The sequence below is a fragment of the Halovibrio variabilis genome (assembly GCF_007991175.1).
In the GTDB taxonomy this organism is placed as follows: domain Bacteria; phylum Pseudomonadota; class Gammaproteobacteria; order Pseudomonadales; family Halomonadaceae; genus Vreelandella; species Vreelandella variabilis.
In genome coordinates this window covers 1-89,509 of sequence record NZ_BJXV01000017.1, presented here as the reverse complement: position 1 = coordinate 89,509, position 89,509 = coordinate 1, and the positions used below count along the sequence as shown (strand labels likewise).

Annotated in this window: 82 protein-coding genes and 1 pseudogene; 39 read left to right on the top strand and 44 right to left on the bottom strand. The window is 55.0% G+C overall.

Annotated features, from left to right (window positions below; translation table 11 throughout):
• The first annotated feature begins 134 nt into the window (after positions 1 to 134).
• Positions 135 to 1,085 (top strand): DUF808 domain-containing protein, encoded by a 951-nt coding sequence (locus tag HVA01_RS14415; protein ID WP_146876104.1) that lies wholly within the window; start codon positions 135 to 137, stop codon positions 1,083 to 1,085.
• A gap of 94 nt (positions 1,086 to 1,179) precedes the next feature.
• Here the strand turns inward: HVA01_RS14415 and HVA01_RS14410 are convergent, their stop codons facing one another.
• The 5 genes from HVA01_RS14410 to HVA01_RS14385 all read right to left on the bottom strand — a co-directional run bounded on the left by HVA01_RS14410 (position 1,180) and on the right by HVA01_RS14385 (position 5,326).
• Positions 1,180 to 2,508: a type II toxin-antitoxin system HipA family toxin gene (locus HVA01_RS14410; RefSeq protein WP_146876103.1), complete on the bottom strand. Its 1,329-nt coding sequence runs from the start codon at positions 2,506 to 2,508 to the stop codon at positions 1,180 to 1,182.
• Positions 2,498 to 2,830, bottom strand: coding sequence for a helix-turn-helix transcriptional regulator (locus HVA01_RS14405; protein ID WP_146876102.1), 333 nt, complete (start codon positions 2,828 to 2,830; stop codon positions 2,498 to 2,500). Before HVA01_RS14405 ends, HVA01_RS14410 begins: the two co-directional genes overlap by 11 nt.
• A gap of 440 nt (positions 2,831 to 3,270) precedes the next feature.
• On the bottom strand, positions 3,271 to 3,570 hold the full coding sequence (locus HVA01_RS14400) for a type II toxin-antitoxin system RelE/ParE family toxin (protein WP_146876101.1): 300 nt from the start codon (positions 3,568 to 3,570) through the stop codon (positions 3,271 to 3,273).
• Positions 3,570 to 3,818, bottom strand: a complete 249-nt coding sequence (locus HVA01_RS14395) for a type II toxin-antitoxin system ParD family antitoxin (protein ID WP_146876100.1) — start codon at positions 3,816 to 3,818, stop codon at positions 3,570 to 3,572. The genes HVA01_RS14400 and HVA01_RS14395 overlap by 1 nt, the downstream gene beginning before the upstream one ends.
• Before the next feature lie 342 nt (positions 3,819 to 4,160).
• Positions 4,161 to 5,326, bottom strand: a protein-coding gene (locus tag HVA01_RS14385; RefSeq protein WP_146876099.1) for an IS3 family transposase whose coding sequence is annotated in 2 segments (ribosomal slippage) — positions 4,161 to 5,065 and positions 5,065 to 5,326 — 1,167 coding nt in all. Because the reading frame shifts where the segments join, the coding sequence is not laid out codon by codon here.
• A 504-nt stretch (positions 5,327 to 5,830) separates the two neighbouring features.
• On the opposite strand from HVA01_RS14385, the gene HVA01_RS14380 reads away from it, so the two are divergent.
• On the top strand, positions 5,831 to 6,829 hold the full coding sequence (locus tag HVA01_RS14380; RefSeq protein ID WP_146876098.1) for a virulence RhuM family protein/type II toxin-antitoxin system death-on-curing family toxin: 999 nt from the start codon (positions 5,831 to 5,833) through the stop codon (positions 6,827 to 6,829).
• 87 nt (positions 6,830 to 6,916) lie between these two features.
• On the opposite strand, the gene HVA01_RS14375 is transcribed toward HVA01_RS14380, so the two are convergent.
• On the bottom strand, positions 6,917 to 7,435 hold the full coding sequence (locus HVA01_RS14375; protein ID WP_146876097.1) for a cupin domain-containing protein: 519 nt from the start codon (positions 7,433 to 7,435) through the stop codon (positions 6,917 to 6,919).
• 208 nt (positions 7,436 to 7,643) lie between these two features.
• Between HVA01_RS14375 and HVA01_RS14370 the strand changes: the two genes are divergently transcribed.
• On the top strand, positions 7,644 to 8,840 hold the full coding sequence (locus HVA01_RS14370; RefSeq protein WP_146876096.1) for a Bcr/CflA family efflux MFS transporter: 1,197 nt from the start codon (positions 7,644 to 7,646) through the stop codon (positions 8,838 to 8,840).
• 66 nt (positions 8,841 to 8,906) lie between these two features.
• Here the strand turns inward: HVA01_RS14370 and HVA01_RS14365 are convergent, their stop codons facing one another.
• Positions 8,907 to 9,221 (bottom strand): DUF6482 family protein, encoded by a 315-nt coding sequence (locus HVA01_RS14365; RefSeq protein WP_146876095.1) that lies wholly within the window; start codon positions 9,219 to 9,221, stop codon positions 8,907 to 8,909.
• A 123-nt stretch (positions 9,222 to 9,344) separates the two neighbouring features.
• Here HVA01_RS14365 and HVA01_RS17460 point away from each other — a divergent pair, with 123 nt between their 5' ends.
• Entirely contained in the window at positions 9,345 to 9,515 is a 171-nt protein-coding gene (locus tag HVA01_RS17460; protein WP_174787784.1) for a hypothetical protein, read from the top strand.
• A gap of 269 nt (positions 9,516 to 9,784) precedes the next feature.
• Here HVA01_RS17460 and HVA01_RS14355 read toward each other — a convergent pair whose 3' ends face one another.
• From HVA01_RS14355 to HVA01_RS14340, 4 genes are all read right to left on the bottom strand, one after another.
• Positions 9,785 to 10,081: a DUF1330 domain-containing protein gene (locus tag HVA01_RS14355; RefSeq protein ID WP_146876094.1), complete on the bottom strand. Its 297-nt coding sequence runs from the start codon at positions 10,079 to 10,081 to the stop codon at positions 9,785 to 9,787.
• Positions 10,082 to 10,168: 87 nt separating this feature from the next.
• Positions 10,169 to 10,714 carry a hypothetical protein gene (locus HVA01_RS14350; protein WP_146876093.1) on the bottom strand — a complete coding sequence of 182 codons (546 nt, stop codon included), beginning with the start codon at positions 10,712 to 10,714 and terminating at the stop codon, positions 10,169 to 10,171.
• A 67-nt stretch (positions 10,715 to 10,781) separates the two neighbouring features.
• On the bottom strand, positions 10,782 to 11,210 hold the full coding sequence (locus HVA01_RS14345; RefSeq protein WP_146876092.1) for a hypothetical protein: 429 nt from the start codon (positions 11,208 to 11,210) through the stop codon (positions 10,782 to 10,784).
• A 358-nt stretch (positions 11,211 to 11,568) separates the two neighbouring features.
• A complete protein-coding gene (locus HVA01_RS14340; RefSeq protein WP_170243523.1) occupies positions 11,569 to 12,720 on the bottom strand; it encodes an alpha/beta hydrolase in 1,152 nt (383 codons plus the stop codon).
• 442 nt (positions 12,721 to 13,162) lie between these two features.
• Here HVA01_RS14340 and HVA01_RS14335 point away from each other — a divergent pair, with 442 nt between their 5' ends.
• Positions 13,163 to 14,695, top strand: coding sequence for a C69 family dipeptidase (locus HVA01_RS14335; protein WP_246129660.1), 1,533 nt, complete (start codon positions 13,163 to 13,165; stop codon positions 14,693 to 14,695).
• A 350-nt stretch (positions 14,696 to 15,045) separates the two neighbouring features.
• Here the strand turns inward: HVA01_RS14335 and HVA01_RS14330 are convergent, their stop codons facing one another.
• Complete coding sequence (locus HVA01_RS14330; RefSeq protein ID WP_146876090.1) at positions 15,046 to 16,212, bottom strand: MFS transporter; 1,167 nt, start codon at positions 16,210 to 16,212, stop codon at positions 15,046 to 15,048.
• Between the two features lie 142 nt (positions 16,213 to 16,354).
• Here HVA01_RS14330 and HVA01_RS14325 point away from each other — a divergent pair, with 142 nt between their 5' ends.
• Complete coding sequence (locus tag HVA01_RS14325; RefSeq protein ID WP_146876089.1) at positions 16,355 to 17,194, top strand: helix-turn-helix transcriptional regulator; 840 nt, start codon at positions 16,355 to 16,357, stop codon at positions 17,192 to 17,194.
• Between the two features lie 32 nt (positions 17,195 to 17,226).
• Positions 17,227 to 17,694, top strand: a complete 468-nt coding sequence (locus tag HVA01_RS14320; RefSeq protein ID WP_146876088.1) for an Lrp/AsnC family transcriptional regulator — start codon at positions 17,227 to 17,229, stop codon at positions 17,692 to 17,694.
• Here the strand turns inward: HVA01_RS14320 and HVA01_RS14315 are convergent.
• Both HVA01_RS14315 and HVA01_RS14310 read right to left on the bottom strand, forming a co-directional pair.
• Positions 17,689 to 18,318 carry a LysE family translocator gene (locus tag HVA01_RS14315; RefSeq protein WP_146876087.1) on the bottom strand — a complete coding sequence of 210 codons (630 nt, stop codon included), beginning with the start codon at positions 18,316 to 18,318 and terminating at the stop codon, positions 17,689 to 17,691. The genes HVA01_RS14320 and HVA01_RS14315 overlap by 6 nt on opposite strands.
• A 126-nt stretch (positions 18,319 to 18,444) precedes the next feature.
• On the bottom strand, positions 18,445 to 19,338 hold the full coding sequence (locus tag HVA01_RS14310) for a LysR substrate-binding domain-containing protein (RefSeq protein ID WP_146876086.1): 894 nt from the start codon (positions 19,336 to 19,338) through the stop codon (positions 18,445 to 18,447).
• Positions 19,339 to 19,438: 100 nt separating this feature from the next.
• Here HVA01_RS14310 and HVA01_RS14305 point away from each other — a divergent pair, with 100 nt between their 5' ends.
• Positions 19,439 to 20,098, top strand: coding sequence for an NADPH-dependent F420 reductase (locus HVA01_RS14305; RefSeq protein ID WP_146876085.1), 660 nt, complete (start codon positions 19,439 to 19,441; stop codon positions 20,096 to 20,098).
• A 304-nt stretch (positions 20,099 to 20,402) separates the two neighbouring features.
• Positions 20,403 to 22,058: an FMN-binding glutamate synthase family protein gene (locus tag HVA01_RS14300; protein WP_146876084.1), complete on the top strand. Its 1,656-nt coding sequence runs from the start codon at positions 20,403 to 20,405 to the stop codon at positions 22,056 to 22,058.
• Between the two features lie 49 nt (positions 22,059 to 22,107).
• Here the strand turns inward: HVA01_RS14300 and msrQ are convergent, their stop codons facing one another.
• Together msrQ and msrP are read right to left on the bottom strand one after the other, a co-directional pair.
• Positions 22,108 to 22,728 carry a protein-methionine-sulfoxide reductase heme-binding subunit MsrQ gene (gene msrQ, locus HVA01_RS14295; protein WP_146876083.1) on the bottom strand — a complete coding sequence of 207 codons (621 nt, stop codon included), beginning with the start codon at positions 22,726 to 22,728 and terminating at the stop codon, positions 22,108 to 22,110.
• Positions 22,728 to 23,747, bottom strand: coding sequence for a protein-methionine-sulfoxide reductase catalytic subunit MsrP (msrP, locus tag HVA01_RS14290; RefSeq protein ID WP_146876082.1), 1,020 nt, complete (start codon positions 23,745 to 23,747; stop codon positions 22,728 to 22,730). Before msrP ends, msrQ begins: the two co-directional genes overlap by 1 nt.
• Before the next feature lie 331 nt (positions 23,748 to 24,078).
• On the opposite strand from msrP, the gene HVA01_RS14285 reads away from it, so the two are divergent.
• The 5 genes from HVA01_RS14285 (at position 24,079) to HVA01_RS14265 (ending at position 27,825) form a co-directional block, all read left to right on the top strand.
• Positions 24,079 to 25,809, top strand: a complete 1,731-nt coding sequence (locus tag HVA01_RS14285) for a mechanosensitive ion channel family protein (RefSeq protein WP_146876081.1) — start codon at positions 24,079 to 24,081, stop codon at positions 25,807 to 25,809.
• A gap of 100 nt (positions 25,810 to 25,909) precedes the next feature.
• Entirely contained in the window at positions 25,910 to 26,200 is a 291-nt protein-coding gene (locus tag HVA01_RS14280) for a type II toxin-antitoxin system HigB family toxin (protein ID WP_146876080.1), read from the top strand.
• A 2-nt stretch (positions 26,201 to 26,202) separates the two neighbouring features.
• Complete coding sequence (locus tag HVA01_RS14275; RefSeq protein WP_146876079.1) at positions 26,203 to 26,637, top strand: helix-turn-helix domain-containing protein; 435 nt, start codon at positions 26,203 to 26,205, stop codon at positions 26,635 to 26,637.
• 142 nt (positions 26,638 to 26,779) lie between these two features.
• Positions 26,780 to 27,535 carry an alpha/beta hydrolase family protein gene (locus HVA01_RS14270; protein ID WP_146876078.1) on the top strand — a complete coding sequence of 252 codons (756 nt, stop codon included), beginning with the start codon at positions 26,780 to 26,782 and terminating at the stop codon, positions 27,533 to 27,535.
• A 74-nt stretch (positions 27,536 to 27,609) separates the two neighbouring features.
• On the top strand, positions 27,610 to 27,825 hold the full coding sequence (locus HVA01_RS14265) for a hypothetical protein (protein WP_174787783.1): 216 nt from the start codon (positions 27,610 to 27,612) through the stop codon (positions 27,823 to 27,825).
• A 66-nt stretch (positions 27,826 to 27,891) separates the two neighbouring features.
• Here the strand turns inward: HVA01_RS14265 and HVA01_RS14260 are convergent, their stop codons facing one another.
• Positions 27,892 to 31,362 (bottom strand): acyl-[ACP]--phospholipid O-acyltransferase, encoded by a 3,471-nt coding sequence (locus HVA01_RS14260; protein WP_146876077.1) that lies wholly within the window; start codon positions 31,360 to 31,362, stop codon positions 27,892 to 27,894.
• Between the two features lie 217 nt (positions 31,363 to 31,579).
• Between HVA01_RS14260 and HVA01_RS14255 the strand changes: the two genes are divergently transcribed.
• Positions 31,580 to 32,440 (top strand): putative RNA methyltransferase, encoded by an 861-nt coding sequence (locus tag HVA01_RS14255; RefSeq protein WP_146876076.1) that lies wholly within the window; start codon positions 31,580 to 31,582, stop codon positions 32,438 to 32,440.
• Positions 32,441 to 32,587: 147 nt separating this feature from the next.
• Here HVA01_RS14255 and HVA01_RS14250 read toward each other — a convergent pair whose 3' ends face one another.
• The 3 genes from HVA01_RS14250 to HVA01_RS14240 all read right to left on the bottom strand — a co-directional run bounded on the left by HVA01_RS14250 (position 32,588) and on the right by HVA01_RS14240 (position 33,550).
• Positions 32,588 to 32,794 (bottom strand): cold-shock protein, encoded by a 207-nt coding sequence (locus tag HVA01_RS14250; RefSeq protein WP_146876075.1) that lies wholly within the window; start codon positions 32,792 to 32,794, stop codon positions 32,588 to 32,590.
• Between the two features lie 255 nt (positions 32,795 to 33,049).
• Entirely contained in the window at positions 33,050 to 33,265 is a 216-nt protein-coding gene (locus HVA01_RS14245; RefSeq protein ID WP_146876074.1) for a TIGR02450 family Trp-rich protein, read from the bottom strand.
• Between the two features lie 81 nt (positions 33,266 to 33,346).
• On the bottom strand, positions 33,347 to 33,550 hold the full coding sequence (locus tag HVA01_RS14240; protein ID WP_146876073.1) for an SDR family oxidoreductase: 204 nt from the start codon (positions 33,548 to 33,550) through the stop codon (positions 33,347 to 33,349).
• A 43-nt stretch (positions 33,551 to 33,593) separates the two neighbouring features.
• Here HVA01_RS14240 and HVA01_RS14235 point away from each other — a divergent pair, with 43 nt between their 5' ends.
• Together HVA01_RS14235 and HVA01_RS14230 are read left to right on the top strand one after the other, a co-directional pair.
• Complete coding sequence (locus tag HVA01_RS14235) at positions 33,594 to 34,856, top strand: dicarboxylate/amino acid:cation symporter (protein WP_146876072.1); 1,263 nt, start codon at positions 33,594 to 33,596, stop codon at positions 34,854 to 34,856.
• 35 nt (positions 34,857 to 34,891) lie between these two features.
• Complete coding sequence (locus HVA01_RS14230; protein ID WP_146876071.1) at positions 34,892 to 35,377, top strand: nucleoside deaminase; 486 nt, start codon at positions 34,892 to 34,894, stop codon at positions 35,375 to 35,377.
• Positions 35,378 to 35,442: 65 nt separating this feature from the next.
• Here the strand turns inward: HVA01_RS14230 and HVA01_RS14225 are convergent, their stop codons facing one another.
• Complete coding sequence (locus HVA01_RS14225) at positions 35,443 to 35,616, bottom strand: YqaE/Pmp3 family membrane protein (protein ID WP_146876070.1); 174 nt, start codon at positions 35,614 to 35,616, stop codon at positions 35,443 to 35,445.
• 268 nt (positions 35,617 to 35,884) lie between these two features.
• On the opposite strand from HVA01_RS14225, the gene HVA01_RS14220 reads away from it, so the two are divergent.
• Complete coding sequence (locus HVA01_RS14220; RefSeq protein WP_246129658.1) at positions 35,885 to 37,846, top strand: TonB-dependent receptor family protein; 1,962 nt, start codon at positions 35,885 to 35,887, stop codon at positions 37,844 to 37,846.
• 81 nt (positions 37,847 to 37,927) lie between these two features.
• Here the strand turns inward: HVA01_RS14220 and HVA01_RS14215 are convergent, their stop codons facing one another.
• From HVA01_RS14215 to HVA01_RS14200, 4 genes are all read right to left on the bottom strand, one after another.
• Positions 37,928 to 40,471: a glucose/quinate/shikimate family membrane-bound PQQ-dependent dehydrogenase gene (locus HVA01_RS14215; RefSeq protein ID WP_146876068.1), complete on the bottom strand. Its 2,544-nt coding sequence runs from the start codon at positions 40,469 to 40,471 to the stop codon at positions 37,928 to 37,930.
• 296 nt (positions 40,472 to 40,767) lie between these two features.
• Complete coding sequence (locus HVA01_RS14210) at positions 40,768 to 41,772, bottom strand: NADP-dependent oxidoreductase (RefSeq protein ID WP_146876067.1); 1,005 nt, start codon at positions 41,770 to 41,772, stop codon at positions 40,768 to 40,770.
• A gap of 212 nt (positions 41,773 to 41,984) precedes the next feature.
• The gene (locus tag HVA01_RS14205; protein WP_146876066.1) at positions 41,985 to 42,368 is read right to left on the bottom strand and encodes a septal ring lytic transglycosylase RlpA family protein; all 384 of its coding nucleotides are present in this window, start codon (positions 42,366 to 42,368) and stop codon (positions 41,985 to 41,987) included.
• A 361-nt stretch (positions 42,369 to 42,729) separates the two neighbouring features.
• Positions 42,730 to 43,608, bottom strand: a complete 879-nt coding sequence (locus tag HVA01_RS14200) for a DMT family transporter (protein WP_146876065.1) — start codon at positions 43,606 to 43,608, stop codon at positions 42,730 to 42,732.
• Between the two features lie 115 nt (positions 43,609 to 43,723).
• On the opposite strand from HVA01_RS14200, the gene HVA01_RS14195 reads away from it, so the two are divergent.
• Complete coding sequence (locus tag HVA01_RS14195; protein WP_146876064.1) at positions 43,724 to 44,596, top strand: LysR substrate-binding domain-containing protein; 873 nt, start codon at positions 43,724 to 43,726, stop codon at positions 44,594 to 44,596.
• Positions 44,597 to 44,710: 114 nt separating this feature from the next.
• A complete protein-coding gene (locus HVA01_RS14190; protein ID WP_146876063.1) occupies positions 44,711 to 45,268 on the top strand; it encodes a cytochrome b in 558 nt (185 codons plus the stop codon).
• 54 nt (positions 45,269 to 45,322) lie between these two features.
• Here the strand turns inward: HVA01_RS14190 and HVA01_RS17780 are convergent, their stop codons facing one another.
• The 3 genes and pseudogenes from HVA01_RS17780 to HVA01_RS14180 form a co-directional block, all read right to left on the bottom strand.
• Positions 45,323 to 45,460 carry a 7TM diverse intracellular signaling domain-containing protein gene (locus HVA01_RS17780; RefSeq protein WP_281288477.1) on the bottom strand — a complete coding sequence of 46 codons (138 nt, stop codon included), beginning with the start codon at positions 45,458 to 45,460 and terminating at the stop codon, positions 45,323 to 45,325.
• 118 nt (positions 45,461 to 45,578) lie between these two features.
• A pseudogene (locus tag HVA01_RS17775) lies at positions 45,579 to 45,815 on the bottom strand (hypothetical protein); the annotation flags it as partial.
• A 12-nt stretch (positions 45,816 to 45,827) separates the two neighbouring features.
• Positions 45,828 to 46,694 (bottom strand): LysR family transcriptional regulator ArgP, encoded by an 867-nt coding sequence (locus HVA01_RS14180; protein ID WP_146876062.1) that lies wholly within the window; start codon positions 46,692 to 46,694, stop codon positions 45,828 to 45,830.
• 192 nt (positions 46,695 to 46,886) lie between these two features.
• On the opposite strand from HVA01_RS14180, the gene HVA01_RS14175 reads away from it, so the two are divergent.
• The 4 genes from HVA01_RS14175 to HVA01_RS14160 all read left to right on the top strand — a co-directional run bounded on the left by HVA01_RS14175 (position 46,887) and on the right by HVA01_RS14160 (position 51,898).
• Entirely contained in the window at positions 46,887 to 48,176 is a 1,290-nt protein-coding gene (locus tag HVA01_RS14175) for an imelysin family protein (protein WP_146876061.1), read from the top strand.
• A gap of 67 nt (positions 48,177 to 48,243) precedes the next feature.
• Positions 48,244 to 49,734 carry a di-heme oxidoreductase family protein gene (locus HVA01_RS14170; RefSeq protein ID WP_246129656.1) on the top strand — a complete coding sequence of 497 codons (1,491 nt, stop codon included), beginning with the start codon at positions 48,244 to 48,246 and terminating at the stop codon, positions 49,732 to 49,734.
• A gap of 46 nt (positions 49,735 to 49,780) precedes the next feature.
• Entirely contained in the window at positions 49,781 to 50,806 is a 1,026-nt protein-coding gene (locus HVA01_RS14165) for an imelysin family protein (RefSeq protein WP_246129654.1), read from the top strand.
• A 3-nt stretch (positions 50,807 to 50,809) separates the two neighbouring features.
• The gene (locus HVA01_RS14160; protein ID WP_146876059.1) at positions 50,810 to 51,898 is read left to right on the top strand and encodes a DUF1513 domain-containing protein; all 1,089 of its coding nucleotides are present in this window, start codon (positions 50,810 to 50,812) and stop codon (positions 51,896 to 51,898) included.
• A 45-nt stretch (positions 51,899 to 51,943) separates the two neighbouring features.
• Here the strand turns inward: HVA01_RS14160 and pncB are convergent, their stop codons facing one another.
• From pncB to HVA01_RS14085, 14 genes are all read right to left on the bottom strand, one after another.
• Entirely contained in the window at positions 51,944 to 53,143 is a 1,200-nt protein-coding gene (gene pncB, locus HVA01_RS14155) for a nicotinate phosphoribosyltransferase (protein WP_146876058.1), read from the bottom strand.
• A gap of 189 nt (positions 53,144 to 53,332) precedes the next feature.
• Entirely contained in the window at positions 53,333 to 54,100 is a 768-nt protein-coding gene (locus tag HVA01_RS14150; protein ID WP_146876057.1) for an ABC transporter ATP-binding protein, read from the bottom strand.
• A gap of 346 nt (positions 54,101 to 54,446) precedes the next feature.
• Positions 54,447 to 55,250, bottom strand: a complete 804-nt coding sequence (locus HVA01_RS14145) for an inositol monophosphatase family protein (protein WP_146876056.1) — start codon at positions 55,248 to 55,250, stop codon at positions 54,447 to 54,449.
• A 123-nt stretch (positions 55,251 to 55,373) separates the two neighbouring features.
• Positions 55,374 to 56,936, bottom strand: a complete 1,563-nt coding sequence (locus HVA01_RS14140) for a PD-(D/E)XK nuclease domain-containing ATP-binding protein (RefSeq protein ID WP_218031559.1) — start codon at positions 56,934 to 56,936, stop codon at positions 55,374 to 55,376.
• Positions 56,937 to 57,085: 149 nt separating this feature from the next.
• Entirely contained in the window at positions 57,086 to 58,048 is a 963-nt protein-coding gene (locus HVA01_RS14135) for an ABC transporter substrate-binding protein (protein ID WP_170243522.1), read from the bottom strand.
• Between the two features lie 162 nt (positions 58,049 to 58,210).
• Complete coding sequence (locus HVA01_RS17700; protein ID WP_246129652.1) at positions 58,211 to 58,393, bottom strand: TonB-dependent receptor; 183 nt, start codon at positions 58,391 to 58,393, stop codon at positions 58,211 to 58,213.
• Positions 58,380 to 59,228 (bottom strand): ABC transporter substrate-binding protein, encoded by an 849-nt coding sequence (locus HVA01_RS14125; RefSeq protein ID WP_246129650.1) that lies wholly within the window; start codon positions 59,226 to 59,228, stop codon positions 58,380 to 58,382. Before HVA01_RS14125 ends, HVA01_RS17700 begins: the two co-directional genes overlap by 14 nt.
• 206 nt (positions 59,229 to 59,434) lie before the next feature.
• The gene (locus HVA01_RS14120; RefSeq protein ID WP_146876053.1) at positions 59,435 to 61,639 is read right to left on the bottom strand and encodes a TonB-dependent siderophore receptor; all 2,205 of its coding nucleotides are present in this window, start codon (positions 61,637 to 61,639) and stop codon (positions 59,435 to 59,437) included.
• A gap of 159 nt (positions 61,640 to 61,798) precedes the next feature.
• On the bottom strand, positions 61,799 to 62,008 hold the full coding sequence (locus HVA01_RS14115; protein ID WP_246129648.1) for a lysine N(6)-hydroxylase/L-ornithine N(5)-oxygenase family protein: 210 nt from the start codon (positions 62,006 to 62,008) through the stop codon (positions 61,799 to 61,801).
• 199 nt (positions 62,009 to 62,207) lie between these two features.
• On the bottom strand, positions 62,208 to 63,776 hold the full coding sequence (locus HVA01_RS14105) for a PD-(D/E)XK nuclease domain-containing ATP-binding protein (RefSeq protein ID WP_146876106.1): 1,569 nt from the start codon (positions 63,774 to 63,776) through the stop codon (positions 62,208 to 62,210).
• 349 nt (positions 63,777 to 64,125) lie between these two features.
• Positions 64,126 to 66,243 carry a TonB-dependent receptor gene (locus HVA01_RS14100; protein WP_146876051.1) on the bottom strand — a complete coding sequence of 706 codons (2,118 nt, stop codon included), beginning with the start codon at positions 66,241 to 66,243 and terminating at the stop codon, positions 64,126 to 64,128.
• A 397-nt stretch (positions 66,244 to 66,640) separates the two neighbouring features.
• Positions 66,641 to 67,540: an ABC transporter substrate-binding protein gene (locus tag HVA01_RS14095; protein WP_146876050.1), complete on the bottom strand. Its 900-nt coding sequence runs from the start codon at positions 67,538 to 67,540 to the stop codon at positions 66,641 to 66,643.
• An 80-nt stretch (positions 67,541 to 67,620) separates the two neighbouring features.
• Positions 67,621 to 69,750, bottom strand: a complete 2,130-nt coding sequence (locus HVA01_RS14090; protein WP_146876049.1) for a TonB-dependent siderophore receptor — start codon at positions 69,748 to 69,750, stop codon at positions 67,621 to 67,623.
• Positions 69,751 to 69,866: 116 nt separating this feature from the next.
• Positions 69,867 to 70,148 (bottom strand): hypothetical protein, encoded by a 282-nt coding sequence (locus tag HVA01_RS14085; protein ID WP_246129645.1) that lies wholly within the window; start codon positions 70,146 to 70,148, stop codon positions 69,867 to 69,869.
• Between the two features lie 47 nt (positions 70,149 to 70,195).
• Here HVA01_RS14085 and HVA01_RS14080 point away from each other — a divergent pair, with 47 nt between their 5' ends.
• Genes HVA01_RS14080 through HVA01_RS14070 form a run of 3 tightly spaced genes read left to right on the top strand, consistent with a single transcriptional unit; the run spans position 70,196 to position 72,158 of the window.
• On the top strand, positions 70,196 to 71,554 hold the full coding sequence (locus HVA01_RS14080) for a cyclic peptide export ABC transporter (protein WP_218031557.1): 1,359 nt from the start codon (positions 70,196 to 70,198) through the stop codon (positions 71,552 to 71,554).
• A gap of 35 nt (positions 71,555 to 71,589) precedes the next feature.
• Positions 71,590 to 71,868 (top strand): type II toxin-antitoxin system RelE/ParE family toxin, encoded by a 279-nt coding sequence (locus HVA01_RS14075; protein WP_146876048.1) that lies wholly within the window; start codon positions 71,590 to 71,592, stop codon positions 71,866 to 71,868.
• Between the two features lie 8 nt (positions 71,869 to 71,876).
• The gene (locus HVA01_RS14070) at positions 71,877 to 72,158 is read left to right on the top strand and encodes a HigA family addiction module antitoxin (RefSeq protein ID WP_146876047.1); all 282 of its coding nucleotides are present in this window, start codon (positions 71,877 to 71,879) and stop codon (positions 72,156 to 72,158) included.
• Between the two features lie 21 nt (positions 72,159 to 72,179).
• On the opposite strand, the gene HVA01_RS14065 is transcribed toward HVA01_RS14070, so the two are convergent.
• Both HVA01_RS14065 and HVA01_RS14060 read right to left on the bottom strand, forming a co-directional pair.
• Positions 72,180 to 72,809, bottom strand: a complete 630-nt coding sequence (locus tag HVA01_RS14065) for a cytochrome b (protein ID WP_146876046.1) — start codon at positions 72,807 to 72,809, stop codon at positions 72,180 to 72,182.
• Complete coding sequence (locus HVA01_RS14060) at positions 72,802 to 73,758, bottom strand: siderophore-interacting protein (protein ID WP_146876045.1); 957 nt, start codon at positions 73,756 to 73,758, stop codon at positions 72,802 to 72,804. The genes HVA01_RS14065 and HVA01_RS14060 overlap by 8 nt, the downstream gene beginning before the upstream one ends.
• A gap of 186 nt (positions 73,759 to 73,944) precedes the next feature.
• Between HVA01_RS14060 and fhuB the strand changes: the two genes are divergently transcribed.
• The 12 genes from fhuB to HVA01_RS14000 all read left to right on the top strand — a co-directional run.
• Positions 73,945 to 75,945 carry a Fe(3+)-hydroxamate ABC transporter permease FhuB gene (fhuB, locus tag HVA01_RS14055; RefSeq protein ID WP_146876044.1) on the top strand — a complete coding sequence of 667 codons (2,001 nt, stop codon included), beginning with the start codon at positions 73,945 to 73,947 and terminating at the stop codon, positions 75,943 to 75,945.
• Complete coding sequence (gene fhuF / locus HVA01_RS14050; RefSeq protein ID WP_146876043.1) at positions 75,942 to 76,730, top strand: siderophore-iron reductase FhuF; 789 nt, start codon at positions 75,942 to 75,944, stop codon at positions 76,728 to 76,730. Before fhuB ends, fhuF begins: the two co-directional genes overlap by 4 nt.
• Before the next feature lie 26 nt (positions 76,731 to 76,756).
• The gene (locus tag HVA01_RS14045) at positions 76,757 to 78,415 is read left to right on the top strand and encodes a multidrug ABC transporter permease/ATP-binding protein (RefSeq protein WP_146876042.1); all 1,659 of its coding nucleotides are present in this window, start codon (positions 76,757 to 76,759) and stop codon (positions 78,413 to 78,415) included.
• A 7-nt stretch (positions 78,416 to 78,422) separates the two neighbouring features.
• Positions 78,423 to 78,974, top strand: coding sequence for a sigma-70 family RNA polymerase sigma factor (locus HVA01_RS14040; protein ID WP_371860154.1), 552 nt, complete (start codon positions 78,423 to 78,425; stop codon positions 78,972 to 78,974).
• Positions 78,975 to 79,994 carry a FecR domain-containing protein gene (locus tag HVA01_RS14035; RefSeq protein ID WP_146876041.1) on the top strand — a complete coding sequence of 340 codons (1,020 nt, stop codon included), beginning with the start codon at positions 78,975 to 78,977 and terminating at the stop codon, positions 79,992 to 79,994.
• 106 nt (positions 79,995 to 80,100) lie between these two features.
• The gene (locus tag HVA01_RS14030; RefSeq protein WP_146876040.1) at positions 80,101 to 82,530 is read left to right on the top strand and encodes a TonB-dependent siderophore receptor; all 2,430 of its coding nucleotides are present in this window, start codon (positions 80,101 to 80,103) and stop codon (positions 82,528 to 82,530) included.
• Between the two features lie 148 nt (positions 82,531 to 82,678).
• On the top strand, positions 82,679 to 83,593 hold the full coding sequence (locus HVA01_RS14025; protein ID WP_146876039.1) for an ABC transporter substrate-binding protein: 915 nt from the start codon (positions 82,679 to 82,681) through the stop codon (positions 83,591 to 83,593).
• Between the two features lie 130 nt (positions 83,594 to 83,723).
• Positions 83,724 to 84,248, top strand: a complete 525-nt coding sequence (locus tag HVA01_RS14020) for a sigma-70 family RNA polymerase sigma factor (RefSeq protein WP_146876038.1) — start codon at positions 83,724 to 83,726, stop codon at positions 84,246 to 84,248.
• A 13-nt stretch (positions 84,249 to 84,261) separates the two neighbouring features.
• Complete coding sequence (locus HVA01_RS14015) at positions 84,262 to 85,266, top strand: FecR domain-containing protein (RefSeq protein ID WP_246129643.1); 1,005 nt, start codon at positions 84,262 to 84,264, stop codon at positions 85,264 to 85,266.
• A gap of 95 nt (positions 85,267 to 85,361) precedes the next feature.
• Positions 85,362 to 87,794, top strand: coding sequence for a TonB-dependent siderophore receptor (locus HVA01_RS14010; protein ID WP_146876036.1), 2,433 nt, complete (start codon positions 85,362 to 85,364; stop codon positions 87,792 to 87,794).
• A 156-nt stretch (positions 87,795 to 87,950) separates the two neighbouring features.
• Complete coding sequence (locus HVA01_RS14005; protein WP_146876035.1) at positions 87,951 to 88,967, top strand: ABC transporter substrate-binding protein; 1,017 nt, start codon at positions 87,951 to 87,953, stop codon at positions 88,965 to 88,967.
• Between the two features lie 152 nt (positions 88,968 to 89,119).
• A partial coding sequence (locus HVA01_RS14000; RefSeq protein ID WP_170243521.1) for a LysE/ArgO family amino acid transporter occupies positions 89,120 to 89,509 on the top strand: 390 nt, incomplete at its 3' end.

The window sequence follows — 89,509 nt, the reverse complement described above, 5'->3', positions numbered from 1 at the left end:
CCCCCCCCCCCCCCGGTTCTCACTTGTTCAGCCCCTTGAGCAAGGTGTTTAAGTAGTGTTTTAAATCCATTTGCAGGTAACTCAGCAGCTGTGTGCTTTACTATCTGCACCTGTTATTCACGGAGGAAGCATTCATGGCCATAGGCGGCTTGATAGGATTACTGGATGACATTGCCGCATTGGCGAAGTTGTCCGCAGCATCACTGGACGATGTGAGCGCTGCCGCCGGGCGTGCGACGGCGAAGGCGGCCGGGGTGGTGGTGGATGATACGGCGGTTACGCCGCAATATTTACAAGGGGTGGCTGCGGAGCGTGAACTGTCGATTGTGAAGCAGATCGCATTGGGCTCCATCCGCAACAAGCTGATTTTTATCCTGCCGGTGGCGCTGCTGCTGAATCACTTTTTGTCCGCGCTATTGCCAATCATCCTGATGGTGGGCGGCACCTACTTGGCCTTTGAAGGCGCTGAGAAGGTGTGGCACAAGCTCTCTGGCCAGCATGACGACGACAAACCCGCGGTAGAAAAGGGGCCGGAAGCCGAGAAAAAGATCGTGAGTGGTGCCATTCGCACCGACCTGATTCTGTCCGCTGAAATCATGGTGATCGCGCTTGCCACTGTCTCCCATCAAGGGTTCTGGTCGCAGCTGACGAGCCTGGTGGTGGTGGCGTTTGTCATCACACTTCTGGTGTATGGCGTGGTCGCGCTGTTGATTAGGATGGATGATATCGGCCTGAAGCTTGCCCAGCGGGATAATTTGGGCGTGCAGACACTGGGCCGGGGTCTGGTGACGGCCATGCCCAAGGTGCTAGCAACCATCTCGGTGGTGGGCACCGTCGCCATGCTCTGGGTGGGTGGGCATATTTTGATGGCCAATCTGGGTGCCGATGGCATGGGTTGGTTCAACGCGCCCTATGCGTGGGTACATCATATTGAGCTAGGCATTAGCGAGGCAACCGGTGCCTTGGGCGGCATGCTGGGCTGGAGCTTCAATACGCTGTGCTCTGCGGTGATTGGCTTTGTGGTGGGCTCAGGGGTGGTGGGGGTGCTGCACCTTGTTCCCGTTAAGAAAGCGCACGCCGAATAGGTGCGGGCGGCGAAGTGCATTTCAGGCTTCTAAGCGCCCGCCATCTATATGGCGGCCTTTCGTGTGAGATAGGGGAGAGAGTACTTCCCGTCTATCACCCGTTTCTGGATCGGAGCAACTGCGCACGCGCATCTTCAAAGCCTTCAAGTAGCGCGCTATGTTCGAGCCCCAGGCCTTCAGTGCAATAGCTGTTCAAAAACTGCCGGCCGGCAAAGAGCTTCCGGTCGGTCTCGGTCAGCTTGGCTTCTTCGCAGAGCCCATTCCATTCACTGGCAATCGTTGCGAGTTGGTTCTCAATAATGCTCTTGACTTCTGTGTCATTGAGCAAGAAATCAGGCGCGGCCGCGAGGCAACTGTGCAGCGTGCTCATACGGTTTTCACCCTTGATCAGCATCGCCTGTGTTGCTTCGTTGCCGGTTCTTCCCTGCGGGCAGATGTCATAGGCAGGGGTCAAGGTAAGCATCTCGCCGTCCCAAAACGCGGCATGGTTGCGGGCATGGTCGTCCGTATTGCCGCATAGGATATTAAAAACGATCCGTCCGTAGAGCTCTCGCAGCGTTTTCTTTGGCTTGGTGAAGCGGTGACGGATGATCTCGGCAACATCTTCATAAGACGCATAGCGTGCCATCATTTCGTCAAGGCCGAGCATCGTCAGCGCCGACACCATTGCTCTGCGCTGCCAGCCAGCCGCTGATTGGATGCGATCAAAGCGTTCGATGAGCAGCACGTCTTTGCCCGCTGCCGCGATCATTGAGACCGGGGCGACATCGAGAGTACATAAAGCTGCGAGCTTCATGGCGATAAATTCCGCTTTCACGACGCTGTAAATGTCCGTGCTCGACGAGAACTTGGCGATTGTTTTGTGATCGCCGTTATCGATCAGGGCTTTGGGACGGGCGCCGCCGATCGATGTGCCGTGGTTCAACGCCTGATCGAGCGCGGGTGTCAGCGGGACACCTTGCTCGATCCTTTCGGCTGCTTCCAGCAATTCCTCATAGGACGCTTCTGCCTTAAGGCGGGGAACGTATTCCATGGCGGAGTGCTGAAAATCGAGGGCACCGATCCGATCCGATCCCGACTCAAGCAAATAGGTGAGTTCGTCGATGTCGCCGGTTTCGGTCTCGGCGGCATTGACACCCATAAGGCGGTTGATGATAACCCGGCGGCCCCAAGCGTCGGGCGAGCCGTCACGAAGGCAACCGGCCATTGCCAAGCCTGCGGCAGGTTCGATCAGGCCGCGGCGGAGCGGAAGCTCGGCGTCATAGATGGGTATCGCGTCATCACGCTCTAAGTAGCTAGCGCCATAGTTGAAAACGTAGGCGCCCCTTTGCTGTGTGATGCGGCCAGCCACGACGGGTTGCGTTTCCCCCGGCAGCCAAATCCAAACATAGGCCTCTTTGTGGTCAGTAAGCTTAGAAATCATCATCGACCTCCTGCTTACGATGGCGGACGCTCTTAGGAAGCAGCGTTAGTTTTTCTTCGAGATGGGCGTTGTGCGTCGCCAGTGTCCGTTCGTCAACATCGAACAAGCGGACGCCGACGAGTGCGGCAACCTCGAAGACGGTGCCGATCTCAGAACCAGCTTCGCCATTTTCGATATTGCGGAGGGTTCTGCGAGTAATGCCTGCGCGTTCCGACAGTTCGGTAGCCGTCAGTTTGTGCTCCAAGCGGCCAGCCTTGATCAACTTGCCGAAGATCGAGAGCGCCTGCTTTGTGACGCGAGAGTAGCTGCGTGCCCGTTTCATCGTCGTCCCGCTGATTTGAGTAATTTAAGGCCCATTAAAATCTTTATGGGCTTTTAAGTGCTCATTATGGGTTAGCTTTGGCAATGTGCCAAGTTGGTGAGTAATTTATGATCCGCAAAGCCTTTATATGGCACTTTAAATGCTCATAGTTAAGGCTGAGCTGAGAGAGCGTATTCTCAAACTTACCTGCAAAGTAGGAAAGTAAACTCAGTCAATATCAATTGGCAGGGGTGACCCAAGAGGTGTACCTGTTCATCTTGTTGGAGTTTCAGTCCTCGGTAGATCGCACCATGCCGGTTCGGCTGAGGTCGACCTCAATCAGCTCAACAGTTTGGTGGAGGATAAGACATGTTGGCAGAAAATTTAGAGAACTGGGCTCAGCAAGAACGCCAATATAGAAGTAACATCCCTGGGTTGTCGTTTCCGATACCTAAAAGTAGTTAATCGGGCAAGAAATAGGAGACGATATCCATCTCTTTGTGAGGAATGCCGATTATCTCAATGCCCCCTTGGCCAATCAGGTAAAAGATGACGTGCTGGCCCTGGGGGTAGCTGTAATAACCCTCGCTGATATCAGAGCGATGTTTGCCTAACAGTGGATTTTCTGCGAGCCAGTGAAATCGTTTTTCAAAATCCTTTAGGTAGGTATTTCGTTGGTTCTTGCCCCATTGCCACTCCGTATAGCGGCCGATATCTTTTAAATCGTCGCTCGCCCTCGGTGTGATATTGAACCTGGGCATTACGTTTCACTATCCAAATCGTTGATTAACGTATCCATCGAGAAATCGTCCACGAATTCACCGGCTCTAGCTTGCTTGGCACCTTGGGCTAGATGCGTACGTAGCGCTTCAAGCTTGCTTTTGCGTTCTTCCATGGCGCGTAACGCATCACGAACAACTTCACTTGCGGAGCCGTAGCGACCACTGGAGACTTCGTTTCTGATAAAGACTTCCCAGTGCTCCCCTAGGCTAAGGCTGGTCGTAGCCATGATGTGCTTCCTATATTCAAAAGTAACAAATATGAATATAGATGGGGCTGATAAGAAAGGCAAGGGTGCTAGCCTACGAGGCCCGCTGCGCATTGAGGGTGAGTGTTCCTAGAACGAACAAAAGGGAATAACCCTTTTGCGCCTTGTCTGGCTCATTTGTGGCTGCAACGCGATCCACGCTGAAACGCCAACAGGCCTTAGGCATTCGCCGCCGCCCGTTCAAGCTGCCCACCGAGTTTTTCCACGAAGCCCTGCATGGTTTCCTCGCCTAAATCGACCGCCTTTGCCCCAGCCACCAACGTCACGTCACTATGATCTTACCCAGCAAGAGTGGACACTGGTTTAAGCGATCATTCGGGCTTCAAATACCTCTGGGCTGATCATTCCAATGGCACTGTGCCGCCGTTGCTTGTTGTAGTCTAGTTCAACGTACTCAAACACCTGGCGCCTCATGTCGTTTCGCGTTTTAAATTGCTCCCCATGGATCGCTTCAACTTTGAGACTGTGGAAGAAGCTTTCGGCACAGGCATTATCATAGCAGTTGCCTTTGGCGCTCATGCTGCACTTAAGCTCATGCCGGGTAAGCTGCGATTGGTAAAGCATGGAACAGTACTGACTGCCTCGGTCCGAGTGAACTATCACGCCTTTGGGCATTTTGCGTTTCCATAGCGCCATCTGAAGCGCGTCACAGACAAGATCGGCCGTCATACGCTCACTCATTGCCCAACCAACCACCTTACGAGAATAAAGGTCAATCAGCACTGCCAGGTAAAGCCAGCCTTCGCCTGTTGCTAAGTAGGTGATGTCACCCACCCACTTTTGATTGGGGGCTAAGGCAGTAAAGTTTTGCGCTAGCAGATTCGGCGCTACTGGCAGCGAATGTCGAGAGTTTGTGGTGGCCTTAAACTTACGGGCTGCTTTGGCGCGCAAACCCTGACGCTGCATGCTGGCAGCCACCGTCTTACGGTTGATCGGCAGCCCATCATCTCGAAGGTCTAGTGCTAATCTCGGGGCGCCTGAGCGCCCCTTACGTTGGTGATAAGCCGTCGCCACCCGCTGATCGATAATGGCTTGCTGGCTGCGTTTTGGGGACGAAGCTCCTTCGCGCTGTCGCCAAGCGTAGTAGCCACTCCGAGCGACCCCGACAACATGGCACATACGCTGAACACCGAAAGCCTGGCGATGACGATGGATAAAGGCGTACTTCACTTCAGGCTCTTCGCAAAGTACACCGCGGCCTTTTTTGTGATGGCCAGCTCTTCATTTACTTCGGCTAATTGGCGCTTCAAGCGGGCGTTTTCTTCTGCCAACGACTGCTCTCGTTCAGAGGTGTCTTGCTGAAACTGCGCTTTGGAGCGCCACTGATAAAGCTGACTCGCATGTATGCCCAGCTCACGAGCCGCTGCTGCAACGCCAATGCGATCAGCGAGTGCTAACGCTTCTTGACGGTAGGCATCTGAGTAACGGGTATAGGATTTTTTCTTCATTGATGTCGTCGATCTTGCCATGGTTCACCTCATCGTAGCGTATTACATTTTTGAGGTGTCTACTGCTACTGGGCAAGATCACTAATGCCGATCACGTTGAGTATCAGGCGCAGATATTGGGAAGCGATGTCGCGCATGCCTGAGCATCTTGTATCCGAGTTGATATCTGAGGGAAGCCTGGTTCCGCTTCGTATTGAGAACGCCCCAACGCCTGATGAAGGGCTAACGATTGATGCCGCGTATGCGCGCAATCAACCCCTAGGACAGGCTGGCCAATGGTTGCTGGATGACCTCAGGCGGCGTTTGCACTCTTAAAACAATTCTTTCAGGGGCCGTGGTTAATGGGATGGAATATTGAGGCTATTTAGCTGTATAAATGCACAGCTATTATGCTAAGGTTTACTTAATCTCTAATGATAAGCGCACTTGAGTATCTGCTCTGGTAGGCAAGGTGAAGGTTGCTGCATTAAGTGATGCTTGCTTTAGGGATGCATAAGGCTTGATGTAAACCTGGAGGCAATACTTATGAATGACCAGCAGATACAGATATTCACCAGCGAAGATGGGCAAGCACACCTAGAGGTGACGCTGGAGCAGGAGACCGTTTGGTTGAGCCAAGCGCAGATGGGGAGCTTGTTCGCTACCACGTCCGAAAACGTTCTTATGCACTTGCAAAATATTTTTAAAGACGAGGAGCTGGGTGAGCAGGCAACTACTAAGGATTTCTTAGTAGTTCGCCAAGAGGGTAAGCGACAGGTTCGACGCCGTATCAAGCACTATAATCTGGATGCGATTATTTCGGTGGGGTATCGGGTCAGTTCAAAGCGGGCTACCCAGTTCCGCAAGTGGGCTACTCAGGTGCTAAAAGACCACTTAGTTCAAGGCTATACTCTGAATCAGCGACGCTTATCCGAGCGGGGCATAGAGTTCGAACAGGCGTTAACACTGCTCAGCCGAACCTTGACCAATCAAGGCTTGGTATCCTCAGAAGGCGAGGCCGTAGCGAGTGTGATTAGCGATTACGCTCGCTCATGGAGTTTGCTGCAGGGCTATGATGAGCAGCAATTAACCGAGCTAAGCATTAAGCAGCCTGGTATGCACTCGCTGGAGTTGGAAGAAGCCTTGAGAGCCATTGGTGAGTTAAAGCAAACCTTAATCGCCAAAGGCGAGGCAACCGAACTGTTTGGGCAGGTGCGGGGCGATGGTTTGACATCAGCCTTGGCCACCATTGAACAGGGCTTTGGCGACGAACTGTTTTACCCCAATGTGGCAACCCGAGCGGCACACTTACTTTACTTTGTGATTAAAAATCACCCACTGGCCGATGGAAATAAGCGTTGTGGCTCGTTTCTGTTCCTATGGTACCTGCGCCGCAACGCGGCACTGCTGGCCCGGCCCGTCGAGCAACTGATCAATGACAATACTTTGGTGGCGTTAGCGCTGTTAGTGGCGGAAAGCCTGCCTGATCAGAAAACGCTAATGATACGGTTGATTGAGCATTTTATACTGCTTAAGGAAGATTGAAGGCCAATTGGCTTATGAGCCTAATACAGAGCTTAATCGGCTCAAGATATGAGCCGATTAGGTCATGTGCAGAGTTTTCTCCTCATCTTAAGAGTCTTCTCCCCACAGCGGTGTCAGTGAACCGCCTACCGGTGCATTCTCAGGTAAGTCCACGGCCGCTACCCGCGCATGTGCTGCCGCAAGCTGTGCCGGGTCGCCGCGCTCTATTTCCGGCTTTTGGCCTGGTGGGTAGGCGCCTACCATGCAGAAGTCATCGTCTGCCTCCAGGCTGGCATGCCCAACTCCGGCGGGCAGCACCAGCACATCGCCTGGGTAAAGCATCAGCTCCTGGCCGTTAGGGCCACCCAGTCGCGCCCGGGCCTGCCCGCGAAAAATACCCAAGACCTCGTGGGCAGTGGAGTGAAAGTGGTCAAAATCATACAGATGGTAGCGCCACGCTGGCGGCCAGCCGTGCTGTTTGAACATGCTTTCAAAGGTATTGGCCCGTTCCTCTGCATTGCGAATGTCGAGAACCTGGCGGTAAATCAGCACAGGCAGCGGGGAGTTAGGGTAACCGGTGGCTTCATCGCTGTCGAGATGGAGTCGTTCTGGCTGGGGGATAGACATCCTGGCCTCCTCGTTAAGGTATTCTTTCAGCGTCTTCTTGAGCATAGTCGTTAGAATAGTTGAGCTAAACGATAAGAGACGGCTGAGTGTTGGGTAGATTACCGCCAAGCAGCGTATCCCTCATTTTCTATTCGATTGCCTTGATAGCATCAACCGTTATCATATCGCTGATGCTGTCCATCATTACGCCCTTTAACCGCGAGCTTCTATGACCCAATCTAAAACGCCCTTCATTGTGGTGCTGAGCCTGGCATTGACCATGATGCTGGGCCCGTTTTCCATGGATACGTATCTGCCTGCCTTTCCGGTCATCGGCGAATCGCTGGGGATTTCTCAGCAGGCGGTATCGCTGAGTGTTTCAGTGTATGTACTCGCATTGGCAGTTGGCCAGTTAATCGGCGGTGCGCTTTCAGACCGCTTCGGGCGACAGCGTGTGCTGATGAGCGGGCTGGCGATTTTCGCACTCTCAAGCATCGTCATTGGTATGGCGGACTCCTTGAACACGCTGCTCGGTGGGCGGGCAGTTCAGGCCCTTGGCGCCGGTTTTACCCTGGTGTCTGTGCCAGCGCTGGTGCGCGACCGGGTGGCGGGCCGCGATGCTGCGAAACTGTTCTCGATGATGGGCTTTATCATGGTGTTGGCGCCTGGCGTTGCTCCGAGTGTCGGCAGCGCGATTCTGTCGGTAGGTTCCTGGCACTATATTTTCTTCGCCTTGGCGGCATACGCGCTGTTGCTGGTACCGTTGCTGGTGCGGGTTATCTTTACCGGCATTGGCAAGGTGTCTCGCGCAAAAAGCCCCCAGATGAGCTTGTTGGCGCGTTACAAACTGGTGCTGTCCACCAAGCCAGCGCTGCCGTTCATCGTTTGGCAGGCCGCTTCTTTTTCTACCCTGATGATGTTTATCACATATGCTTCCTTTATCTATCAGGGGCACTTCGAACAGTCGCCCTCGGCCTTTTCGATGCTGTTTGCGGCGAACATTGTCGCGATGCTTATCTTCAATATTCTCAATCGGCTACTGCTTTCCAGGGTGCCGTCGTTTCGCATTCTGCAGTTGGCGACGGGCTGTCAGGCGGTCGGCATCCTCTTGCTGGTGATGGCTGCCTTCATGGCGTGGCCGCTGTACGCCTTCCTGCCCGCCATGATGCTGACCATCGGTGCGGTGGGGGCGATCTCACCGAATATTCAGGCCTGCTTTTTAGAGTACTTTCCCACCAGCGGTGGCACGGCCGCAGCACTTTTGGGTGCAGCCCAATTCGGCATTGCCGGGATTCTGAGTGGCCTGTCTGCCGTGCTGCCGCATACGCTTGAAGCGGTTATCCTGGCCATGGCGGCCTGCGGTTCGGTGGCGTATCTGCTGCTTGCCCGCTCCATCATTAAAGGGCGGGCCGCGGTCGGAGTGTAAGGCGCCAGGCTGGTTCCATTTGTTTCAGGCCTGGGCACGCCTTCAGGTGATGCGCCTTAACGTACGCTAGACGCCCGAATGCAGCGTCATCGGCGTCTTGTGCGCCTCCTGGTCGGCCTCCAGCCCGATCATTTCGTCGTAGGGGACCTGCTGGACAAGATAGAGCGGCAGCTCCTCAAGCCCGCCGGCCTTGATGAGCCGTTCGCGGGCATCGCTCAGGGAATGCGGACGAAGAGGCTGGCCGTGGCTGTCTTCGAGTACGTTCTCTTCGCCGTCTTGAGTGAGCGCCCGAAAGACGAAGACGTTGCCTTCGTGGGATTCAATGTGTAGCTCCGCGATACTGGATTGGCGGGCGAGTCGTACAAACTGATCGAATTTCATGGTGCTCTCCGTACGGTTTTTCCGTGCTGTGTTTCTATGCAAGTGCTGTACAAGCATTGTGCATTTTTTGGATTTGTGCAATTTTGCGTTTGACGGGGCGGTGGGTGCAACGACTCGATAGATGTGACAAGCACTAGCATGGCAGGCGTTACCGATTTCGATGACTTCTCTGAGCCCTCACTTCGGGGTGCACTGACTTATCGCGTCACCGACCAAATTTCTACCTATGTGAGCATGGTGGAATCGGTTACGCCTCCCACCATCGGCGTTGAACCTGAGCGGGGCGAACAGTAACGAAATTGGTGCGAAATACGCCCCCTTTGGTATGAATGCGCTTTTCTCGGCGGCCATCTATGACCTGACCAAGAATGACGTCACTATCGGGGTTGTACAGGGCAATGGCGTCATCGAGCAGTATGTGGTCGGTCAGCCACGGCGGACTATTAAAATCCGGGCCGAGAAATTACCGCAAAAGTGAACTATCGCTGGTGATATAGATAAGGTAATTGGCAAGCAAGGCAACAGCCGAAAATCCCCGCCATTGTAGGCGGGGATTTTGCTTTTTAGGCTTCTGCTAAGCCATCAACGATAAAGACGCGGTAGTCGGCGGCCTGGAAGCGGTGCTTGCGGGCTTCCTGGTAGGCGGGGCTTTCGTACCAGGCACGGGCGGCGGCCATATCGGGGAAGCGCAGAATCACTGCTCCCTCCATGGCGCTGCCTTCGAGCACTTCAAAATCACCATAGAAAGCCAGCGGTTGCGGGTCGTGGCCTTCGCGAGCCGCCTGTGCCTTCTCGCTGTAGCGCTCCATTTCCTGGGCGTCTTGGGTGTGTTCTCGTGTCATTACGATATAAGCAGGCATTAAATTTCCTTGGGTAGCTGTTTAGAAAGCAGCCAGAGCATACCATTGCCTCGAAACGGGTTTATATAAGAAAAACACTATTGACCGCTACTCGGTTTCTTTAGAACCATCGGAGGTAATGGATGACGCCTGTTCAGTCGCGGGCTTAACCATAACAGCGGATTCCCGCTGCTTATTCTCCAGTGTCGCCAGGGCAATTTGGTAACAATCCTCAATATGGCGGCTGCCCATGTACTTCATGGCGCTGAAGCTGATACTCCCTGCTAGGGCGCTGCCTATGAAGGGCACAAACTTAGCCGCCCCTTTAGACGCTCCCTTGAACCCCATCTTTTTTAGCAGCATCAGGATTAGTTTTCTGGTGATGTATTTACCGGCCATTTTGCTGCCGGTATTGGAAATAGTGGTCATCACAAAGAGCTTGGGCTCTGTATCCAGGCTGTCGATTTGTTCGGGCGATAAACCAAATTTTTCATTAATACGGGGAATTAACCGCATCAATATGGCCACATCCGAGACAATATCCACTCCCGGTAGCGGGACTATCGCCGCGCCCGCAGAAAGGCTCGAACTCTTGGTGACCATCGAATGGCACGACTTTCTAATCGCTTCGAGCTCTTCAGGTGACTCGATCATATAAGGCCCTCGTTAGATAAGCGTTTTACTCGTCCCCTGCATAAGTGGCGCGCCAAACGGGGAAGTTTCACGGCTTATCTCTGATACCAAAGCGGGAAAAACCGACCCAAGTCGCCATGCCTGCGAGCAAAACCACGACGATCGACAGAGTAAAACCGGCAGGCATCATGGCCCAGGTGTCTCGTGCATGTGCAAACGCATTGACAAGCCCAATTATCCAGGTAAGCAATAGCAGCGCGGGGTACATCAGAAAAGCCAAACGGTGGTCTTGGGAACGAACAAAGCCAACAATCGCGCACAAAAGCGCAAGCCCCGCGAAAATAAGCCCGCCTAAATTTAGCCAAGAAGCAAAGGTAGCCCACTGAGTATGGTAGTTCATGGAGTAGGCGTAATCGCATAACATGGCGCCAAGAAAGAGTGGCGTAGTCCCAGCAAGCATTACGGCATGAAACAGGTTTGGCCCGCTTCGGTTGGTGCGATGGTCAGTGGCTGTCACGGCAAACTCCTTCTGCTGTTCAAGCTAATCAATTGGCCTAGGCTGGCTGGTGCTACACGCCAAACCCCAACCCAGGCAATAACATCATGTTCATTAGGGCGCAGTATAGTTGACGATAAACAACTTGCCCAAAGCCAAGCAGCGCTGGCTGGAAGCCTGTAATTCACGGCGCGGCTTACTATATTAGTGGTTTGCCGCAGGACAGCTTTATTTTTGGCTCTTCGTCACTCAGTGTGTAATTAACTCTGCCAGCATGAGGGTAGCTCCCGTGGGAGGGAGCTTCAGCTCGCGAATGTTTGGGCTACTTAGAGCGGCACTGCATGAGTAACGCGAAACACTCAGTTGGGTATTGCGTTAATCAGTCTCCTGTTACTTCGCGGATGTTCTCAAGGAGGTGGTCAAAATAGGGATTCCAGGTGAGGCGGGCATGGTATGTCTGTGCTCCGCTATGCCCCCAGGCGCCGAACCACAGAGTGTCAGGATCATCGGGAGGAGAAAGGTTCTCTTGGCCGTTTTCCAGCATGAGGTAGCTACCTGCTTCACCGTAATAGGTGTTCTCGGGCGCAAACAGCACATTCATGTGGGAAAAGTTGCTGATACGCCGGTCAGGTAGATAGCTGGTCAGGGCGGTTACGCGTGGGTCGTCAAGGTGTTGAGGCGTGTCGCCGTACCATACGAAGCGTGATGACGGGTGGGGGAAGCGGGTTTGAAAGGCTTTTAGCGTCGCTGCAGGGTCAAGAACGCTGTCATGCTGGCTCATGGTCATCAGCACGGGTTTATCAAAGCGCTCGGCATTTAGGTTTTTTTGCACGGTGCTGACCGAGTGATAATACAGCGAGGCCCCGCGCGACGGCAGCGACTGATATGTGACGATATTGTCCTCTTCATCGATATCGAGCCAGTCCCAAAAATAGGAAATGGCTGGGGCGAGAAAGAGATACTGGCTGTCCGGGTAAAAGCCGGGGGAAAACAGCAGCAATCCGTCGACGCTTTCGTCCTTGAATGCCTGGGAGGTCACCAGATTGCCCCCGGTCGAGAACCCGCCCAGCCAGAGCTCATCGACTTCATCTGAAAGCAGCTTGGTGTGATGGGCGATGGCGTCTTCCCAATCATCATTGCCGGGCAGCATCAGGTCGGCGGGGCGGGTGCCATGGCCGGGCAACAGAATCGAACGAACCAGCCAGCCATCTTCCGCCATGGCGTTGGCCATATCCGTGAAATACCAAGGGCTTGAGCCCAGCCCGTGCACGAACAGAATGCCGCGCTTTGCCGGTGTAGCCGGGCGACGTTCAAACGGGGCGTTGAGCTGTATCTCGCGGTGGCGGTCGTCGCTGATGAAGCTGCGGTTATCGGCAATCCACGCGCGGGTGTCGCGTATGTATTCATCGAAGCTTGGCTGATCATAACGCGGCAGGTCGCCCGAGGGCTGGAAGCGCGGGGAATCCGGCGGCACGGCGCAAGAGGTCAGTAGCACCAGGGCGGCAAGCAGAACGCTAAGGCGGCGAAACATGAAACTCTCCATCAATCATTATGGACCATTATCAGGGCGTGCATTAGAACGCCCCTACTTGCCTGCGCGGAAATGGCCCTTCATGTGGTGTGTTCATCCACCGCCTAGACTTTGCTCACCGCCACTGTGGGTTGCTTTGGTCGTCTGGAGTGTCGTGGGTAAGCACGTATGTTGCTGGTTCGGCGGCGAGCTCGATCACGACGACATAGGAAAAACTTTAAAAAGATGTTACCTCAACGCCTGTCGCTTGCCATCTAAAGGCGTTGGTAGGCACTGCCTATTACGCTTCTCGGGTTGCATCACAAAGATCAGCCTCCTATCTGGCTGCTATCATGGATAGACATTGCCCCATTCCCAAGCTTAGTGGGTGCAATTTTGCTTTATGGTCAAAGTACGGCAGTTTTCTATGAATTCAGGAAAGCCCTATCAATATGGAGCCAAAATGATGAGAAAACGCTATTCCTTAAAACCAGTGATGCTGGCCGTTCTACTACTCGCACTCAGCCCACCGGTCTGGGCTAGCTATGCCTACTATGTGGGCAAGAACCTGACCGACGAAGGCGCCGTTATGATCGGTGGTACCGGGGAGGAAGTCTCCAGCCATTGGTTAGAGATCATGCCTGCCGAAGATCACTCCGCTGAAGATACAGTGGGTGTGGGTGTCACCGCTGATGCCGGCATCCCCGGTGAGCTTATCGACATTCCACAAGCCGAACATACCTTCCGCTACTTATCGATGTCGTATTCTGACTTTGAGGGCTTCCCTGAGCCGCTTACCAACGGCGGTATCAATGAGCACGGGGTAGCCGTTCGTGACGTCTGGGCAACCAACCGTCAGGAATTGATCGACATGACCGAGACGCCGCAGCAGGGGCCTCAGTACAGCGACTTGGCCAGGCTAGTGCTTGAGCGTGTCACGACCGCCCGTGAAGGTGTCGAATTGATCGGTGAACTTATTGATCAGTATGGCTATTCAACCTATGGCGGCAATACTCACCTAATCGCTGATGAAAATGAAGGCTGGGTTGTTTGGGAGTTTGCTGGCAGTCAGGGACTTTGGGCCGCCGAACGCCTTGGCCCTGATGATATTCGTGTGCTTTATCCCGGCTATATTGAAGATTTTCCCACTAATTTTGAGGACGACCCCGATTATATGGGCGCCGAGAACTTGATTTCCTTCGCCGAGGAACAGGGTTGGTACGAAGGCGAAGGGGATTTCAATGTGTTTGATGTCTATGGTCGTCAGGATACTCAAGCGCGTACCGGCGGCTACAAGTACATGTCCCAGGCGGACGTGGAAGAAGCGCTGCGCGACCTGGTGCCGATCAGTGAACGCGAAATGATGAATCAGGTTCGTGATTACCGTATCGCTGACGATGAAGCAGGTTATGGACAGGTCGCTACCCTGAAGGCCGATACTGACGCTGATATGCAGCGAATTTGGGTAGCTCCTACCAGCTCGGTAGCGGCTCCGTTCATTCCCTGGTGGCTCGGTGTCCAGGAAGTGCCCATGGAATATGGGCAGCACCGCTATCTTTCCAAGGGTGCCGCGTCGACTTTCCTCAATCCCGATTTTCAGGTGCAGGAAGCCAGTGACTTTGCGGGCCGTCGTTTCAAACAGGTCATGTACCTGATGTGCGAACAGCCGGAGCGTTTTCATGGCTCAGTTACCGAACTACTGGAAGGCTTTGAACAAGATAGCTTCGACGACCTTAACTGGGTCGAGACATCCGCCCAGACGCTGATTGATCAGGGCAAGCGCGATGAAGCCCGCCAGCTGCTCACTTTCTATAGCCAAGAGCGTGCCGAAGATGCACTCGCGCTGGGGGATACGCTAGTCGACTGGCTCAACGCCTCGCTTGAGCTTCGCGATCAGCGTCGGCGCCCACAGGGCGTTCTACCTAATGATCAGGGCGGTGAGACCGTCAACTGTTTAGTCGATGCCGACCCGGATAAACCCAGAAACGCTCAGTAACTAAAGCCTGTGCTCGGTTGTGAAAAAACGCCTTCCCGACTCAATATCGGGGGAGGCGTTTTGTTTAATTCAACCACTGTCAGGGCGGTGCGTCCAGCCACCCCTGGCCCTGGATGGTCGTCTCGCCAAACGCTTTGTCCAGCGCAATAGAATGACAGATCTCATCTTTCTCCAAACTTCGAGCAGCATGAAAGTATCAGTTTGGCTTTGAGTACATCACTCAGAGTAGCCGCCGACGGGCTAAAACTCTCGTCGTATATGTCTGCGCTGATGTTTGGGTGTGAAGCAAGAAGCTGATTTTTCAGAACCGCCAAGCGGCAGGCAAGTGCCCCTTGGCGTGCCCGAACGCGCTAGCGCTTTATGCGCATGACGATGATTAACTGTGTCGCCGCTCCAATGGCGGCGACCGCCCCAGCGCCAATTGCCAATGACGCAACGGGCAGGTGGAAGGCCAGCAAAACGCCACCGCTCGCTGCACCTAACGCACTGCCTAAATAGAGCGCCGATTCATTGAGCGCGACTGCCAAATTGCCATCACCATGAGCTTGGCGCGTGCGAACCAGCTCGTTGTTTTGCGGCACTTGCAGCGCCCAGCCCACGGCGCCCCAAAGCGCAATCGGCAGTAACGTCAGCATTGGATGAATCGACACAGCAAAGGGCAGCGAGATGAGGGCTATAGAAAGCAGCAGCATGATCGCCAAGGTAATAACGGGCGCGATAAATTTGTCCACCAAGGGGCCAACCAAAAAGCTACCCAGCACGCCGCCAATCCCCCATACCCATAAATAGCCGGTAATCGACTGAACAGTGCCTGACTCGCTGGCTGCCATAAAGGGGGCAATAAAGGTATACATGCCCAGGCTGGCAATAGCCGCCAATAAGGAAACCGCCAGAATGGCCATGGCATGAGGGTTTTTCAAAATAGCCAGTTTGCGAACAAGTGAAAGTACCGGTGTGGATGGCAGTGCAGGCAGTTTGGTGTGAAGTCCGGCGTAGGCGATGCAGCCAAGACCTGCGATAAGCCACATGGCTGACGCCCAACCTAAACGCTCTGCCAGCAACAGGCTGATAGGCACCCCCAGTACCGTGCCGCTCGCCATGCTGCCCATGATGATGGCAATCGCTTTACCACGCTGGGCCTCTGGCGTGATGGCGGCTGCGGCGGCAATGCCCATGGCAAGATAAACCCCCGCGCCCACGCCTGCGACCGCTCGCCATACAGCAAGCGATACAAAGTTGGTGGCCAGCGCGCTGGCAATATTCGCCACAATAAAAACGGCCAATGCCAGGAGTAACCCCAAGCGCTGCCGGTGGCCGGGCAGCAGGGCCACGACGACCGGCGAGCCTAAGCCGTAGGCTAAGGTAAACGCCGTGACCAACTGAGCGGCCGTGGCGTCAGAGACGCTAAAAGCGTCGCCGATAAGTGGAATAAGCCCCGCAGTGACATAAGAGGCCATTCCCAGCGCAAATGCCCCCAGGGCAATTAAGTAAACCGATATACGAGGTTGGTCAGCCATCACGCTCTCCATGTTAGGTAAGGATCGAAAAATCACCGCTAGTTCTGCCAGCGAGAGGCTATTCTGGAGAGGCTTTTAAGGGGGTACAATTTAACTGTTTATGCTATTACTAGTGGTAACAAGCTATTAAAAGGGTAATAAGATGACCGCTCAGCGGACGCTGACACGAACGCGGGAAGACTTGGCTGAGTTTCTACGCAAGCATCGCGAAAAAATTGCGCCGGAAGAGGTGGGGTTGCCTCGTGGCCGTCGAAGGCGAACGCCAGGGTTAAGGCGCGAAGAGGTCGCCGCTTTAGCAGGTGTGGGGCTGACTTGGTATACTTGGTTAGAACAGGGGCGTGATATTAGCGTATCGGCGACGTTTCTGGACAATCTATCCCAAGTGCTCAAGCTGGATGCGGCCGAGCGCCGCCATCTGTTCTTGCTTGCCCATCAGCGGCTACCCTCTGAGCTAGGCAAAACCTGGTGCAGCGTGCCGCCGCTGGTGCAAACCTTGATGGACGACCTGCCCAAACGGCCTGCCTATATCCTTAATTTACGCTGGGACGTGCTGGCCTGGAACGCCGCGGCCGATAAGCTGTTCAACTTCTCTGCCCAGGCACCCGAGCGCCGCAATATGCTCTGGTTGTTATTTACCGACCCTGCCATGCGTCAACTGTTATCACCCTGGGAAGAGCAGGTTGGCCAAATGCTATCCAGCTTCCGACGCGACTTTGCCCGTGCGGCTCAAGATCCCGCCATTGATGAGCTGGTCGAAGAGTTAACCAAAGTGGCGCCTGAGTTTAAGGCATGGTGGAAAAATCAGGAGGTCAATGCCCCTTGCCAGGGCGTGCGTCATCTTGATCTGGATGGGATTGGCGCTATCGCGTTTGAACACACCACGCTCACCGTTGATGAAGAGCGTCACCTGCGGCTGGTTTATTATGCTCACAAGGGGAGCGACACCGAGAAGCAGGCTTTTAATGAGTGGGTGGTGGGCTAGTTCTTTAAGATAAATTTTGTTGAGAGGGTTGAATGGATAGAATGAATCTGAAAATTATTCGTGCATTGCGCCAGGATGGCCGTATCTCGGTTACAAAGCTGTCCCAGCAAGTAGGCCTTTCGATACCGGCGGTGACAGAGCGAATGAGAAAGTTGGAGGAAAGTGGCGTGATAAAAGGCTACACAGCGGTAGTGGATCTGGAAAAAATTGGGCTGGCTGTTTCCGCTGTAATTGGTATTACGGCGTTTAAACCACAAAAAGAGAAACTTCTAGCCAAGCTCGAATCTCTGCCGGAAGTAGTGGAATGCCTGCATGTAACCGGCGAAGACTCCTATTTGATTCGAATATATGTTCCCACTAACCGGGATATCGAAGAGTTTGTTGCAAAGATAAATAATTTTGGTGAAACTAAAACAAGGATTATTCTTTCGGAGCCTATTTCAATGGATAGCCGTCATGATGTGTTGAATAGTTTTTTGAGTAACGAGCATCCTTCATAGCACTTTTATGATAGCAGTGACAACCGTATAGCAGCCAAATAATGCTATTGAGACGCCTGCCAGATAACTAACAGTTTTGATTTTAGACTCATTTATTTTGGCTGCCAAGAAATACACAGCAGAAGTCAAAAAAAACCACCAAGCCATTGAGCCAAGAAAAACCCCTAAACAAATGATACTCAACTTCACTAGTCCAATGTCTGTGGGGCTGTCGCCACTTGGGACAATAGTTGCAAATATGGCAATAAATGCAAAAATTGTCATTGGGTTCGACAATGTAAGAAAGAATGTAGTTAAGTAGGCTTTTAATGGTGAATGCGGCTTTTTATTTTTTGTGGACTGATTTGTTTTATTTTTGGCTGCAGAAACTCCCAGATAAATCAGTATTATCCCACCCGCAATAGATAGCCATAGTAGCGATGTTGATAAAAGCGAAATGATGGCAGCAAAACCGAGAGCACCCAGGATGCCATATAGCAAGTCGGCTGAAGCCGCGCCTAGCCCTGTTATAAACCCAAGTTTCCAGCCGCCTGCTAACGTTCTCTGCATGCAGAGTAATCCTATTGGGCCAACAGGGGCTGCTATCATAAAACCAATGGTCATACTTTGCGCTAAATAAAGCATGTTTGTTTTCTCGGTTTGGGTTTTTTATATTTTGTTGTTTTAGTTGCTTTTTCTCCATGCTGTTTTTAACTTTTTGGCCGTGGTTGATTGGTTTTTTTAATTTTTTTACGGGATATTTATTTTTATTTAAGCAAACGCGACCACAACGTCGTCTATGAAATGACGTAGCTTCGGTGTCATGCGCTGATCGGCGGCGTAGAGCAGGTGCATGGGTCTCGAAGGCCCCTCATAGTCTGGCAAGATGCGCACCAGCCGCCCGGCGGATAACTCCTCAGTCAGTGCGGCTTCATAGCCCAATGTAATACCGAACCCTTCCAGTGCTGCGCGAAGCAGCCCTTTCCAGTCATTGATTTGAAGCCGCCCGCTCACGGGGGCGTCATATAGGCAGCTGTCGCGACTGAAGCGCCACGTTCTGCCCAAAGTGCCGAGCCAATAGGCAAAGCCAAGGCACTCATGCGCCAACAGATCCGCCGGTGTCTTAGGCTCACCGTGTTCAGCTAGATAGGCAGGTGAAGCGCAGGCGATGAGCTGATAAGGAGCAAGCGGACGTGCCACCAATGTAGTGCTGTCGTTGATTGGCCCAAGGCGAATGACGGCTTCGTAACCTTCCTCGATAGGGTCGACCAGACGATCCGACAAGGTGAGATCGACTTCTACTTCTGGGTACTCACGAAGATAGCGGGTAACAAGAGGCACCAGGCTTTGACTGCCAAAGGTGACGGGCGCGTTGATTCTGAGGCGTCCTCGTGGCACGGCCCGGGCCTGCTCCGTCAGCGCTTCGGCCGCCTCGACTTCCGCGAGAATCGTTTGGCAACGCTCATGATAGAGATAGCCGATCTCGGTTAGGCTCTGTTTGCGCGTGGTGCGGTGCAATAGCCGCGACCCAAGCTGCTGCTCCAGAGCCATGATGTGTTTGGAAACCATCTGCGTCGATAGCCCAAATTCTGCGGCGGCGGCCGTGAAGGAGCCAAGATCGGCAACCCGCACAAAAACAGCCATACTCGTTAGCCGATCCAGCATTATCAACTCACAGTAGATAGTTAAGTGAATAGAGCGATATTTATCACGCCTGGATAGCAGTATAAAGTGCTGTTGATCTTAACACTGCCAGGAGAAAGATATGCGGATCGGTATTATGGGTGCAGGTTTTATTGGGCAAGCGTTTGCACGCCTGGCGATTGCGGCGGGCCACAACGTCATGATCAGTAACTCCCGGGGGCCGCAGACACTCAGCAGCATCCCGTCGACAATTGGCGCCCAGATCGGTACCGTGCATGAAGCCATCGGCTTCGGCGACATTATCCTGATCGCCATTCCCTTTCATCAATACGCCACGCTTCCGGTTGAACCGCTACGCGATAAGATCGTGTTGGACGCCAATAACTACTATCCAGACCGTGATGGAGCGATCCCGGAGCTTGATGAGCGTCGGGCGACGACGAGTGAACTGCTGGCGCAGCATTTGACAGGTTCCCGTCTCGTGAAGGCATTCAACGCGATCCTGGCCTCCGATTTGGAGAAGGGCGGGCAGACGCTGCCTTCGGGAGCCCGTCGCGCCCTACCGATAGCGGGGGACGACGATGCGGCCAAGGAGATCGTCGCAAGCCTGATGCGCCAGTTTGGCTTCGATGTTGTCGATGCTGGGCCACTGGCGGAAAGCTGGCGTTTTGAACGCGCCAAGCCAGCTTATTGCCTACCGTTTGATCAAGAAGGGTTGCGTCAGGCGCTCTATGAAGCGCAACGCGACATTGATCTGCCGGAAGGATCATGGCGTTGGTAAACGGCAAACAAAGCTAAAGTGTCTTGGTATTTAAACCACAAGGGAGCAGTACCTTGGCGCTGAAGGTACACTGGAAATGAGACGCCGCTAAAGTAAAGAGAGCGATAGTATAGCTAAAGAAAATAATAATTATTTATTTTAGCTGGTTGCTGTTATTAAAGCTCCCTTCTGTATGCTGGTTGATTCGTATATGGAGGGCCGGGTGCAGCTAACAATGCACCGTTGGTGGGTCGTACACACTCTGCGTTATGCTAGCCAGTTTCGCCATCTGATGTGAAACGACTCAAACGGAGTTTGTACGCTTATGATCGACGCTCGAGGGCTATCCCGTATTCCTCTCCGACATGCCACCTTTATTGCCTGTTTGTTGCTGTTGGCGATCTCGCTTATTGGGCTGGCTTTTTCGCTGATGTGGCTGTGGGGCGTGGTGATCTTCGGCCTGCTGTCGGCGCTGGGGATTCATGATGTGCGTCAGCGTCGGCGTACCGTCAGCCGTAACTACCCGATACTGGCGCACTTGCGCTATATGCTTGAGTCGATTGGCCCGGAGATTCGGCAGTATTTTATTCAGTCCGACCTGGACGCACGCCCTTTCTCCCGGGAACAGCGGGCGGTGGTCTATCAGCGCGCCAAGAATGAAAGCGACAAGAAGCCGTTTGGCTCGTTGCTGGATATGTATCAGCCGGGCCATGAATGGATCAATCACTCCCTTCAGCCCAGCACCATCGACAGTCACGATTTTCGTGTTCAGGTTGGCGGCAGCCGCTGCCGTAAGCCCTATTCCACCAGCGTGTTCAATATTTCGGCGATGAGCTTTGGTTCGCTGTCGGCCAATGCGATTGAGGCGCTTAACGCCGGGGCGCACAAAGGTGGCTTTTATCACGATACCGGTGAGGGCTCGATCTCCCGCTATCACCGCAAGCACGGTGGTGATTTGGTGTGGGAGATAGGTTCGGGCTACTTCGGCTGCCGTAACGACGATGGCACCTTCAGCGAGGAGCGCTTTGCGGCCAATGCCTGCGACGAGCAGGTGAAGATGATCGAGATCAAGCTTTCCCAGGGGGCAAAGCCCGGTCATGGAGGGATTTTGCCAGGCGCCAAGGTGACCGCTGAAATCGCCGAGGCGCGGGGCGTACCGATGGGCGAGGATGTCGTCTCGCCCGCCGCTCATACGGCGTTTTCCACGCCGCTGGAGTTGATGCACTTTATCGCTCGCCTGCGCGAGCTTTCCGAAGGAAAACCGGTGGGCTTCAAGCTGGCGGTCGGCCACCCCTGGGAGTGGTTTGCCATTGTCAAAGCCATGCTTGAAACCGGCGAACGGCCGGATTTTATTGTGGTTGACGGAGGCGAGGGCGGCACAGGGGCAGCGCCGCTGGAGTTTATCAATCGGCTTGGAGTGCCGCTAACCGAGGCGTTGACCCTGGTTCACAATACGTTGGTGGGTGCTGGGCTGCGTGACGAAATTGGCATTGGGGCGGCGGGTAAGATCATGTCCGGTTTTCACATTGCCCGCACCATCGCCCTGGGAGCCGATTGGTGCAACGCCGGTCGAGGCTTCATGTTTTCACTGGGGTGTATTCAGGCGCTCAGCTGCCACACCGATAAATGCCCCAGCGGGGTGGCGACACAGGATCCGAAGCGGGGGCAGCATTTGGATGTCGCCGATAAGTCTGAACGGGTCTATCACTACCACCGTAATACGCTAAGGGCGTTGGCAGAGATGCTGGCCGCCGCCGGGCTTGGGCATACCAATGAGTTGGGCCCAGAGCACATTATCCGGCGGGTGTCGGAAAATGAGATTCAATCCTACGATCAGCTTTTTACGTTCTTGAAGCCTAACGAGCTGCTTACCGGTAACTGTCATCACACGGTCTTTGAGCAATACTGGGAGGACGCCCGGTCAGATTCGTTCTTACCGCCTTCGCGGATTGCCCAGCGGCGTTTCACCAAACTGGAATGAACGACACCACGGCGATACGCCAATAACAGATGCATGTTTGTCGCGTGGCTTACGCTCGACTCAATCGGTGACGCAATTTGGGTAGCGTGCGCGACACGGGCGGAAGGCGGGTTGCCATAATCAGCGCCGCAATGGCGGCATACATGGCCCATTCCTGCATGTCGGCGCGCACTACCCAGAAGAAGTGCAGTAGCACCAACCCCAGAATGACATAGGAAAATTTGTGCAGCGATTTCCAGCGCTTGCCCAGGCGGCGCATCGACCACTTGTTCGATGTCGCACCCAGCACGGCCAAGCCGATCAGCGCGATCATACCGACGATAATGTAGGGCCGTTTTATGATCTCGCTGCCCAGCAGTGCCCAGTTAAGCCCGAGAATAAACAGCGCGTAGCTAAGCATATGCAGGGTGGCGTAGGCCAGCGTCCAGAGGCCCAGCTGACGTCGGATCAGCGCAAAGCCTTTCCAGCGGGTGAGTTTAGTGAGTGGGGTCAAGCTGAGTGTGAGCAGCAGCAACCAAAGCGCGCCGATGCCGATATGCAGTAGCAGGTAGCGCCCCGGCTCGGGGCCAGCAGCGTTATTCGCGACCTGCCAGCTCCAGAAAACCAGCGGCGCTAGCGCCGCCAGAAACACCGCCACGCGCCAAGCTAACCATTTGCGCTGCGTTGCCATCAGTATTGCTTCCTTAAATCCATGCCTGCATACAGCTCGGCCACTTCATCTTCGTAGCCGTTGAACATCCGGGTGTCGATGGTATTGGAGTTGAAGAGGGTATTGGGCAGGCGGCGTTCGGTCGCCTGGCTCCAGCGGGGGTGGTCCACATTGGGATTAACGTTGGCGTAAAAGCCGTACTCATCCGAGGCAATTTTCTGCCAGGAGTTGACCGGCTGCTCTTCGACCAGCGAGATGCGCACAATCGACTTGATGCTCTTGAAGCCGTATTTCCAGGGCACGACCAGCCGCAGGGGCGCGCCGTTCTGGTTGGGTAGCTCGCGGCCGTACATGCCCATGGCCATGATGGTTAGCGGGTGCATGGCCTCGTCCAGACGTAGGCCTTCCACGTAGGGCCAGTCGATAATCGAGAAGGATGAGCGCTGACCGCGCATTTGCTCAGGGTCGACCAGGGTTTCAAAGCGCACGTACTTGGCTTTGCTGGTGGGGTCGGCGCGCTTGATAATCTCGGCGAGCGGAATGCCCAGCCAGGGGATCACCATCGACCACGCCTCAACGCAGCGCAGCCGGTAGATGCGTTCTTCAAACTGTGAAGGTTTGACCAAGTCTTCAAGCGCAAAACGTCCGCCGTTATTGACCTCACCGTCGACCACCACGCTCCACGGCTGGGTCTCCAGGCTGCCCGCATGTCGGGCGGGGTCGCCTTTGTCGGTGCCAAATTCAAAAAAGTTGTTGTAATTGCTGGCGTCATCAAACGGTGCCAGCGCATCTTTTTCAGGGTCGCTTGGGGTGATGGCGTCCCATTTGGCGTCGCTGATTTTTTCTTTCAGCCAATTGGGCGCATCGCCTTCGGGAACGTCCGAATAGTCGTCTGCGGCTGCCTGGGCGTGGCCGGAAAGGGCGAGCCCTGCACCTAGGCCTGCTATGCCGCCCATAAAGCGCCTTCGGGAGAGGTAGATAGATTCGGGCGTGACATCGGATTCGTGCAGGTCACTTGGTTTGGCAATCTTTATCAGCATTGGATGCCTCCTGTGGGGTTAAGCCATCGACAGAGGGAGATAGGATTCGCTATAACATCAGCATCGTTTTAAAGCATACGCATTTGACGCTGAATTGGATGAAGGGTTCTACACAACTTGTATGTAAACGCTTATAAAAACAAGTAACGCGTGCCCTTTTTTCTTTCTGAGCGACCGTATATGGGGGTGGTTAGGAGGATGATGCCCCAGCGCTGACGACGCCTTGCTTCATGCAGCAAGGTAGGCTGTACTTTTACCCGCCACTGACATGGATGGCCTTCCTGGCGGTTGGTGGCAGATACCTTGGCCCACTTAACTCAATAAGGCGTGTATGAAAACAAATAACGCGTGGCCCGCGTGGCTGATGTTGGTAGTGGCACTAGCATTTTCCAGCCTATGCGCGGCACAAACTCAAGGAGGAGAGAGCGAAAGTGATCGGTGGTTTACCGTCGATGCGTTAAATACGGGCCTTGGTGAAGTGCCTGAGGAAGCTAACCGCGTTACACCACGCGAGTCGGTCAGAAGCTTTCTTGATCTCACTGAAGAGGGGGAGTACGAGAAAGCGGCACACATGCTCAATCTGTCAAAACTGAGCGACAGTGAACAGCGCGAACAAGGCCAGGAACTGGCGCGGCAACTGGCGGAAGTGTTCAGGCGAGGCGAGCGGATTAGCGTCGGTAATCTATCGGGGCGTGAAGACGCCGTGATAGAAGATCCGGCCGGGCAACATCCGCGCGTTGGCGAGACGCGTCGTAATCTTGAGCTGGCATCGCTGAGAGCTGACGGAGAAACCTATGATATCCGTTTAGCCCGCTACCGCGTCGGTGACGACGACCCGGTTTGGCTGATTATGCCCATTAGCGTTTCGTATATTCCGGTGTTGTATGAGCAGTTCGGCCCATCGATGCTGGAGCAATATATTCCTGAACGCCTACAGACGTCGTTTGGCATGCTGAGACTTTGGGAGTGGGTGGCTATTCCGGTCTTTTTGCTGTTCGTGGGGATGGTGGGCTTTGGGGTTCACCACTTAATTGGCTGGATGTCGAAATGGCTGCCTTCCGGTCCCTTTCGAATGTTTGCCGGACAAATTGGGATGCCAGCGGCGCTGATCGTGATGTCGCTTTTCACCCAAATGCTGTTGGACTACGTGGTGTCGTTTTCGGCGGTAGCGACTACCACCTTCCGCGTGTTGCTGATCGGTATTCTCGCCTGGGGAGCTGGCACTATTGCGCTGCGCTTCGTGGATACCTTGATGCTGCGTATGACACGACGGCTGGTGGGGGAAATCGATGACACCAAACCCAAGGACGAGCGCAAGCTGCTGACATCGCTCTACGCACTGCGGCGCATCATTATTCTAGTGACTGTCACCGGTGTGTCGGTTTATATCCTGGGGCAGATACAGCTTTTTGAGTCTATGGGGTTGTCCATTCTGGCGTCTGCCAGCGTGCTGGCGGTATTGGTGGGTGTTGCCGGCCAGGCGGTGCTGGGCAATATTCTAGCGTCGTTTCAATTGTCGTTTGCCAAGCCTATTCGGATTGGTGACCTGGTGATATTTGAAGACCAATGGTGCTATGTCGAAGGGATTTTTTATACCTTCATCCGCTTAAGAACCTGGGACGAGCGGCGTTTGATCGTGCCCGTCACGTACTTTACGTCGAAGCCTTTCCAGAATCTTTCGGTCAAGAGTATCAAGATGTATCGGTATGTGGAGCTGACGCTTCACCTGAGCGCAGATATCGGGCTGATAAGGGATAAGTTTTTGGAGTTCGCCAAAGAGGAAGACAATGTTATTGAGCACCATAAACTGTTTTGTTATGTGACGGACCAAACGGCAACGGCGCAAATAGTGACCTGCTATTTAATGACCTCTGATCCCATGGCGGGGTGGACAGCGGAAATGAACGTACGCGAAAAGCTGATGGCGTTCATCCGTGACCAGCACCCTGAATGGTGGCCAAGAGAGGTAATGGTCATCAGTCATCAGGATATCGCCCGCGGCAAAAGGCAGGGCCAGCGCTCGGAGGGTATGGAGAGCGCTGAGGGGGAACCGTCGGAATAGAGGGCCGTTAGGCAGCTGCAGGTGCTGTTTTCTTTTAAATAGCAATTTGCTATTTATCGCAATTTGCTATAATATTTCCATGAAAACGAGGACTCTGCTAGTGCACGTCATCACACAGAAGCGTATCTGGGAAGCTATAGGAGAAAATCCAAATACTGCCACTGCCCTAGAAGTATGGTACCGGCTGATGAAGTCTAATGATCCAAAAGATTTCAATGCCATGAGAGCGCTATTCCCAGCCACTGATAAAGTGGGAAACTTCCACGTTTTTGATATAGGTGGCAACAAGCTGAGGTTAATCGCTGTTGTTCATTATCAGAGCAAAAAAGTATTTATCCGCCATATCCTTGATCACAAAGAGTATGACAAGGGGAAGTGGAAAAAGGAGTGACTATGCACGCACTCGTTGAACAAGCGACTGAACATTGGGTTTATCTTGCCCCTCTTCTTAGCGACCCACATTCCGAAGCTGAATACGATGCCCGGGTCGAGGCGCTTGATGAAATTCTTGATCTTGTCGGTGACGATGAGACACACCCACTTGCCGGTCTGGCGAATCGCTTGGGTGATATCATTGAGTCCTATGACGAAGCGCATCGCCCGATGCCTGAGGTGTCTGGAAGTGAGGTACTTCGCTACCTTATGCAAGAGCATGGGATAGCGCAAAGCGAGCTACCTGAAGTTGGCGCTCAATCGGTGGTGTCTGAGATTCTCAATGGGCGCCGCAAGTTGAACTGGCGCCAAATCTGTGAGCTTTCTGAGCGGTTTGGCATCGCTACTGATTCGTTCAAAGACCCCAGGGAAAAGCTAAACGTTTTGCCTAGATAGACGCCTAATGGTATTGAGACTACCAGGTACAAGAAATGACTTCTTGCTACATCGGCTTCACTCTTCTTATTGTGATGGTTGAATATCATTATGTTAGCAGAGAGGATTGCGGCAAAAAAATCGCGTAGGAGTGGTTATCTAAATGCCATTAAATATCGTGCAGCGTGTACTTCCCGGCTGGGGCGTTACTTATGGGCCACCGGGCGATGGCCCTTTTCCAGCCATCATGTTGCTGCATGGCTCTGAAGGCGCATGGGCAGGGTGGAGCCATCGGGACGCGATGCTATTTGCCGCCCATGGTTTCTTGGCATTTCCCTATGGCTACTCAAGCGGCGGTAATGCATGGAATGCCGGTCATATAGTTGATTACCCGCTTGATCGCAGCGTGGAGGCGCTGAGAGTACTTCGGGGTTTTCAATACGTGAGTGAGCGGGTTGGGCTTTATGGTCTTTCACGCGGCGCCGAGCACGCGTTATTGCTCGCTTCTCTAATGGCAAGAGATAAGGTCGAAGGAGCGCCAGATGCTATCGCGGCCCATAGCCCGCCCGATGTGGTGTGCGGGGCCTTCGATGCACGTGGTTTTCGTGATGTCGGCGACCCTGGTTGGCAAGCCTGGGATGTTAGTCAACGCGCTTGGACATGGCAGAATAGCCATGAAGGCTTATTGCCCACCACACCGATTGAAATCGAGCGCTACCCTGGGCCGCTGTTTCTTTCTCATGGCACGCAAGACCGCATGTGGTCTATTGAAATGACCAAGCGCCTGGAAAAACACCTGCGTGAGAATGGCGGCCATCCGGAAGTGCACTACTACGAAGGTGAGGATCATATACCCAGTAGCGCTGGGCAGAATAAGCACTACGAGCTGTTGTTAGGCTTCTTTTTAAAACACCTTTAAATCCTGAGTTCATGGAATAAAGGTTCAGTATTTCATTTCTATTTCTCGAATTTCGCGTTACAGGAAGAGGCTCCATGATCCCACTTCATGACTACCTGACCTTTCTCTCCATCGTGACACTCATCGTGGTCTCGCCTGGCGCGAACCTGTTTTTACTGCTTCAAGCAACGCCGGTGCAAGGCCGTGTTACTGGAGTGGTGATGACCCTAGGCTTCTGTGCAGCGATCATCTCTCATGCCACGCTGGCTCTCGTCGGCGGTCGCCTCTTGCTTTCGCGCTCCCCGGGCTAGATGCTGTACAGCGAAAATTGAGGTTGGGCTTTGCTGTACAGTATCTCATTGAGACATCAGCTTTTATTACGTCAGTTTTTTCTCTATCAGTTCTTGAGCCAAACGTTTCGCACCGGCAAAATCCGCTTTTCCAGAGCCAAGATGGGGAAGGGTCTCCACCGTCAACCAGTGGCTGGGGATCATCATGGCTGGCGTACCGTTGGCGAGGAGGGCGGTTTTAACCGTGTTGGCGTCTAGCGCTGTTTCTGATAGCAGCACAATGCGCTCGCCTTTGCGGCTATCGGGAATACTCACTGCCATCAGCGCGTTGTCTGGCTCCTCCAGTGAGGCTTTAACGGCCGCTTCAACGGCGCTGAGGCTGATCATTTCACCGCCGATTTTGGCAAAGCGGGCGTAGCGGTCAATCAGGGTTAAAAAACCATCTTCATCGATAAAGCCTTTATCGCCCGTCACGTACCAGTACTGGCCATCCATCTCCCTTAGCGCTTGGGCGGTGCGTTGAGGGTCGTTGAGGTAACCCTGCATGATCTGCGGGCCGCTGATCAATATCATGCCAGCCTCGCCGGTGGGCAGCTCTTCAAAGTTATCCGGGTCGACGATTTTGAAGCTGGTGCCGGGCAGCGGCATACCGACGCTGCCTACTTTACTACCCCGCTGCACCGGCTGATAGTGAACGCCCATGGCATCGGGAAGATTGACGGAAGCAACAGGGGCGATTTCGGTGGCGCCGTAGCCTTCGTAAATGGGCTTGTAGAATTTCAGCGCAAAGTCGGTGCGCACGTTTTCGTCGAGCTTCTCGGCCCCGGCGACCACGATCCTCAAGCTCTCCAGCATCAGCGGGTGCACCTTTGTGCTGCGTACAAACAGCCTTAAAAAGCTGGAGGTGCCGAACATAATAGTGGCTTTGTGCTTGGCAATCGCGCCCGCGATGCCAGGGGCATCGGTGGGGTCGGGGTGGCACACCAGCGGCAGCCCTTCAATCAGCGGCAGCAACTGGGTGACCGTAAGGCCAAAGGCGTGAAACAGCGGCAGTGAGCCCATCACCACGTCGTTGCTCTGGGTGTTGAGCACATCCGAGGTCTGTTTGATATTGGCCATCAGGTTGCGGTGGCTAAGCATCACGCCCTTGGGTTTGCCTTCACTGCCACTGGAGAACAGAATGGCGGCCGTCTCATCGGCATCGTGGCCGTGGCAGAAGCAGCGCTGGAGTAACCAAGTCGGCAGTATTCTCACCGCAAGCGAGGTGCTCCAACGCTCGGCACGGCCAATCGAGGTTTGCAGGTCTTCTAAACAGACCACCTGCTTCTCGCTAAGCAATTGGCTAACGTTGAGCCCGCGCTGCTCCAGCTTCTTCACAAACCGCTGTGAAGTGAATACGGTGGTGATTTCCGCCTGGGAAATGGCAGACGTCAACGCTTCTTGGTCGGCGGTGTAATTGAGATTTACCAACGTTTTACCCGCCAGCAACGTGGCCATATTGGCGATAACCCCGGCACTGCTGGTGGGTAGCAGCAGGCCAACGTTCTGTCCTGGGTTGAGTTTGCGAATCTGTTTGGTCATCAGCAGGCTGGCAGTAAGCGCTTGGCTTGCGTTGAGTGTGCGGCCCAGAGTGTCGGCCAGGGCAAGCTCGCTAGGGCGGCGTTTAACGCTTTGAATCCAGGCGTTGGGCAGGCTGGGGAGCTCGCCCATGGCCCGCTGCCAGGAGCGGGTTGCCTGCTCAAAGATGCGCCGCTTGAGTAGGTCAGCGGGGGTATCTTTGGGCAGCGGCTTGCCAAAGGCGACTACTACCGAGCGGTGCAGAGGCGCGTTGCGCAGCTCCTTTAATTTGCTGGAGGAGCGGGAGAACTGGCTGCCCCACAGGCCGCGCAGGTAGAAAGGCACAATCTTGACATCAGGGTTGGCCATCTCGCAGGCGCGCTCGTAGCCGCGGCGAAATTCCCCCAGTTGTCCTGTGCGGCTAATCGCCCCTTCAGGAAATAGGCACACCACCTCGCCTGCGTTGAGTTGTTCAGCAACATCGGCCAGGGCCTTGTCGGCACCGCTGCCGCGCTCAATGGGAATACAGCCCAGGGCTTTTAAGAACCAGTTGAGGTACCAGCGCTGGTAAACTGATTTCAGCATGACAAAGCGTACCGGGCGGGGGCTGGCAATCTGTACCATGGCCCAATCCACCCAACTGATATGGTTGCCCAGTAGCAGCACGCCGCCCTGGGCGGGCAGGTTCTGCAAGCCATGCACGTCTACGCGATAGCGGCGTGTCAGCAGGAAGCTCAACAGAAAGCGCACCAGACTCTGCGGCAGCTTAACAATGGTGTAGCCGCCGCCGACCATCGCCACGGTGGCGATCAGTAGCAGCAGGTAGTGGCTGTCTACCCCTGCCAGGGCGAATAGCGCCGTGAGCACTAAAAAGCCCAGCATGGCGATGTTTTGAATCCAGTTATTGGCGGCCAGCACGGTGCCTAGCTCTTTGTCGGCGGCGTGAAACTGGATCAGGGCGTTAAGCGGCACGATAAACAGCCCACCCATGATGCCGATAAAGACAAAGTTCAGCGCCTGACCGCCGGGCGTGGTTAATAGCGGCAGGCACCATAACCCCACGGCCACCCCAACAGCGCCTACCGGGATCAAGCCGGTCTCGATACGGTTGTGAGAGAGCTTGCTGGCGAGCAGGGAACCCAGCGCAATCCCGATACCGCTAGCCGCCAGAATGCCTTGCAGCACCAGGGTATTATCGATACTGAGGGCATCTTTAGCATAGGCGGGGAAGGCTGCCAGCAGCACTTGGCCGACTGACCAGAAGGTGGCCAGGCCGATAATGGAGAGCCTGATGACGGGCTGGCGGGCGATAAGGCGCAGGTTATCTTTCAGGGCAACGCCCTTAATGTAGCGCTGCCAGGTCAGCGGGGTATCAGGTTGCGTGGTGTTATCCAGCGGCAGGCGATAAAGCGTTGCCACCTGAATAGCGCTATTGAGAACAAGCAGCCAGCCCAGCGGCGCTATTTGGCGCAACAGCTGTGCTGGGGTGTGATCGTCTGGCGACACCCAGGTCTCAAACAACGCGGTAAACGCTACAGTGCCCGCCAGGATAGCGCCGATAGTCACTGCCTGGATCAGCCCGTTGGCTTCCGCCAGGCGTGGCTTGCCAAACAGGCCTTTTATCAAGCCGTATTTGGCCGGGGAGTAGAAGGCTGATTGAATCGCCAGCATTAGCGTCATCGCAAAGGCCAGCCAGAACCAGCCTTGGTAGTAGGCGGCGGTGATGCCCAGTGACACCGCCACGGCGGCCCAGGCCGATATGCGCAGAATACGTACCTTGGGGTAGCTGTCCGCCACGTGGCCCGCCGGGCTAAATAGCAAGATAAACGGCAGTAAAATTAACCCATTGACCAGCGCTGTGAGGACCACCTGGGTGGTGCCGTCATAACTTTTGAAGATCGTGTTCTGGATGACGATCTTGTGACCTAGATCCACAAAGGCATTGAGAAAGATGGCGATCAGGTAGGGCCAGGCGCCTTTCAAGTGCAGCAGTCGTTGCATGGTTGTGTAGCCTTATAGATCGCTGTCTAGGGATGTGCCACGAAAGTAAGCGGGCCCTCTTCGGGATTCTTTTTGGTACCCTGCTGCTTCACGAGCCGCTTAGCATCAATTTTCTTATCGGTGGCGGCGTCATCTTATTGTATTGTTTTGGTGACGCGCTAACCGCCTGGGTCACAAAGCTGTTTAATCCTCTACTATCCGTGAAGAATTGCTACCTATGAGCATAACCCCTTTTCAATCCCTGGCCTGCCCGCTGGATGGCGAGCCGTTAGAGCTAGAAGGCAGCGTTTGGCGCTGTGCAATGGGGCACAGCTTTGATATTGCCAGGCAGGGCTATGTGAATTTGCTGCCGGTGCAGCAGAAACGCTCCCACGACCCAGGCGATAGTAAGGCCATGGTGGCCGCTCGCCAGCGTTTTTTAAATGCGGGTCACTACCAGCCCATTGCGGATGCCGTCAGTGATACCGTATTGAGCCATGCTCAAGCGGCAGGCGAACCGCCGTTTAGCTGCCTGGATGCCGGCTGCGGCGAAGGTTATTACCTGCGCCAGTTAGCTAGCGCTATGCCAGGCCCTCAATCACTGTCGTTGATGGGGTTGGATATTTCTAAATGGGCGGTGTTAGCGGCGGCCAGGCAGGATGATAAACAGGCACCGCTAAGTAGCTGGGTCGTGGGCAGTAACGCGCACTTGCCGGTGCAGGCGGAAACGCTGGACAGCATGCTGTGTATGTTTGGTTTTCCGGTGATTAGCGAGTTTGCTCGTGTGCTGAAAACCGGGGGCGTGCTGCTGCAAGTTGAGGCGGGGCCGAACCATCTGCGGGAGTTGCGGGAAATTATCTACCCGACGTTAAAACCTGAGCGTTCGAGTGATCGCCAAGTGCCCGAGAACTTCGCACACCAGCACACTGAGGCTATCAACTACTGGTTAGAGTTGAACGGAACTGAGCAAATCGCCGATCTGTTGGCGATGACACCGCATCTTTACCGGGCCAGCGCCGAAGGGCGTGCTCGCGCAGCAGCGCTTGAAGTGCTGGTAGTGACAGTGGATGTGCGAGTGGTGCAGTGGCGACGTCTCTAGTCGCTCCCAAACGCATTACTGATACACCTCAAACCAACTTTTTTATAGCCAAACGCAACTTTTTACAGCCAAACGCAACAAGGCCCGCATAAGCGGGCCTTGTTATCCGAACCTCGAAAGGTTCGAGCAAACTGTTAACAATAAATGTTAAGAAGTTTGCTTGATGTTTGAAGCTTGAAGGCCTTTCTTGCCCTGGGTAACGTCAAAAGAAACGCTAGCACCTTCTTGCAGGGTTTTGAAGCCGTCTGCTTGAATTTCAGAGAAATGGGCAAATAGGTCATCGCCGCCGTCAGAAGGAGCAATAAAACCGAAGCCTTTAGTATCGTTGAACCACTTAACTGTGCCAGTAGACATAATAAAATCCTTTCGCGCAAATACGCTTAGTAAAGTTCCTGGTATCACCCAGATTAATAGCGGATAAAACAAGGAATACAATTACAGGCTTGCCGAAAGATCTCGTACACGTCTATCTCGTACATTTCTAAATCTTTTTCGTACACTTCTGAAACCATGCTTGCTTGCTAACCAACTGACGCTACAGTGTCACGAATTGTTCGACGTGTCAAAGCCTTTCTTGGTTATCTTTTCTCTGGGGCGCTGTGAACGCCTCTATTGCCAGCCCATTCTCCACACGCTGTCGTCTTTTAACGCCTGCCAGGGAAGGCTGATTTCGCGGTGAGAGTGGATCGCTTCAATCACCACGTCCACTACGTTTTCTTCTTCATCGCGCAGTAGTTGGGTCACTATAAAGTGCTTTTCTTTGTTGAGCGGCTGCGCCGCCGTCCATTTGCTGTGGTGTAGCTTGTTGGGATTGATCGCGTTCATTGGCACTCCTGGAAAACATTACCCTACGTGAGTCATCATGCAGGGCGTTTCCCGCGGGGGGAAGCGCCCTACAGCTTAGCTCTAGTAACTCGCGGTAGTGGGTACGACAATATCACTGGTGTCCACGTCATCGGGCTGGTTGATGGCATGCGCGATAGCCGAAGCAATAGCGTCAGGCTTGAGGGCAATCTGCCGGTAAAAGCCGATCGCCTTAGCGGTCTCAGGGTCGGTAATGGTATTCGCCAGTTCGGATTTCACCACCCCTACTGAAGAGGTGCGTACCATGCGGGCAAATTAACCCCACTTTTTCAAACCTGTAGGAACTCAAATGACACGTATATGGAAGGCCTATTTTCAAGCATCGCTGGTTCTGCGCGTTACCATCGCGTTGGTGATGGGCGTTGTAGTGGGGTTAGTCGGCGGCGAGACGGTGGCGGTTTGGTTAGCCCCGCTGGGCGATTTGCTCCTGCGGCTGCTGACGTTTCTTATCGTCCCAATCGTGTTGTTTACCCTAATGGTGGGTGTGAACCAGTCGCGGGAGGGCAGTGCAGGTCGCGTTGGCGGCAAGGTGCTCGTTTATTATCTGGTGTCTTCGGCGCTGGCGATCACGGTGGGGTTGACCGTTGCCACACTATTTAACCCAGGCAGCGGTATGACCCTGAACGAGGACGCCAGCTTCTCGGTGCCGGACAATCCAGGGGTTGTCGATACGCTGCTCAATATTGTGCCTAATAATATTATCGGCGCGTTTTCCGAGCTGAATATGCTAGGGATTATTTTTACCGCGCTGGTGTTTGGCATCGCGCTGCTGAAAATGCGCCAGTCTCAGCGCCAGCATGCGATGGGTGAGCGCCTTTATGAGGTGCTTGAGGCGCTAAACGAAGTCACGCTCAAAGTGATGTCAGGGGTGCTGCACTATGTGCCTATTGGGGTGTTTGCGATTGTCGCTGAGACGGTGAGCCAGCAGGGATTGGAAACACTGCTGTCACTGGGGGATATGGTGGTGGTGCTGTATATCGCACTGGGAATCCACCTGCTGATTTATTGCGGCATTATGCGGCTGTTTGGCGTCAAGCTACGCACCTTCTTTCGTGAAGCCCGCACGCCGATGGCGACGGCATTTGCTACTCAAAGTAGCTCGGGGACATTACCGCTCACCATTAATGCTGCCCACCGCTTAGGGATTCCCAAAAGCATCTATGGCTTCAGCCTGCCGCTAGGGGCTACCTTAAACATGGATGGGGCGGCAATTCGTATTGCTATTTCGGCGGTATTTGCGGCCAATGTGATTGGCGCGCCGCTGGATTTCATCAGCATGGTGCAAATAGTGCTAATCGGCACGCTGGTATCGGTCGGTACGGCGGGGGTGCCGGGGGCGGGCATTATTATGATCGCGACCGTATTTGCCCAAGTGGGCCTGCCAATTGAAACCGTGGCGCTGCTCACGGCGATCGATGCGCTAGTGGGCATGGGGTGTACAGCGCTAAACGTCACAGGCGACTTGGTGGGTACGTCCGTCATCGCCCGTAGCGAAGGCGAACAGTTGAGTGAAACGCCTGTTGAAGAAGCGCCAACGGCGGTAAAGGGGTAAATGCAACAGGCCAACTTTTACTATAAGGAAAGCACATGTTGGATGATCGTGAGTTCGCCTACTTAACCCGTGCCGTTGAATTGGCTGAAGAGGCCCTTAATGCGGGTGACGAACCCTTTGGTAGCGTACTGGTAAGTGCAGAGGGGGTGGTGCTGGCAGAAGATCGTAACCGAATAGCCGGTGGGGATTCTACTCAGCACCCCGAGTTTTTCCTGGCGCGCTGGGCTGCTCAGAATATGACGCCGGAGGCGCGAGCAAAAGCGACCGTTTATACGTCAGGCGAACATTGCCCGATGTGCGCCGCTGCCCACGGCTGGGTAGGGTTGGGACGTATCGCCTACGCCAGCTCGTCTGAACAGTTGGGCCGCTGGCTTGCGGACTTAGGCGTAGCGCCACCGCCTGTTGCGACCCTGCCTATTCAACAGGTTGTGCCTGGACTCACGGTAGAAGGCCCAATAGCTGAGCTGGATGAACGAGTTCATGAGTTGCACAAGCGTCGCCATGCCAGCCCTTACTTTTAAAACATAAAAAAACCGCCTGAGCATCAGCTTAGGCGGCGTCATTTTTAACGCGTTTCTATTAAACGCTAATACTTCAATATGACATAAAACGCATGGATGATGCCCGGTACGAAGCCAAATAGCGTTAAAATAATGTTCAACCAGAAATGCCCTTTAAAGCCGACCTCAAAAAATACGCCGAGTGGGGGGAGTATAACGGCACAAATCATCTTGATCGGATCAGTCGCGGTAAACGCCATGAAGCCTCCTTTGCTTTCATTAGGGTAGCTTGTCCAAGTGTAGCCACTGTTTTAGGTGCTATCATAAGACACACTCAAAAAATTATTCACCTTGGCTGCCCTTATGCGACTAGCCGAGTAAACGATCGTTCAATCTCGCCATCCGTTTCACCTAAAGCCATCAATGAGGGCACCTGTGCTGAAAGTAATCACCACGTCTTTTTGTTTATTAAGCTGCTTTGTTTCAGGTCAAGGTTGGGCCCAGGAAAGCCCGACGAGTGACAGTGCGATGGCCACGTTGGAAGTCACGGCGCCACGCTTGTCCAGAGAGCTTTATGCCACGCCCGCCGCGGTTTCAACGCTCGACCGCGAGGCGATTGCTCAGGGCCAGCAGCGCGCGCGGCTGGATGAGTCGCTGGTGCGCGTGCCGGGGGTGTTCCTGCAGAACCGCGACAACTTTGCCCAAGGCCAGCGAATTTCCATTCGTGGCTTTGGCGCCCGGGCGCCTTTTGGGGTGCGCGGTATTACCATTATGGTCGACGGTATTCCCTATACGCTGCCGGATGGCCAGGCGCAGCTCGATGCCATTGACCTAGACAGCGCTGAGCGCATTGAGGTGATCCGTGGGCCTTCGTCGGTGCTTTACGGCAATGCAGCGGGTGGGGTCATCGATGTCACCACCGCTGATGGGCGCGATAACCCTGGGACGAGCGTTCGCGTCGAAGCGGGCAGCGATGGCTACCGCAAAGCGTCGCTGCAAACCGGCGGCGCCCAGGGGGATTGGTCGCACCATGTGAGCCTTTCGGCGCTCAATGTGGATGGCTATCGCGAACAGAGCTCCACGGAAAAATATTTGCTGAATGCCAAGCTTCGCCGCGAGCTAGGCAGCGACCGGGCGTTAACCGCGATTATCAATCTGCTCGATAACCCGCGTTCCGAAGACCCCGGTGCTTTAAACGCCAGAGAAGTGGCCGCTGGGCGTGATCAAGCCGCGCCTAACTCGCTCGCCCTAGACGCTGGGCAGAATGTCGATCAACAGCTGCTTGGCTTACAGTACGAGGATTTGTCCGCTGGCCCCGGCGAGCTTTACCTAAAAGGCTTTATTTCCCAGCGTGATTTTGAACAGCAGCTGCCCTATGTCGGTGACAGCCGTATCGGCTATCAGCGTGATTACCTGGGAGCAAGCGCCGAGTACCACCATGAAATCACCTTGGGCAGCCTCCCGCTAAGCTATATCACTGGTGTTGATGTGGCTCGCCAAGACGACGAGCGCTTTCGTAACGACGTAAACGATCAGGGCGTTGTTGGCCAGCAGCTCGCGGAAGAGACCCAAACGGCGACTTCAGCAGGGGTATTTGCCCAGGGTGATTTGGCGCTGACCGAGCAGGTGACGCTCTCGCTGGGCGCGCGCTTTGATAGTGTGGAATTAGAGGTAGACGACAGCTACCTGAGCGATGGCGACCAAAGCGGCGATCGCACTTTTAATGAGTGGAGCGGCTCAGCGGGGCTAAGCTATCGTTACCGCCCCCAGCATCAGGCCTATGTAAATACCGGTACGGCGTTTGAAACGCCGACGTTCTCGGAGTTTGCCAACCCGGCGGGCGGCGGTTTTAACCCCTTGGTAGAGCCGCAAAAAGCCTGGAACCGTGAGGTAGGGCTGCGGGGCTACATTGAGCCGTTGGCGATGGATTACGATTTGGCGCTGTTTTCGGTGCGCGTGCGTGATGAGCTGGTGCCTTACGAAGAAGAGAACGGCGGGCGTACCTTCTACCAAAACGCGGGCGACACCGACCGCGACGGTATCGAGCTGGCGCTGGGCTGGCAGTTAGCTACTCAGTGGCGGCTGGATAGCGCCTTGACACTGGCGCGCTACGAGTTTGACCAGTTTGCCACGCCTTCAGAGCGCTTTGATGGCAATCGCATCCCCGGCCTGCCTGAGCAAACCTGGGTGAATCAGCTCACTTGGGAGGGCCTTGACGAGCGCTTTGCCACCCTGGAAACCCAGTACGTAGGCGATATGGTGGCGGACAACGCCAACGAGACAGAGGTCGATAGCTACTGGCTAGTGAACTTGCGGGTGGGCGATGGCTGGCAGTTGGGGGGTGACACCCGGCTGAATACTTATGTCGGCGTGCGCAATCTGCTTGATGAGGAGCACTATGCCAACGTGCGCTTGAACGGCTCTTACGGTCGTTTCTACGAACCCGCCCCGGGGCGCAGCGTTTATGGTGGATTAGAAGTAAGTTTTTAACAGCATTACAAACATAAAAACGGGCGGCGCTCTTGCTTGAGGCCGCCCGTTTTTCGTTACGCTAGTGGTGTGCTGGCGCTATTAATCCTCCGGTAGCGCGTAGCCAATCACGTAATCGCCCATCTTGGTGCCGAAGGTGCCGTGACCACCGGCCGTGACGACCACATACTGACGACCATCTTCACCGGTATACGTCATCGGCGTCGCTTGGCCGCCTGCCGGTAGGCGAGTTTTATACAGCTCTTCGCCGGTGGTGATGTTGTAACCGCGCAGATACTGGTCCAGCGTGCCGCTCAAGAACGAAACGCCGCCGGCAGTCGTCAGCGGGCCGCCGAGCGCCGGAACGCCGACGTTCAAACCTATCGGCAGATCAAACGGCATGCTGTCCCGTGTGGTGCCATTAGGGTGTCTCCAGACCACCTCGTTACTTTGCAGGTCAATGCCCGCCACATCGCCCCAGGAGGGCGCCTGGCAGGGCAGGCCGAGTACCGAGAGCAGCGGGCCCAGTTCAACGGCATAGGGCGCGCCCGCATTGGCTTGTAGGCCCTGTTCGCTCGCCGAGCCCTGGCCTTCTGTGACTTGATCGCGGGGCACTAACGTCGACACGAACGCCAGATACTTGGCACCGGTAAATAGTGCTTGACGCTCAGGGTCAACGGCGACGCCGCCCCAGTTCATCACACCAACGTTGCCAGGATAGACAATACTGCCTTCCAGCGACGGCGGCGTGTACTGGCCTTCGTAGCGCAAGGAGTTGAACTGAATGCGGCACATCATCTGGTCAAACGGTGAGGCGCCCCACATGTCGCGCTCGGTGAGCGGCGGTGGCAGCAGGTTAAGTGCTGAACGCGGCTGCGTCTCGGCGGTCCAGTCGCCTTCTACCGCACCCTGTGGCACGGGCACTTCTTCGATAGGCACAATCGGTTCGCCGGTTTCACGGTTCAGCACGTACAGGCTGCCCTGTTTGGTTGGCTGAATAACCGCAGGCTGGGGGCCGTTATCGGTGGCTAGGTCAATGAGCACCGGTTGTGCCGGTGTGTCCATATCCCACAGGTCGTGGTGTACAAACTGATAAACCCATGCCACCTGGCCGTCATTGACGTTAAGTGCCACTAAGCCCGCGCTGTAAGTTTCGTCGTTTGCGGTGCGGTCGGCGCCATACTGGTCAGGCGTGGCGTTACCCATCGGCAGATAAACGAGACCTAGCTCTTCATCAACGCTGATTGGCGCCCACACGTTGGGAGAGTTACGCGTGTAGGTTTCGCCTTCTGGCAGCGGCTCGGTGCTATCGGGGTTGCCGCTGTCCCAGTTCCATACCAGCTCGCCGGTATGCACATCAAAGGCACGGATAACGCCGGAAGGTTCGTCGATGGAGCTGTTGTCGGTGACATGGCCACCCAGAATAATCAGGTTTTCAGTCACAGTGGCGGGCGACGTGGAGTAGTAACCGCCCGGTGAGAACTCGCCAATATTGTTAGTGAGATCGATTTCGCCATTGTTGCCAAAGTTTGCGCACCGCTCGCCCGTGTCGGCATTCAGCGCAATCAGGCGCGCATCCGCGGTGGGCAGATAAAGCCTGCGCGGGCACATGACATCGGTTTCGCTGAGCATGGGCTGTGTATTGCTATTTTCTTCAACATTTTCTTCAACATTTTCTTCAACACCAAACAGCAGTGACAAGAAGGAGAGGTCCAGACTGAAAATATCGCTGTTATCGAAAACGTCAAAAGAGGTGCTATCGCTGGCATCATCGTTAGTTGCGACATCGTTAGTTGCGACATAGCTGGCAGCGTCGTAGTAAGCGAGGCCGCGGCAGGTCATGTGCGCCCAACCGGAGAAGTCATCAGCGCCCATGGTGCTGATCTCGGGGTCAAACGACCACAGGGTTTCACCGGTTTCCGGGGAAAGCGCCATCGCCCGGCTATGGGACGTACAGATATACAGACTGTCGTTCACTTTTAACGGCGTATTCTGATTGGTGATCTCCGGGGGCGCATTAGGGCCCGCTTCGTCACCGGTTTGAATGCGCCAGACTTCTTCAAGCTCGCCGATGTTGTCGGGCGTGATCTGCGCAAGCGAGGAGTAATGGGTGCCCGCGTTAGTCCCGCCATAGGAAGGCCAGTCATCGCCCGCCGCTTGAGCAGGATTAACGCTATCGGCTGTAGCTTGGCGGTCATTTGCCAGCGACCCTTCGATGCTGCCGGGGTCGTTAAATTGGCTGGCAATGGCGACGATAACAGTGGCCGCAATGCTACCCACTAGCGCCAGGCTGCCACCCTTTGAGCGCAGCGGTTTACGCCACCAGGGCAATAGCAGCAGAATGCCGATTAAACTGAGGATGGCAACGCGGGGGACTAACTGCCACCAGTCCAGGCCGACTTCCCAAAGCGCCCATGCAAGCGTTGCGAAAAGTGTCAGCGCGTAGAGCCATAGCGCGGCGCCACGGCGCATAGCGAGTAAAAGGCCGCAGGCAATAATGCTAAGTCCGGCGATTACGTAGTAGGCGCTGCCGCCCAGGCTGATTAGCTTACCGCCACCCACGGCCAGTGCCAGGCCCGCAACAAATAGCAGCATGCCCGCAATGACGGGCGGCCATTTGCGGTGATTGCGCGTACTTCCTTCCATGAGATGTTCCTTGATTGATGTGTTGCTGCGCTTAAGCCCAGTGGCTAGGCGCCGAACCCACGACGCGCGCTAACCCATCGACAGCGCCGATGGGTTAGAGCACACCCTGATTGTCAATGATTTTAATTATCAATTCGCCATTGGTCTAACGATTTAATGCTTTTTTATTAGGCGGGTATCCTGCCGCGACGCTTTTATCGCCGCGGCAGGAAGTAGCAGGGGGGAGATTCAGTCGCCTTATTGGAAGGCGACATTTTTAAGGCAATGTTTTAAGGCAATGTTTTTAAGAAAGTGTTTTAAGGAGATAGCTTGACCAGCATTTTGCCGATATTGCCGCCTTCAAACAGCGCCAGGAAGGCGTCAGGGGTGCTTTCCAGGCCTTCTTTAACCGTCTCTTTATAGGTGAGCTTGCCCTCGGCTACTTGGGGGGCCACCTCCTTCAGAAACTCAGGGTAGTGGTCCCAGTGGTCGGTGACGATAAAGCCCTGCATTTTGGCTTTGCGCATTACCAACTGAACCAGGTTGCGAGGCCCAGGCGTTGGTTGCTCAGCATTGTAGCTGTCGATCATGCCGCATACCGCTATGCGCGCGCCTTCATTCAACTGACTGAGCGCCGCCTCCAGGCAGTCGCCGCCAACGTTTTCAAAATACACATCAATGCCATTAGGGCTGGCCAGGTGAATAGCGTCGCCAAGCTCATCAGCATCTCTATTGCGGTAGCTCACGGGTTCTACACCAAGCGATTCTAGCCAGGCGAGTTTATGCGCAGCGCCTGCAATGCCTACGACGTGGCAGCCTTTTGCGCGGGCCAGTTGAACGGCGAGAGAGCCTACCGCGCCGCTGGCGGCACTGACTAAAACGTTATCGCCTGGCTTGCATTCGGCAATGACGTTGAGGCCGGTCCAAGCGGTCATGCCGGGCATTCCCAATACGCCTAGGTAGGCCTGCTCGGGAACGTCAATGTCGGGCAGTGGCGTGACGCCTTCTGCAGGCAGTTGGGCGATATCGCGCCAGCCACCCATATGATTAACGATGTCACCCTCTTTTAAGCGCGCATCGCGTGACGCAATGACTTCACCAATGGCCCCGCCTTCCATGGGCTTGCCGATTTCAAACGGCTCCACATAGGTGCGAATGCCGCTCATACGGCCACGCATGTAAGGATCAACAGAAAGCCATCGGTTACGAATACGCACTTCGCCTTCGGCCAGTTCGGGCAGGGTTTGCGTTGTTAGCTTAAACAGGTCGCGCTTAGGCAAGCCCTTGGGGTAATCGGTGAGCGTATAAAAGCGTGTTTGCATTAGTGCCTCCTGAATGCGTAGCGTATTGAGCTTAGTGCAGCATAAAGACTATTAGCCTGCTTGCAAGTTCGCCAATGCACGCGTAAAAAGCAGACAAAAAAATAGGGCGCGCCATGGCTGGCCGCCCTATTTTGCATTGTTACAGCGTTGACTTAATTACCGTACTGCTGAGGCTAAGGGGTATCACACACCAACCAAGAGTGTGTTATCCATTAATCCAGTAGCGTTACCATAACCGGTGCCGTACCGCGGCGGAGCATGCCAAGCTTGACTGCCGCGCGTTTGGATAAATCAATAATGCGCCCTTGTACGAAGGGGCCGCGGTCATTGATAAGAACCTCTACCTCTTGGCCGGTATCTTCCCGCGTGACCAGTACTTTGGTGCCAAAAGGCAGGCTCGGATGAGCAGCAGTCAGCGCCTGCTGGTCAAAAGGTTCGCCGCTTGCAGTGGTTTGGCCTTGGAAGCGATCACTGTAAAAGGAGGCAACGCCTTCCTGTGTTGTTGACGTATCGTGTGCCAACGCACTATTGGCAGCGCTGCTGATTACCACTGCTGCCAAGCAAATCGTTCGGAGTAGTCGATTGTGGGCTCCCATGGGAGTTACCTCAGTGTTGAGTATTGCGAATTCCGCCTTCTTCGATGAGGTGCCTAATAGGCCCAACGATAGTAACGCTGTTGTTTGCAGTCAGCAAGCTTTGAGAAGATCGGCGCAAATAGGGTCAGAATTAAGAATTTTGCTCTCCGACTAAGTGCCCTTACGTTTCAGCCACTTATCCAGGCACGTATGAGTGGCGTCAATAAACAGCAGTGTGAAAAGCATTCTTTTTCATCAAACGCTAACTTGAAAGGCATCAGCGTCTTAAAATCGGTTCGGCTTGATTAATTGAATTTATTATCACGACTGGTTAAGGGCATGTTCAAGGCAGCTAGTTTGAGGCAGTCAGTTTTCAGGCTGATTAGCGGCCCGCTTTGAGGCAACCCACTACCACCAGCACAGCGGCAACGGGTAAATGCCAATCGAGTACGCTCATGCCCGCAAGCACCAGCAGCAGGGCCGCTAGGATGGGGACGCCGTAGGCGAGGCTGCCCACTAGGCTGGCGTGCCCCCAGCGCAGCGCTTTATCCCAAGCGACCATGGCTACCCCATAAGGGCCTAGTCCCAGCGCGATTCCCGCTAATAACGCTTCACCACTAGGCAAGGCAAGGCGGCCTTCCAGGAACAGACTGGCGGCCACGGCGATAGCGCAAGCGATAAGCAGTAGCCGAGGCAGTAACGGTGTCAGCGCCACCGGTGCTGCCTGGCCCAGCCAGGAGTAAGTAGCCCAGCAGCAGGCAGCTAAAAGTGCCAGTGCATAGCCCGTCGTGGCACCACCCAGGCCGCCGCTGATGGCTTGCGGCACTAGTAGGAGTGCCGCGCCTGAAAACGCGATCAAGGCGCCTAAAATACCCGCAAGACGCAAACGGCCAAAACGACTCCACTGGCTAAGTAGCACAAACAGCACCGGCCACGTATAGGTAATCAGCGCTGCTTCAGCGGCGGGGGCTAAGCGCATGCCAATAAAGTAAGTGCTGACGGCGCCAAAAATCAGCAGTGGAATACCCACCCAGACACTGAGCTGCCAGCCCGCACCGCAGGCGGCTACATTGGCGCGGCGGCTTAACGGCAGCGTCGCTAATGCGCCGGCTAATAGCGTAACGGCGGTTAACTGCAGGGGCGGAGTCGCTTTAGCAAATTCCGCCAGCAGCGGTGCCGCACTCCACAGCATCACGGCCACTAACGCCGCGCCAACACTGTACCAACGTGGAAATATGACGGGGGAGTGAACGGGATGCATGTGCGATCTCCTTGATTAGTGCATGTGCCGAGCAGCATACTCATTATCGATACATCACAATATCGATCTTTCTTGATCGTTATTATCAAGGATGTTGATAAATAAGGACCGATATATGCGCGCACCCACATTGGACCTCACCCTATTGCGGACGCTGGTAGCGATTGCCGACACCGGCAGTGTGACGGCAGCGGCTAAACGCTTGGCGTATACCCAGTCCACGGTGAGTATGCAATTGCAGCGGTTGGAGACGCAGCTAGCGCTTACGCTGCACGAACGGGAAGGGCGGCGAATACGCTTTACCTCGGAAGGCGGTCGTTTACTGGTCCATGCACGGCGCTTATTAGCGCTTAACGACGACGCCTGGAGCGATATGCAGGCGCGCCAGGTTACCGGGGATCTCACCTTAGGTATCCCCGAAGATTACGCCTCGCTATTGCCCTCGGTGTTTGCTTATTTTCACCAACTTTATCCGGCGGTTGGGTTAAAAGTGATCTGCGGTACCAGCGTGCACTTGGTTGAACAAGTCAAAGCCAAAGAGCTGGACCTGGCCCTGGTAACCCGGCAACGCAACTCGCCAGGGGGCGATGTGATTCGTCGAGAACCCTTGGTATGGGCAGTGGGTGTCGACCGGCAACCGTTGCTCAGCGACCCGCTGCCGCTGGCGCTTTACTCACCGGGGGCAGACGTTTTCCGTGAGGTGGCCGAGCAGGCGCTGCAAGCCGCTGGGCGCAACTGGCGCGTTGCTTACACCAGCCAGTCGATGACGGGTTTGGCGCCGCTTGTGACCGCTGGGCTGGCTATCGTGGTGGTCACCCGCAGTATGTTGACGCCCGCGCTGAGACCGCTGGATGAGAGTAGCGGCCTGCCGGCGCTGCCGATGATTGAGCTGGCGCTGCACCGGGCGCCGCACCGCCCTTCCGAGCCAGCGCGGCGTTTGGGCGAGTTAATCCGCGAGCAGCTAGCGGCGCCAACCGAAGCGCTATAGAGTAGATTTATGCCTTGCAAGGAGAGCCGTAACGCCGAGGGCGATGCTTTAAGCAGCACAAGGTAGCGTTACTGACTAGAATGAAGGCAAATGAATGGTTGCTAGGAGCACTGCATGCACGAACTGGATCGCTATATCTACCCGCATCGGGTACTTCACTGGCTAGTGGCGGGGGCCGTGCTGCTCTCATTGGCGAGCGGTTTAACGCTAGGCTTTCTGGGCTATGAACGAAGCGTTGCGTTGGTGGGCAATACGCTTACTAATCTGCTGTATACCAGTCATAAAACGCTAGGCGTAACGATCCTGGTGTTAATGACGCTGCGTATTGTGACGCGCTGGGCTTTTGTGGTGCCCGATCACGAGCCACCCTTGAATGCGTTCGAGCGAATTGTCAGTACCAGCGTGCATCACTTGCTCTATTTAGCGCTGATTGCGATGCCTTTACTGGGCTGGGCTGCCACAGCGAGCGGCGGGTTTCCGGTGGAGTTTTTTCATTGGCATTTGCCCGGCTTGATCGGCAAGCGTGAGCAGCTCTCCGAGCAACTTTTTATGTGGCATGGACGCCTGGGATGGGTCATTTTAGGCTTGGTGGTGCTGCACGTCGCTGGCGCTATGTTCCACTGGAAAATAAAGCACGACAACGTGATGAAGCGTATGAGTTTGTTTGATTAAGGGCTTATGGGCTCGCCGAGTCGTAGCGGTAGCAAGCGGCAACTTGGCATGACTTTATGGCGTACATGTGGCTATCGGCCTCTTACGCAACGCAAACACGCCAGCCCCGACCAGGAAAAGCGACCACGCCACGACAAAGAGCCGGGCGCTGGGTATCCGCTTCGACCAACCGTAAAGGCCGCAAACCAGCATTAACAGCGCCGCCATAAAACCAGTGACGTCCATAAGCCGCAGGGCGGGTTGGATTGGGCAGTACCAGGGTCGCTATCAACGCAAGAAGACAATAAATACGGAAATAGCTGAGTACGCGGTGCCAGCGGGGGGCATAGGTTTGGGTGTCAAGAAAGCTTTGGTCAAAGAAAGTGGCCATGGTAGACGCAAAGGTAAACCCGATAGCGACAAGGCGAGAGGTATTGTCGCCCAGGGCACTCCAAAACATCAGCGTGCCGGCGCCGTTAAAGGTCAGGATGGCGACGGTAAAACCCAGCGTAAAGAGAGCGTAATAGAGGAAGACAGTTTGAGTGTAGTCGGTTTTTCTCCGCCCCAAGGCATTATGGTGCTAAAGGGTTAGACGTCTAAGCCTTTCGGTTAGCCGCTGTATGAGTTGGCCGCTATGCCGCCAAAAATGCCAATACAACGGCACGGTCAAGAAATGGCCGGGGGCGATACTCGCTAGTTGGCCGTTCGCCATTAATTCGCCGACCTGGCGTTGCGGCATCATGCCGTAGCCGATCCCCGCCGCGGCTAAGCGCACAAACCCTTCTGATGAGGGGCAGAGGTGGTAAGGAAAGTGCCCGTGGTAGCCGCACTGGGCAAGAAAGCGATGCTGGAGTTGATCGTGGGGGCCGAAGACGATGGCCGGGGCGCGTTGAAAGCTTTCCGGCGTCGGGCCTTGTGGGAAATAGCGCTCTACATAGCGGGGTGTTGCCAAGGGGTGATAACGCATTTCCCCCAGCGCAACGCAGCGTGCCCCAGCAATTGGCTGCGGCGCGGCGCACAGGCAAGCGGCTACATCGCCATCGCGCAAGCGCTTAAGGCCGACATCCTGGTCTTCGATCACCAAGTCCAGCAGCAACCCCTCTTCCTGGCAAATAGCGGCCACGGCATCGGCCCACCAGGTGACCAGGCTATCCGCATTGATGGCAATGCGCAGGCGCGGTGCCTGGTCGTCCAGGGTGGGTAGCGAACCACGTAGATCGCGCTCTAACAGCTGGACTTGCTGGTAATGCGTTAACAGCCGCTGGCCCGCCGGCGTAGGGGCTAAGTGAGGATGACGAATGAGCACCGGCTGACCCAGACGCACTTCCAGCGCCTTAATACGCTGGGAAACCGCCGATTGTGAAAGCCCCAGCACGTTGCCTGCGCGTTCGAAACCGCCACATTCGATCACGGTTGCTAAGGCATGAAGCAGTTTGTAATCGAGCATGGCGGTGTTCCCAGGGCAGCAAAAAATGGCGATAAAGTCCGGCAGGGCGATTGGCGTTGAATTTAATAGGATTGAATCTCATGAGTTAATGAATTACATTCCATAGATAGGTGCAGCACTCGGTCCCAGCATCGGTGTTGTAGCACTTTATTTGAGTGCTTTGTTTAACGCTATAGCCCAAAGGACATTGTCATGCCCGCCATTATGCTCCGTCGCCCTCTTGCCGCCATTGTTGCGCTTAGCGCGCTGATGCCTTTTGCCTCAGTTGCTACCGCTGCTGACGACACCGTTAGCGCAGATGCCGTGGTTCATCATTACGCCGACCTGGCGCATGCTAATTACGCCGATGCGCTCAACGCCGCCGAGGTGTTGAACGAGCGCATCGACGAATTGCTGGCCAACCCCACCGCCGAGACCCTGGATGCCGCCAAGCAAGCTTGGTTGCAGGCGCGTATTCCTTACCAGCAGAGCGAAGTGTTCCGCTTCGGCAATGCCGTGGTGGATGACTGGGAAGGGCAGTTGAACGCCTGGCCGCTTGATGAAGGCATGATCGATTATGTCGAAGGCGATGACTATCAGCACGAGCTGGGGAACGAAGGCGCCACGGCCAATATTGTCGCCAACGAGCAAATCGAAGTGGGCGGTGAAAGCCTGGACGTTAGCGAGATCACCCCAGAACTCCTCGCCGACCTCAATGAAGTCGGCGGCTCGGAAGCTAACGTGGCCAGCGGCTATCATGCCATCGAATTTTTGCTCTGGGGGCAGGATTTGAATGGCTTCGAGGCGGGCAGCGGCGAACGACCGGTGAGCGATTACCAAACCGGCGACGACTGCACCCACGGCAACTGCGATCGTCGCCGCAGCTACCTGGACGCGGTGTCCGATTTGTTAGTCGACGACCTTGAATGGATGGTCGCCCAGTGGGCGCCGGAAGCTGAGGATAACTATCGCCAGTCGCTGCTGGCGGAAAGCGACCAGGAAGGTCTGCGGCGCATGCTGTTTGGCATGGGTTCGCTGTCGCTTGGCGAGCTGGCGGGTGAGCGCTTAAAAGTCGCTCTGGAAGCCAACTCTTTTGAGGATGAGCATGATTGCTTCAGCGACAATACCCACAACTCCCACTACTACAACGGCCAGGGTATTCAGAATATCTACACCGGTACCTATCAGCGCCTTGACGGCAGCGTGGTCGAAGGGCCTTCACTGCAAGACCTGCTGGCTCAGCAGGATGAGGCGCTTGCCGACAACCTGAGTGAGCAGCTTGATGCCACCATGGCGCGCCTCGATGCCATCAAGCAGGCGGCCGAGGCGGAAAGCTCGCCAATGGCGTTTGACATGATGATCGCGCCGGGCAATGAGCAGGGCAGTGAGCTGATCAATGAGGCCATTCTCACCCTGGTAGCGCAAACGGGATCCATCGAACAGGCCGCCGGTGAGCTGGGCGTGACGTCGCTGCAGCCGGATGACGCCGGTCACCGCTTCTAGCCCGGGCTAGCGTCTACCATGAGCCGCTGATAGTTTTACTATCGAGCGGCTCTGTTGGTTTTTTTGAATGGCTCGCATTCAGTACCATCCTTCTCAAGGTATCACCATGTACCGCTTACCCTCGTTTATTATCTTCGCCAAGTGGCTGCCCAACACATTAGCCCGCAGCAGTTTCTTACTGGCCCTGTTGGCAGCGCCCTTGCTGGCAGCCGAATCACCTACCCACGATTATCCCATTCAAACGACGCCCATGAGCGGCGGCGATGGGTCGGTGGAGCAGTTCGACCACAACGCCTATTCGCTGCCACTGGGCAATATGTCAATGACCAAACGCTTGGACTTCAGCGTTGGCAACAGTTTCTTCCGTAATCCCTGGGTGGCGGCTCCCGCCAGTACCGAGGCCCGCGACGGCCTGGGCCCGCTATTCAACACCAATAGCTGTCAGGGCTGCCACATAAAAGATGGCCGCGGACACCCGCCGACCGGCGACGAAAACCCCATCGCGCTCTTTCTGCGCCTCTCGCTGCCCGCTAACCAAGCCGACGCCGCGACGCTGGAACAGCGCGGTGCACTTCCGGTACCCAACTACGGCCTGCAGCTGCAAACCGCGGCGATTCCCGGCGCCCAGCCTGAGGGCAAGCTGGTCATCGAGTATCGCCCACGGGAGGTTAGTCTCGCCGATGGCGCTAGCGTTACCCTGCAGGAACCACTCTACTCAATTGCTGAACCCGCTTACGGCGAGCTGCCCGAGGCGCTACACACCTCGCCCCGCCTGGCCCCCCCCATGACGGGTCTGGGATTACTGGAAGCGATTCCCGAAGCGGATCTGATCGCCGCCGCCGATCCTGACGACGCCGATGGCGACGGTATCTCCGGGCGCGCCAACCAGGTTTGGGATGTGCGCAGTTTTAGCACCGTCATGGGGCGATTCGGCTGGAAGGCCGGCGAACCCAGTATTGAGCAGCAGGGCTTGCACGCCTTCGCCGGCGATATGGGACTGACCTCCAGCTTAGTGCCGCAAACCGACTGCATGGAAAGCCAGGGCTGCGACGGCTTTCCCAACGGCGGAACGCCTGAAGTCAGCGATGACGTGGCCGGCTTTGTGACCTTCTATGCCTCTAGCCTGGCAGTGCCAATGCGCCGCAACATGGATGACCCGGCAGTGAAACAAGGCGCCGAGCGGTTCAACGCGCTGGGCTGCGCCAGCTGCCACACGCCGCGCCATCGCACCGCTGCGGATGCTGACCGCCCGGCGCTGGCGGATCAGATCATCTGGCCCTACAGCGATCTGCTGCTCCACGACATGGGCGACGCCCTGGCCGATCATCGTAGTGAGTTCAAAGCTGATGGCCGCGAGTGGCGTACCCCACCACTATGGGGCATCGGCCTGGCGCAAACGGTTAACCCCCGCGCGGGCTTTCTCCACGACGGCCGCGCCCGCACCCTGGAAGAGGCAGTTCTCTGGCACGGTGGCGAAGCCGAAGAGGCCACCCAAGGGTACCGTGAGCTGCCTGAAGACCAGCGCGCTGAACTCATCCGTTTCCTTGAATCGCTATAAGTGTTGTTGAATTGTTGAAAGGCTTGATTGCCAAGGAGTTTATGTGATGGCTGCATTTCGACGGCTGGGTTTACTGGCTTGTACGCTATTGGCGGCACCGCTTTCTTTTGCGGCGGACACGCCCGCGCCGCGGGATATTTGGCACGGCGCGATGGCGATGCAGTATGCCGAGCTGAGCGATGCGTCCGAGCGTTTGGAGGCCAGCGCCGCGCGCTTTTGCCAAGCCCCCGACGAATCGCTCAGGCAGCGGCTGGAAAATGACTGGCTGAGCGCCTATCAAGCCTGGCAGGCAGTGCGCTTTATTCAGTTTGGCCCGGTCGAACAGAACAGCCGAGGCTGGCAACTGCAGTTCTGGCCGGATCGCAAAAACCTGGTCGGCCGTAAGGTGAACGGCTGGCTGAAAGCCCCCGCCGCGCCCGATGCCCAGGCGATCGCCAGGGACAGCGTGGCGATCCAGGGCTTTCCAGCGCTGGAATATCTGCTCTATGACGACGCCATGGAGGACGGGCGAGCCCTCAGCGACCCCAACGCCTGCGCGCTGATGCAGGCCATTACGACCCATCTGGCGGATACCACAAGCGCGTTGCATCGCGACTGGCAGGCCTTTGGCGAGCACTATCTTGATATGTCTGACTACACCGAAACCACGCTGGCCAGTGCCATTCAGGCCCTTGAGCAACTTGAGGATAAACGCCTCGGTGAGCCCATGGGCCTCAAAGGCGCGCCTGCTAATGGCTATCTGGCCGAAGCCTGGCGTAGTGAACAATCGGTTCGTTTGGTAGCGAGTAGCCTGGAGGGCCTGCGTACCGGCTTCTTGCCGGGCTTAACCGCCTTGCTGCGCGAGGCCGATGCACTTCCCCTAGCCGAGGCGTTTCGTGACCAGCTCGATAAGACGCTCGCCCAGGCCAGCGAACAGCCGTCGGGCTTAGTGCCAGCCCTTGAATACGAAGAGGCGTTTCGCGGCTTGCAATCGCTCTACCTCGACATCAGCCAGCTGCGCCACCTGCTGGGTAATGAGATAGCCGCTGAACTGGGTCTGATGCGCGGCTTTAATTCCAGCGATGGAGATTAAGCTATGCACCGACGCCAAGTACTCAAAGTAGTGCTGGGCAGTATGGTCATGGCGCTGACGCCACTGAGCTGGGCGCTGCCCGCCCGTGAAGAGGTGGATTGGCTATTTAGCGCGGTGGATGATCCCCGCGGCGGGCATTTCATTGCCGGGGTGGCGCTGGATGGCAAGACCCGCTTTATGATAGAAGTGCCCGAGCGCTGTCACGGCGGTTGTTTACGGCCTGATTCCCGCCAGGCGGTGCTGTTTGCCCGCCGCCCCGGCACGCGGATGCATGTGATCGATGGCGACAGCCGCCAACTCGCCCATACTATTGCGGCGGGAGAGGGCTACCACTTCTACGGGCATGGCGTATTCGATCAAAGCGGGCGCTACCTGTATGTCACCGCCAATCGCCTGGCGGACAGCGCCGGGCTGGTGCGGGTTTACGATGCGGCCAATGACTACGCCCATGTGCGCGATATGCCACTGGACGGTATTGGCCCTCACGAGCTTCGGCTGATGCCGGACGGTGACACCCTGGTGATTGGCTTGGGCGGCATCCAGACGCATCCTGACTACGGCCGGGTAAAGCTCAACTTGGCGACCATGGCACCGGCGTTGATGCTGATGGATCGCCACAGCGGCGAGATACTGGCCCGCCATGAACCCTCGCACCACCAGCTCAGCTGTCGTCATCTCGATGTCGCGGCAGACGGCACGGTAATCGCCGGCTACCAGTTCGAAGGCCCCGAGTGGGAGGCCCACCCGTTGATCTGCTGTCTGGATGCCGATGGCCAGTTTTCTGAGCTGGCGCTGCCTGAGGATGTCACCGCCAGCCTGCAACAATACACCGCCAGCGTGGCGTTTAGCCGGGTTTCGGCAAATGCCCTGGTCACTGCACCCCGAGGCAACCGGGTGCTGCTGCTGGATGCTGCGCAAGGCAAGCTTCTTGCTAACCTGGAACTGCCCGATGCCGCCGGCGCCCGCTGCGATGGCAACGGTGGCTTTCTGGTCTCTTCCGGCCAGGGCGGGCTCTACCGCGTGTCGCTCAATCAGGCATCGCCCAAGCTGCTCGCCCGCCTGGATATGCTGTGGGATAACCATCTGACCTGATACGCGTGATTAAACACCAGCGGGGCATAGTAAGTTCGAGCGGCCTTAATGCGCCACTTGGAATACCTGCTTTAGGTAGTTGACGAAGTTCTGGTCTCTTGAGGTGGTTTTGCCGGGTTCATCGGATATCTTGGCGACGGGCTGGCCGTTGCAGGACACCATTTTGATCACCATGTTCATGGGCTTGAGGCCGGGCACGTCGCAGGTAAGGCTTGTGCCAATCCCGAAACTGGTCTTGATCCTGCCCTCCAGGGCCGTTTTGATCTCCATGGCCTTGTCGAAGGTCAAGGCGTCACTGAAGATCAAGGTTTTGCTGCGCGGGTCAATGCCCAATGCCTCGTAATGGCGAATGCATTTTTCGGCAAAGAGCATCGGGTCGCCGCTGTCGTGGCGCAACCCATCGAAGAGCTTGGCAAAATACAGGTCAAAATCATGCAGAAAGGCGTCGAGCGTGATGGTGTCAGTCAGTGCAATACCCAGGTGGCCGCGATACTCCTGCACCCAGGCTTCAAGTGCGGCACGCTGGCTGTCAACTAAGCGGCTGCCGAGTTGCTGGTGGGCCATGACCCATTCGTGGGCCATGGTGCCCATGGGGGCGAGCCCGTGGCGCCGTGCGATATCCACATTGCTGGTGCCCACGAAGTTGCCTGGAAACTCCTGGCTTAATATCGTGATGATGGCTTCCTGCACCGGCTGGGAAAGGCGGCGGCGAGTGCCAAAGTCGGCAAGGTTGAAGCCTGCTAGTTGTTCGGGAGTATAGTGCTGACGCAGGGTAGCGAGCTTCTGGCGTAGCTGGCTCACTGCCTCTTCAATGGTCACCTTAGGGTAGAGTACTCGATTACGTACTTCGCTTATGATCGCCAAAATGACGATCTCAAACAAAATGCTGTGCGTCCAGGGGCCGTCGATGACGATGCATAGCTCTTGCCCCTCCATGAAGACGTCGACGTACTCAGGGCGGAAGCGGAATAGCTCGAGAAAACGTATGAAGTCCGGCGTGAGATAGGGAACCGAGCTGAGGTACGCCGATTCATCCGCGCTGAGTTTGAGCGTCGCCAGCCGATCGATCTGTTCGCGAATCTCGCTGATGTAAGGCGCGAGATCCTCCGAGTTACGGCAACGAAACTCCCAGGCCACACTGGCGTTGGGGTATTTGTGGTGCACCCCCTGCATCATGGTGATCTTGTACCAGTCGGTGTCCAGCAGCGAGGTAATGATCGGACCTTCGCGGTAAGTAGCCGTCATAAAACCTTCCTGGCATGGCGCTGGGTAAACAGGGCCCTCACATGGTGCATGCTGTCTCCTTGATCATAGTGAGTACTGATTAAGGATGCCGCCGTCGCCAATGCGCTCTCGCGCATGAGTAGCAAGCGAGCAACATCGTTATTTTTTTGAATGCACAGACGCAACCTGAACCATTGATAGTATTTTAATTTACTGCGCCACGGCGATATTGTGCTCTCCGTTAGGGTGTTTCATGACCTGCATGGGGAGCCCGTAAATCGCTTCCAGCGTGCTATCGCACATCAGGTCGTTTGGGGAGCCGCAGGCCAGTAGACGGCCGCTGTGCAACGCCATCAGTTCATCGCAGTAGCGCGAGGCCATGTTGATATCGTGCAGCACGATAATCACCCCAAGGTTTAGCTCATCGCATAGCTTGCGAATCAACTCCAGCACTTCCATCTGGTGGGCGATATCCAGCGCTGCCAGTGGTTCATCCAAGAGTAGAAAACGGCTGCCTTGGGCCAGTAGCATGGCCAGCCAGACCCGTTGGCGCTCGCCGCCGGAAAGCGTATCGACCAGGCGGTCGGCGAAGTCTTCGGTATGGGTGAGGGCAATGGCGCGGTCAATGGCATCTTTGTCTTTCTGGGTGTGGCGCCCGAGCAAACCGTGCCATGGGTAGCGCCCAAAGGACACCAGTTCCCGCCCGGTAAGGCTCTCAGCGCTGGGCAGATGTTGGGGGAGGTAAGCGACTTGGCGGGCGAACTCGCGGTTGCCCCAATCACTCAGTGGGCGCTGGTCAAAGTGGATTTCTCCCTGACTGGTAGGCTGCTGCTGCGCCATGAGTTTTATCAAGGTCGACTTGCCTGAGCCATTGTGGCCAATCAGGCCGTAAATCTTTCCTTCCTGAAAGCTATGTTCAATGGGCGTTAGGATCGGCTTGCCATTGATTTCGAAGGTGGCGCCTTTGACCTCGAACATGAATCACTCCTAGCGATGCGTTAATGATAATGGCTCCATTCTAGTGCTAATAGTTCTCATTTTTAACAAAAAAATGAAAAGATTTACTAAGAGATGGCAAACGCAGCTTGGGGAAATGATAAGTCTCAGTCAGCTAGCCTCTGCTTGCGCTGCTTCCGCGCCGGGCCGCCGTCGCGGGTGCGCTGACGCTTACGCCGCGCTACGAAACCCCACCGATGCAACTTTGTGGCACTTGTAGCGCGTGGTAACGAGAAAGCGAGTTCAGCGAGCGTTTGAGGCACCCGCGGGTGGCGGCGGTACGACGCCCAGTGGCACCACACCAACCCCGGCACCTATCTTTAGATTTTCATGAGAACGCTTTTAAACACGCTAGCAGTTGGCTATGCCGCTCGGGGTGTGCCGCAATTAGGCTATTCCACTGACGAGGATTTGGCTCGCCAGTGAGGTCGGTAACGGTAAAGCCTGCTTCTCGGGCGATCACAATACCCGCGGCAATGTCCCAAAAGTCGAGCTTGGCACCCTGAGACCAAAAGGCATCAAAGCGGCCCAGACTGAGGTAGGCGATTTCTAACGCCGCAGAGCCGGGGCTGCGAATGCCGGCTACCTGGGGCATTAGCGCGGTGAGTTGCTGCAAGGCAATCGCGCAGTCGCCTTTGGCGTGGTAGGGCAGGCAGGTGCTCACCAGCATTTCGGTCATCGGGCGAGCGTCAGGCGTAGTGAGCTGCCGGTCATTGAGGAAGGCGCCAGAGCCTTTGGCCGCCCAAAGCATTTCATCAAGCAGCGGTTGGTAGACGACCCCAATGATCAACTCATCGCCCTGAGTAACCGCAATCGAAACCGAGAAGTGAGGCACCCTGTGGAGGAAATTGTTGGTGCCATCCAGGGGGTCAATCACCACGGTATAGTCGCTATCGGTGCTGGGTGTCAGGCCGCTCTCCTCGCCAAGAAAAGCGATGTCAGGAAACGTGCTGCTGATGCAGTCGATAATGATATTCTCAGCCGTTGTATCGTAGTAGGTAACAAAGTCCGATGCGCCCTTTTGCTCAAAAGCCACTCGCCCCTCTTTTGCATACCCTTCGCGCAACAAAGCGCCGGCCTCATAGGCCGCTTGCTTTACCGTTTCGAGCAGGTCATTGCTGCTATCAAGCATCGTGTTTCCCCTGAATAGAACGGCTGGGCGTTCGTCGTGTTTAGTACATGAGAGATATGAATCTTCTATCAATGTAACTAGTAGCGAATGACACGACGATGACAGCGGCAAATAGCCCACTCGCTAAGCCAAGGTCTCCACTTCAAAGGCCACAATCTGGCGCTGGGCGCTGGAAAACTCCACGCCGATCAGGTGTATGGGTTTGCCGGAGGCACGGTGTTTGTCGGCATAGCCCTTGTGTTTGATCTGCGCCAGAGCGGTGCCTTCCGGCAGTTGCTCCACCACCTTGAACTCAAACAGGTAGAGTTGCCCACCAAAGTCCACGCACATATCCACCTTGCCGTGGTGACTGGCGTCTTCCACCGTCACATCCAGCCCCAAGGCCGCAAAGTGGCTGTAAAAGACACTGGCATAGTGGCCTTCATATTTGGCAATGGGATTGTTGCGGTACCAATCGTGAGGGAGCCCGGCGTAAAGGGCTTTGAGGTGTGTTTCTAAGCCGGCAAGATCGTGCTGGCTTAAATGGCGAAACAGCGTACGGCGCTCACGCGGAGCGTTTTCGACGCCCAGCGAAGGCAGTAGCGCATGGTTGAGGCTGGTTTCGACTTCGCGGTTAGGAAAGCCCAGGGTGTACTGGCGGTAGCCCCGCAGGGGCTCTTCTATCTGCTGAATAGTCAGGTAGCCGGTTTGAAACAGCAGGCCTTCGGTGCTGATCTGATCCACATCAAACTGGCTGAGCAGTTCATACTCGGTTTCCCAATGATCCAATGAGGGGGTAAATACCCCGCGCTGCTTAAGAATGTCGACCAAAAATGTCGGCGTTGCAGACTCAAACCAGTAAGGGCCGAACGCGCGTTTCTGAAACAGTAGTAGCACGTCAAAGGGGTTATAGACAGATGTGATCTCGCTGCCACCCCAACGGTAGCCGTTGTACCACTGGCGAATTGCTTCGCGATCAAGGCCGGGAAGTTCCGGGGCGAACACCGTATCGATATCCGCGTCGGTATAACCGCAAAGCGTACTGAAGGGGGCATCCAGGGTGATATCGTTGAGATTATTCAATCCCGAGAAAAGACTGACCTTGCTGAATTTGGACACACCGGTCAGCAGCACAAAGTGCAAGTGCGGGTCGGCGTCTTTAAGCACGCTGTAAAGGTTTTTCAGGCCTTCGCGCAGTTCACGGGCACGCTCCGGCACCAGGATATTGTCCAGAATCGGCTTATCATACTCGTCGATCAGGACGACCACCCGCTGGCCGCTTTGCTGGTGGGCGGCGCGGATGAGGGCGGAAAATTCGCCGGGTATGTCAGTTTTGTGGTGCTGGGTAATGCCGAGCTGCTCGCGTTGAACCCTTAGCTGCTCACGAATACGCTCGTCCAGCCCTTCACGGCTCTGCATCACGCCATCGGCAAAGCTAATACGAATCACCGGATAGCGTTGCTGCCAGTCCCACTTGTCGTGGATATAAAGTCCTTCAAACAGCGCTTGGCGGCCTTCAAACAGGCAGCGCAAGGTATCCAGCAACAGGCTTTTGCCGAAGCGGCGCGGCCGCGAGAGGAAGTAGTATTTGTTCTGGTTAACCAAGCGCTCAACATGCGGGGTTTTATCGACGTAGTAATAGTTGCCCTCGCGGATATCCGAGAACGTCTGAATCCCGATGGGGAGTTTACGGCGTTGGGCATCCATCACGGTGGGTCTCCAGAGCAAAAAACAACGTTATGGTCAATAGTCTAGCATGCTCACCGATTGCATTGCGCAGTGACGAGCCTGCCAGTGGAGGGTGCATGTGACCACGCCGGGCGATGTTTACTGCTTTAGACGAGAAAAGTGAGCCACTAGTTTGTATCGACAGAGGCACTGCCTGAGTGATCGCTCTCAGTCAGATGGCTGGCAAGGCTGTCAGCAAAGCGTTGGGCGGCAGGTAAACCTCCCCAGGACCAATAGTTGACGGGAATAATCGTATAGTTTCCCTGTTTCACGCTTGGCAAGTGTCGCCACTGACCATCGGAGAGGAGTTGTCTTACACCCCCGTCCGGGCCGTAGGGGCTATCAAGAAACACCAATTTGGCATCGACATCAAACAGAGGCGTTGCGCTGATGGTTGTCATTCCCCATCGGCCAAAATCCCCCTGCCAAGCGTTCTGAAGGCCAAGGCGGTTTAACATCATGCCTTCAACGCTTCCTTCGCCATATATGCGGGCATGGCGCTCATCCATCAGGCGCACGAGTAAAATAGGTGAGTCGATACCATTAAGCTGTCGTTTCAACGCCGCGAAGTGATGGCTGGATTGCTCGATATAATGTTCCGCCGCGTCAGGATCTTCCACCAAATCGCCAAGCTGACGCGTCAGCCCTTCGATCGTATCCCAGTCGTTATGGCCGTCTTCAACATCGGCATACTTATAAAGCGGGTACGCCATTACATCAGCAATTTTTCTGAGCCTAGGGAGTAAGCTGGCATGAGCAGGCGGTGAAATCAGAATATGTTGTGGCGGATCGCTTGAAAGCAGTTCAAGGTTTGGGAAGTGGCGGTAGCCGAGGTTAATCGCATGAGGCAGAATTTCCTCTTGCCGTGAATATGTTTCGTACCCCTCAAGGCCTGACAGAAACCTCGGCGGATGACCAATCGCATTGAGGGTCTCCGCGATGGCGAAATCAAACGTTGCTAATGGCGCCTGGGTGTTTTCCTCGCTGGCCATTGATGCGTTGCCCATGAAGAAACTGATGAGCAACGCGATCGGTAAGGCCATGCTTTTATGACGTACGGGGCGATTAAATGTCTCGTTTTGATAGGTCACAATCATGCCTGTGTTTTGCGGATAAATAAGTGCTACCGTCATCACTGATAGAGTGTACACCGGTACCCAGTTTCAGCCCCGGTAGACCGACAACACTGGAGCGATAGTCACCCCATAGCGAGAACTGGTTGTAGGGAGCTTACGCTTCGTTCGCCGACTTTTTCAGGCGTCGCCGGGCTGCTTTTGTTGGTTTCGGGCATCGGTGTAGGCATAAGCAGTGACCAAGTTGGCATTGAGGCCGATCTCCGTCTTGACCTCCAGCTCGAAGCCCCGAGAGCGCACTTCGCCTATTTGTGTCTGGAAAGTGGCGTCGATCAGGTCTTCGACCAATTTACGTATCTTCAAGCGTTTCTACCAAGGTTTCGGCGAAACGCATGGCAGAGGGAAGGCCTCCCAGAGTCCAGTAATTGACAGGGAGATAGACAGTTTTGCCACCGCGTACACGTAGCAACGCTTGCCATAGCCCGCCACGGTTGAGGCGATCGCCAATGCTGGCAGTATAATGAGGGCTCTTCAAAACAACCAATCTACCTTCAATGGCGGGTAGTTCATCGATGCTGACAGTGGAAACCCCTACATGGTTGGTTGGTTTATTCCAGGCATTGGTAAGGCCAAGTTGATCCAAAATGCCTTGAAATAGACTGTTTTCGCCATATATCCAGACATGACGATCATCCCTAAATTGGATAATAAGAAGGGGGGCTTGGTCTGCAGAAAGCTTATGGTTGAGCCTAGCGAGTTGTTGTTCAGATTCAAGGATAAGACGCTTTGCATCCTTTTGATGCCCCAGTCGCGCCGCTAAAGCCAGAGTGAAATCGTGCACTGCCTGCCAAGGGTCGCCTGTAATCGGAAATAAGGAGATATTTTCCGTGGGTGCGATATGCGATAGTTTTTCATTCAGAGGTGTAAGACCGCCTATTATGAGTGCAGGGTTTAGATGCGACATCAGCTCAAGGTTTGGCATCGGGCCAAAGCCCAGCTCTATAGCATCATATGCGATAAGCCCGTTATCTGCCCACTCGTTATAAGTTTCCAGTTGCGTTACGCCTAGCGGGCCAATGTCCAGCATACTCAGGGTTTCTGTAACAGCCCAGTCGAAAGTGGCAATAGGTTGTCTTTCGCCCGCATATGCAGTGCTGCAGAATGTAAGAAACGCTAGTGCTGCCGTTAAAAACTTCATGTGTCGCGCCTTAGAGACATGTAACATGACGGTCATGGGTTCAGGTATTAAGTTAAAAGAATAACCCGCCGATGCCGGTGCCTAGACATACATTAGAAAATATTATCTTTTGGCAGCAATTTTCTTTATTAAAATACCCAGCCCTAAATAGATAGGACTGGGTCAATATTTGATAAGAAAGTTTTTAATATTGCTATGCTGATGCTTTAGAAGTCATATTTTAATGTCAAGTTTGCGCTGCGTGGAGCGCCGTATGCCAACTGACTGAACCAAGCACCACTATTGGTGTAATACTTCTCATCAAATAGGTTGTTGATATTAAGCTGAGCGCTTAATTCCGGAGTCATCTGATATCTGGCCATCAAGCGAGCAAGCGAATAACTACCCTGTTTTATTTCTTCGCTGTTTCCCAAAGGGTTGGTTGCTATTGTGTAGTTTGAGCTTTGCCAATTGAAACCGCCACCGAGGGTTAAATCATTTAGTTTATAGGTAGTGAACAGAGTTGCGGTGCGGCGAGGTTGATCGGTATTTACTGCTGAGCCATCGGCATCTTCGGCATGGAACTGTGACCAACCGAACATAAGGTTCCAATCATCGGTAATAGCACCTGACACTTCAAACTCATAGCCGATACTGGTGGTGCCTTCCGCCGCATATGAGGCCTGGTCAGTGGTTCCAGGAATCAAATATCCCGTATCGGTCTGTGCCAGGTTATCCTGATCAATCCGATATACTGATAGCATGGCGTTCAGACGCCCTTCAAAATACTCTGCTTTGATACCGGTTTCATAGTTTTTACCTTCCACTGGATCAAGATAACTGCCATTTCTATCCTGCGCGTCTTGCGGGTTGAAAATATCTGTATAGCTGACATAAGCTGAATAGACATCATTAATATCGTAGATTAAGCCAGCATAAGGTGTAATTACCTGATGATGACTAAAATCATAGAAGTCACCATTTGATTTCATACCTTCAATGTCCCAGTTAGTAACGCGACTACCCAGGATTAGTGTCAGTGGGTCAGCCAGCGATAAGCGTAAAGCGGCATAACCACCAAGTTGTTCAGTTTCTCTTCTTGTATAGGGTGTTTTGGGTCCCCACTCAGGCTCTGGATATGAGCCATCCCATTCATAGAAATTGCCGACTGGTGGTGCACTCAGTGGATTCCGACGTTCGGAAGTAAAGTCCTGCTTGTTGTGCATCAGCCCTGCAGTCACCTCATGGTCACGACCGGAAAATTCAAATGGCAGGTTACCATAGATATCGATATTGTCCTGCTCTCGTTCAAACTCATACCAAGCTGGAAGCGCACTCATTCCAAGGCCGGTTTGCCTATCTGGAGAACCGTACAAATAGACTAAGGGTAAGTCAGCATGATTAATGCTTTTGCTATAAGCTGCGTAAACTGATGCACCTGAATCAAAGTTATGCTCAAGGTTCACGAAGTAGTTGGTGACTTCTGAATCCCATCTTGTCCAGTCTGCGCCGACCGTTTTAGAACGAGACCAATCTGTTCTTTCTCCATTACTAAACCAAGTAGGCAAACCACCCCAGGTTGAGCCGGTGGGCCTGTTTTGCTGTTGGCTGATGCCAATGTTCATCAAGGTATTATCAGTGAGATCGGCAGCGACAGTGCCATAAAAAACAGATTTTTCATTTTCCAGCGAATCAATAAAAGAACCTTCTTCGAGATAGCTGCCAACGACGCGGCCACGCACGGTTCCAGCTTCATTTAGTGGCGTCGACATATCCACAGTACTCTGATAGCGATCCCAACTCCCAGCACTGACAGTGGTATGCCCAGTAAATTCCTTACTATCCGCTTTCTTGCGTACAAGGTTAATCGCAGCCGAAGGATCTCCCGCGCCGGAAGTCAGTCCGCTCGCACCGCGAACAATCTCAATACGGTCATAAAGTATGGTGTCCATTTGTGATTCACCAGCGGAGTAACCACTTTCCCAAGCTGTTGGTACACCATCAATTTGATAATTATTTATCTCAAAGCCACGTGCTGAAAAAACATGCCTCTGGCTATCTTGCTGGGTTGAAGTGAGGCCTGTCGCTGTATTGACCACATCCGTCAGTGATTCCAACTGCATATCATCAATCAGCTGGCGGCTGATAACGGATACTGATTGTGGCGTTTCACGAATGGATAAGCCTAGCCGCGTCGCCGTATTCATTGCGTCAGTTGTATATGAGTCTGTTCCTTCCGTCGTGGCATCACGCTGGTACTCGCCGGTTACCTGAAGGGTGGGCAAGGTATTGGTCGCCTCGTCGTTTTCTGGCTCCTGCGTTGTGGTGCTTTGAGCGGAAGCTGCCGGCGCCGCGAATAGCGTCGCAGCGCAGGCATTAGCAATGGCCACAGTGAACAGTTGCCTGCGCAGGCCGGTACGAAGTTGGTGCATAGTAATTCCCTTGAATGATATTTATACGTTAATAGTAATTGTTATTATTAGCATTATGTTCTGAATTTATGCTGTCTTGCAACCACCTGTTGCTCAAAATGGTACCTGTGGCAAGAGGCGCTCTATTTATCATCCATGCCGTGCCCTATGCGGCGGCAACTAAACATCTATTGGGCTTGGATGGTGACTAAAGTGGTGCCGTAGGGCGTCGTAGCGGGTGGACTCCGTATGGCTGCTCTCCAAATCGCGCACAAGTAGCTCAACGCCGTCGGTACCTGCTTCACTACCGATTACCTTATGGCGGTGGCGGGCCTGACCGGTTACTTCTTGCTGGTAGAACACATTGTAAATTTCCTGAATCAGCGCCAAGTCTGATGCTGAATAGTTGGTGCTTCTTGTATTCTTGTAGAAGGGCTGGTGAGATTACCCATGATGACCGCTACTTCCACCTCGCGGATCGTTTAGTGAGAAGGGAGAGCGGCAAGCTGCTGGCGACAGAGCAGTCGACTAGTGTGGAGGGGAGGAGGCAACAAGCGTACTGTCGTCGTGTTGGTGAGCTAAGGGTAGTTCAAGCGCCTTTAGGTAAAGTCTCCACCTCAAACGCCACAATCTGGCGCCGGGCGCTGGAAAACTCCACCCCGATCAGATGAATGGGCTTACCTGAGGCGCGGTGTTTGTCGGCGTAGCCCTTGTGTTTGATCTGCTCGAGCGCTTTACCTTCTGGCAGTTGCTCGACTACCTTGAACTCGAACAGGTAGAGTTGCCCGCCAAAATCCACGCTCATATCCACCTTGCCATGGTGACTGGCGTCTTCCACCGTCACATCCAGCCCCAAGGCCGCAAAATGGCTGTAAAAGACACTCGCATAATGCCCTTCGTAGCGGGCAATCGGATTGTTGCGGTACCAATCGTGAGGCAGCCCGGCGTAGAGCGCTTTGAGGTGAACTTCTAAGCCGGCGAGGTCGTGCTGGCTTAAATGACGAAACAGCGTTCGGCGCTCACGCGGGGCGTTTTCGACGCCCAGTGACGGCAGTAGCGCATGGTTAAGGCTGGTTTCGACTTCGCGGTTAGGAAAGCCCAGAGTGTACTGGCGGTAGCCCCGCAGGGGCTCTTCTACCTGCTGGATGGTCAGGTAGCCGGTTTGAAACAGCAGGCCTTCGGTGCTGATCTGGTCAACATCAAACTGGCTGAGCAGTTCATACTCGGTTTCCCAATGATCCAATGAGGGGGTAAATACCCCGCGCTGCTTAAGAATGTCGACCAAAAACGTCGGTGTCGCGGACTCAAACCAGTAAGGGGCGAACTCGCGTTTCTGGAATAGCAGCAACACGTCGAAGGGATTGTAGACGGACGTTGTCTCACGGCCACCCCAGCGATAGCCGTTATACCAATGTTTGATTTCCTGACGGTCTAACCCAGAAAGTTCCGGGGCGAACACCGTATCGATGTCCTCGTCGGTATAGCCGCAAATGGTGCTAAAAGGGGCATCCAGGGTGATATCGTTGAGGTTATTCAATCCCGAGAAAAGACTGACCTTGCTGAATTTGGAAACGCCGGTAAGCAGCACGAAGTGCAGGTGGGGGTCGGCGTCTTTAAGCACGCTGTAAAGATTCTTCAAACCTTCGCGCAGTTCTCGGGCGCGTTCGGGCACCAGGATGTTATCCAGAATCGGCTTGTCGTACTCGTCAATTAGAACAACCACGGGTTGGCCATATTGCTGATGCGCTAACTGAATAAGCTCCCGAAATCTGCCAGCGATAGTGGTGTTATCCAGCGTTAAGCCCAGACGCTTAATCTCGCCGCCCAATAGTTCATGGATATGCTGATCAAGCCCTTCACGGCTATGGATAACACCGTCTGAAAAGCTAATACGAATCACCGGATAGCGCTGCTGCCAGTCCCACTTGTCATGGATATACAGCCCTTCGAACAGCGCCTGGCGACCTTCAAACAGGCAGCGCAGAGTATCCAGCAACAGGCTTTTGCCAAAGCGGCGTGGTCGCGAGAGGAAGTAGTACTTGTTCTGGTTGACTAGGCGCTCGATATGCGGGGTCTTATCGACGTAGTAATAGTTGCCCTCGCGGATATCCGAGAACGTCTGAATCCCGATGGGGAGCTTACGGCGGTGGGAATCCATCACGGTGGGTCTCCAGAGCAAAAGCAGCGATATGGCTAACAGTCTAGCATGCCCATGGGTTTCACTGCTCAGGGGCGAGATTGTTAGTGGAAGGCGTATGCGATCACACAAGGCGAGGTTTAGTGCTTTAGGTAAAAAGAGCGACTTCAGCGTTTTGCGCAAGTGCCGCTGTCGAGGTGCTGCAGGCAGTTATAGCAATAACCGCCGCGAGCCTGGAAGGGGAATGCCATGCCGCAGTGACTTCTTGGTGATTGGATGGGAGAGGAGGGATAACAGTCAGCTGTCGTCGTTCTAGCCATTAAAAAGCCCCGCATGAGAGCGGGGCGAAAGCGAGCGTTGGCACGATGAATCAGTAGGACATCGACCAGTTCAGCGTGTAGGTGCGTCCACGTCCTTGGTAGTCGTAGAGGTATTCGGGGCCGAAGTAGGGAGAGTAGAAGCCGGCGGCACGCTGCCCCCACGGCGTTGAGTACTGTTCATCGGTCAGGTTCTCTATGCCCAGGCTGACCTTGCCAAAGTCGGTCTGGTGGCTGCCGATGAGATCCAGGGTGGTATTACCCTCGATTTCGTCACCCTGATAGTCTTCGTAGTCCCACGAGCGGTTGGCTTGCAGGCGTAGTGTGCGGTCGAGATCCGACCATTGTGCATGCAATGTGGCGGTATGTTGCGAGGGGTAAGGAGACACGGTGATGCCTCGTTTCTCCCATTCACCGTCGATTTTCTGTTCGGATCTCAAGGCATGCAGCGTACCGCCCACTTGCCAATGTTCCCCAAGGTATCGTGTAGCGGAAGCTTCGAGACCGAAGTCGCGACGCTTGTCATCTGTTTGGACGGTATTGAGTTGCTCATCCAGTTCAATGGTGGAGTTAGACCATGAATAATAAGCCGCTGCCTGGGTCTGCCACTGGTTACCCTGATAGCGCCATCCCAGCTCGACTTGGCGGGTCTTTATACCATCAAGTGTCTGATCGCTGGCATCCTGTCCAGGCCTTCCGTAATACTTGGAAGGATCAGGCAGATCGAATCCTTCGCTGTAGCTGGTCCAGGTTTGATGGCCGTTGTGGAAATCGTAAAGCGCACTGGCATTGAAGAGTGTGACGTCATAATCACTTTCCCCTCCCTTGGCCAAGGCTTGTCCGGATGGCTGAAAGTCATCGACATCGACATTCATGTGCTGCTGACGAATGCCGGCCCCCAATGTCCAGTGCTCGGTCGCCTGCCACTCACCTTGCCCAAATGCCGACAACCCATCGATCTGGAAACTTGGATAGCGAGGCTCCACCCGACTTTCTTTATGGACGAGACCGCCTGTTGCATCCGTAATCGAGTCGTCAAAATACATCTGGCTGGCATCGAATTCCTCGCGGTCGATATCCAGACCATAATCCAGGCTGACGGTATCGCTGATGTCCGATGACATCAGCGTCTTGAGTCCACTGAGGGTGGTGTTTTGCTTGGAGGTGGTGAAGTAATAGCTGCCATCATCATCCGGGTAGGGGAAGGGATGGAAGCTTGATTCCTCTTCACGATGATAGGCTTGAAGGTACAGGTCCTGCCCAAGGAAATCCGCATGATGGTAGTTGACGTTGAACATGCGACGGTCGGTTTTCGGCTCCCGGTCGGCCGAGAAACCATCACGGATTTCAGCATCTCTCAAGTTGGGCGTCGATGAGGCCAGATTGGGGAAATAGACGCCTTTATCGTCTTCATAACCGGATTCATACAACTGGGCCTTGAGGTCCAGCGTCTGGTTTTCGGTCAGTTGGAAACTCAGGTTACCGAGAATATCGAGGGAGCGGTTACCCTGAAGATCCGACTGGGCCAGGTCAGGGAAGATTTCATCGCCATTGGCGTCATAGTGTCGGCCGTTGTCCTTATAGGCCACGCCAATACGCCCGGTGACGAATTCGTTACCCCCACTGGCGGATTGGGCGACACGATAATCGAGATCATCGCTGTTTTTGAAGCCCGTCGTCGTGCCGACCTCGCTCTCCCAATTCGGCTCGCCTTCGTCACCCGTCTTGGTGATGATATTGATGATACCGCCGGTCGCGCCGCCGCCATAGAGGCTGCTGGCGCCGGAAAGGACCTCGACGCGCTCGATGTTGAACGGATCGATAGAATCAAATTGCCGTGACAGGCTACGCGAATTGTTCATCGAGACACCATCGATGAGTACCTGGACGGTACGCCCGCGCATGTTCTGACCGGCGTTGGTACGTCCCTGCGGGCCGAAGTCGAGACCGGGCACCAGTTTGCCCAGGGCGGTCTTGAGGTCGGCGCCGGTACTGGTTTGTTCCCGTAGTTGCTCGCCCTCGACCACTTGGGCAGCACTGGGTACCTGATCGATCTGTGCCGGGGTGCGGGAGCCAACCACCACCATGGTGTCCTGGTTTTCCTGGGCGTATAGGCTGGTTGCCATCGACCCGGCGGTTACCATCAGGCCGAATGTCAGCGGTTTTTTCATTGCGATTACCCTTGCTGGGGATGCTTGGTATTGGAATGCGCGACATAGGGTAGGGAAGATAATAATGAAACTCAATAAGAGTGATTTGCATTCCTTGATGCGGGGTGCCGTCTGCCTTGGACAGTATGAGGCCATGGGGAAGGAATCGAAATGTGCGGCACCGGCGATCGGGTGCAATGGTGGGTAGATGTTCATTTCTGGTTTCTGGAAGTTCTTAACTACCAAGTGAAAATTGTGTTCTGTCTATCGAACTTTGCGATATCGAAGCCTAATTAATTTCTCTGTTAGAGGTTCGCGAGGCTACAGTGGCCGCGCAAGAAGGCCGCAATAGGAACGGTTTTGGACTGCCTGGTAGGAAAAACGATCGGCAAGATTTTACCGTCTTCGCATCTGTTATTTACTTCGATTCAAAGGCATTGATTAAAGAGTCAGCAAACAAAATTGCCGAGGGAATCGCACCAAAAACCCAGAAGTCGGCGTCCAGCAGGGTGGTGTTGCCCGCCCGAACGCTAGGCAGTTGCCCCCATAGCTCGCTGGCCATGACATTCTCCTGAGTCGTACGTCTGCTCGGCAGGTGCGAGGTGTCCACTACGACGAAGTGAGCCTCCATGTTGAATAGCTCACCGATTCCGATGGTCGAGATTCCCCAGCGACTGGATGGACCGTCCCAGGCGTTGCGCAGGCCAAGTTGCTCAAGGATGATGCCAGGCAGGCTGTTGCGTCCGTAGACCCTGACGTGTCTCGTATCGAGGAACTGCATTAGCAATAGTGGCTGTGGAAGCGTTGTGGCAGTATCGCGGAGATGATTCATGCGGTCATCCGCGTTAGCAATCAACTGGTGCACCTCTGGTTTCCTTTCCGTATGTGTCCCGATTTCCTTGGTGAAGGCGATCATTTTTTCCCAGCCTGATAAGGGGGATGTGTTATAGGGCGAGAGCTGCGCCACCGGGGCGATACTTGAAAGATCATCCTTCAGGTACGCATACTGTAGCGGAATCAAAATAGTGTTGAGGTTGAGCGTGGACAGTAATTCCTTATTGGGCTGCGGGTTGGAGCCAATGTCCACGAGGTTGGGCGGGAGTGAGTCATCTTCTGTCCAACTTTGGTAGTTGCTGACGCCGCCCATGGCGACCGGCAGGTCTTGGACCGCGAAGAGTGTTTCGGCGATGGCGAAGTCGAGGGTTGCGACGGTTCCTGCTTCCCTGACCTGCTGACTCCATACGGGGAAGGAGGTCAAAATGGTGGCGATGACCAGTGCAAACCACGAAATGGTATTTATTGATCGTCCGTCAAGCATATCAAAGTCTGTGTAGTGGGGCGGGAGCAGCCCAGAGAAGGAAACCGGTACAGATAAGGCATCTGCACCGGTTTTGACGCTTAGTACTGGTAGCGCATTGTTAGCATGAAGTTACGTGGTTCACCATAATAGTTGTTGCGAGTTCTAGCTCTGACAGTTTCAAAATACTTCTTGTCTGTCAGGTTTTCTCCGGTCAGGGCGAAGTCCAGGTTACGATTGAGTCGATAGCCAATCAGGCCGGAGATTGTCGTGTATCCGCCTTGCTCCCAACGCGTGTCCCCGGCTTCGGCGAAGGTTTCACTTGAATAGTTGAGACCGGCGCCCACTCTCCAGCCTTGATCAGGGTTATCGGAGAATCGATAGCGAGTCCAGAGCTTAAGGTCATGCTCCGGCGTGTCGGTGGAAAGCGGTCTACCTTCCTGTACTGGGTCGTTGACTAGTTCTGTCTGGGTATAGGCATAGCCTGCTGAAATATCCCAGCGAGGCATCAGGCGGCCGGTGACCTCAAGCTCGAAGCCTTCACTTTCCGCTTCACCCTCGGCAACTGAAAAGCCCGGATTGTCCAGGTCAGTGATGCCGCGGTTTTTGTCGGTAATCTTGAACGTCGAGGCATGCCAGTTCAAGGCTCCGTTCATGTGCTCCCCCTTCAGCCCGAGCTCAACCTGCTGACCGGTGCGGGGGTCGAGGAAGTCGCCGTTCACCTGCTGCGAGCTCTGCGGCTGGAAAATTTCGGTGTAGCTGGCATAGGTTGAGACTTGATCGTTGATATCATAGATCAAGCCGACATAGGGCGTGAACTCGCTGTCGATCTCGAAGTTGTTGGTTGAATCCAGTTGGTCCTCTGATTCCCACCAGCTCACTTGGCCGCCTGCAATGAGAGTGGTGTCTTCAAGGACCGATAGTCTGAGCTGACTGTAGAGGCTGGTTTCCTGCGTCTCCAGATCCCGAGTTTGGTTGACGTCGAATGTGGGTTTCGGTGTGTTTGGATTGGGATTGGCCAAGTTGCGCTGAATGAACTGAGGATCGCCGGATCCGAATAAGGTTTCTTCCTCGGTGATCCTATGGCTGGCGCCGACCATTAGGTTGTGTGTCTTTCCTGCCAGCTCAAAAGGCGTGGAAAGCGTGGCATCGACGAAGCGATCTTGGCGTGGGTTGACGATGCGCCATTGCCAGATATCAATATCATCCGAGTTTGATGTAGGGATGCTGACGCCAGCGGTGCTTTGCTGTGTATCGGTTTCTCGATCAATATGGTTGGCGATAATACGAAAATTGCCTCCGTTATCAAGCTCATGCTCCAGCTCGGCGAAATAGCGCTCGATGCTTTCATCCTTCACGTCCCAGAGCGAGCCGTGATAGGTAGACCGATCAATGTCCAGTAACTGCCCATTGGCGAGTTGAGGGAGGCCATAATTGGGCCTGGATTCGCCTGATTGATCCATGAGACCGACGGATACGGTGGTGCTCGGAGTGATGTCGTATTCTAACGTTCCATACCCTGTGGTGTTTTCGGTATAGACATGGTCGATGAAATGGTTCCGATCATCATGTACGCCGACAAAGCGACCACGAAGTCGGCCGGACTCATCCAACGCTCCGGTAACATCGATTTCACCGCGATAGGCGTCGTGAGAGCCATATGATAGCGCCGTCTGAAAGCCGAACTCTTCCTGGGCGCGTTTGCGCGCCAGATTAACGGTACCACTGGGCTCACCTGAGCCCTGAATGAGCCCTGCCGGCCCTCGTAGGACTTCCACACGGTCCAGTACCGCAGTATCGAACATGGTGTCGGTTACGCCGATCGCGCTGTCGATGGGGGTGCCGTCGAGCAGCATGGTGTCAATTTCGTAGCCGCGCGAGAGGTAGACCGATGCGGTGGGGCCGAAGTCTCGTTTGGTGATGCCTGTGGTGCGTGTAAGGACGTCATCCAGCGTTGTCATATTCTGGTCGTTCATGCGCTCTCGGGTGATGACGCTGACAGATTGAGGTGTCTCTTTGAGTGACAGTCCTTGCTTACCTATGGTCACCCTGTTTGACGTGTAAGACCCTGTATCTTCGGTAGCAGGCTCAGAGATTGCTTCGCCTACTACCCTGACAACTGGCAAATCAGATGAGTCTTGGTCTGCTTCCTGAGCAAACGCCGAAGAGCTGCAGGCAGCTGCAGCAATAGCTGCCGTTAGCCACCGCTTGCGGAAAAGAGGTTGGTTCACGAATGTTCTCCTTGCATTAGGTTTGTGTCGATTTTATGTAAATACTAATTATTATTGTTTGTATTATGAATGGCTATAACCCGATGTCAACACTTTGTGAACACCGGGATTGGCCACTATGGCGCGGGGACTTCTTGCTTACAGGGAGCAGAGGTAGACAAGGCGGTTGTCTGATCTATTGCAGCACAAATCTCACTTGTCCGTGCCGCCAAAATCGACAGCAGGGTGTCGCTCAAGCCATGGGTGGGCTCGCAGCTGCCTTGCAGGAAAATAGCCGGTTTGAACTCAGGCTTGGTATAGAGCTGATAGTGGCGATTAACGGCAAAATCAGGCAGGTAGTCCGCCACTGAGGCCAGTAGCTGTTTATGGGTGTCGCGTACATAGCCGGTGGCTAACACCACTGCGTCGTAGCGGGTGACCTGCCGAATGGTGTCGACGGCGCTGTTTGAGCGGCTGGGGCAGTGCGCGGATCCAGTCGGCGCTCACCGAGCACAGCAACAATGTGGCGGTACTGTTCGTTAGCTTGCCGGTGATTTTGACCAATACGGTCATTGTAGTGGGGTGCTTGGGCTACCTGGCGATGCTCTCATGGCAGGTGTTCTTGTTTGCTTTAGGGGTGATTGGGCTGGGTGCTGTTGGCTACCATCTGGTGCACTTACGCGCTATTCATTACCTCCAGGATGCCTCGTCAGAGCAGGATCGCTTGTTTGGGCATTTCCGCGCGCTGACCGATGGGGCAAAAGAGCTACGCCTGCACCGGCGCAAGAGCCGGGTCTTTATGGATCAGATACTGGGGGAGTCGGTTGAAAGCGTGCGGCGGCTGCGCACCTATGGCATGTCGCTGTTCGTTATCTCGACCAGTTGGGGGCAGTTCCTGATGTACGCCTTTATTGGCCTGGTACTGTTTGTATTGGCGGGCGACGGGCCTAATCAAACCCATGTAATGACCGGTTTTGCCCTGGTGTTTGTATTTATGGTGACGCCCTTGGAAGGGTTGCTGATTAATATTCCGCGGATCAATATGGCGCGGGTAGCTGCTAGCCGAATTGATGACATCACACGCGAGATGCCCCATGGGCAGGAGCGGCAGGCGTCACCTCAGGTGCCTGATTTTCAACGGCTTGAGTTGCGCGACGTCACCCACCAGTACTACCACGAGCAGAGCGATGACTTCTTTGAGCTGGGGCCGATTAATCTGAGTTTTACGCCGGGGGAAGTGGTGTTTCTGGTGGGTGGCAACGGTAGCGGCAAGACCACGCTGGCCAAAGTGGTGGTGGGGCTTTACCCACCGGATGGTGGCGAGGTGTTGCTTAATGGCGAACGTGTTGAGGCGGATGACTGGGATGCCTACCGGCAGCTCTTCTCGGTGGTGTTCTCGGACTTCCATCTTTTCGAGCGCCTGTTGGAAGCGCCGCGGGAAGACCTCGACGAAGAGGGCAATCGCCTGCTGGCCAAGCTGCATTTGCAGCACAAGGTGCGCGTTGAGAACGGTGCGTTCACCACACAGGCGCTCTCCCAGGGGCAGCGCAAGCGGCTAGCGTTGGTGGTAGCCTACCTTGAAGATCGGCCGTTTTTGGTGTTTGACGAGTGGGCGGCGGATCAGGATCCGTTATTCAAAGAGGTATTCTACTGCGAGGTATTACCTGAGCTAAAACGCATGGGCAAAGCGGTGCTGGTGATTACCCACGATGACCGCTACTTCCACCTCGCGGATCGTTTGGTGAGGCTGGAGAGCGGCAAGCTGTTGGCGATAGAGCAGGTTGTTGGTGAGGAGGTGGTGTTAAAGACGGCTGAGGCTACATAGTTGATAGACGTGTAGCGTGGCTATACACTGCGCATATGATCAAGAGCTTTCGACACAAAGGCCTGCGCAAGTTCTTCGAAACCGGCTCAACTTCCGGTATTCAGGCCAAGCACGCGACCAAGTTGCAAATCCAGCTAACTGCGCTGGACAGTGCAAAGGGCCCTGAGGATATGAATGCACCCGGTTGGAAGCTGCATCCTTTGTCCCATAAGCTGAAAGGACACTGGTCTATCACTGTCAACGGGAACTGGCGGCTCACCTTCGCTTTCGAAGGCGAGGATGCCATCCTCGTTGATTATCAAGACTATCACTAGGAGGTCGCATGAATCGCATGCATAATCCCGCGCATCCTGGCGCTGTTTTGCGCGAGTACATTGGCGATATCTCTGTTACCCAGGCGGCCCAGCAGCTTGGCGTGACGCGTACTGCGCTATCGCGGATTCTGAACGGTAATGCCGGTATTTCTGCTGACATGGCATTGAGGCTTGAGCAAGCATTGGGTACCAGCGCCGAAATGTGGCTGGAAATGCAACTCAAGTATGAGCTATGGCAAGCGTCACAGCGTCCACGCTCTCAGGTCACTCCTCTTCACGCGGCGGGATGACAAAATTCCACTTGTTTCACTTTACCTTTGTCTATCACTGGCCCCCACCATACGCGCCAGTACCCGGTTTTTAAGCCAGAAGCGGTGAATCAGCGCCATCGCGATATGGCCGATGACCAACCCACATAGCAGCCACGAAAGTGGGCCGTGAAGAAGATCGGCGGGGGCGATCATCCAGGTGATGTCTCGTTCCGCTTCGGGCAGTAGCTCCATGCCATAAAAGCGCAGCGCCCCGCCACGGCCGTATTGGCGCAAAATGGCGAAAGCAGGCAGCCACAGCAGGAGCGCATAAAAAGTGATATGTACAAGGCGCGCTATGCGGCCACCCCATCCGAGCGGCTGCGGAGGACGCTGCTTGCGGTTGACCCATGCCCAGAAAAGGCGTGCCAGGCTCACTATCAAAATCATAAAACCTAACGAGCCATGAGGCCCAATGCTCGCCAAAAACAACGTGATAGCGTTTTCGCCCATTCCCCGCCAAGCCAGCAACACGGTAAATTGCAGTGTGATCAGTGCGGCGGTCAGCCAGTGCAACGCACGGCTTATGCGCCCGTAGTGGCTGGGTCTGTCTCGCCAGCCAATAGTCACTTGAGCTGGCTTGCTTATATGATCACTGTTTAACGCCGTGCTGTTTGCTGCTTCTTTAGCCATTAGACTTACCCTGACGCCAGTAGCCCATGCTGGTGACGTACTGTTTGGGGAGCCCGCACTCGTTAACCAGGTAGCGGCGCAGTTTCATGGCGACCTTGGTTTCAGCGGCGATCCAGGCGTAGAAGGGCGCGCTGTCGTCAAGAGTGGCGGATTCCCAGAGGGGGGCATTTTCATCCTGGCTTAGTTCATCCTCGCCTTGTTCATCTTCACTGCCATTGCTGACGGTCGAAGGGTTGCCCCTTAGTGCGACAATCTCTTGTTGTAAATCGATATCGCGCAGCGCTCTCATCAATAGTTCACCGTGTTGGCAGCTGGGTTCGGCATCGCGCGCCAGCCAGCGCAGTTTGGCGGCCTGGGGCAGCGGCTGAACGTCGTCGCTGCGGGGTACTTCGATCAGCGCTTCGACCCTGGGTTTGAGAGGCAGGTCATCAAGGATTTCCAGAATACCGGCGGCGGCGGGGAGGGCGGTTTCATCGGCGATGATCAGAATACGGCGCACGCCCTGGGGTGGCTTCCACTCGTAACCCAGCTTTGGGCCTTCCGCATTGGCGTCGGGGGCTGTCATGGCCAGGCGGTCGCCGGGGCGGGCGTGCATTGCCCAGCGCGAGGCGGGGCCATTGTCGCCGTGGAGCACAAATTCAACGTCTACCTCGGCCTTCTCCGGCCGCAGAGCGCGAATGGTATAGGTACGTGCAGAGGGCCGCTGGGCATTTGGTAGTGCGCGATAGGCGCCGTACCAGTCGTGCTCTTCCAGCTTGGCGATCTCAAACAGCGGGTCGAGGCTGCCACCGCCTTCGGGAAAGAACAGTTTGACGCGCTGATCCGGAGCATAGGTTGCCATATGGCCAACGTCTGGGCCCGTAAAGGTAAACCTGACTAACGAGGCGCTGACTTGGGTGCGCCGGGCGAGGGTGATATCGAAAAGCTGGTAGCTCGGTTTGGCTGCCATGGTGTGGGTCTCCTTTACGTGTGCATAAATCAAGGAGTCAATTGTAGTGCTAATTATTATCATTTAGAATCGTTGTCAATAATTCAATCATTAACCTCTAGAACATAGTAAGGCTAAGACAATGATTCTGCTGCCTATCACATCCTGCTTGGCGAACGGCACGGCCACCACAAAAGGGGGCCCGCTATGCTAGGTGCCGCGCAAGTTGCCCAACGAGTGGGGGGCATGTCGCCCGCGAAAGCCTGCCTATTGCTTAGCCTGCCGATGGTGGTGCTATTTTGGATTGGCCTGCAGGGCCAAGGCGGTTTTGCGCTGGGTTTGCAGGCGTTAGTGGCGCCTTCCTTTGAGAACGTTGACGAGCTACTGCTCTACTACGCCTGGTGGCCACGCCTCTCGATCGCACTGCTCGCCGGGGGCGGTTTGGGGCTGGCGGGTGTACTCATGCAGCAGGTGCTGCGCAACCCCTTGGCTTCGCCCACCACCCTGGGGGTGGCGTCGGGCGCTAATTTGGCGTTGATGACCGCCACGTTAATGGCCCCTGGCTTATTAGTGGTGGGGCGCGAATGGGTGGCTTTGCTGGGTGGCGCGCTGGCGGTGGGGCTGGTTTTCCTGCTTTCCTGGCGGCGCGGTTTGGCCCCTATTGTGGTGGTGCTGGCGGGCCTGGTCGTCAATTTGTACCTGGGGGCGCTCTCTACCGCGCTTTTGCTGTTTAACCACGAGGCGCTCTCCGGGCTGCTGATTTGGGGCGCGGGGTCGCTGGCGCAAAACGGTTGGGACGGGGTGGCGGTGCTCTGGCCACGGCTGGCAATTAGCTGCGTCGCCGCCTGGTTCTTGCTGCGCCCTCTGGCGGTGCTGGAGCTGGACGATGCCAGTGCCAAGAGCCTGGGGGTCTCGCTTGCCTATTTACGTTTTGCGGGCATGGGACTGGCGGTGTTTATTACCGGCAGCATTGTCAGCGTGGTGGGCATCATTGGCTTTATCGGCCTGGCCGCACCCAACATTGTGCGTATGGCCGGGGCTCGCCGGTTAGGCCCACGGCTATTATGGTCGACCCTGTTGGGGGCGGTGCTGCTGGCCACCACGGATCTGCTGCTGCAGCAGTTTGGGGGCATGGTGGCGGCCTTTATTCCTACCGGGGCGATTACCGGTGCCCTGGGGGCGCCACTGTTAATGTGGCTGATTCCACGCCTGAAGCTTCAGGGTGACAAGCCACCGCAGGGGGCGGGCGTTTTCGCCCATCGTCACCCGGCGCCTTCTCGATTGGCGGGTGGCCTAATCCTCGCGCTACTGGGTGCCACGTTGCTTGGCTTGCTGTTTGGCCAGGGCGTTGATGGCTGGTATTGGCTCGCGCCCAATAACTGGAACGTGATGCAGTGGCGCCTGCCTCGAGTAATGGCGGCCGCCGCCAGCGGCTTAATGCTGGCGATTGCCGGGACGATTCTACAGCGTCTTTCCGCTAACCCCATGGCCAGCCCCGAAGTGCTGGGTATTAGCGGTGGTTGTGCCATTGCACTGATTCTGGGGATTTTTCTGCTGCCTGCGCCCACTAATATGATGCTGATTGGCGTTGGAACGTTAGGTGCTTTCGCGACGTTAGTGGTGCTAGTGGGCATCAACCGCAAGAGCGGTTATCTCCCCGAGCGCTTGTTGCTCACCGGGGTGGCGGTCAGTGCGCTGTTTGACGCCGTGCGCAGCGTGATGCTGGCAGGCGGCGACCCCCGCGGCCAGCAGGTGATCGCCTGGCTGGCGGGGTCTACCTATTACGTGGATATCACCAATGCCGTGGTGGTCGGGGGCATTGCGGCGGTATTGGCGCTGGTCACGCTTCCCTTTACCCGTTGGCTGGATATTATGCCGTTAGGCGCAGCGACGTCCAAGGCGCTTGGGGTCACCCTAAACCGTGCCCGCTTGGCGTTGCTGTTACTGGTGGCGCTGCTCACTGCCTGTGCCACTTTGGTGGTCGGGCCGCTATCATTTATTGGCCTGCTGGCGCCCCATATGGCGCGCTTGGTCGGCTTCTCCCGTGCGGGTCAGCATCTGCTGGGCGCGGCGCTAATCGGTATGCTGCTGATGGTGCTGGCGGACTGGGTAGGCCGTCAGATTATTTTCCCCTACGAGATACCGGCAGGCTTGGTCGCCTCCCTGATTGGCGGCGCTTACTTTATGTGGGGGCTGCGGCGGCTATGAGTAACGTGGCGACCAAACCGAGGGAGCTTTTGGCAACGGTGGATCCTGCGGAGGCGTTATTGGCGCTTTACCGTCAGCCGCCGCTGGATAAAATGAAGGCCCCCGTGTTTGGTCAGCCTAGTGAGCCGACGCTGGCGGCCTCTGCGCTGCTGGATCAAGACGTCCTAAGCGAGCAGCTGGCGCGCTACGGCCGTGTCCATGGAGACGATGCCGACCGCAAAGCCGTCGCTTCAATCTGGTCGAAATTTCATTTCAGCAGTGTCTCGATCCCGACGCTGGTGGCCAATCTGTTATTGGGTTACGACCTGCCGGTGGGTGGGAATGAGCTGCGGCTGGCGCTTGGCGACAAAGGCCAGACCGCGCGTATCTGGCTGCCTCACGGTGGCGTGCCGCTGGCCTCTCAAGCGCCCCAGGCGCGATTCAGTCGCCTGTTCGATGACCACTGTGCACCGCTCATTGAGACGCTGGCCGTGGTCTCCGGGCTTTCTGAAAAGGTGTTCTGGAGCAACCTTGGCCACTATGTGGAGTTCGTGGGGCAGACCTGCTCGCAGCACCCGGCATTTGCTGGCGCGGGTGAGCCGCTGCTGGATTATCTCGCCACCAAGACGCTCCCTGACGGGCGTCGCAACCCGCTCTATCAACCGGTACGCTATCTGGAACTGGGTGGCGAAACGCCCGCTCGGGTAAGGCGGTTGTGCTGCATCAAATATCGGCTACCCGGCGAGCCCCTGTGCGGCGGCTGCCCGCTGAAACCTGAAAACAAGCCGGCCAAGCGTCGGCGCTAACCCCGAATCGCCAAGGAGCCCTATTCATGGAGTTGTTGAGGATTGTCTGGCGTGATTACCGCTGGCCATTTGTGGCCGTGGTGGTGCTCAGTCTGGTAAGCGCTGGTCTTGGCATTGGGGTCATTGCCTATATCAATGAACGGATGCTGGGCACCTTCGCCGACCCTTGGCGAATCCTGCCGGAATTTCTGGGTCTGGTGGCGCTGCTGCTGGCGATCACCCTGGCCTCGCAGTTAGCCTTGACCACCTTGGGCCATCACTTCGTTTATCGGCTGCGGGGGCAGTTGATTAAACGCATTCTGGATACCGATATCGAACGTATCGAGCAGATCGGCAGCGCGCGTTTGCTGGCCAGCTTATCCAGCGATGTGCGCTATATCACCGTCGCCTTTGTGCGCTTGCCAGAGCTGGTGCAGGGGGGCGTATTGACGGCGGGTGTCACTGTTTATTTGGCTTGGCTCTCGCCTGCCATGCTGGCCGTCACAGCGCTGTGGGTGATTGTTACGATCCTGGTGGGAATGCGCTTGGTAGCGAAGGTTTATCGGCATATGGCCAAGCTGCGCGATTCTGAAGATCGCCTCTACGCGGATTACCAGTCGGTGATTGAGGGGCGTAAAGAGCTGGCGCTCAACCGCGACCGTGCCGAGTGGCTCTACCGCGACGTTTATACGCCCAACGCCAAAGAGTATCGGCACCAGATTATTCGCGGCGATACCTACCATCTTAGCGCCGTGAACTGGTTCAATATCATGATGCTGGGCGCCATCGGTGTGGTGTTTTTCCTGGCCAACGGCCTGGGCTGGTCGTCGGCCCAGGTGGCGACTACCTTCTCGCTTACGCTGCTATTTTTGCGCGCACCGCTGATTCAAGCCATTGGCGCCTTTCCGCCGTTGATTAACGCGCGGGTGGCGTTCGAAAAAATCAGCGCATTAGATTTAGCAGAACATCGCGAAACCTTTGACATCGGCGCCCAGCGCCACGACTGGCAAGTGCTGGCGCTGGATCAGGTCACCTATCGATACCCCGCTGAAGAGGCGCGGTCGGGCTTTGCCATTGGCCCTCTCGACCTGACCTTGAAGCGTGGCGAGGTGGTGTTTCTGATTGGTGGTAACGGCAGTGGTAAATCGACCCTGGCAAGGCTATTAACCGGGCTTTATCAGCCCCAGAGCGGTTATGTTCGCGTCGATGGCAGGCCGTTGCAGGAGGCGGACTGGACAACCTATCGCCAGCACATTTCGGCTATTTATACCGATCTGCACCTGTTTGATCGCTTGATTGGGCCTGCGGGGGAGTCTCCGGACCCCGCGCTGATGGAGGAGTGGCTGGCGGCACTGGGCATGCACAGCAAGCTCGACTTTGACGGCGACCGGGTTACCAACGCCAATCTTTCACAAGGGCAGCGCAAACGCCTGGCGATGCTGTTGGCGGTGGCCGAGCAGCGCGACCTGCTGCTGCTGGACGAGTGGGCCGCCGACCAGGATCCTCAGTTCCGGCGGGTGTTCTACCGCGAGCTACTGCCCCAGCTTCGCGCGCTGGGCAAAACGCTGGTGGTGATCAGCCATGACGACCACTACTTCGATCAGGCCGACCGCCTGCTGGAAATGCGCGGCGGGCAGCTCTATGAGTTGACCGGGGAGGAGCGCAAAGCAGCCAGCCGCGATGCGGTGGCAAGGGTGAATGGGTGAAAGCGTGATGGCTAACCAGCAATCAGCCGAAACAACGGCTTATCATACCGGCTGTCGGGACTCACTCGGCCAGCTCTATCACCACCATCAACCCTGGTTGCAGCAGTGGCTGAGCCGGCGGCTGGGCTGTGGCGAGTCGGCGGCTGATCTGGCCCAGGACGCCTTTGTGCGTTTGCTGCAAACGCCGCGCCATCTGGATAGTTTCGATGGGGCCAGGGCCTATCTGAGCCGTATGGCCAAGGGGCTGTGCGTGGATCATTGGCGCCGTCTGGATATCGAAAAAGCCTGGCAAGACGCCCTGGCCGCCCGCGCTGAATCACACCTGCCTTCCGTCGAACACCAGCAGATCGTGATCGAGACGCTATGCGAGATCGACCGCATGCTGGCGCGGCTGCCTGAAAAGGTGGCGACTGCTTTCCTGGCTTCGCAACTGCAGGGCAAACCCTATCGGCAGATTGCCGAGGAACTGGGGGTTTCTGAGCGCATGGTCAAGAAGTACATGGCCCAGGCCATGCTGCAGTGTGCGTTGATTGAAGCCGGTTTCGAGGCCAGCCTCTAAATGGCCTCTGCCGTTCGCCCCGATGACGCCGCCAAGCGCCGCGCCTTGGCCCAGGCCGCCGAGTGGTTTGCTGAGTGGCAAGCGGGGGAGATGTCGGCAACTGAGCGTCAACGTTGGCAGGTTTGGCATGATGCCAGCGACACCCACCGCTGGGCCTGGCAACAGGTGGAAGGTGTCAGCCGACGTTTTACCACCCACCTGGATGAGGCGGAGCGGCACACCGCCGACCAGGTCATCAGCTCGGCGCGGCATCGGCGGCAGGGGCGGTGGCATCTGCTGAGTGGGCTCTCTAGCCTGGCAATCGTGGCTGTGTTGGTAGGGCTCTCCTGGCAGTGGACACCCTTGCCGCAATGGGTGGCCTACTGGGGCGCCGACTATCGCTCCGCCACCGGCGAAATTTCCCGCATCGAACTGGAGGATGGCACCCAGGTATGGCTAAGCAGCGCCTCGGCATTGGACGTCGACTACGACCAGGAGCGGCGCCGACTGCAACTGGTGGCAGGTGAAGTGCTGATTAAGACCGGTAAAGACCCCGAACGCCCCTTTTACCTGGATACCCGAAGCGCGCGGTTGACCCCCTTGGGCACCCGCTTCAGCGTGCGCCAACGCCAGGCCGACGAACTGCTGGCGGTGTTCGAAGGCGCGGTGGCTATTCAGACCCTTGGCGATGCCGACCATGCTGGCCAACGCCAGGTGGTCGACGCTGGGCAGCAGGCCAGCTATGCCGCTAACGGTATTGGCGAACTCAACCCCGCCGACGGTAGCCGAGCCGCCTGGGCCAACGGGGTGTTGTTGGCCGAAAATATGTCGTTGAGGACCTTCGCAACGGAGCTAAGCCAGCATCACCACGGCCGATTAGAGGTCGACCCGGCGGTGGCGAATCTCACGCTGCTCGGCGCTTTCCCGCTTGACGATCTGGAGCGCACCTTGAACATGGTCGAGACCACGTTGCCGGTGAAGGTGCGCAAAGTCATGCCCTGGTGGATCAAGATCGAGGCGGCCGGGGCAGAGCGCGAATAAAACGAGCCAAGAATAAAAGAAAAAAGCGCTTTTCCGGTTCCCTTTTTCCGCGCTGGTTCGATTCCCCTATATAAGCAGCCAAAAACCATCTGCAAGGGGAATCGAAATGCCGCAACAACGTACCGCGTTACAACCATCACTAACCGTTACTCGTCAGCTCCCACGGCGTCGCCGCGCCCTCGCGCTGGCGGTACACCTCGCCGCCGCCTGTTTGCTAGCCACGCCGCTGTTATCGCTACCCGCCATGGCGCAAACCAACCAACAGCAAACACGCCAGTACGATATCCCCGCAGGCCCGGTCAGCACGGTGCTCAACCGCTTCGCTGCTGAATCAGGTGTTTTTATCAGCGGCGCTGGCGAGTTGGGGCAAGGGCGGCAAAGTCCTGGGTTGCAGGGGCAGTACAACGTTGATGAAGGACTGGAGCGGCTGCTGAGTGGTACAAGCCTGAGAGCCGTACGGCAGGGGGATGGTACTTATCGGTTGGAAGAGCGGCCAGATGGTGTGGCGCTGTCGACGGTTGAGGTGACAGGAGCACGTCTGCCCTACGGCATGACCGAGAACAGTAATTCCTATACAAGTGAAAGCGCTACTATCGGGTTGTTTTCGCAGTCAGTTAAGGAAACGCCTCAGTCCGTTAGTGTCGTGACGCGGGAAAAATTGGATGACCAAAAGACGACCTCACTGGCTGAGGCCATGCGTAACGTCACTGGCGTCACTGTGAACGAATACGGGGGGAATCAGTACACAATCAAGGCGCGTGGCTATAATATCGACTCCTTTCTTATGGATGGTAGCCCGGTTCAGAGTGTCGGCTCCGCTTGGCAAAGTGCCGGCGTATTTGATACAGCGTTGCTTGACCGTATAGAAGTGCTTCGTGGGCCCGCAGGTATTCTCCATGGATCTGGCCAACCCAGCGGCACCATCAACTTAGTGCGCAAGCGTGCCCTAGGAGAAAGCCAGGCCTCGGTTTCCCTTTCCGCCGGCTCTGATGACGCTTACCGGAGTGTTGTCGACGTTACTGGCGCGCTAGATAGCGAAGGACGAGTTCGCGGTCGCTTTGTTGGTGTCTACGATGATAGAAACTCTTTTATTGACCACGTCTACTCAGAGAACCAGATAGGCTATGGCACGCTTGAGTTTGACTTATCCCCCGACACGACACTGTCAATGGGTGTAACTTTACAAGATGAAGAGTTCCGTCCTCACTCAGGACTGCCTATCTACAGTGATGGCACATTACCTAATGTAGACCGCTCTACCTACCTCGGATCCGACTGGGACAAACAGGCTGGAGACGCGCAGCGTTACTTCCTTGAACTTGAACATCGCCTCGCAAATGGCGGTGAGATTACATTTCAGGCAAACCGACTGGATCGTGATGCAAGTTTGAAGAAAAGTAGCGAGGGTGATCTCACCACCGTCGAAAAAGATAGCGGTGATTTTATGATTCGTCAGATCGCGTGGGATACTGTGCAACAGGCTGATCACATCGAAGCTCAAGTTAGAACGCCATTTCAATTAACTGGAGTAACCCATGAAGCAGTGCTAGGTGCGAGTTACCAGAATAGTGATCGGGATAGTGAATGGGCCTACGGCGATCCAAAATACCTTCCCCAGAATCTGTTTGATCCAGAGTATGGTCGCGCAGAACCAAATTTCGAAACCACCCCAGGAAGATCGAAGTTCAGCACAAAACAATACGCCGCTTATGGTCAAGCGCGCTTCAATATTATCGATGACTTCACTATTGCACTTGGTGGTCGAGTCAATTGGTGGGAAACAGATAATTTTATTATTGACGGAGATAGTGGTACCGAGTTTATTCCCTACGCTGGCTTGATCTATCGGCTTAACGAAGAAATTAATCTATACACGAGTTACACTGGCATTTTCGAGCCACAAACGGCGAATAGCAGCGATGGCGACCCGATCGATCCAAGAGAAGGCGAACAGTACGAGGTCGGCATTAAGGGTTCCCATGCTGGAGGCGACTTAAACTGGCATGCTGCAGTTTTTCGTATTGAAGACACCAACCGCGCCTATACGGATCCTAATAACCCAGGTTTTTCAATTCCCATTGGCGAAGCCAAGAGTGAGGGCCTTGAGCTGGAGGTCAGCGGTCAGCTAATGCCCCGTTGGGATCTGAGTGCGGGCTATGCCTATACACAAACTGAGTACGTAAGGGATGCTAGCTCAGAAGGCCTCACACTTTCGCCGGATACGCCGGAACATAACTTCAATCTGTGGTCACGCTACCGCTTTAGCGATAATCCTAATCAGGGCTGGCGAGTGGGTGCCGGGATAAATACGGTCAGCAGTGTTTATGCCGAAAGCTTAGGTTTTCGTATCGAACATGGGGGCTATACCACTGTTTCAGCCATGGCTGGTTATCGCGTCAATGAGAGCTTGGACATTTCTTTAAATGGCAACAATCTAACTGATAAAGAGTATTACTCTGCAGTGCGGGGGATTACTAGACACAACTATTACGGTGCACCACGTAATTTCATGCTAACAATGAAGTATGACTTCTAAAAAGCCAGCATTTTAGTGCTCAATATATTTCTAAGCAAGCATTTTACTCAGCCTCACCTTAGTGGGGCTGAGTTAGTTCAAAAAGCAAGGCCATGAAAATGCAGGTTGCCGGTCTATCTTACACTATATTTCCATAAAGGAGTTCGCTATGTTTATTTTCCCACTTATGTTTAGATTCTTGCGTACTCTGCCTTTCATGCTGATACTTTCCTTGAACACCAGTTCAGCACTGGCTGCTTCAGCACCACCATCCATTGCGGTTTTCGATTGGACTACCGCGGAAGCGCTTATTGCACTTAATCCTCCTGGTTCTGTGCTTATGGGTAATATTACGGTGTTTCACACATGGACCGGCAATGAATATGCACATGCGGATGTTACTGATATCGGAACACCATCATTTCCCAACCTAGAGCTGTTAAGCAGTATTAATCCGAGTCGAATGCTTCTTGCACCTCGTCATACCCGGATGAAAGCTGTATTAGATAATATTGTAACTTCCAACGTGATCCAGTCCTACCCATATACTAACAATAGTAGCGATGATCTATGGTCAAGGTTCGATGCCTTTGTTCTTGAAATGGGTGAACTGTCAGGACGAAGAGCCGCAGCAGAAAAGTTGATTATAAATACTCAATCTAAATTGGAATCCCTTAAAAATAAGCTGGAACCTCAGCCTCCTTTATTAGTCGTCCAATTAATAACTGAGCAATATGTTCGCGTATACGGTGATAACAGTATATTTCAGGGAGTGCTGCTGCGATTAGGCCTTCGCAATGCATGGACAGGAGAGACTGATCGATGGGGACGCTCACTGGTAAGTATCAGGGAGCTCTTCAATATTCACCTCGAAGACGCGAGACTGGTCGTGATGGAAAGTGCATTCCCTGCAGGCATAGAAAACAATATCGAAACAAGTGGTATGTGGCGTTATCTTCCCAGCGTTCAGCGGGGTGATTATGTCGTTTTACCATCTACTTTTTGGATAGCCGGCGTTCATCCCTCCGCCCTCCGCTTCGCCGAGGCTCTGGTTGAGGCACTGGAGACGCCCGCCGAGCCCTAATAGGGCCTATTACTTAAATGATTCGATACCGCCAACATATTTGTAATGATACGTATTATCACTTATTGTTTGCCTCTGGTGTGGCCCACTCCTTGGGGCATTTGGCATAGGCAATCAATGGCAACGGGCGATGGTATCGATAAAGCAGCAGGGTAGGCGCGAGGCTCCTTTCGACGCGCTCTATCATAATCACCACAGTTGGCTGCGGCGCTGGCTGAGCGCCAAGCTGGGCTGTTCCCACACCGCTGCGGATCTCGCTCACGATACTTACCTACGTATACTGGCGCGGGGCACTACGCCAGCACCGGAGCAGTCGCGGCGTTTTCTAACTCAGATCGCCAAGGGGTTAGTGATCGATCACTATCGCCGTCGGCGTATTGAAACCGCCTATCTTGATGCCCTGAGCCTGCTCCCGGAACCCATGGCGCCTTCGCCAGAGGAGCAAGCACTTACTATCGAGGCATTAGTCGAGATTGATGCGCTATTGCATGGCTTACCCGACAAGCCACGCCGGGCTTTTTTTATGTGCCGCCTGGATGGCCGGAGCTACCAGGAAATCGCTGACGCCTTGGAGGTGTCGGTTTCATCGGTGGAGAAGTACATCGCCAAGGCGCTGCTGGTGTGCCATCAGGCCATGCATGAATCTCAACCCTAAGCGAGCCGATGCCATGAGCCGACCATCCGCCAACGCCTCCCAAGAGACGCCTTCTCGAGAAACCATCTCCCCTGCTGTTCTGGAGCAGGCCAGCCTGTGGATGGCAAGGCTATGGAGCGACGACGCCACCGACGCTCAGCGCAAGGCCTGCCTGCAATGGCGGCAAGCCGCACCGGAGCACGAACGTGCCTGGCAGCAGCTTCAGGCTATCGACGGTCGATTGGGAACGTTGCCGCGCCATGCGGCGCGCAGTGAGTTATTCGAGGCCTCCTCGCAGGTCTCCAGGCGTCATCTACTGCAGTGGGGCGGCGTTGCGCTGCTCGCAGGCGGCCTGGGCTTTGGGCTGCCGCGCACGCCTCAATGGCAGCGCCAGTTTGCCGACTACGCGACCGGCATTGGCGAGATGCGTGACGTGACGTTGAGCGATGGCACTCAACTGCGCCTGGATACCGATACCGCCATCGACGTCAGCTTCGATGGCCATCAACGGCGACTCCATCTTCTGCGTGGCGGGGTGCTGATTACCACCTCTAAAACCCCGGATGCCCGCACGTTCAGCGTGATGACGCGAGAAGGGCTTTCTTATCCGTTGGGCACCCGCTTCAGCGTGCAGCAGCATAGCGATAGCACCCACGTAGCGGTTTTCGAGGGGCGGGTGGCCCTGGAGCGGCGGAGAAGTGCCAAGCGGACGACGTTGGATGCCGGCCAGCAAGCCGCCATGAGTGCCGAGCGGGTGACCTCGCCCGAACCGCTAGACACGACCGAACTGGCACGCTTTGAGGGACGGTTGGTGGCGGAGAGCATGCGGGTGATCGAAGTACTCGATACCTTGAAGCGCTACCGCCATGGGGTGTTGCGCTGCGCGCCGGAGGTGGCTGACCGGCGGGTGAGCGGTGTGTTCTCCCTCGAAGATACCGACCGCGCCCTGGCAAGCCTCGCCGATGCCTTGTCGCTGGAACTGGTTTACCGCACGCCGCTATGGGTGACTCTTAAGCCGCGCAGCGGTGGACAGAAATAAAGTGGGAAAATTTCCATAAAATATTGAGGGATTCTCGTTCTCGTTCGGAATAGAGGATGTAGACATAAAAAATACATCACTCAACGGGGATCTTCATGACGACGCAGCAAGCGCACTCCCGCTTTATCCGTACGCCCTTGGCGCGAGCCATTCAATACGGCCTGCTGGCCAGTTGCCTGGCAGGTGGACTGCCCGCCACGGCGCTCGCCCAACAAGCCACAGGGCAGGACAGCACCGCTCAGCAAAGCTATTCCATCGACGCTGGACAACTCGACACTGCGCTTAACCGGTTTGCGGTCAGTGCAGGTATCGAGATTGCCTTTGATGCATCGCTAACCAGCGGTAAGCAGACCAATGGCCTGCAGGGGCAGTACAGTGTTGATGAAGGGTTGCAGCGCTTGCTGGCGGGTACTGGGCTTGCACCAGTGCGTCGTGCTGATGGTAGTTATCGGCTGGAGGAGCGGCCCGAAGATGTGAATCTTTCTACGATGCGGGTGGAAGCCGACTGGATGCAGGAAACAGCCTACGGGCCAGTGCAGGGTATTGCCGCCACTCGCAGTGCAACAGGCACCAAAACCGATACACCAATTATTGAAACGCCACAGTCTATCTCAGTGGTCAGCAGTCAAGAATTCCGCAATTATGGTGCGCGGAACGTTAACCAAGCGCTAGGCTATACGGCGGGCGTGGCAAACTCTTATGGCGGGGGAGGTGCTGATACAACTCATGACAGCATGATGGTTCGCGGCTTCAGTGTGCATACCGGTTACCGAGATGGCAGCAAATATCAAGCCAATACCTTTGATGGACAGCAGGAACTGTATGGACTGGAACGGCTGGAGGTACTTAAGGGGCCATCTTCGATCCTCTATGGTGTGGCTGCACCCGGTGGCATGATCAACGCCGTCAGTAAACGCCCTACCAGCGAGCCCTTGCGCGAAGTTAACCTCCAAGTAGGCAGTTTTGATCGGCGTCAAGTCTCTGCAGACTTTTCCGACTCCTTGGATCAAGAGGGTGAGTTTTCCTACCGTTTAACCATGCTACGCCGCGAAAGCGACACCTTTATCGACCATGTGCCCGATGATCGCACTTACATCGCACCTGCTTTTAAGTGGCAACCTAACGCGGATACCTCGCTGACCCTACTCAGCGAGTATCAACGAGACGAGACGACTTATGTCTATGGGCTCCCCGCAAACGGCACCATCCTACCCAACCCTAACGGTGATATACCTCGGGAGCGGTTCGTTGGCGAACCCGGCTTCGATGACTACGATAACGAAAGCTACTCCCTTGGCTATTTGTTCGAGCACGATTTCTCCAATAACTTGAAATTGCGCCATAATTTGCGCAGCTTCCATTCTGATAGAGACTATGACCTTACTAGTATTGTTCAGAGTCCTGAGAGTTCCGCTGGACGCCTTTATTCCAGAACTGCATTTGATCGGCGTGATGCCTCCAGGGCACTCTCTTCCGATACGTCCTTGCAGTATGACTGGGGAGACGAAGCGACTGAAAACACCACTCTGGTCGGTCTCGACTATGTTCGCCAACGTCACGAAACCGAGCGTTACCAGCAAACCGTCCCTTCCCTAGATATCTATAATCCTATTTATGGAAGCGGCGAACTAGGTGAGAGTGTTCCTCTTCCCTACTCCCTAGTCAACCACAAAGAGCAGGTGGGCCTGTATCTTCAGAACCAGATGAAGATTGCCGATAAATGGGTGTTCATGCTGGGTGGGCGTCAGGATTGGACGGACACCGAATCTTCGCGATACTTCGATCCTTCTCAAGGATCGCAGCAGGACGACAATGCTTTCACCGGCCGTGTCGGGTTCGTTTACTTAGCCGATAATGGATTTGCTCCCTTCGCCAGTTTCAGCCAATCTTTCGAGGTAGCTACTGGTGCCGACCGAAGTGGCAATCAATTCGAACCCACCCAAGGTGAACAGTATGAACTTGGTATCCGTTTTCAACCAGACGGTTGGGATACTCTGTTAACCGCTACCGCCTATGAATTGACTCAGGAAAACATGCTAGTAACTGATCCGGTGGATACCAGCTTCCAAGTACAAATGGGCGAGGTGCGTTCTCGCGGCGTTGAGTTAGAAGCTAAAACACAGATAGGACTTAATGCCAATTTGGTCGCGGCCTATGCATATACCGATGCGCGTACAACGAAAAGTAGCCCGGCTACTCCCGACAAAGTCGGCGAGCGAACCGGTCAAGCGCCCTATAATCAATTCTCATTATGGGGTGATTACCGCTTTGGCAATTTCGGTTTACCTAGCCTGAAGTTGGGTGCTGGCGTACGTTATGTTGGCTCAACCCTTCCTAACGCCTATCTTGATGGAGAAGTCCCTGATTTTACCCTTTTTGACGCCATGGTCAGCTATGAGACTGGCCCGTGGCTATTATCGTTAAATGCGACTAACTTGACAGACGAAATTTATATCGAGTCCTGCACTTACGCTTGTTACTATGGAGAACCTCGCAGTATCGTCGGCACGGCCTCCTATCAGTGGTGATCATTACGTATGTAATACCTCATTGCAAAATGCGATAACGAGGCAACACGCTTAGATAAATCCATCTGCTAGTCTCGCGCATAAAAGATCATCGGCCAGATCAATATCTGGCCGGTGTTCTTTTTGCTAATAGCCAATCTTACCCGGTAAGACTGGATGCTTAAAAATCATCATGTCTTCTCTTTTTATACGCAAAACACAGGCAAAATTGTGAAACATAAAAATAACCTTTTTTGTCGCTCTATACGCTATAAAAAAATTGCCTTATCGGTTGCCCTACTAATCAGTTTATTGATTAGCAACGTTGCGATGGCAAACGATGATGGCAACTCAGCTCCTATAGCGGCCTTTGATTTCGCAATTGCCGAAACACTCACCGCGATTGGTCACCCTTCTGGATTTTTATCAGGTCTCACAGAGTACGAGAGATATTTACGTCTGGATGGCATCATCTCTGACGCGACTAATCTTGGTGGTCGTCGCTTTCCTAATTTTGAGCTTCTTGCAAGCCTCTCACTGCAGCATATTCTGATCTCTCCTCCCTTCCATGCCAATTTAGTACCCAGGCTTAGAGAAATTGCTGATGTTAAGGAGTACCCAATTTATAATTTTTCCGATAGTGATAATGGTCATAACCATTGGGAAATAGTAGAGGAATTGACTCGTCAGCTCGGTATTCTAGTCAATGATCCTGTCGCATCGGAGCACTATATTAAGCAAACAAATCACCACTTTGACAACTTAAAAAGTCAGCTTAATAGCATCAACTCATCTCTACTGATCGTACGTCTAGTTGATGATCGTCATGCCCGTGTTTTTGGCAAAGGAAGCGTTGAAGGTATGGTGCTAAGTCGCCTTGGCCTCAAGAACGCTTGGCAGAATGATATGGGTCAGTGGGGAATGACAGCTGTTAGCGCAAGCTCTCTCTTTAAGACCGATGCTAAAATCATATTTATTGAAAGCTCCTACGACCGCGTTGGAGGCCGGAGGCAACTACTCTCTGATGGCCAGTGGCGGCACTTGCCAAGTGTAAAACAAGACAACTATGTAATTCTACCGCTCAACTATTGGCATTGGGGAGGATTCCCCTCTGCCCTCCGCTTCGCTGAGGCCCTTGTCGAGGCACTGGAGGCACCCGCTGAGCCTCAGCCCGTTGGTACATCGCATCACTGAGTAGCTGTGTGATTTCCCATTTCATAAGAAAAACTAATGCCCCATTAGCAGGATGATTTTTAGTTATCAGTGCTGCCCATTATCTTAGTGACAGATCAATCAACACGACGCTAATTCTGACGCTGGGAGCGGGGCAATGTGGGAGCGGGGCAATGTGGGAGAGTTATATCACCGGATTAGTGGTGTGCGGCGGCATTATCATGGCGATTGGGGCGCAGAACGCCTACATCCTGGGGCTGGCGATTCGCCGCGAGTACCACTGGTGGTCGGCGGGTCTTTGCATAAGCGCGGATATTATCCTGCTTACGGCGGGCATGTTTGGCGTAAGCGCTTTCCTGCTGACGATGCCCAGCGCTATGGAGGTAATGCGCTGGGTGGGTGTGGTGTTTTTGAGCTGGCTGGCGGCGCAGGCGTTGTTTAGAGCCGTTAGCGGGCGGCAGGGGCTAAGCGCCGAAGCGGGCAAGGCGCGCAGTTTAACCAAAGTGATTTTCGCGACCCTTGCTGTGACCGTGCTCAATCCTCAGGTCTACCTGGACACGCTG

Excerpts from the sequence above, each read along its gene's own strand:
- HVA01_RS14415 (WP_146876104.1), top strand. The coding sequence starts at position 135 with ATGGCCATAGGCGGCTTGATAGGATTACTGGATGACATTGCCGCATTG.
- HVA01_RS14410 (WP_146876103.1), bottom strand. The coding sequence starts at position 2,508 with ATGATTTCTAAGCTTACTGACCACAAAGAGGCCTATGTTTGGATTTGG.
- HVA01_RS14405 (WP_146876102.1), bottom strand. The coding sequence starts at position 2,830 with ATGAAACGGGCACGCAGCTACTCTCGCGTCACAAAGCAGGCGCTCTCG.
- HVA01_RS14400 (WP_146876101.1), bottom strand. The coding sequence starts at position 3,570 with ATGCCCAGGTTCAATATCACACCGAGGGCGAGCGACGATTTAAAAGAT.
- HVA01_RS14395 (WP_146876100.1), bottom strand. The coding sequence starts at position 3,818 with ATGGCTACGACCAGCCTTAGCCTAGGGGAGCACTGGGAAGTCTTTATC.
- HVA01_RS14380 (WP_146876098.1), top strand. The coding sequence starts at position 5,831 with ATGAATGACCAGCAGATACAGATATTCACCAGCGAAGATGGGCAAGCA.
- HVA01_RS14375 (WP_146876097.1), bottom strand. The coding sequence starts at position 7,435 with ATGTCTATCCCCCAGCCAGAACGACTCCATCTCGACAGCGATGAAGCC.
- HVA01_RS14370 (WP_146876096.1), top strand. The coding sequence starts at position 7,644 with ATGACCCAATCTAAAACGCCCTTCATTGTGGTGCTGAGCCTGGCATTG.
- HVA01_RS14365 (WP_146876095.1), bottom strand. The coding sequence starts at position 9,221 with ATGAAATTCGATCAGTTTGTACGACTCGCCCGCCAATCCAGTATCGCG.
- HVA01_RS14355 (WP_146876094.1), bottom strand. The coding sequence starts at position 10,081 with ATGCCTGCTTATATCGTAATGACACGAGAACACACCCAAGACGCCCAG.
- HVA01_RS14350 (WP_146876093.1), bottom strand. The coding sequence starts at position 10,714 with ATGATCGAGTCACCTGAAGAGCTCGAAGCGATTAGAAAGTCGTGCCAT.
- HVA01_RS14340 (WP_170243523.1), bottom strand. The coding sequence starts at position 12,720 with ATGTTTCGCCGCCTTAGCGTTCTGCTTGCCGCCCTGGTGCTACTGACC.
- HVA01_RS14335 (WP_246129660.1), top strand. The coding sequence starts at position 13,163 with ATGATGAGAAAACGCTATTCCTTAAAACCAGTGATGCTGGCCGTTCTA.
- HVA01_RS14330 (WP_146876090.1), bottom strand. The coding sequence starts at position 16,212 with ATGGCTGACCAACCTCGTATATCGGTTTACTTAATTGCCCTGGGGGCA.
- HVA01_RS14325 (WP_146876089.1), top strand. The coding sequence starts at position 16,355 with ATGACCGCTCAGCGGACGCTGACACGAACGCGGGAAGACTTGGCTGAG.
- HVA01_RS14320 (WP_146876088.1), top strand. The coding sequence starts at position 17,227 with ATGGATAGAATGAATCTGAAAATTATTCGTGCATTGCGCCAGGATGGC.
- HVA01_RS14315 (WP_146876087.1), bottom strand. The coding sequence starts at position 18,318 with ATGCTTTATTTAGCGCAAAGTATGACCATTGGTTTTATGATAGCAGCC.
- HVA01_RS14310 (WP_146876086.1), bottom strand. The coding sequence starts at position 19,338 with ATGCTGGATCGGCTAACGAGTATGGCTGTTTTTGTGCGGGTTGCCGAT.
- HVA01_RS14305 (WP_146876085.1), top strand. The coding sequence starts at position 19,439 with ATGCGGATCGGTATTATGGGTGCAGGTTTTATTGGGCAAGCGTTTGCA.
- HVA01_RS14300 (WP_146876084.1), top strand. The coding sequence starts at position 20,403 with ATGATCGACGCTCGAGGGCTATCCCGTATTCCTCTCCGACATGCCACC.
- msrQ (WP_146876083.1), bottom strand. The coding sequence starts at position 22,728 with ATGGCAACGCAGCGCAAATGGTTAGCTTGGCGCGTGGCGGTGTTTCTG.
- msrP (WP_146876082.1), bottom strand. The coding sequence starts at position 23,747 with ATGCTGATAAAGATTGCCAAACCAAGTGACCTGCACGAATCCGATGTC.
- HVA01_RS14285 (WP_146876081.1), top strand. The coding sequence starts at position 24,079 with ATGAAAACAAATAACGCGTGGCCCGCGTGGCTGATGTTGGTAGTGGCA.
- HVA01_RS14275 (WP_146876079.1), top strand. The coding sequence starts at position 26,203 with ATGCACGCACTCGTTGAACAAGCGACTGAACATTGGGTTTATCTTGCC.
- HVA01_RS14270 (WP_146876078.1), top strand. The coding sequence starts at position 26,780 with ATGCCATTAAATATCGTGCAGCGTGTACTTCCCGGCTGGGGCGTTACT.
- HVA01_RS14265 (WP_174787783.1), top strand. The coding sequence starts at position 27,610 with ATGATCCCACTTCATGACTACCTGACCTTTCTCTCCATCGTGACACTC.
- HVA01_RS14260 (WP_146876077.1), bottom strand. The coding sequence starts at position 31,362 with ATGCAACGACTGCTGCACTTGAAAGGCGCCTGGCCCTACCTGATCGCC.
- HVA01_RS14255 (WP_146876076.1), top strand. The coding sequence starts at position 31,580 with ATGAGCATAACCCCTTTTCAATCCCTGGCCTGCCCGCTGGATGGCGAG.
- HVA01_RS14250 (WP_146876075.1), bottom strand. The coding sequence starts at position 32,794 with ATGTCTACTGGCACAGTTAAGTGGTTCAACGATACTAAAGGCTTCGGT.
- HVA01_RS14245 (WP_146876074.1), bottom strand. The coding sequence starts at position 33,265 with ATGAACGCGATCAATCCCAACAAGCTACACCACAGCAAATGGACGGCG.
- HVA01_RS14240 (WP_146876073.1), bottom strand. The coding sequence starts at position 33,550 with ATGGTACGCACCTCTTCAGTAGGGGTGGTGAAATCCGAACTGGCGAAT.
- HVA01_RS14235 (WP_146876072.1), top strand. The coding sequence starts at position 33,594 with ATGACACGTATATGGAAGGCCTATTTTCAAGCATCGCTGGTTCTGCGC.
- HVA01_RS14230 (WP_146876071.1), top strand. The coding sequence starts at position 34,892 with ATGTTGGATGATCGTGAGTTCGCCTACTTAACCCGTGCCGTTGAATTG.
- HVA01_RS14225 (WP_146876070.1), bottom strand. The coding sequence starts at position 35,616 with ATGGCGTTTACCGCGACTGATCCGATCAAGATGATTTGTGCCGTTATA.
- HVA01_RS14220 (WP_246129658.1), top strand. The coding sequence starts at position 35,885 with ATGGCCACGTTGGAAGTCACGGCGCCACGCTTGTCCAGAGAGCTTTAT.
- HVA01_RS14215 (WP_146876068.1), bottom strand. The coding sequence starts at position 40,471 with ATGGAAGGAAGTACGCGCAATCACCGCAAATGGCCGCCCGTCATTGCG.
- HVA01_RS14210 (WP_146876067.1), bottom strand. The coding sequence starts at position 41,772 with ATGCAAACACGCTTTTATACGCTCACCGATTACCCCAAGGGCTTGCCT.
- HVA01_RS14205 (WP_146876066.1), bottom strand. The coding sequence starts at position 42,368 with ATGGGAGCCCACAATCGACTACTCCGAACGATTTGCTTGGCAGCAGTG.
- HVA01_RS14200 (WP_146876065.1), bottom strand. The coding sequence starts at position 43,608 with ATGCATCCCGTTCACTCCCCCGTCATATTTCCACGTTGGTACAGTGTT.
- HVA01_RS14195 (WP_146876064.1), top strand. The coding sequence starts at position 43,724 with ATGCGCGCACCCACATTGGACCTCACCCTATTGCGGACGCTGGTAGCG.
- HVA01_RS14190 (WP_146876063.1), top strand. The coding sequence starts at position 44,711 with ATGCACGAACTGGATCGCTATATCTACCCGCATCGGGTACTTCACTGG.
- HVA01_RS17780 (WP_281288477.1), bottom strand. The coding sequence starts at position 45,460 with ATGCTGGTTTGCGGCCTTTACGGTTGGTCGAAGCGGATACCCAGCGCC.
- HVA01_RS14180 (WP_146876062.1), bottom strand. The coding sequence starts at position 46,694 with ATGCTCGATTACAAACTGCTTCATGCCTTAGCAACCGTGATCGAATGT.
- HVA01_RS14175 (WP_146876061.1), top strand. The coding sequence starts at position 46,887 with ATGCCCGCCATTATGCTCCGTCGCCCTCTTGCCGCCATTGTTGCGCTT.
- HVA01_RS14170 (WP_246129656.1), top strand. The coding sequence starts at position 48,244 with ATGGCTCGCATTCAGTACCATCCTTCTCAAGGTATCACCATGTACCGC.
- HVA01_RS14165 (WP_246129654.1), top strand. The coding sequence starts at position 49,781 with ATGGCTGCATTTCGACGGCTGGGTTTACTGGCTTGTACGCTATTGGCG.
- HVA01_RS14160 (WP_146876059.1), top strand. The coding sequence starts at position 50,810 with ATGCACCGACGCCAAGTACTCAAAGTAGTGCTGGGCAGTATGGTCATG.
- pncB (WP_146876058.1), bottom strand. The coding sequence starts at position 53,143 with ATGACGGCTACTTACCGCGAAGGTCCGATCATTACCTCGCTGCTGGAC.
- HVA01_RS14150 (WP_146876057.1), bottom strand. The coding sequence starts at position 54,100 with ATGTTCGAGGTCAAAGGCGCCACCTTCGAAATCAATGGCAAGCCGATC.
- HVA01_RS14145 (WP_146876056.1), bottom strand. The coding sequence starts at position 55,250 with ATGCTTGATAGCAGCAATGACCTGCTCGAAACGGTAAAGCAAGCGGCC.
- HVA01_RS14140 (WP_218031559.1), bottom strand. The coding sequence starts at position 56,936 with ATGGATGCCCAACGCCGTAAACTCCCCATCGGGATTCAGACGTTCTCG.
- HVA01_RS14125 (WP_246129650.1), bottom strand. The coding sequence starts at position 59,228 with ATGAAGTTTTTAACGGCAGCACTAGCGTTTCTTACATTCTGCAGCACT.
- HVA01_RS14120 (WP_146876053.1), bottom strand. The coding sequence starts at position 61,639 with ATGCACCAACTTCGTACCGGCCTGCGCAGGCAACTGTTCACTGTGGCC.
- HVA01_RS14105 (WP_146876106.1), bottom strand. The coding sequence starts at position 63,776 with ATGGATTCCCACCGCCGTAAGCTCCCCATCGGGATTCAGACGTTCTCG.
- HVA01_RS14100 (WP_146876051.1), bottom strand. The coding sequence starts at position 66,243 with ATGAAAAAACCGCTGACATTCGGCCTGATGGTAACCGCCGGGTCGATG.
- HVA01_RS14095 (WP_146876050.1), bottom strand. The coding sequence starts at position 67,540 with ATGCTTGACGGACGATCAATAAATACCATTTCGTGGTTTGCACTGGTC.
- HVA01_RS14075 (WP_146876048.1), top strand. The coding sequence starts at position 71,590 with ATGATCAAGAGCTTTCGACACAAAGGCCTGCGCAAGTTCTTCGAAACC.
- HVA01_RS14070 (WP_146876047.1), top strand. The coding sequence starts at position 71,877 with ATGAATCGCATGCATAATCCCGCGCATCCTGGCGCTGTTTTGCGCGAG.
- HVA01_RS14065 (WP_146876046.1), bottom strand. The coding sequence starts at position 72,809 with ATGGCTAAAGAAGCAGCAAACAGCACGGCGTTAAACAGTGATCATATA.
- HVA01_RS14060 (WP_146876045.1), bottom strand. The coding sequence starts at position 73,758 with ATGGCAGCCAAACCGAGCTACCAGCTTTTCGATATCACCCTCGCCCGG.
- fhuB (WP_146876044.1), top strand. The coding sequence starts at position 73,945 with ATGCTAGGTGCCGCGCAAGTTGCCCAACGAGTGGGGGGCATGTCGCCC.
- fhuF (WP_146876043.1), top strand. The coding sequence starts at position 75,942 with ATGAGTAACGTGGCGACCAAACCGAGGGAGCTTTTGGCAACGGTGGAT.
- HVA01_RS14045 (WP_146876042.1), top strand. The coding sequence starts at position 76,757 with ATGGAGTTGTTGAGGATTGTCTGGCGTGATTACCGCTGGCCATTTGTG.
- HVA01_RS14040 (WP_371860154.1), top strand. The coding sequence starts at position 78,423 with ATGGCTAACCAGCAATCAGCCGAAACAACGGCTTATCATACCGGCTGT.
- HVA01_RS14035 (WP_146876041.1), top strand. The coding sequence starts at position 78,975 with ATGGCCTCTGCCGTTCGCCCCGATGACGCCGCCAAGCGCCGCGCCTTG.
- HVA01_RS14030 (WP_146876040.1), top strand. The coding sequence starts at position 80,101 with ATGCCGCAACAACGTACCGCGTTACAACCATCACTAACCGTTACTCGT.
- HVA01_RS14025 (WP_146876039.1), top strand. The coding sequence starts at position 82,679 with ATGTTTATTTTCCCACTTATGTTTAGATTCTTGCGTACTCTGCCTTTC.
- HVA01_RS14020 (WP_146876038.1), top strand. The coding sequence starts at position 83,724 with ATGGTATCGATAAAGCAGCAGGGTAGGCGCGAGGCTCCTTTCGACGCG.
- HVA01_RS14015 (WP_246129643.1), top strand. The coding sequence starts at position 84,262 with ATGAGCCGACCATCCGCCAACGCCTCCCAAGAGACGCCTTCTCGAGAA.
- HVA01_RS14010 (WP_146876036.1), top strand. The coding sequence starts at position 85,362 with ATGACGACGCAGCAAGCGCACTCCCGCTTTATCCGTACGCCCTTGGCG.
- HVA01_RS14005 (WP_146876035.1), top strand. The coding sequence starts at position 87,951 with ATGCTTAAAAATCATCATGTCTTCTCTTTTTATACGCAAAACACAGGC.